Source organism: Sphingomonas sp. (genome assembly GCF_036388215.1).
Classification (GTDB): domain Bacteria; phylum Pseudomonadota; class Alphaproteobacteria; order Sphingomonadales; family Sphingomonadaceae; genus Sphingomonas.
Window position 1 is genome coordinate 166,348 of the sequence record NZ_DASVSH010000030.1, and the last position, 108,203, is coordinate 274,550.

Consider the following 108,203-nt stretch of genomic DNA (forward strand, 5'->3'; position numbering starts at 1 on the left):
CATCCTGGCGGAGATCGAGACCGACAAGGCGACGATGGAATTCGAATCGATCGACGAAGGCACGATCACGTCTATCCTGGTCGCCGAGGGCACCGATAACGTGAAGGTCGGCACTGTGATCGCGACGATCGCCGGGGAAGGGGAGGACGCGTCCGCCGCGCCGCCTCCCGCACCCGCCGACCAGAAGTTCGAGCCGACCCCGGACAGCAGTCCGCAGGAAACCGGCACGACGCAGCTTACGGCCGCCGTCGAAAAGACCGTGGTCGCGGCCGATCCCGCGATCCCAGTGGGCACCGAGATGGTCAAGACCACCGTCCGCGAGGCTCTTCGCGATGCGATGGCCGAGGAAATGCGCGCCGATCCCCGCGTGTTCGTCATGGGCGAGGAAGTCGCCGAATATCAGGGCGCCTACAAGGTGACCCAGGGCCTGCTCGATGAGTTCGGCCCCAGGCGCGTGATCGATACGCCGATCACCGAATATGGCTTTGCCGGCATCGGCACCGGCGCGGCGATGGGCGGCCTGCGCCCCATCGTCGAGTTCATGACGTTCAATTTCGCGATGCAGGCGATCGACCACATCATCAATTCGGCCGCCAAGACCAATTACATGTCCGGCGGGCAGATGCGCTGCCCGATCGTGTTCCGCGGTCCGAACGGTGCGGCGTCGCGCGTTGGCGCGCAGCATTCGCAGAATTACGGTCCCTGGTATGCCAGCGTCCCCGGCCTGATCGTGATCGCGCCCTATGACGCGGCGGACGCCAAGGGGCTGCTCAAAGCGGCGATCCGCAGCCAGGATCCGGTGGTCTTCCTGGAAAACGAATTGCTCTACGGCCGCAGCTTCGATGTGCCCAAGCTCGACGATCACGTCCTGCCGATCGGCAAGGCGCGGATCGTGCGGGGTGGCAAGGATGTGACGATCGTCACCTATTCGATCGGCGTCGGCGTTTCGCTCGAAGCGGCCGAGGCGCTAGCGGCCGAGGGCGTGGATTGCGAGATCATAGACCTGCGCACGCTGCGCCCGCTCGATACCGCGACGGTGCTCGAAAGCCTCAGCAAGACCAATCGCATGGTCGTGGTCGAGGAAGGCTGGCCGACCTGCTCGATCGCCAGCGAGATCGTCGCCGTGGCGATGGAACACGGCTTCGACGATCTCGATGCCCCCGTGCTGCGCGTCACCAACGAGGATGTGCCGCTGCCTTATGCCGCCAATCTCGAAAAACTTGCTCTGGTGAGCGCCGCCAAGGTGGTCGAAGCCGTCAAAAAGGTCACCTATCGCTGAATCCGGAACCTCTCGTGGCGGTCGCTGGTTTCGCATCAGCAACAAGATGGGAGTGAACGGCATGGCTGACGAAAAGGTGACGGTGGTAGACGCGACCGGTGATCGCGGCGGCGGCTCGGCAGTGGCGATGATCGTCGGGATCGTCGCGATCCTGGCGATCCTCTATGTGCTGTTCGGCACCAACCTGCTGAGCGGCGAGACGAAGAAGATCGATGCCGACGTCAAGATCGAGACGCCCAGCAAGTAATCCTCTCCGGCGGCGTCAGCAGGTGGAGGCGGTGACCCCGGTCACCGGATAGACGCCGTTGCTGCCGCCGGTCAGGTCCCTCCGGTCGCGCACCATCATCGATGCGATCTCGTTGATCTCTGTGGTGGGCGAAAGCGAGCTCTTCACCAGCGGAATATATTGATAGCGGACCTCGACGAACATCGTCGCGCCGTTGTCGGGGGCAACCGCCTGCCTGCCGGCCGGTCCCATGCCGGCGATATTGCTCGAATTGGCGACGGTTCCCCAGCTAGAGGTCCAGCTGGTCTTGTCGCCCTTGCAGCGCTGCCAGCGGATTTTGTAGCGCGCTGTCGTGTTTGGATTCGCGACGGGCTCCAGGCTCGTGATAATCACGCGCCCGTTGGTTAGCAGCGCAAGCTCGCCCGATTGCAGGTTCGCACCGGTCAGCAGATCGTTGATGTCAGCCTCGCTGATGGTCTTGGCCTGAAGCTGGGTGCCGCTGCCGATGCGCGCGGCATTGTCCGCCAGATGCAGCGCGATCTGGCTGATCCGCGTCTTGGTGATGATGAAATTGGTCAGCTCCGCCCCCGTCAGGCTCATCGCCAGCAGGATCGGCAGCCCGAATGCGAATTCGAGCAGCGCCAGTCCGCTGGTGTCGCGGCCCAGGCGACGCCCGGTGTTGCACAGGGAGGCGAGCACGCGCCTCATGTGCAGTTCCGCACGGTCGGCACCGCCTGATCGCCATAAGGCTGGTTGCGCAGCACCGTCGAGGCAGTCACTGTAGTGGTGTTGGATCCCCCCACGAAGCGATCGAGCGGGAAGAAGCGCGGATAGCTGACTGCGACTGTGTAGACCACCGCGTCCTTCGCCCCGCCCTGGCCGCTATTTGCGCCAGAGGCGTTCCACACCCCATTGTTGTTGGTGTCCTCATAGGGCTCGCCGCCATTGCACGTGCCGTTGGCATTGGTGTCGGTATACGGCTCGAAGCGCGCCGCCGATGCATTGGCGAACGTGCGGTAATATGCCCGGCTGATGTTCACGGTCGAATTGTTGGCCAGCGCACGGATCTGGCTGCGCACGCGATTGTCCAGCGTGGTTTGCTGGTTGGTATCGAGTCCGGTCTCCAGCGATGCGTCGCGCGCCACTTTCTGGACGATGCCTTGCAGCGTGCTGCGCAGGTACAGCGTGTGCGAAATATCGAATGCGCCCACCAGCATCATGCAAAGCACCGGCGCCACGATCGCGAATTCGATGATCGTCGCGCCCCGCTTGTCGCCGGCGAGCCCGCGCGCCAATGCGCCGCGCCAGCGCCTGGTCCAGAGCGTCGGTTGCCTCACCGCGTGAGCCTGAGCTGCGATATCTGATCCGCGATCGACTTGAACGTCGCCTGCAGCGTGGCCGCATTGGTCGCGTTGAAATAGCGGCCCGTCGTGGCGCACGCCGTCATCCGGGTGTTGGTCGTCGAAGACAGGCTTCCGAAGGTGATGACCCAGAGCGTGATGTTCTTGTTCTTGATCGCGGTGCACAGCGCCTCGGTGCGCGCGTTCACCTGCTGGGTGAGCGTTCCCGTATCGGTGCAGCCCTCGGTCGGCACGACCGAGGAGTCGGTCTGGCGCCGATCGAACCAGGCCACGCCATAGGCCTGGTAATTGCCGTCGTTGGTGCAGGTGTCACCGTCGGTCATGAAGATGATGTGGCGCTCGATCTCGCCGCCCTGGGGGGTATAGTCGTTCTCGGATGCGAATATCCCTGTGGGCGAGGCGAAGCGCGCGCCCCACAGCAATCCGATGTCGTGATAGGTGTTGCCGCCCGGCGAGAGGCTGTCGACATAATCGTCGAAAACCGAGGCCGTGGGCCAGGATTGCAGCTTCTTCGCCTGCTCCGGACAATCGTAGGAAGACTGGTTCCCATAATCCAGGGTCGTCAGTGAAGTCGCCAGATTCCATCCCGTGGCGCCATTGCGAGTGTAGATCAGGTCTGGGAGCACCGGTCCCCACTGCGTTGTCGCATCGCCGGTGCTCGGAACCAGATCGATATTGAGATCCTTGGCGCCTGATGGGATCGGGCTATACGTGGCCTGCTTGACCGTGGCGCGCTCTTCGATGCATCCATCCCAGGTGATCGTCTTGTTCGTGCCCCCTGCGGCGATCGGCCAGACAAAGCTGTTATTCCAGCTAGTGCCGTTCTTGAGCAAACCCACATTCACCGGGAGGCGCGCATAGCGCCATCCGCTGAATGTCTGCGTCGAGGTCGTCTGGTATGTGTAGTAGCGCCGAGTTCTGGTTTGCGTACCGTAGCAGGTGCCGCCGCTCCAACTCTGGGCGTCGTAGGTATAGAAATCCTGCCGACGGGTGGTTCCGCCAGCGATCGTAACCGGCGCATCGCTGTAGTTGAACGATGCGACAAAGGCGTCGTTACAGTTGCTCTGCGGGAGGACGGCGGATGCCGGCGTAGTGCCGAGAGTCTGAGAACTGGTCTCGACCCACGTGTTGCTGCTGCTGGTCGAGTAGGTCGCTTCGCGCGTCTGATATTGCCAGGTGCTGGCGAACCAGTCCGTCGGCAGCAGCTTTCCGACATTCACGTTCGTCGCATAGGGCATGAAGCCGAAGCGGATCTGCACCTGGTTGCCGGTCCCGCCGCTGGGAGTGCCCGTGGTGCAGGTGGCGTCGGTATCAAGTCGAGCCACGATTTCGTAGAAGCATTTCACCGCGACCTTGAGCGCCGCCATCTTCGTCTGCGTATCGCCAAGCGGGATGTCATTCATCGAGCCCGTGGTGTCGAGCACGAACATGACGTCCGTATTTGGAAGGCGCATTTCGGCGTCGCAGTTTACGGTCAGCGTCTCGGTCGTGCGGCCGAAGATGCGCATCAGCGTCATCGGCAGTGTCGCGGAGGCGGTTCCCGTCACTTTCCCCGCATTCTCGGTATAGGTCCGCGTAACGTTGGTCGCGCCATAGGCCTCGCTATTATAGTTCGCGTCGAAAAAATCCTCGGCAGAGGTGCGCGGATAATAATTGCTGTAGCTCCAGGTGCCGCCGCCCATCGCCTTGCGGCCCGCGAGAGCACCGGCGTCGCACGCATGTTGCAGCCGCGTCTTGACGATGTACATGCGGCTGATGTCCACGCCGCCGCCGACCATTCCCGCCAGCGGGATCAGCGACATCGCCATCAGCGCCAGCGTGTTGGCGCGCGCATCACGGATCAGCGCGCTCAGGAACGAGCGCCCGTTCTTCCGGCTGCGATGCTCTTCTGCGCCCATGGCTGTGGCCCCGATACCCGATCAACGCGGCATCATGCCCGCCGCACTGCTAATGCCCTCTAAAGGCCCATGGTTAAGGCTTGGCTTATGCCGGAGCTGAGGCGGATGGCGTCATGACGTCGGAAAATCCCGAACGGGCCCTGGCGCTCAGCTATGCGGGGGAGGGGCGCGGCGCGCTGGCGGCGCTGCTGGCATTGGACGACGCGCTGTCGCTCTTGCTCCGAACGACAAGCGAGCCGGCCCTGGGCCAGATGCGCCTCGCCTGGTGGCGTGAGGCGCTGGAACGTCTGGATCACGCGTCCCCGCCGGCCGAGCCCGTGCTGCGCGCGATTGCGGCGGAACTGCTGCCGCGCGGGGTTTCAGGACTATCGCTGGTGCCGATCGTCCATGGCTGGGAAGTGCTGATCGAGGAGGAGCGGCTGGACGCGGATGCGCTGCGCCGGTTTGGCGAAGGGCGGGGAAGCCTGTTCGTCGCGGCGGGCGTCGCGTTGGGCGCGGCCCCCGCCGACCCGGTGGCGCAGGCCGGGCAGGGCTGGGCGCTCGCCGACCTCGCGCGCAATCTGGGCGCACCGGCAGAGGCGGGGCTCGCCAGGAAGCAGGCCGAACCGCTTCTGGCGCTTGCTGGGGGTGGCCGCTGGAGCCCGCGTGGGCGCGCGCTGGGAGCATTGGCGCATCTCGCCCGGATGGACCTCGCGCTGCCAAACGATGTTTCACCCCCAATCGGTTCGCCCAGGCGCGTTGGCCGCCTGCTCTGGCATCGATTAACTGGACGATAGCCGCGCTGCTGGTCTAGCCTGACGTCAAGACAGCGGGGGACGTGCCATGTGGCGGTATTTCGTGGGTGCAGGGGCGGCTTTACTGCTCGCCGTGGCGGGGATGTTCCTGTTTCGGGGAACGGCGGCCTCGCGAGCCGAGCTTCCGGCCGCGCCGGCCGCTGTCGCTGAAGCGGCTGAGGAGGAAGCGCTTCCCGATGAAGCACCCAAGGCCTCCGCTAAGACCCGGGAGCAGAAGCGTTTCGATCGCTATGACAAGGATCGCAACGACGCGATCACGCGCGAGGAATATCTGCTCTCGCGCCGCAAGGCTTTCGCCAAGCTCGACGCCAATGGCGACGGTAAATTGGCCTTCGAGGAATGGGCGATCAAGACGACGGACAAGTTCGGCGGCGCGGACAAGGATAAATCGGGCGCGCTGACCCGCGCCGAATTCCTCGCCACGGCGCCCAAACCGCGCAAGGCGGCGCCCAAATGCGCCTGTCCCAAGCCCGCCGCCAAAGCGGAGCAAGCCGACGAGCAAGAGTAGCTTGCAATGTAGGATTTCGCCTGCTTGGCTGAGCCGGTCGGCATTGCCGCCCGCTCTTTGAAATCGTCGGTCCGAAAACCTCATGGCCAGTGCGAACATTGGGAACATTCGCGGTGCGCACACCGCGCGTTGGCCTAAACTTTGCCTAAACTTTCGCGGGTCTCACGCAGCCATCCAGTCGGCGAATGCCTCTCTCGCCCGCGCCGTGTACATCAGCTTCCGGTCCGCCTTCTTGCTCTTGCCGGGGATTGGAGGGAACAGCCCGAAATTGACGTTCATCGGCTGATAGGTCTCGACCTCCGCCTCGCCGGTGATGTGCGCGAGCAGCGCCCCCAGCGCCGTGGCGCGCGGGGGCGGGGCGAGGGCAGCGCCGCCAAGTTCGGCCGCCGCGAAACGCCCTGCGAGCAGTCCGATCGCGGAGCTTTCGACATAGCCCTCGCAGCCCGTGATCTGCCCGGCGAAGCGGATATTAGGCAGCGACTTCAGCCGCAGCGTGGAATCCAGGAGTTCGGGTGATTTGATGAAGGTGTTGCGATGCAGCCCGCCCAGCCGCGCGAACTCGGCTTTCTCCAGTCCGGGAATGGTCCTGAAAAGAGAGACTTGGTCCGCATATTTGAGCTTCGTCTGGAAGCCCACCATGTTCCATAGCGTGCCCGATGCATTGTCCTGGCGGAGCTGGACGCAGGCATAGGGCCAGCGACCGTCGCGTGGATCGTCCAGCCCCACGCCCTTCATCGGCCCGAAGCGCGGCGTATCGATTCCGCGCTCCGCCATCACTTCGATCGGCATGCAGCCTTCGAAATAGGGAACGTTCTCCCACTCGCGGAACTCGGTCTTCTCGCCGTCAAGCAGCCCCTGGATGAAGGCAAGATACTGCTCCTTGTTGAGCGGGCAATTGATGTAATCCTTGCCCGTCCCGCCGGGCCCCACCTTGTTCCAGCGAGACTGATACCAGGCGACATCGAGGTCGATGCTCTCGAAATGCACGATCGGGGCGATTGCATCGAAGAATGCGAGCTGATCCTTGCCCGTAGCAGCGCCGATGCTGTCGGCCAGGCCTGGCGCGGTGAGCGGGCCGGTGGCGACGATAGCCAGCCCCGCATCGGGCAGTGTATCCACTCGCTCGCGGACGATTTCGATATTGGGGTGCGCCATGAGCTCGGCCGTGACGCCATCGGCGAAACCGTCGCGGTCGACGGCTAGCGCAGACCCCGCGGGCACCTGATGCTTGTCGCCCTGGGCTAGGATCAGCGATCCCAGCGCGCGCATTTCGGCATGGAGCAGCCCCACCGCATTTCGCTCGGCATCGTCCGAACGGAAGCTGTTCGAGCAGACCAGTTCGGCCAGCCGGTCGCTCTGGTGCGCGGGCGTCATCGTGCCGCTGCCCCGCATTTCGGAGAGGCGGACCTTGAAGCCCGCATGGGCGAGCTGCCAGGCGGCTTCCGATCCGGCGAGGCCACCGCCGATGATGTGAACGTCGTGTGTCATCGCAGAGCCGATAGCCGTGCGGGGCCGGGATGACAAAGGGTGCGAGGACGTTAAGGTCGGGCATGCCGTTTCGCCCGATCGACATGCTCCTGTTCCTCGCGCTGGTCGCGGGTTCGAGCTATTACGCCGACCATTGGCTCAATCTCCACGGGACCATCGCTACGGCGTGGAAGGGCCTGGGCGTCGGCCTGCTGGCGCTCTGGGCCTTTGCGCGCGGGCGGCCCTGGATCGGGCTTGTCCTCGCATTCGGGGCGTTCGGGGACGTGCTGCTCGACGCGGTGAGCCTCACCGTTGGCGCGATTGCCTTCCTTGCGGGCCATATTCTCGCGGTGGGTTTCTACTGGCGCCATCGCCGAAGTCCGGCCCTTCCTGTATTCCCGGTTACATTGGTGATCGGATCGGTCGCCGGGATGCTGACCGCTTCCGGCAACTGGGTCGGTGTCGCGATTTATTCGCTAGGGCTCGGGTTGATGTTCGAGACAGCGTGGACGAGCCGTTTTTCCCGCACGACCGTAGGGCTGGGGGCGGCTCTGTTCGTCATATCGGATCTACTGATCTTCGCCCGGCTCGGCCCGCTGGCCGCGTCGCCCTTGCCCGGCCTGCTGATCTGGCCAACCTATTTCGCCGGTCAGGCGTTGATTGCCTGGGGCGTGGTATCGGAGTTGGCGCGTGAAGATCTACACGATCGGATATGAGGCCACGACGATGGCCGAGTTCATCGCGGCGCTGAAGGGCGCAGGGGTGGAGCGGTTGATCGACGTGCGTGCGCTGCCCCTCTCACGCCGGCCGGGCTTCTCGAAGAACATCCTCGCGGCCAGCATTGGCGAAGCGGGGATCGAATATGTCCACCTCAAGAACCTGGGCACGCCTAAGCCAGGGCGCGACGCCGCCAAGAAGGGCGATGTCGCCACGCTGGAAGCAGTGTACGAAACCCAGCTCGGCTTGCCCGAGGCTCAGGCCGAGGCGGCGCGGATGCGGGCGCTGGCGGCGGAGAAGCCCAGCGCGTTGCTATGCTACGAACGCAATCCCGAGCATTGCCACCGCACCTTGCTGCTCGAGGCGGAGGGCGAGGGCATGGAAGTGGTGGACCTCTACCCCTGAGCCTCGCGCCATTCGCCGGGCTGAATGCCCTCTACGGCCCAATCGCCGATGCTCCATCGGACCAGCCGCAATGTCGGGTGACCGATCGCGGCAGTCATACGGCGAACCTGGCGATTGCGGCCTTCGCGGATCGTGAGCTTAATCCAGCAATCGGGAATGTTCTTGCGGACGCGGATCGGCGGATCGCGGGACCATAAGGCAGGATCGTCGATGCGTTCAGCCTCGGCGGGGAGCGTCGCGCCGTCCTTCAATCGGACGCCGCGCCGCAACTGACCGAGCGCCGCTTCCTCCGGCTCGCCTTCGATCTGGACAAGATAGGCCTTTGGCATCTTGAACCTTGGATCGGCGATCCGGGCCTGGAGGCGGCCGTCGTCAGTGAGGAGGAGCAGGCCTTCGCTGTCGCGGTCCAGGCGGCCGGCGGGGTAGACGCCGGGGACCTGGACAAAATGCGAGAGGTTGGGGCGGTTAAGCTCGTCGGTGAACTGGCAGAGCACGTCAAAGGGCTTGTTGAACAGGATCAGCATGTCGCGGCCAGCGCCTCCGCCACCTTGATCCCATCGACTGCGGCGGAGAGGATGCCGCCGGCATATCCGGCGCCTTCGCCGGCGGGGAACAGGCCCTTTACCGTGAGGCTCTGAAAGTCCCCGCCGCGAGTGAAGCGGACGGGGGAGGACGTGCGGGTCTCGACGCCGGTCATGACCACTTCGGGATGGTCGTAGCCGGGGATTTGCTTGCCGAAGACGGGGATCGCCTCTCGCATTGCTTCCACCGCATAGTCCGGCAGGCAGGCCGCGAGGTCGGTGGGCGTTACGCCAGGGCGGTATGACGGCACCACCGAACCCAAGCTCTCCGACGGTCTGCCCGCGAGAAAATCCCCCACCCTTTGGGCCGGGGCCCTGTAGTTCGAGCCCCCCGCGACATAGGCTAGCGATTCCCAGTGGCGCTGGAAGGCTAGGCCCGCCAGCGGATCGCCAGGGTAATCGCGCTCGGGATCGATCGCCACCACGAAGCCCGAATTGGCGTTGCGCTCGTTGCGCGAATATTGGCTCATGCCGTTGGTGGCGACGCGGCCTTCCTCAGATGTCGCCGCCACCACTGTGCCGCCGGGGCACATGCAGAAACTGTAAACAGTCCTCCCGTTCGAGCAGTGATGCGAGATGTGGTATTCCGCAGCACCCAGGATCGGATTGCCCGCATCGGCCCCGAACCTCGCCTTGTCGATCCAGCTCTGCGGATGCTCGATCCGCACGCCGATCGAAAAGGGCTTGGCCTCGACGAACACACCGGCCGCCTGAAGCATCGCGAAAGTGTCGCGGGCGCTGTGGCCGATCGCCAGGATCACGCGGTCGGCCTCTAGATACTCGCCATTGTGGATGTGCAGGCCGCGGACCTTGCCGCCCTCTATGTCCAGCCCCTCCACCCGGTGCTCGAAGCGGTATTCGCCGCCCAGGCCCTCGATCGACTCGCGGATGCTCTCGACCATCGTTACCAGGCGGAAGGTGCCGATATGCGGGTGGGCCTCGGTCAGGATTTCGGGCGGGGCGCCGGCCTTGACGAACTCCATCAGCACCTTGCGGTCGAGATGGCGGGGGTCCTTGATCCGGCTGTAGAGCTTGCCGTCCGAAAAGGTGCCCGCACCGCCCTCGCCGAACTGGACGTTGCTCTCGGGGTTGAGCACGCTCCTGCGCCACAGGCCCCAAGTATCCTTCGTCCGCTCACGCACAACCTTGCCGCGATCGAGGATGATCGGCCGCAGCCCCATTTGCGCTAGGATCAGCGCCGCCATCAGCCCGCACGGCCCCGCGCCGATCACCACCGGGCGCAGCGCACCGGCGGGCAGGGTGCGCGGCACGATCCGGTAATGCGTGTTCGGCGTGCGCTGGACGTTGCGGTCCTTGGCGAAGCGGGCGAGCACCGCCTCCTCGTTCTTCACATTGACGTCGATCGAATAGACCAGCCGGATATTGGCCTTGTCGCGGGCATCGTGGGCGCGGCGGGCGACGACGTGCTTGATCAGATCGCGCGGAGTGATCCGCAGCCGCTTGCACAAAGCGGCGGGGATCGCCTCGCCAGGGTGGTGGAGCGGCAGGGACAGTTCGGTGACGCGGAGCATCGGCGCGCTTTAGCGGGGCAGGGGCCGCCCGCCAACCTGGGCACCGGAGCCAGGCAGCGCGCGAAAGGTTAGTAAAGGTTAGGCCAAGACGGGGGTTGCGCCTCCCTTGCCGGGCGCCGGCGCGCGCCGCGAATGTTCCCAATGTTCGCACTGGCCATGGGGGGTCAATCGACAAAGGCCGGGCGGCGGCGAAGCTGTAGGCATAGCCGAGCCCGAGCTTCGCGGCATGCTCCGGCGTCATCGGGCTATCCGTCCAATTGGAATAGCGACGCCGCACCGTGGCGCGCAGCGAATAAGCCGAGCGCGGCGATGAAGGCGATCTGGCGGTCTGGCGTCCAGCCGCCGGCGCAGGCGCGGCGGGGGATGTGGGGGGTGAAGCGGAGGAGGAGGTGTGTGGCCATGTTCGCGCGGTTCCGGGTTGTGAATGGATGGGGAACATGCCATGGTTTGGGGTGTGTAGGACAGTCGATATTAGACGGTCAGAACGTAAAGCCAGATAGCAATTGGACAAGTTGCGATTGTCTTGAAACTCCGGTTTTCATGAACACGCCGCGAAGCTGCACTCTGGCCGTACCCTCCGTGACCTTCAGGCGCGCGGCTGCCTCTGCGAGCGAAAAACCGGTACCTAATGCGCGCGCCAAGCGGGCTTCAGCAGGGGTGAGATCGAACAACGTCCGAAGGAGGTCTGCATCTGGCACGCTGCTATTGTTGCCGTCTGCAACCACGAGCAGGAGGCCATCCGCCTCGAACAGATCACGGCTCGCGCCCGGCAGAGGAAGCAAGTGAAGGACGAATGCCTTGCCGTCGTCATCGGAAGGAACCGCCAGGGAACGCGAGGCCGCTCCGGCATCGATCCGCCGTTCTAATGCCTCGCTGAACGCGGCATCAAGCCTGGGATTCAAAAATCGGACCCTGCCCAGTGGATCAATCATTAAGTTGCCAAGCCGTTTGGCAAAACAATCGTTCATCGAACGCAGTCGGCCATCCCCGCGGATGACTGCGGCAGCCACATTGATGGCCGAAAGCCCCTCGACGACCGCACTGGTGCGCAAGGTTCGGATTTTGGCAGAGAGAGATAGCGCGCGGCCGAGATGCGGCCTGAGGCGGTCAAGATAGGGCACTGCCTCCGCGGCTTGCCGGTGGCAACCGAAACTCTCGACAGCGATCAGCAGGGCGTCATGCTCGACGCCCTGCATAACAGTCCCGACGCCCCCAACATATCCGTGCGATGACAGGCAATCGCGATATGCAGGCAGGGCCTCGATCTCCTCGATGCTGCGGTAATCAATTTCAGCGCGAAAGCCGGGATGCATCTCGGCTACAAGCGGCGCAGTTCGCGACGGATCATCAAGCAGACCCAGTTCAGCATATTCAGCGACAACGCCGGTGATTCGTGGAGATGCCGTCCAAGTGATGCCGCTTGGCGATAGTATGATAAACAGGCTGCCCATCGCATCTACGTGATCCGCCATCGCATCCAATGTGTCCGGCCACCGGTCCGGATACGCCGCTGCTTCGTAAATATCGGATATAAGTTGCTCCGACGAGCGTCTTGGCATCGGCTCATTCCCCCCCAACAGAATAAGGATTGAGAAGCTGGGCAAGTCAATGATTTCCGATGTTATCCCATTTGGGAGTTGTGCCTTTCCATAGGTGCCCGGACACTTAGCCACGAATTGGAGTAGTGGCATGAGACCTGTCCCGCGCGCCTCGACCTTGTCCCGATTGGTCCTTGCTCTGACGGCTATGGGCACGGCGGTGGATGCGGCATGCGCGCAGACGTCTGCGGAAGATGCCCAACTCAATGCCGCCTTGCGCCAATTCGACCAGACCTACCAGCAAGCCTGCGTCGATCAGCGCCAAAACGAAGACTATATGGTGAAGTTGTGCGAGGAGATGCGGCAAACCAGGGCATCGATGAGCGCGGAAGCTCCCGCGAGGCGGGTCCAGACAGCGCCTAGACCTGCGCCTATGCCGATGCCGCCATCCTCGCCATTCGGGCCACTTCCCGCTGGCGTTGGAAACCAGGCCCAGCGGGATTTCTGGGCATCGCGGTGCCAATATTTGCCGGACGATGGCTCTGCAGCGTCATTGGGCTGCCGGCAGACTTATCAGATGCTGACGAACGCTCCACGGGCGCCGGTTCCGTATCCGCAACCCGGCACGGCGCGAACGCAAGGCATGCCGGAGCCGAGCTATAGGGGCGCCAACGCTATTCACATTCCTACGCCCCCATTGCGGCCAACCGCCACAACGTCTGGATCGCGGCCCAGCGGGTCTACCAGGACACCAAATTCGACTGGCTCAGGCCCCAATCGCTCGATCCCGACAACTGGCCAGCCGGTGACGCTCTACAACTGCATCTCGGATAGGGTTGAGCGGAGAGGGACCCAAAATCCGGTGATCGTTCTGACCAATCGCTGCAATGCCCAGGTGTATTGGAGCCTTTGCGTGATCAAGACCGGGGAGTTTGGCCCGAGCCGTTATCCCGGGACGACGGCTGCCGGCAGCTCGTCCAGATACGAACTTTGGCTGCCGAAATCGGAGGGCTACAGCTACCGCTATAATTGGAGCGCGAACGATCCGGCTCCTGCGGCGTCCTGCAGCCTCTGATTGGTCGGAGGCGAGCGTGTAATATAACCACGGTCTATCAGCTCGGCCGCAAAGGCTAGACCGTGGGGAGAACAGCGCTGGTTGGGAGGCTGCGGTGTCGCAAACTGGAAAATATACGATCAGCTGTCAAGCTGCCTAGCGCGTGAAAACACTAATCGAAGCGGAGATAAAAAATGAAAAAAGTGGTCCTATATGCCGCAGCAATTCTGACAACCTACCCGGTTGTTGCTCACGCGGATACAGCTTGCTGGGCCATCGGCTATCGAACAGATGAAAGTGTAGGGAACGGGAATTATCCGAAATATGTATATTATTCATCGACCTTCGCCGACACCTCCCGGAGTTCTGCTGAGGCCAAATTCACAGAGTATGTCAGAACCCGCTATGGCCGTACTTACCAGGGGGTTCCGGTTCTAAATATTTATAAATCTCGGTGCACGAGCAATGACCCCGAGAATATTGCTGAGGACGGCGAACGATCTGCTCGCGGTGATGGCGGAACACTTTCCGTGCGAGTGATCAATACTGGATGGCGCCCTTAGTGCCATGCCATACATATCATTTAGCGAGTACGGGATCGCATTGCGAGTGCTCGCCATCAGAGGGAAAATATGGCCGCTGGACCTGTATATCTTACGTTTCTTGAAATAAGCTTGACCGAATCTCCTGCTTTCTATCAATTTATTTCCAATGTATTGATAGGTGATCTATGAAATACACAGGGCGATGGCACCGAATTTGTTCGGTAACATTTGTATTGCTGACAATTTTTGCACATCCTGCTTACAGCCAGACCTCGCAAGGAAGCCAGAATGTGCTAGGATTCGTGTTGGGCACAGACAGAGTCGTCCTTGAAAGATCTTGGGCACTTGAGCCTCTCACGACGTCGCAATTTAGAAATGCCTTCAAGGTGCGTTCTAATGCGTTCTCTGACGAAAATGATCCTCTCAATCTGGCGCTCCCAAACTTTGTAAGGGAGCAAAGCGTCCAACAAATGACGCTATATTTCGACGATAACGGAAAACTATACAGAGTTTTGGCCGAGATAGGTAATCGCCAGGGGAGCATCTTTGATGGCGCTGACGGATTTGCCGCATATTTCGCTGCGATAAATTCGGCAAAAACGCGTTATGTGCAGGGAGCAACCACAACATTGCAAAGCCCAATCACGCTGGAGAACTTTTCTTATCGATGCAGCAAGCTGAAGGATTGGTCGGGATATTATGATGCTAGGCGCACGATCAGAGCAGAATCATCAAATATCATGGTGGCCAGGGCAGTGACTGAATACTGCGATCCTCAGAGCCCCGAGGCTCACTTCTCCCGCGGTGCGTACGAACTCCTGATTCTCCTCGAAGTCCAAGGATGGCTTGGTATTCCACGTGGTTCTGCGACGCTAAAGATCATCGGCTGCCTACCGACCGGCGGATACAACACCTGCGAATCTCAGCGTAACGCTTTTAAAAAACAGGATAACTTCTAGCAGATTTGAAGTTTTCTGAGGGTGCCAAGCGGTGAGCGGCTCACACCGCCTCCGGCCGCCTCGCCTTCATTTCATCATTCAACATCTCCGCCAGCAGGAACGCCAGCTCCAGGCTCTGCCCCGCGTTCAGCCGCGGGTCGCAATGGGTGTGGTAGCGGTCGGCCAGGTCGAGTTCGGAGATGTCGATCGCGCCGCCGGTGCACTCGGTGACGTTCTGGCCGGTCATTTCGGCGTGGATGCCGCCGGCATAGGTGCCCTCGGCGCGGTGGACGGCGAAGAAGCCGCGGACTTCGGCGAGGATGCGATCGAAGGGGCGGGTCTTGTAGCCGTTGGCGGCCTTGACGACGTTGCCGTGCATCGGATCGCAGCTCCAGACCACCGGGTGGCCCTCACGCTTGACGGCGCGGACGAGGGGCGGGAGGCCCTTTTCGATCTTGTCATGCCCATAGCGGGTGATGAGCGTGATGCGGCCGGCGGTGCGCGCGGGGTTCAGCGTGTCGAGCAGGCGGAGGAGTTCGTCGGGCTCGAGGGTGGGGCCGCATTTGAGGCCGATCGGATTGCCGATGCCGCGCAGGAACTCGACATGCGCCGAACCCTCGAAGCGGGTGCGGTCGCCGATCCAGAGCATATGGGCGCTGGTGTCGTACCAGTCGCCCGTGAGGCTGTCCTGGCGCGTCATCGCCTGCTCATAGGGGAGCAATAGCGCTTCGTGGCTGGTGAAGAACTGCGTGCCCTTGAGCTGGGGGACGCTGTCGGCGTTGATGCCGCACGCCTCCATGAAATCGAGCGCTTCGCCGATGCGGTCCGCGACGTCGGCGAACTTGGCGGCCCAGGGGCTGCGGCCCATGAAATCATGGGTCCATTTGTGGACCTGATGGAGATTGGCATAGCCGCCGGTGGCGAAGGCGCGCAGCAGGTTCAGCGTGGCGGCGGACTGGCTGTAGCCCTGGAGCATGCGGGCGGGATCGGGGACGCGCGCCTCGGCGGTGAAGTCCATGCCGTTGACATTGTCGCCGCGGTAGCTGGGGAGCTCGACGCCATCGATGGTCTCGGTATCGGCGCTGCGGGGCTTGGCGAACTGGCCGGCCATGCGGCCGACCTTCACCGTAGGCAGCTTCGAGGCGAAAGTGAGGACCACCGCCATCTGGAGCAGCACGCGGAAGGTGTCGCGGATGTTGTTGGGGTGGAATTCGGCGAAGCTCTCGGCGCAATCCCCGCCCTGGAGGAGGAAGGCTTCGCCGCGGGAGACGCGGGCGAGTTCGGCAGTGAGATCGCGGGCTTCGCCGGCGAAGACTAGCGGCGGGTAGGAGGTGAGGGTGGTCGTCGCGGCGTCGAGGGCCGCGGCATCGGGGTAATTGGGGAGCTGGCGGACTTCGAACTCGGGGTTGGTCCAGCTGGAGGGCGACCATTGGGTGCCGCCGGGCGCGGGGGCGCGGGCGGCGACGTACCAGTCGGCATGATGGGCGATGCCGTTGGCGGCGATCTGGTTGACCACCTGCGCGTTGGCGCGCTTGCCGTCCTCCTCCCAGCCCTGAACGGTGGAGCCGGGGGAGTCGTACCACGCGCCGAACGCTGCTCGGGAAAGGGAGCGTTCCTCGCGGAAACGACGAATCTTGGTGCCTGCCAGGGTGGTCATGAGGCGCGCTTACCTTGATTGGGTAAGTTTGCGCAACAACATTCTGGTCTTTGTCCCGAATTGGGTGAAGCTCAGTCGTCGCCAGGAGCGCAGGTCCAGCCGATGATGGCGGGATATTCGGCCACGTCTTGCAAGTCGCCGATCCAGAACTCGTAGCTGGCGAGCCGCTGGCCCCTGGGGCCGAGCAGGCGGACGCTGAGGATATCGGTGTAGCGCATCGCCCGAGCCAGCGCGACGCCGTCGCCGGGGATGAGGGTCCAGCGGTCCGAGCGGGGGCGGCGCTTGAGGGCGAAGGGGACGGGGCTGGGACTGGCGTCGATGAAGACCTGAGCGGAGGCGGCTCGCGCGATTGCTTTGGTCAGCGGCACCTCGATCATCTGGATACTGCCCTCGCGCTCCTGGCGGGAGAAGCGCGCGTGGAGCCAGGCATTGCCGTCCCGAGCCTTGTGCGCCCATTCGGCAAAGGCGTCTCGGGCGCCGCGGCGCGCCTCGGTCATGTGCAAGTCGCGCACGGCGTTGAACGTGCAGCGCTGGCGGCCGTCGGCCATCTGGCGAGTGTCGATGACGCGGGTATCGACGCGCTGCGCGACGGCCGGGGCGGCGAGCAGGCAAAGTCCGGCAATGGCGGTGAGGCGCATCGGTTCTCCTTCAATAGCCCGCGGCGAGATCGACTTCGTTCTTGAGCGGCCGCCCTTCGACAAAGGCGTGGAGGTTCTCCACGAAGAGCGCGGCGGCGCGCACGAACATTCTGGTCTGGCTGCGGCCCGACAAATGCATCGACAGGATGATGTTTGGCGCGGTCCACAGCGGATGTTCGGGCGGGAGCGGCTCGGGCGTGACAGTATCGAGGAAGGCGCCGGCGATGCGGCGCTTGGCGCATGCCTCGATCAGCGCATCCTGGTCGATCAGCTCGCCGCGGCCCACGTTGATGATCCAGGCGGAGGGCTTCATCGCCCGCAACTCCGCCTCCCCGATCATCGCGGCGCTCTGCGGGGTGGCGGGCGCGGCGAGGAATATCCAGTCATAATCGCCGAGCCTGTCTCGCCACTGATCGGGGCCGATCGTGCCCGGTGCGCCCGAACGGGTGACGCCGGTGACCGTCACGCCGAACGCCGCAAGCCGCTCACCGATCAGCCTGCCGATCGTGCCGTATCCGATGACGAGCGCATTGGTTTCGAACAATTCGAGCTTGCCGGGCGCGTCAAAGGGCCATTGGCGCGTGCCGGCGATGCGCACGACCTGGTCGAAGCGCTTGGCGGCGACCAGCGCTCCCATCACGGCATATTCGGCCACGGTGTGGGCATTGACGCCGCTGCCATTGGTGACGCGCGTGCCGCGTGCCTTCAGCGCCCGGGTGTCGAGGCGATCCAGCCCGGCATAAATGGTGGACAGCCATTTGAGCTTGCCCGCCGCCGCCACGATCCGCGCCCATTCGCCGGGCTGATTGTTGTCGAGCCAGCCGATATCGGCATCAGCCACCATGGCGATCGCTTCATCGGGGCTGGCGAACCAGTGCACGTCCAGGCCGGGGGGAAGCCGGGGCTCGACGAGGGGGCGGGCGAGGGCTGGGAGAACGGCTTTCATGGGTGTAGCTTAGCTGATCCTCCCCGGCACGGGGAGGGGGACCAGCGAAGCTGGTGGAGGGGCCGTGCCGCGAGCGCGTCGCCGGTGGAGAGCCCCCTCCGTCAGCGCGTTGCGCTGCCACCTCCCCGTGGCGGGAGGATCAGAGCGCCGGCTTCCAGTCCCAGCCGAGCGGATCGCCGTCCATCACTTCGACGCCGGCGGCAGCGAGCTCGTCGCGGATCGCGTCCGAGCGGGCGAAGTCCTTGCCGGCGCGGGCTTCCTTGCGTTCAACTAGGCGGGCTTCGATGTCCTCGGCGCAAACCGTGGCGCTTGCCGGGCGGATGCGGAGGTCCGAGCGCCTAGTCGATAGGAGGTTTAATCCGAGAACCTCATCGATTGTGGCAATGAGATGCCAGCGCTTTGTATTGTCGATGGTCGGATCAACCAGCACTTCTTCTAGAAGCGGGAGGCACCGTGGCGTGTTCAGGTCCTGTGAGATCGCGGCCTCAAAATCCGTAAGAACCCCAGCCACGTCAGCCTCGGCCCATTTTTCACGCGGAATGGGCAGGTAGCGCGAAGGGTGATTTACGGCGTCTCCGGTGGCTTCGTATTCCCGCCAAAGCTGGACATCGACGACCTTGATCATCCGCTTAAGTCGCACGAGCGCTGCCGCCAAGTTCTCAGTACTGAACTCAAGCTCAGACCGGTAATGCGCCTGGAGACACAGCAGCCGATAAGCGAGGGGATGCACGCCGGCGTCGATCAGCGACTGGAGCGTCGTGAAGCCCCCTTTTGACTTCGACATCTTGCCGCTGCGATCGACCAGGAAATTGTTGTGCATCCAGAAATGCGCACCACTGTCGCTACAGCCGCAGAATGCCTGGTTCTGCGCGATTTCGTTGGGGTGATGGATTTCGCGGTGATCGATGCCGCCGGTGTGGATATCGAACGGGGCGCCGAGATATTTCAGGCTCATCACCGAGCATTCGAGATGCCAGCCGGGCGCACCCATGCCCCAGGGGGAATCCCATTCCATCTGGCGTTGCTCGCCCGGCGGCGATTTGCGCCATATCGCAAAATCCTGCGGATGGCGCTTGCCCGCTACAGGATCGATCCGCCCCTCCGCGGCATCGTCCTGCGCACCGGCCAGCCGACCGTAATCGGCGACCGTCGAAGTGTCGAAATAAAGGCCGGTATCGAGCTCGTAGCAGTGATCGATCGCGATCTGCTTCGCGAAATCGATCATCTCGGCGATGTGATCGGTCGCCACCGACCAGCGCGAGGGCTCGCGGATGTTGAGGTCGCGGATATTGGCCTTGAACGCATCGGTATAATGCGCGGCGATCTCCCAGATGCTCCTGGCCTGCGCGCGCGCCGCGGCTTCCATCTTGTCGTCGCCCGCATCGGCGTCAGATGTAAGGTGGCCGACATCGGTGATATTGATGATGTGAGTGAGCGGATAGCCTTTCCACGTCAGCGTCCGGCTCAGCGTGTCGGTAAAGACATATGCGCGCAGGTTACCCAGGTGCGCGTAATTATAGACAGTCGGCCCGCACGAATAGACACGCACGCCCCTGGCCTGGTCGAGCGGCTCGAAAGCCTCAAGGCTGCGGGTGAGGGAATTATATAGGGTAAGGCCAGGCATGGCGGCGCAATAGCCGCTGGGGCCAGCGCTGCAAACTCCCTCTAATCTTCGAGCGCGGCGGCGACCATCGCGCTCCAGATCTCGGCTGGGCTGCTGCCCGCGCCTTGACCGGCCTGAACCATTTCGGGCGTGGGCTCGCGCAACGTCTTCAGCACGGCGCGAGCGCGATCGATTTCCTCACGCCACACCGCATCGACCATTCCCGATGCGCTCGCATCTTCGCCTTGCGCGTTTACGCTCAGCGCCTCCGCGGCGATCACGCGTGCAATGCGCTCGACAGGCGAAGTAACGGAAAGGTCGGTCATGCTGCGAGCGGCACTGCGTAAGGCGGCCGGCGGAGCGCGCTGATTCCGGTGCTGGCGCCTGCCACGAGCGGAAGCGCCGTCGCGCAAAAGGCACACTCGGCAGTCATCCGGCCGATCATCCATTGGGATTTGCCGCAGCCCGGGCAGTGATTCGTCTCATGCGGACGGTATGCAACGCGATAGCCGGTATGAGCCTGGCGGATGCCGAAATCGTACATTCGTCGTCTCCCTGTCGATCGCTGGTTAAACGAGCGCGAATCGCGCTTTGTTCCGCGCGCGGCTCGAAACGCCGCCGACGAACTGTGTTCTGCTGTCGATGAGTGGCAGATGAGCAACAGCATGGATCAGTTGCGATGTCACCCTGAACCGCAATAACAGGGCTGTTCAGCATCGTTCCAGTCGCGTAACTATAGTAAGGGCCCACGGGCCAGCGAATCCTCGCCACTTCCCGGGGGAGACAGACAATGAAAGCTCTTTTTGCAGCCGCGCTCACAGCCGCTGTAGTCCTGGGCGGCGTCGCAGCGGCGCCCGCCTCGGCGCAGGACTATGGCTATGCCGCAGGTGGATACTATCCGGGCAGTGGATATCGCAGCGACGATTTCCGCGGCGCCGAGTTTCGGGCCGATTACGGAAATCGCTACACTGAGGGATATCGCAGCAACGGCATGCGCTATCGTCGCAACCAGCGCTGCAGCAATTCGACCGGCATGATCGTAGGCGGCGTGCTTGGCGCATTGCTTGGCGGGGAGATCGGGCGCGGCGACGGCTACCGTGCCAGCCGGACCGGTACGATCCTGGGCGCGGGCGCAGGCGCGCTCATCGGCAGCGAAATCGACAGCGGCGGTTGTGGCAAGCGCCGTCGCGGCAACCACCGATAAATCCGCATCGGATTAAAGAAAAGGCGCTCGCGATCGTCTCGCGGGCGCCTTTTCATGTCTGCCGAAATGGAGGCCCGAGTGGGATTCGAACCCACGGTTGTAGGGATTTGCAGTCCCTTGCGATTGACCACTCCGCCATCGAGCCATCCGGGCAGGCGGCGGGGAATGCGCAGGGCGCTTGCCGCCTGTCAACATTGCGCTGCAAAAATCGCGCTTACTTCGCTTGGCGAGGGGGTTCGGAAGCGATACAAGCGCCGGAACCAACAAGTGTATTGCATGGCTAATACGGCTGTGCGAGAGAAGCGGAGCAATGATGACCCTGCCGGTCGACCCCGCGCCCGTCGAAGCAGACCGCTTCGAGGCGATGCGCCATGCGATGGTGGCGAGTCAGCTGCGGACCAACGCCGTCAGCGACGCGCGCGTCGTCGAGGCGATGGCCCGGGTTCCCCGCCAAGCCTTTCTGCCGCCCGAGCATCAGGCGATCGCCTATCGCGACACGCTGCTGCCGCTGGGCAATGGGCGCGATCATAATTCGCCGCTGGCGACCGGGCGACTGCTGACCGAGGCGGCGGTGCGTCCGGGCGAACATGTGTTGCTGGTCGGCGCGGCGGGCGGATATGCCGCGGCATTGCTCGCCCGGCTCGCCGGATCGGTGGTCGCGCTCGAAGAGGACCCAGCACTGGTGGCGCTTGCGCGTGGCGCATTGGCCGGGACTGCCAATGTGGAACTGGTCGAGGGGCCGCTGAACGCCGGCTGGGCCCAAGGCGCGCCCTATGACCTGCTGGTGATCGATGGCGCAGTGGAACAGGTTCCCGAAGCGGTGGTTGGGCAGCTCAAGCCCGGTGGCCGCCTGGTCTCGGGCGTGGCAGACCGGGGAATCACCCGGCTTGCCGCCGGGCGGCGCACGCAGGGTGGCTTCGGCATGATGGACTTTACCGACTTGGAATGCGCTGTGCTTCCCGGATTCGCTCGCCTACGTACCTTCCAATTCTGACGTAAGAAGACAAAGAAGATGCGATTTTCCTTTCTGCTCCTGGGCGTGAGCCTCACCGCGATTGCCGCCCCGGCGGCTGCGCAGACCACGACTACGCCCCAGGGCACCGCGCGGACGGTCACCGTGACCACGGCCACGCCCGACGCGCCGCCCCAGGCCCAGCCGACCACCACGCTGCGCGATGCGCTGGTGGCGACCTATAACACCAATCCGGATTTGCAGGGCGAGCGCGCCAACCAGCGCGCCAATGACGAGAATGTCCCGATCGCCCGCTCGCAGGGGCTGCCGGGCGTCAATTCGAGCAGCTCGTTCAGCAACAGCCTGTACGACAGCGACGCTTCTCCGCTCAGTCCCTCGCGCCGCGGCTCGGTGGGGCTCGACCTATCGGTGCCGGTGTATAGCGGCGGATCAGTGCGCAATTCGGTACGTGCGGCGGAAACGCGCGTGGAGGCCGGCCGCGCCAATCTGCGCGGGGCCGAGGCGGATATCTTCACACAGGCGGTGACGGCTTATGTCGATGTGCTGCGCGACGAATCGATCGTGCGGCTGAACCAGCAGAATGCCCGCGTGCTGGGCGTCAACCTCCAGGCGACGCGCGACCGATTCGAAGTGGGCGACCTGACCCGCACGGACGTGGCGCAATCCGAAGCGCGGCTGGCGCTGGCGCAGAGCCAGTTGCGCAGCGCGGAGGCACGGCTGATCGGCAGCCGCGAGAATTACATTCGCGTGGTGGGCGCGCCTCCCGGCGTGCTCGCGCAGCCGCCGGCATTGCCGAACCTGCCCGATGATGTGGTCGTGGCTGAAGATACGGCGCTGGCCAACAATCCGAACCTAGAGGCCGCGCAGAAGGTGCGCGATGCGACGCGATTCGACATCGACGTGGCCAAGGCCAGCCGGCTGCCGCAGATCAGCGTTGGCGTGGGCGGGGATTATTACAATTATCTCGGCTCGGTGAGCAGCCAGGCGCGGGCCCAGGGCCTGGGCAGCGACGGCCTGTCGACCACCCTTGGCGCGCAGCTTTCCCTGCCTCTGTTCCAGGGCGGCCGTCCCGCGGCTCTGGTGCGCCAGGCACAGGCGCGCCGCGCGGCAGCGCTGGAGGGCGTGACCTTTGCCGAGCGCGGCGTGATCGCTCAGGCACGTTCGGCCTTCGCGACCTATCAATCGTCGCTGCGGGTGATCGAATCGTCGCGGATCGCAGTGGAGGCCAACCGGCTGAGCCTGGAGGGCGTCCGCGCGGAGAACAGCGTCGGCACGCGCACGATCCTGGATATCCTTAATGCCGAGCAGGAATTGCTTAACAGCCAGGTGCAATATGTGACGGCCGAGCGCGACGCCTATGTCGCGGGCTTTACGCTGCTTGCGGTGATGGGCCGCGCCGAGGCGGAGGATCTGGGGCTGGAGGGCGGACCGCTCTACGACCCGCTGGCCAATTATAACCGCGTGCGCGGCAAGATCTGGGACTGGGATGACGACAAGGACCCCGAAGCGCTGGGCACCAGGACGCGCGGAACGCCGGCGCAGACCCCCAATGTGACTGCGCCGCTCACCCCGCTTCTGCAGCGTCCGGTTGACAGCACAGGCACAAATCAATGATGGAACGCTCCGGCGCTTTTAGGGAGTAGGCGACGGATGGGGGACATCAGCAGCGAGCCATCGATGGAGGAGATCCTCTCGTCGATAAAGCGCATCATCGCCGAAGAGGGCGATGCGGCTGTGGCGACGCGTACCCGCCGGGGCAGCCGCACGGGTGCGGCGCCTTCGCCGCGCGCGGACGTTGATGAAGTGCTTGAACTCAGCGAGCTTGTGCCTGACGAGCCGATCGCCCAAGAAGCACCTGAAATCAAACAGGAAACTCCGATGCCCATGGGCGCGCCGACTCCCTCCGAACCTGCCCGGGCGATCGAGCCGATCCTGTCGGAACGCGCGGCGGAGGCCACCCGTGGGCCGCTGGAGGCCCTGTCCCGAATGGTGGTGAAGCCCGACGTGGCGGGATCGGACACGCTCGAGGGACTGGTCCGCGAGCTGCTCAAGCCCATGCTGCGCGAATGGCTCGACGCCAATCTTCCGCAAGTGGTCGAATCGATGGTGGCGAAGGAAATCTCGCGGATTACCGGGCGGGATTGATTTCGGCCTTATCTGTTCCCCTGCGAAAGCAGGGGTCCAGAGCCAAGCAGCGTTTCGTTTGTAACCCTGGGCTCCTGCTTTCGCAGGAGAACTGCCTGCGGTGACGGCATTTTGGCAACCGTTGCGATTGTAACCGCTGCAACCATCTGCTCTACCTTCTCCCCATGAAGCATATCTTCCTGGCGGGCGTCGCGCTCGCTTTCGCCGCCGTTCCCGCCACGGCCCGTGACCTCACGATCGCAGACGTGGCCCAGCTTTCGCGCGTTGGTGCGCCCGCCGCCTCGCCCGATGGCAAGTGGCTGGTCTGGCAGCAGCGCGAGACCGATCTGGCGGCCAATCGCGGGCGCTACGATCTGTGGCGACTCGATCTGAGCAGTAAAGGCGCGGCGCCCGAAAAGCTGGTCGCCGAAGGCGATGTCAACGAGACCGGCCCGCAATTCGGGCCCGATGGCCGGGTCTATTTCCAATCGGACAAGGGCGGCGCTGACAGCGTGCGCTCGATCGCGGCAACCGGAGGCGAACAGGCCGAAGTCGCAACGCCCGCCGGAGGCTTCAGCGGGTTCAAGCTCTCTCCCGATGGTGGCAAGCTGCTGGTCTGGGCGGATCGCAAGCCCGGCGCGCCGACGATCGAGCCCGCGATGATCAAGAAGGACCCCAATGCGGGCTCCGGCCGCGTGTTCGACAAGATGTTCGTTCGCCACTGGGACAGCTGGGCCAATGGGGATCGCTCGCAGCTGTTCGTGATCCCGATCGGTCAGTCCAACGCCGTAGCGGTGCCGATCGCGCCGCAACTCGATGGCGATACGCCCTCCAAGCCCTTTGGCGGGGGCGAGGAGCTGAACTGGTCGGCGGACGGCAAGACGATCTATTTCGCGCTGCGCGAGGCGGGACGGACCGAGCCCAACTCGACCAATCTCGACATATTCGCAGCACCCGCGGACGGCTCATCCGCGCCGGTGAACCTGACCGCCGACAATGACGGGATGGACAACCTCCCGACGGCCTCGCCCGACGGCAAATGGCTTGCCTATTTCGCGATGGCCCGGCCGACTTATGAGGCCGACCGGCAGGTGCTGATGCTGCGCGACTTGTCCAACGGCACGACGCGGGCGCTCACTCAGGGCTGGGACCGCTCGGTCGCCTCGATCGCCTGGGCGCCGGATGGAAAGACGATCTACGTCACCGCGCAGGATACGCAGGAAGAGCCGATCTTCTCAGTCGATCCGAAAAGCGGGAAAGTCACACGGCTCACCCAGGAAGGGGTCGTCTCGGCCGTGGTGCCGACGAAGGCGGGCGTAGTGTTCGCGATGAACTCGCTGCTGGGGCCAGACGATTTCTATCGCCTTTCGGGCAAGAAGCAGGAGCGGCTGACACAGGTAAACGCCGAGAAATTCGCAGGAATCAGCCTGCCCAAAATCGAGCGCTTCAGCTTCACCGGCGCCAACAATGACAAGGTTTGGGGCTATGTCGCGAGACCGGCGAATCTGAAGGAAGGCGAGAAGGCGCCGGTTGCGTTCATCGTACATGGCGGGCCGCAGGGTTCGAGCAACAATAGCTGGTCGTATCGCTGGAATCCCGCCGTGTTCGCCGGCGCCGGCTATGCGGTGGTCTCGGTCGATTTCCACGGATCGACCGGCTATGGCCAGGCCTTCACTGACTCAATCCAGAACAATTGGGGCGGATGGCCGCTCGAGGACCTGCAAAAGGGGCTGAAAGCCGCTACCGAGAAATTCACTTACCTCGACGGTGACAATGCCTGCGCGCTTGGCGCTTCCTATGGCGGCTACATGATGAACTGGATCGCGGGGCAATGGCCCGACCGGTTCAAATGCCTGGTCCAGCATGACGGCGTCTTCGATGCGCGCGCGATGGCTTACGAGACCGAGGAATTGTGGTTCGACGAATGGGAGCATGGCGGCAAGACCTATTATCAGGACCCCGCCGCTTATGAGAAATGGAACCCGGTCCACCACGTGACCAAGTGGAAGAGCCCGATGCTGGTGATCACCAGCGAGAAGGACTTCCGCATTCCCTATACCCAAGGCCTCGCCAGCTTCACCGCGCTCCAGCGGCAGGGGATCGATTCGCGGCTGCTCGTCTTCCCCGATGAGAACCATTGGGTGCTCAAGCCCAAGAACTCGATGCAATGGTATGGTGAAGTGCTGGGGTGGCTGGGGAAATATACGAAATAGCGGGCTCGCCACATCCACGGGCAGGCGGGGGTTTGGTTTCGGCAAGGTTCGCGCTAAGCGCCGCTCCATATGTCCGAACTTCCCAAAACCTTTGATCCCGCCGAAATCGAATCCCGCTGGTATGCGCATTGGGAGGCCAACGGCCTGTTCGCGCCCGAGCGGCCCGGGGCGGAGCCCTGGACGCTGGTCAATCCGCCGCCCAATGTGACCGGCAGCCTGCATATCGGCCATGCGCTGGATAACACGCTGCAGGACATCCTGGTCCGCCACGCGCGGCTGAAGGGCAAGGATGCGCGCTGGGTGGTCGGCACCGACCATGCCGGCATCGCCACGCAGATGGTGGTCGAGCGCCAGCTCGGCGAGAAGCAGCAGAAGCGCACCGATTTCAGCCGCGAGGAATTCATCGCCAAGGTCTGGGAGTGGAAGGAAGAGAGCGGGGGCGAAATCACCCAGCAGCTCCGCCGGCTCGGCTGCTCGATGGACTGGGCGAACGAGCGCTTCACGATGGACGAGGGCTTTTCGAAGGCCGTGCTCAAGGTATTCGTCGAGCTGTATCGGCAAGGCCTGCTGTATCGTGACAAGCGGTTGGTGAACTGGGATCCGGGCCTTGGCACCGCGATCAGCGACCTCGAAGTCGAAACAACGGATACCAAGGGGAGCTTCTGGCGGCTGCGCTATCCGCTTGCCGATGGGTCGGGGTTCATCGAAGTCGCGACCACGCGTCCCGAGACGATGCTGGCGGACATGGCCGTGGCGGTACATCCGACTGACGAGCGCTATGCGGCTTTGGTCGGCAAGCAGGTGCGGCTGCCGATCACCGGCCGGCTGATCCCGATCATCACCGACGAGCATGCCGATCCCGAGCTGGGCTCGGGTGCCGTGAAGATCACGCCGGGGCATGACTTCAACGATTTCGAAGTGGGCAAGCGCGCAGGCTTCAAGGCCGGCGCGATGCTCAACATGCTCGATGCCAAGGCGAATATCGCGCAGACCAGTGATGGCCTGATCCCGGACGAGCTGATCGGGATGGAGCGCTTCGCGGCGCGCAAGGCTGTGGTCGAACGGCTCAAGGCCGAAGGCTTCCTGATCCCGCATATCGACGAGGAAGGTGTGGAGCACGACGCCGAGCCGCGCACCATCGCGACGCCCTATGGCGACCGCTCGGGCGTGGTGATCGAGCCGTGGCTGACCGACCAATGGTATGTCGACGCCGCGACGCTGGCCAAGCCGGCGATCGAGGCGGTCCGCTCGGGGGCGACGCGGATCGTGCCGAGGAGCTGGGAGAAAACCTACTTTAACTGGATGGAGAACATCCAGCCGTGGTGCGTTTCGCGGCAGCTTTGGTGGGGGCATCGGATTCCGGCTTGGTTCGCTGAGGATGGCAGCATTTTTGTCGCGGAGAGCGAGGCTGAAGCGCAAGCCGAGGCGGGGGAGGGTGTAACGCTCACCCAGGACAGCGACGTCCTCGACACCTGGTTCTCCTCCGCGCTCTGGCCCTTCGCGACGATGGGCTGGCCGGACTCTTCTCCCTCTCTCCGCTTGCGGGGAGAGGGCCGGGGAGAGGGGCCTGTCGATAGTGCGCCGCACTTGCCCCTCTCCCCGACCAGTTCCGGGTCAACATCGCCCCGCGATGTTGAGGTTGTGCCGGGGGCACAACCGACCCGGAACTCCCCTGAAGGGGAGAGGGAGACTTTAGGCGGACGCTATCCCAACGACATCCTCATCTCGGGCTTCGACATCCTGTTCTTCTGGGATGCCCGCATGATGATGCAGGGTTTGCACTTCCTCAAGGAAGTGCCGTTCAAGACCTTGTATCTCCACGGTTTGGTGCGCGCGGCGGATGGGCAGAAGATGTCCAAGTCCAAGGGCAATGTCGTCAATCCGCTGGGGCTGATCGACCAATATGGCGCCGACGCGCTGCGCTTCTTCATGGCGGCGATGGAAAGCCAGGGCCGCGACATCAAGATGGATGAGCGGCGGATCGAGGGATACCGCAACTTCGCGACCAAGCTGTGGAACGCGGCGCGCTTTTGCCAGTCGAACGGGATCGGCGCGAGCGCGACGCTGGAGCCGCCCGCGGCGAGCCTGGCGGTCAATCGCTGGATCATCGCCGAAACGGTGGCGACCGTGCAGGCGCTCGACCTGGCGCTGGCCGACGTGCGCTTCGACGAGGCGGCGAATACGATCTACCAGTTCACCTGGAGCCGCTTCTGCGACTGGTATCTCGAACTGATCAAGCCGGTGCTGCAGCCCCAGGCCCCCGCTCAGCCTGAGCCTGTCGACGGCCAGGCACCCCCGGCCCTTCGACAAGCTCAGGGTGAGCGGGTTGGGAGCGAGGGGGCTGACGAAACCCGCGCCGTCGCGGGCTGGGTGCTCGACCAGATACTGGTGATGCTCCACCCGTTCATGCCCTTCATCACCGAAGAGCTCTGGTCGAAGATGGGGGAGCGCGAGCACGAGCTGATCGTCGCGCACTGGCCGATGGCGGATGCCCGAGCGCTCGATCCCGAAGCGGCGCGGGAGGTCGACTGGCTCATCAGGCTGATCTCGGAAATCAGAAGCGCGCGGACCGAGTTGAACGTTCCACCGGGCGCGCAGGTTCGGCTGCTGCACAAGGATGCGGGGCAGGAGACCCAAAACCGGATCAATCGGCAATATCAGTCGCTCACGCGTCTGGCGCGGCTCTCGCAAGTCGAGTTCGCGATGGGCTGGCAAGGGACGGCCGCCCAGATCGTTGTCGATGAGGCGACCTACATGATCCCGCTCGAGGGGTTGATCGACGTGGATGCCGAGCGTGTGCGGCTTGCCAAGGCGGTTTCTGCGGCCGAAAAGGAACGCGACGGTCTCGCCGGCCGGCTCAGCAATCCCAGCTTCGTGGAGCGCGCCAAGCCCGAGGCGGTGGAGAAGGCGCTAGCCGACCACGCCGAGAAGGCCGCCGAGGCCGAGCGGCTCGGCGCGGCGCTGGCGCGGCTGGGGTGAGCTTCCCCTCCCTGCAAGGGAGGGGATCGAGGGGTGGGTGGCGTGCTCGTGATACGGCGACCGCGGGCTTGGTTCATCCGTGGCTCCCAGACACGACCCACCCCCAGCCCCACCCATGCAGGGAGGGGAGCAGAAGCCCTAAAGCCCTGCCATGTCGCACTATCCCGCCCTCCGACTCCGCCGCACCCGGGCCTCCTCGTGGAGCCGGCGGATGCATGCCGAGACCGTGCTGACGCCGGCGGACCTGATCTGGCCCCTGTTCGTGACCGATGGAAACCGGGAGGAGCCGATCGGCTCGCTGCCCGGGGTGTCGCGCTGGTCGGTGGCCGATGTGGCGAAGCGTGCGAAGGAAGCAGCAGGGCTGGGCATCCCCTGCGTCGCGCTGTTTCCCAACACTCCCGCCCAGCTGCGCACCGATGACGGGCGCGAGGCGCTCAACCCCGACAATCTGATGTGCCGCGCAATCCGCGCGATCAAGGATGCCGCGCCCGGGATCGGCGTGCTGACGGATGTCGCGCTCGATCCGTACACCGCGCATGGGCATGACGGACTGGTGGACGCAGGCGGCTATGTGCTCAACGATACGACCGCCGCAATCCTGGCCCAGCAGGCGCTGGTGCAGGCCGAGGCGGGGGCGGACATCGTCGCGCCGAGCGACATGATGGATGGGCGAGTGGGCATGATCCGCCAGGCGCTGGAGGGTGCGGGGCATTTCAACGTCCAGATCATGACCTATGCCGCCAAATATGCGAGCGCGTTCTACGGCCCGTTCCGCGACGCGGTCGGCTCGCGCGGGCTGCTGAAGGGCGACAAGAAGACGTATCAGATGGACCCGGCCAATGCCGAGGAGGCGATGCGTGAAGTGGCGCTGGACCTGGCCGAGGGGGCGGACAGCGTGATGGTGAAGCCTGGGCTGCCTTATCTCGACATCATCTCGCGCGTGAAGCGCGAGTTCGAGGTGCCGGTCTTCGCCTATCAGGTGAGCGGCGAATATGCGATGATCGAGGCCGCGGCGGCTGCGGGCGCGGGGGAGCGTGACGCGCTGGTGATGGAGACGCTGATGGCGTTCAAGCGCGCCGGCTGCACGGGCGTGCTGACCTACCACGCGCCGCTCGCGGCCAAGCTGCTGCGCGCATGATCGAGACTGGACGGCTGATCCTCCGGCCGTGGCGCGAGGATGACAAGCCGGTGTTTCATGCGCTAGCCAACACGCCCGCGATGATGGAGCATTTCGGTGGTTCGGTGAGCCAAGCGAAGCATGACGCGATCATCGACAGGCAGATCCAGCAGCAGGCGCGCTTCGGCCATTGCATGTGGGCGGTAGAAATGCGGGATAGCGGCGAGCTTGCCGGCGTGTGCGGCGCGCGCATCGGCGGGCATCCCGGAACCCCGGTTCCCGAAGAGCTCGAGATCGGCTGGCGGATCGGCGAGAAATTCTGGGGGCAGGGGATTGCGCGCGAAGCCGCGGAGGCAAGCCTGGCCTGGGGCTGGACGAATACCGATCGTCCGCGCATCTCGGCCTGGACGGTGATCGGCAACACGCGCAGCTGGGGCCTGATGGAGCGACTGGGAATGCGACGGCGCGCCGATCTCGATTTCCACCATCCGGAATATGCGCCCGAAGACCCGGTGGGCGCGATGATCGTCTATGCGGCGGAGCGCCCCGAGTGATCGAGACGGAGCGACTGATCCTACGCCGCTGGGAAGAGCGCGACCGCGCGACATTCCACGCGCATTGCAGCGATCCCGTTGTGATGGAAAATCTGGGACCGTTGCAAAGCCGCGAGGAGACCGACGCGCTCCTCGATCGGCAGAACGGATATTACGATAGTCATGGCTATTGCTTCTGGGCGCTCGAGAGGAAGGCCGACGGCGTCTTGCTCGGCTTTTGCGGGCTCAAGCCCGGCGCGGAGGGCACGCCGATCGAAGGCGAAGTGGAGATCGGCTGGCGGCTGGGCGCGGAGCATTGGGGCAGGGGCTATGCGCGTGAATCGGCGCGGGCGAGCCTCGACTGGGCATGGAACAATGGCATCCAATCGGTCGCCGCGATCACCACCCCGGGCAATGTGCGGAGCTGGGGATTGATGGAGCGGCTGGGCATGATCCGTGCGCGCGAGGATGATTTCGACCATCCCCACGCGATCGAGCAGCTGCGCGCGCATGTTACCTATCGCATAGCGCGGCCAGGGCGTTAATCACCAGGCAAGCGAGAGCCGCTACGCCGGCATTCGGGGGAGAGTTTGCGAATGACCGACGAAGCCGAGGGCCGGATCCAGCCCCCAAGCCACCTTCCCTGGCTCTTCGTCGCGGCGATCCTCACCGGATCCTTCCTGCTTTTCCTCGTCCAGCCGATGCTCGCCCGGATGGCGCTGCCGAAATTGGGCGGCGCACCGGCGGTGTGGAACTCCGCGATGCTCGTCTATCAGGCGCTGCTGCTCGGCGGCTATGCCTATGCGCATTGGCTGGGGCGCGTGCCGCCGCGAATGCAGGCGACGATCCACCTTTGCGTACTGGCGGTCGCCGCATTTTGGCTGCCGATCGGGCTGATGCAGATGGAGCTGCCCGCCGACGCCGAGCCCGCGATCTGGGTGCCCTGGCTGTTCGGTGCGTCGATAGGGCCCTTGTTCTTCGCGATCTCGGCCCAGGCGCCCTTGCTCCAGCGCTGGTATAGCGTCGCTAGCGGCGGGCGCGATCCCTATGCGCTCTATGCCGCTTCCAATATCGGCAGTTTCGGCGGGCTGATCGCTTATCCGCTGCTGGTCGAGCCCGGTCTGGCGCTGCAGGGCCAAAGCTGGCTGTGGTCCGCTGGCTATGTCGTCGTGATGCTGCTGATCGCGGGATGCGCGACGATGCTGCCGCGCAAGACGGCGGGGACCCCGCATGTGGCGCACGTCAGCGAAGCGCCAGCGCGGCGGCGGGTGCTTCACTGGGTCGTGCTTGCCTTTGTGCCCTCGGGGCTGATGCTGGCGACCACCACCTTCCTCACCACCGATATCGTCGCTGTACCGATGCTTTGGGTGCTGCCCCTGGGGCTCTATCTGCTCAGCTTCTCGGTCGCCTTTTCGGATAGCCCCCAGATACCGGCCCTACTGGCCAAATTCGTGCCGGTCACGATCCTGCTGTTCGGCGCCACGATGATCGCGGGGCACCAGAAGCTGGCCTATATGAACGCCCTGATCGGCCTGTTGCTGCTCTTCCTGGTGTCGGTCTCCTGTCACGCGCGCATGTATCAATTGCGGCCTGCGCCCGATCGACTCACCGGCTTCTACCTGGCGATGTCGGTCGGCGGCGTGCTCGGCGGCGTCTTTTCGGGGCTGCTCGCGCCGATCCTCTTCGATTGGACCTATGAATATCCGCTGCTGATCCTGGCGGCGGGGGCGCTGGTGCCTCAGGTTTTCCTGTTGCCCGCGATCGGCCGGCTGTGGGCAGGGGATGCGCAGTTGCAGCGGATCAAGTTCCTTGCGGCCTGCCTGCTCATCGTGCTGATCGTGTGGATCGGAATCGCCAATCCTGGCGGTCTCCTGGGCGAAATGCACGAGCAGATCGCATTCCTGATGGTCGCCGCGATAGGCCTGTTCGCAGTGGGGAAGCGCGCGCCCTATCTGGCGGCGCTCGCCGGCGCGCTGTTCCTGTTCGGCGGGTATCGCTCGATCGACCTGTCCCTCGCCGATGCGCGCACGCGCAGTTATTTCGGCGTCTATACCGTCACCGATTACCCCGACGAGCGCACGCTGGCGCACGGCACGACGCTCCACGGCATCCAGCTTAAGGGCGGCAAATCGCGCCAGCCGACCACTTATTATGTCGCGGGCTCCGGCGTAGGCCAGGCGATGCTGGCATTGCCCGAGCTCTATGGCCCCGCCGCACGCGTCGGCGTGGTCGGGCTGGGGACGGGGACTCTCGCTTGCTACGCCCGGACCGGCCAGCAATGGCATTTCTACGAGATCGACCCGGCCGTGGTCTCGATCGCGCGCGATTCCGGCCGCTTCACCTTCGTGCCGCAATGCCTGCCCCGGGCGCCGATCGTCATCGGCGATGCGCGGCTGCGGCTGGCCGAGGCGCAGCCCGGCGGGATGGACCTGCTGGCGCTCGATGCCTTCTCATCCGATGCGGTGCCCATGCATCTGCTGACGCGCGAGGCGTTCGCCACTTATGCCCATGCGCTCGCCCCAAAAGGATTGTTGCTCGTCCATATCTCGAACCGTTTCATGGCGCTGGCCCCGATCGTCTCGGCCGCCGCGCGCGACGGAGGCTGGCAGGCGGCGCGGCTGTCCTATGAGCCCGATCTGGAATTCGTCGCCGAGCCCACCAGGGACGGCAAGACCGCGGTCAAGCAACAGGAAAGCACCGATCTGGGGAGCGCATCCGAATGGATCGCGCTGACTCGCGACCGCGCCACTCTGGCCAGGTTGGTGGCGCGCGGCGGCGGCTGGCGGGGCTTGAAAATCTATCCCGGTTTCACGCCGTGGACCGATGATTACGGTTCGGTGCTGCCCGTCATGCGCGCACTCCACCCGTCGCTGCAGGACGATTAGCCTCCGGCGAGCGCCGCTTCGAGTGAACGGGAGCGCCCCTCCTGCTGGCGAGACAGCGCGCCCGCACGCTCCACCGCGGCGTCAAGCGCGGGGTAGGGCGGCAGCCCGGCGGCTCCCCGCTCGATCGCCAGTGTCTCCAGGTCGGATAGCAGCGTCAGTAGCGGCGCGCGAAGCGTATCGAGCTCCGCAAGCGAAGTCTGTGCGTCAAGCCACGGCCCCGAGCCCTCGGGCAAGCCGCGCGCCACTGCGATCCGCGCCTCGGCGTCCTGCGCACCCTTGTTGAACGCGGCGGAGATGGCATCGAGCTGGGCCGTGAGGCCGCTCACTTGCTTGTCGAGCGCCGCATCCGGCGTCGCCACCGGCACGGGCCGCACCGGCTCTTCCAGGCTTTGCGCTTCAGCAGGGCGCGGCAGCAGCGACGGATAGCGGCTGGCGCTTTCGACGCAGCCGGCGAGGGCGATTATGGGGATCAGGACAAGGCTACGCATGGCGCCCGTCTATGCCCATGCAAAAGGTGGCGCAACGGGCTTGCGCTTCCTGGCGGGCGCTTCTAAGGACGCCTCTCCCGCGCGCCCGTAGCTCAGCTGGATAGAGCATCAGACTACGAATCTGAGGGTCGGACGTTCGAATCGTTCCGGGCGCGCCAGAGTTTCTAAGGGCTTAGCGGCTACCCTGCCGCTGAGCCCTTTTCTCTAGGTAGCACATAGATAGCGCGCGGGGCAGGCTGGCGAAGGGTAACACCCTTTCTACGCTCCAATCAGCAGTCATTTTGTAGTTATGGCCCTGTCGGTTCCGAAATATTTTTCGAAGCGTGGCTAGGTGTCATCTGGTTCGAATAATGCGTATCGCACTTCCGGTATCGGATCGCCCGGCGCTTTCTCTACCCAACTTTTGAGCGCAGCCGCCTGTCTGCCCGCGTTCGCAAGGGCGTCTGCGAGTCGAACGCATTCCTTCCGCACAAGGGTCAGGGACATCGCATTGAAGTCGCCTTCGTCTTGGGTCGCATAGTCGGTTTCGACCGCTAAAAGTTCTAATGCCTCGACCAACCTGTCTTGGTCCTCTTCTGTCGCGAGACCAGCGATAACGAGCTTTCGCGCCATTTGTAGCGCGGGAAATAGCGCCGGTTCTCGTCGCATACCACATAACGAAGCAACCTCCCGCGCGAGTACGGGTGGGAAGGCCACGCCGTCCCGCTCCGCTAGCTGTATCCACCGGGCGACAGCGCTCATTGCTGGAAATACGATTTCTGGCGCACGAGACGCCAAGGCGCGCCGAATGTGCTCAAGTGCTCTCCCCTCGATTGCAGGCAGCATGGTAACCAATCTCGGAAGCGCTTCCAGCGGTCCCGTAATACCGCTCTCTTCCACCAAAGCGAACAGACGATCCGCCCGTTTCTTCAAATCTGATGCGTTGAGCACTGGCAACACAGCGTCTGCCAATACTCTGCCGATCGCATCGCCGCGGTCGAAAGCCTCAGCCCGAGCTTCACCTGCCTTAGGAGGTTTCCACGCGAGCAACGTGTCGGCAATCTTAAGTGCATCGACGCGGGCGAGCGACATACGCCACCCGTCCGAAGTCTTGCATGCGTAGGCGAGACTCTGCAAATCGCCGTCAGAAGCAGATCCGTTTTTAGCCTCCTCAATTACCCCGTAGCGGAAAGCGGCTGTAGCTTTCCCCAGTTCAGGTTCTGGCAATTCTAAAAAGACGTGCGGAAGTAACTGAGTACCCCCCGGCAGCTGGTTCGCCTCGTCAATTTGGGACCAGACCGCCGCAGCAAGCGCCTGCTTCTCACTCCCAGACAAGATTCCTTTCCGTGAAAGGGTCAGGGCAGCCAGTATTGCCCGGGTACGACTGTACGGATTCCGGACCTGTTCGATTATCGCCGCTATCCGCGCCTCCCATACAATTCCCGAACGCGTTAAAACGATCCGGCTATCGTCAAGCTCTTGCGACAGCTCAGGCCAATAGCGCTCCATTGATTTGGGCCCCCGGAACTCACCCGGGAGTGGAAGATTAATTATATCGAATGCTAACTCGGCCCGCTGCTCTGGCGGAATTGTATCCAAAGTTCGTTTCAACAAATTGGACAGTGGTTCAAACAGCCACCAATGTGACCAGTTCGGATCGTGAGCAAGCGACGTGCCCCAACGGAAAATCTCGATGGCGTTATCCGGTGAAACGCGAACGACCAGACGAGAAAGCAATTCTGTGAATATGCGAACGCGCTCTACCCAATCACTAGACCGAAGTTCGCCGTCATCATCGCGCTTATTTGAAAGTAATCTAGCCCTTCCGTAATCAACGGCAGAGCGCAGCCGAGAGATAACATCTTCTACTATCTCTTGATCCAGAAGGGCAACGGCAACTCGGTTGAAACCCCGATTTATTAGGCCCTTTTCCGAATCATGAAGCGAGCGAATTGATCCCCACACCGAAGATGTACCTGGAGACATTAGCTCTATAGCGCGCCCTAATCGACTTTCCACTAGGTCGGAATGAGGCATGCGGGCGATGCCCACGAGATCGATTAAACGGCTCAACTCTAGAAATGGCTCGGTAATAGCGCTGCTTGTCCAACCTTCGCGTGGAGTTTTGTATCTGCGGCGAAATCCTGGATTGTAACCGGGGTCATCCTCTTGCGCACGCTTGCTCACTCGGTCGCGTGCCGATTCGTAGTCGTGATCCCAATGGCGCAACTCATCCCAAGGGTCACAATGCGCTTCGGCATAGCGCTGCGGCCAATCATCGTCGGTAAGCCTGTCTTCCTTCGGGAGCTCGAAGAAATTGATGTGGTGTAACATGTGCGCCCACGCTTCGCGGGACAGCAGCCAAAGCGATTTTCTATCTCGTGCTTTAATGGTGCGAATATCGAGGAGCGCCTCTCGCATCAAGATAGCGGCTTCTTTCGGCTCACGGAGTTCGGCCAACATGGATGCGCGTCGAAGCTTCCACGTGGGATCGGAACCGACCAACAAAGGGATCGATTTGGCTAGCTCAAGATAGTCCAAGCTGTCGCGGGCCCACAGGCACCTTTCATAAGCGACGGCGGCAATTTCGTCTGCCGATACAGCTTCCTTCGTCGCGCTCTCCAAGTGAGCTTCCAACATATGGCTATCACGCAACTCCCGCGCGTGCGTCGCTAGGGCGAGCCAAAGGAATATCCTCTCCTCTCGACTGAACGCACTAGCATGGTCGTCCAGAAGATCGGGCAGTTTCAGCGCAAGCCAATCCGGCAGGCCCCATAATGCTACGTTACACCGCCATACGATCTCCATCGAGATGCGGCTGCGAAGGTTAGCTTCCTCCTGCTCGAATGAATTCGCCAGAAAATGCAAATATCGCTCCGTTGCGAAGCGCACGCGATAACGTTCAACCGAGGGGGCCAGAAGCCAACCGGGATAACTGATCCTCTCGCCAGACCAAATATCAAGGAGTTCCGTTAGTGGCAGATCCTCGTGGAGCGAGTCCGAAGGACGGGACCACTTATGCGCTGGGGCGGGTTTCGCGTCCTTAAGGGCGCATAAAAATACCTCTGTTGCCACACGGTGGCGGTCAGCTGGATCAAGGTGTTCGACGAGAGGCCCAAGATCGATCGGAGTGACGTTCTGCCCCTCAAGCAGCCTCCGCCGGGATGTCGAGAGATTAAGAACTCCGACAAGGCGAATGCGCCGCGCGCTGGCGCCTAGTTGGTCTCGAACCCATCCGGCCCATTGAAGGAAATTTGGATCGTCGCCGGAGAATCCAAGCAGGCAAAGGTCATTTTCGAGCAACACCTGCTGCGCAAGATTCACGAAGGGTGCAAACCGCTGTGGATAGGTGCGGAAGTCTTCTTCAGTAAAAATAAACGGAGCGTGCGACGGCAAGCTCCCATGCAGCTTAACAATTCTGGGTGGCCGCGTGCGCGCAATCGAATTGACGGTTTCCACCAACTCATATGTGCGTTCGTGATCAGCGGCAGCGGCTCTTTCCAGCAAGGTATCCCAATTTACCGTCAGCACGTCAGCCCAAGGCAGTGAGAGGAGGTCTCGGTGTAATGGACCAGGTAGCCACTGTGCGTCCGGGACTAGTTCTCGAATTAACGCCTCAAGCGCTGGCTGCCCGAGAGCCGAGCGATATTCCTCAGCCAACCTCAGGGGATCGGTTGGAGCAGACGTGGGAGCGGAGGGATAAAGATCAGCGGCCATTCTGGCTGCAAAGTTGCTCCACAGCGGGGGTATTGGAGCCGTTGCTGTGGCGCGTTGCGCGTTTCTGCTAAAGCCCGCGCCGACCATCACTGCCGCGCCGCGCACTTCACCGGCACCCCAGAGTGCTCGCTGAATATCTCGTATCGCCGGATAGTCCGGTAGTTCGCTAAGTCGGGCCTGCATTTCGATGTCGGGCATTTGCCAGTAGTCGCATACGATACTGCGGTTTGCCAATGCGACTACGAAATGCGCATAGCTTCAACGGTCAAAGCGGGCGGTAGACATGGTTGAGCAAATGACGGAAGCAGAGCTGCTCGAACGGCTCGGGCCGGTATTTTCGCCGTATGGCGCTCGGAAGATATACGAAGCTCGGGATAATGGGCAGCGCTTCGTTCACTACACGAGCTGTGAAGCGGCTCTCTCGATCATAGAGAACAATTCTATTTGGCTGCGCAACGCCACCCTGATGAACGACTTTTCGGAGATTCAGCATGGATTGGAGTGCCTTCGTGCGTATTGGGGGCACGAACGGGGCGATAAGTTGAGAGCGGCGATAAGCGAGATAAATCCCGAAGGGGTGGACGCGCTGGTCAAGGCGTTCGATTCTAACGTCTTTAGCCTCCTCAACGACACCTACATTATCTCGCTATCCGAACACGATCCTTCCGAGGACCAGTTCGGTCGACTGTCCATGTGGCGTGCGTATGGGCGGCAGACTGGCGCTGCGCTGGTATTAAACAACGGACCGATTTTATCTCCGACCAATGCCATCTCGGCAGTCACAATCCCGGTTATGTACGCGGATCATTTTGTGTTCGCGGAACACATGGACGAGATTGCCGATAAACTAGTGGAGGAGGTTGATTTGCTCCGCGAGCTTGAGGCGGCGCACCAGCAGCAGACAGGTAGCAGCCTTATCAGTGCCAACATGGAGCAGGTGTTCAGGTGGGCTTGTGTCTCTACCAAGCATCTTGGCTTTCGTGAGGAACGCGAATGGCGCGTCGTTTATCAGCCTCATGTCGATGCCACGCTGCCAGATCGTATCATGCCCGCAACCTGCTCCTTGAACGACGTTCCCCAGAACATCTATAAGCTTATTTTTCAAAACTACCCCGATGAAGGGTTTGTCGGGGCGACCATCCCCGAGATATTAAACCGATTGATTATCGGGCCAACCGCGCATCCCTACGTGGTATTCGCGCGCATGTTCGACGCTCTACAATCCAAGGGCGTCAACACCGAAAATCTGCTGATTAACTCCCACATTCCCCTCAGGCAGTAAGGTCAACCTGCCGTAATGTGGCTGAAGCATCGTGACCATCTAGAGGCTGCGCCATCGCCTAGAGATGGGGCCAACCTAGCGGGCCATCGGCCTGCACACGGCCTATTCATTTCCATTCGCCGGCCCAGAGGTCAGCGAGTGGGACCGAATCTGTGTAACGGCCACCTGCTCCATTCCCCTTCAGCAATTCGCCATCTAACCCAACATATCGCTCCGCAACCAAGCGGCCCTGAGCATCAAGGAGGGTATGCCAAAAGCCTGACTCATGACTTTCTTTGAAGTTCGAACTGAGCCGAGCCGCAATTTGCCACGCCTTTTTTCGGTCCTTATCGGTAGGCTCTGATTTCAGCAGAAGGCGTGTTCCCGTGGGCATAATGAGCCAGTCGGAAAGGGGGCCTCGTTGCGCCTTCTCAATACGCTGAATGACGACCCCGGCGCCGTCGATTTTCAACCGATAGAATTTCCCGTCAGCTTGGTATTTTGCTGTTCGCCGCTTTAACCGTTGAAAGGCGGCTTCTTGCTCCTCACCGGGCAAAGGCTCGACGTAGTACTCTTTGCCAACAGGCAGATCAAAAATATTGGATAATTTATCGCTGCGCATAGCTCGTCTCAATCGCGTCTATAGATTTCCCTTTTCCTCATTTTACACCCTTTATATACAGGGATGAAGGTAATTTTATATATATCTATAGCCAGATGAATGATAATAATAAATAAGTATGCTAAAGAATTACTTGTAAGGGGTGAAAAATGAGGAAAACGCGATTTCTATAGAATCGATTTAGACGGCTTCGGGAGCGGCTGCTTCGCGCGATGCCCACAGCGAACTATCATCTTTCTGACTTGCAGAAAATTGCAAGCCGCGAGTTCGAAGGTACTTGGTACGCGACAGAGCCGCTCGCACCTCCGCTTGCGAAGGCTGAGGATGGAGCATCATTTGTTCACCCGGGAGCAAATCATACCAGTCTGAAAGTTTGTGAACCGGGGCCTGCCGCAGACGCCGGACCCGCACGTACGCACCAACGACAGTTGTGTGAAACTCCGAATTCGGATCGGCCATCCAGCAAGCATCTTCATACCGACCGGCAAGGCGATGCCGAAGCTCGTCGTCGGGAAACGGGCCAAACCACAGTGTCACCCGATCCGGCAGGGCGTAGAAGTCCGCAGGGCCAATGGAACGGTCACTAGGGAAGAACGGCTGACCTGCCGGAACGAAGGCGTTGCCGTCCGAACGCACTAGAATGTCGCTGTCCACCGCATCGAAGAAACCACTCAAGCCGACACCTTTCCGTGTGCGATGAAGGCATCCAAATCGCTTTCCGCGTAACGCACCGCACTACCAAGCTTGATGTGCGCGGGGCCAATGCCTTGCCAACGCCATCGAGCCAGCGTCGCCTTTGCGAGCGATAGTTTCGCGGCGGCCTGAGCCTCGGTGAGCAAGTGAGAACTAAGCATTTCGTCGATCTCCATATGTCGTGAACATAGGATAGCTATGAGTCTCAAGGCTCAGCCATACTAGGGCGTCGGCGGCCTGGTTGCCCGCGGTGATCCAGAAGCTCCGCCCCCTCGGTGATTGCGCCTTCAACCGCGATCTGCAACATCGGCTCCGCATTCGGTCTGTCCCGAATGTGAGGCGTCGTAACCTCAAAGCTCTCGGCCGGTCGCTTTTGCGGCCGGGTGGCATGCGCGCATGTCCAGCCGGCTTGCCGGTAAAGGCGCATGCGCCTTTGCGAGAGCTTAGGTTACGAACGCCCGGCTCAGACCGGGACGCCTCCAAATGAAGGAGGCGGCAATGAGACCCAGACTTGCAACGATTCTTGGACTGTCTCTGGCAGCGTGCGGCACCAACGAACAGCCACCGCGCGGTGCTAGTTTGAAATGGATCGCCAGCCCCGAAGGCAGTATGACCCAACGTGTCGGTTCCAGTATCGAACGTTGCTGGCGCAGCCCAAATGGCTTCGATTGCTTAAGGGTCGTCGAGCTTGAGACAGGGGGCCGGGGACTCCTTTACCACGCCGTCCGCTACTCTGCGCGGCAGTTAGCTCGCGACGAGTGGGAGTATTCCGACCAGCGCCCGGCAACGGGCTATGTGTGCCAGATTTCCTCCGAGCTTGGTTTGGCTACGGAAGCGTTTTCTCCCGGTCGAGTTGGGGAGAACGAGAACAACGTTAGCTTGCGAGGGCAAGAGCCGATTGGCCGCCCGCTCACTCCTGAGACGGTCAACGCCACCTTGAGGACGACCACCGGTCCTAGCACCCAGCATTTCGATTGCGTGGAGCTCGGTGGGATATTGTTGGGGAAGGGCTTGGGCGCGGTCGCAACGTCCGAAATCTCCCGCGCCCAGCTTATGCAATGACCTCTACGCTGCGGGTCGTGTCCTAGTTTGCATTTCGGAACGGCCTTACTATCTCGGTTTAGCGTGGAAGGAGGACGCTCACTATGGGTCGCCTGATATCGACGCCGGAAACACCCGCGACGGCGGGATAACCACAGCTTCCCGGCTTGTCCAAGGTGGATGGGCAGAAGCGCAAAATGATGTGGGACAAGTCTTTAGTAAATTGGTCCAGCGGTAACGTGCCGTCCAGCCAGAGTAAGCATCGTCGGGCAGCGGAAACACCCCTTGGTGGTGCCACCTAGCCTTGAGGGAACACCCCGGCTACCTAGACGAAAAGAGCCCCGGCATTGCCGGGGCTCTTGCTTTCAGGCTGCCCGCTTCCTGTACGGGCCACAGCGCATTGAAACTAGGACACTTCCACGCGGGGCTGCTCCCCCTGACGCGTCATTCGCATCATCTCGGCGTTGATGGCATCCGCTGCTGCTTGCACCGGCGACTGCGCTAAATGTGCGTAGCGGCTCGTGGTAGCTGCTTGACTATGCCCCAATAGTCGCCCCAGCATATGCAGGCTCATGCCAAGGCCAGCCCCTACGGAAGCAAAGGTATGGCGCAGATCGTGAATACGAACGTCGGCGATGCCCGCCCGTTCTCGGATGCGACGCCAAGGCTTCTGGAGGTTTACAAGCCGCCCAGAGGCACCGTGACCGCCAATGACGAAGCGAGGCTCTTTCCAAGCCTTACCGGCCTCTAGCGTGCGTTTACGGGCCAAATTGACGCTATCGCGCAACTCCGAGAGGACCGACAGAGCACTCTCACCCAGCGCGACGACCAGCGCTCCCGATTTGGTGTCCGGCAATTTGAGCGCCTTGTTGCTCCAATCAATGAACGACCACTCCAGCGTAAGAACCTCACTCAGCCGTCGCCCCGTCAAAATGAGAAGCTTCAAGGCAGCGAGGGCCGAGGGGGACGCCATGGTGTTGGCGTCGGGCGCGTGCAGAGTGACCCAGAGGCGTTCAATTTCTTGCTCAGAAAGATAGCGCTCTCGCTTTGCCTCGCGGTAGCGCACGATATTTCCTGCGGGATTTGAACCATCAGATCGAAGGCCCCAACGCTCTGCGAGCTTGAACATTGTTGACGCAAGAGCGACGGTTCGGTTGGCTTCGTAAGGCGTCCGTTTCATGGAATTGTGAAGGGAAACGATGTCGGCCCGGGTTATGGACGCCACCTTCTTGGCTCCAAGCGCTGGCAAAATGTGCAGGTCAATTAAGCGCCGGTCGCCCTTCGCAGAACTGGCCTTCTTTCGCGTGTCAGCATGGTCGCTCATATATCGTTCGCAGAAGTCCCGCATCGTAGGGGCGGATCGCGCGTCGGACCGGCTTAGAGAGGGGTCTTGCCCTTTTGCCACTTCGGCGAGCCAAGCTCGCGCTATCTCCCGCGCCGCCTCTGGCTTAACTGCTCCGTGCCGTCCGATCGTTGGGCGGCGCTGCTGGCCTTCGCGCGTCCGATAATACAGGAAAAAACTGCGTCGCCCCTTGGGCGTTACCTTGCACCCAAATCCTGGAATGTCCGTGTCCCAAACAATCGTATCGTGCGCGCTCGGCTGCATCCATCCGGCGACTGTGGTCCACGGCGGCAACATGGCCTGCTATGAGCCTGTGGCGGATATCGTCCGCATGGTGCCTTTCTCCCAGTTTGCGAAGCCCGTCGGCTACTATGCCGTGCTCGCCCATGAACTGACACACTGGAGCGGAGCAAAGGCGCGGCTCGACCGTGACCTGTCTGGGCGGTTTGGGTCCGAAGCCTATGCGATGGAAGAGCTGGTGGCGGAGTTGGGAGCGGCCTTTGTCGCGGGGCAACTCGGCCTCCCGAGCGACCCGCGAACCGACCACGCGCCCTACATCGCCACCTGGCTGAAAAGTCTTGAAGAACGACAGCCGGGCCATCTTTGCAGCCGCCAGCAACGCGCAGGCGGCGGCTGACTATCTGGGCTCCTTTGCGGCTTAAGCGCCGTTTCCGTGCACCGCTCCTTCGGAGCGGTGCATCATAATGCTCACATATACGTATTTGGAAGCGGGTTATTTGACCACAAATATAAGAGCAATTCTAATTGTAATGCTCACATATATGTGTTATAACCAACGCCAACAGGACACATATATATGAACACGAAACAGCAAATCCTTGCCAGAAAGCACTTAGAGAAGCGCCTCGTAGGTGTGCGCAAACTGGAGCTGGCCGTGCCTCCGCGCGGCTGGATGCGAGCCATCCGCGAGGCGCTGGGAATGAGCACCCGCCAACTGGCCGAGCGTATGGGGGTTTCGCCATCGCGCGTGCCGACAATCGAAAAGGCGGAAGTCACCGGCGGCACCACCATCAAGACGCTCCGCGAGGCCGCCGAAGCCATGAACTGCACCTTTGTTTATACCTTCGTGCCGGTGAAGCCGCTCGACGAAATTCTGGAGGACCGTGCCAAGGAGAAGGCGCGCAAGGATATAGCGCGCCTCGACCATACGATGAAGCTGGAGAACCAGGCGCTTCGTCGCACCGACCTTCAGGACGAGCAGCAGCGGCTCATCAACGGGTATCTGGCCGGCTCGCCGCGTCAGCTGTGGGATAACTAGGCGCGAGATGTCGGACCCGCTTTTCGATGATGACGACGAGGCAAACACACCGCTCACCGAAGAGGAGCGGGAACAACTCATACCGTCCTACATCACGCTGCGCAGCGAGCTGAACGAAGCAGAGCAGGTGAATATCGGCGACGCGCTGAGCTGGGCATCAGCGCGTCGCCGCGACGTTCTCGACCAGAATCTCCTGAGCGAACTTCATCGCCGAATGTTCGGCGAGGTATGGCGCTGGGCTGGTCAGTACCGGAAGTCGCCACGCAACATCGGCATTGATGCTTATCTCATTCCGACCGAGGTTCGGCTGGCAGTCGATAACGCGCGATACTGGGTGGAGAACGGCACTTATCCGCCCGATGAGATTGCCGTGCGCTTCAGCCACCGCATCGTTGCCATTCACCCGTTCCCGAACGGCAATGGGCGTTTCTCGCGCCTTATCGCAGACCTTCTCGTCGAGCAGCTGGGCAGGACGGCGTTCACTTGGGGGAGCGCGAGTCTTGTCGATGCAGGAGCAACCCGCGCCCACTATATAGAGGCGCTCCGCGCAGCGGACGGGCACGATTTCGCGGCCCTAATCTCCTTCGCTCGGTCGTAACTGGACGGGAGAGAATATGTCGGGCCGAAAACAACATTTCATCCCGCAGAGCTTGCTGCGCGGTTTTGGCCGGCCCGGAAAGGGCGACAAAATTCAGGTGGTCGTCTACACCTACGAGCGTGGGATCTTCACGGCTGCCACAGACGGCATCGGCGCTGAACGAAATTTCTATTCAGAATTGAGCGTGGCCGGCGGCGACGAAACGCTTGACGACAAAATCACCAACTACGAGTCGCCCATGAGCGAGGTGATTGCTTCCCTCCGGCAGATGCTGAGCGGCGAAGCGGTAGAGAGCCTGGCGGCCGCAGAACTCGTCACGCATCTCATCATTCGCAACGACCACTTCCGCAAGTCGATGTCGAGCGCAGGAAGCGCGCTGTTCGGCACGCTAGTCGGGACGCTAACCGAGGAGGATCAGGCGCGGGCGATGCTGGGCGTTACGGGGGACAAGCCCTCGGCCATGTTCAATGATGTGCTGCAAGAGGAACTCGCGAAGGTCGGACCCCTACTCGAATTGATGGGCATGAGCCGAGAGGCATTTGGCGAACTGGCATACGCCCATGTTCAAGCAAACTTTGGTGCCTTCCACTCGGAAATCAAAGGGCCGCTGATGGAGGCGTTTACCGGCAAAGAGGAGCAACTCGCGGAGGTCGCCGCGAGCGCTCAGCGAAAAAACTTGGAGAAAGCAGGGATGTCACCGCTGCTCCGGGTGGAGCAGCTAAGTGCGTTCCGGTGGCGCGTAGCTGAATCGAATATGACCCTCGTGCTGCCAGACTGCGTAGCTGTGGCACGAGATGGGAATGAGGCCATGCTGCCTCTGATGCTGGCTGATGCAGGCGAGGCATCGGCGGTATTCATGCCCGTTTCCGCCAATCGTGTCCTGGTAGGCTCTCGCGAAGATGAGCAACCGCTCCCCGATGATTTGAACGAGGCATTCGCCTCATGCTCCTGGGATTTCTTCGTGGCCCCAGAGCGTACGCCAGAGCTTGAGGCGCTCCGCGCAAAGCTGCGCAGCGCGTCCGCTCAGTTCGTCGATGAGACAGTGTCCGGTGCCATGTCCGAGGTGCTGGCGAAGAATGCCGGCGACGAGCATCAAGGCTGAGGCTCCGTCGCTCGCCGTGCCTGCTCGCAGCGGATGAGGGCCAGCAAGCGGCTAGCTTGTCTGCCGTCTTTGGATTGCTGAGAGCTTTGAAAGGTCGCGAGCTGGAACAGAGCGGGGAGTTGATTGGACGATTTCCTTTGCAGGTCCGATTTCGTGATGTTGAACATGGAAGCTTCCTTCGCTTTCAGGCTCGCCACCATTGGCAAGCGTTGAAGCGGAAGGGCTCGTCGGAGCTACGTGCACCGCCTTGCGGCCGTAACGCAGAATAGGAGGCTCCAAGCCTTGCACGCGAAGGATCGCGACGAGCTATGTTGCTCAACCCGATTGCTGAAGTGGGGTGCCAGCCGAAGGAAGCATGTTGATTGCGTCAGAAGATAACCGTTATCGGCCCATATCTCGCGACCGCTCTTGGCGGCTCGCAGCTCGCGCGCTGGGTCGTCCGGTCTCCCGCACTTCCCGGAACCGCGCCGCGTCCCGGTAGAGCGCGAGCAGCCGCTCGGCTTAAAGGGCTCGCGTCAGCACAATCTCCGATTGCAACTGTCGCCGTTCTTTCAGCTGGGCTTGGACGAGCGAATGACGCTGATTGCGGTCGCGCTGGAGCGCGAAAAACGCCTCGACTTCATTCTGCTTTCGCACCCTGAAATAGCGCCCGGTGATGATGTCCCACGCGCCCTTCACACCATGCCGAATGCGAGCCGAGCGCTCCCGCTGTTCGCGGTCGGCGCGCTGCTTCAGGCCCGCATCGAGCTTCTCGCGTTCCGCAATATGCGCCGACTTCATCGCATTGCGCCGTTCGAGGAGCGGCCGGATCGCCGCCGATGCTACCTGCTTTGCCTCAGCTATATGAGACTTCAGCCGCTTGCTCATCTCCCCAGCGAGGCGGCGCGCTACATCCTCAACCGTATCCAGCTTGCTGGGATCCCCAAGGCGCGCGGCTACGTCCTTCGCCTTCAATTCGACCGCGCGCGGTATTGAGAACACCTCGCCTTCAATGGTGACGGCGACATGCGCGCGGCGCTCTCCGCGGGCGAGGAACAGCCCGCGCTCTTCCAGCGATTGCTTGAAGGAAGCTCCATTGTCTGAGGCAGCCCAGCACTCGCGGATGACGCCTTTCAGTTGGCGCGGGTCGATGCCCTCGCGCTTTGCCTGTTGCCACTCATCAAGCGCAAAATTCCGGGGATCGCGGAGCCGGGAGTCGATGAACCCCTCCGGCATCTTCCAGCCGTTTTCGAGATAAAGTTGCTTAGCGATGTCGCGCAGCTTGGTTTTGAAGAAGGGCAGGGGCTTGGCCGTCATCGTGTCCGCATCAATGCGCGACCACACAGCATGACAGTGGCGGCGACCTTCCTTCTCGTGGAACACGACGATACGCGGCTGGCCACGGAGCCCGTTTCGTTCCTCAATCATGCGCAGCGCGGTTTCGAACACCTCGACTCGCACGCTCTCATCAGCAGGCGGATTGAGCGACACTGAGAACAGGTACTGCTTGCACTGCGTACCCTTCGCCGCCGCATAGGCTTCCGTCATCGCGCCCATAACGCTGTCCGACACGAAGCCGCTGACTTCGTGTACCTCGACATGCTCGTTTTCATCTGCCCTCAGAAGGTGAGCGCCAAGCTGCTTTGCGCCCGCGCGCTGTGAGGCCTTGAGGATCATGTGACCTCCAGGTTCAGCGCCTCCAGCAGAAGCCTGCGCATTTCAGCGATGTGTTCGGATGCCTTTACGAGTTCGGCCTCTACCTCAGGCGTCACAGGCAAGCTGCCAATGTTAGCGGAGCGTGCGAGCTGATTGAGGTTTGCTGACAGCCTCGACTGCCCCAGCAGCGCCAGGAGTTTCGCTAGCGCCTGATGGTCCTTGACCGGATGTTTGCCGCGCAGCCTGGGTGGAGGGTTGTCCGGGTCAAAGAGCCGCCACCGGATATAGGCGGCGACGGACATGCCGGCGGCCGCGCGCTCAAGCCGCGCCTTTTCCTCGAATGACATGCGCAAGGAAACAGGCGCGGTATAGGATTTGGCGGAGCTGACCTTCGTATCGCCCGCCGCTCTCCGCAGTGCCTCACTAAGATTTGGCGGAGAAGTTTTGCGGACCATTCATCCCTCCTTGCCCGCAAATTTTCGCCGGGCTCGCAGGGACTGCTTTTTCTTACGCGTCTCTCTAGGGTGGGGGCTTAGTATCTCATCATTCGCTACCCTCTTCGGCGGAGCTCCGCCGATGGACGTATCAATCAGGATGTTGGACCAATCTTTGAATGTCTGTATCAGCTCCCAGGCGTTCGACTCAGCTTCCGCTGGGCGCGCCAATTCTTCCAGGACATCGCGTTTCAAAGCTTTCGCAGCCACATGTTGCGGAAGCGCACCTCGTGGCCGTGATCCTGGAGCAACAAGGGCGCCTCGCCATGCGGGGGGCCATAGGATGGCGGGCCGCGGAACACGGTTGGGCCTTTCAGCTCGACATGGTTCTGGATCAGCACGCCATTGTGGAAAACCGTCATCCGCGCGGGCGACTTGAGCTTGCCGTCTGCGCCGAAGCGCGGAGCAGTGAAGACGATATCGTAGCTCTGCCACTCCGCCGCGGGGCGGGAGGCATTCACCAACGGGATGAACTGCTTGTAGATCGCGCCGGCCTGGCCGTTCGAATAGGTCACGTTGGTAAAGCTATCTAGGACCTGCACTTCATAGCGTTCCTGCAGGTAAATTCCGCTATTGCCGCGGTTCTGCCCGGTCTTGTCGACAGATTCCTCGGGCGTCATCCATTCGACATGCAACTGCGCGTCGCCGAACGTAGCCCTGGTGCGGATATCACCGGTGCGGGGCGCGACGGTCAGTTCGCCGTTCTCCAGACGCCAGCGTGCCGCTCCCGGTGTCTTGACGCTTTCCCAATTGTCGAGACCGGCCAGCAAGTCGATCGCGTCGCTCGGGCGATCGGCGTCGCGCTTTCCCGGTATTACCTTGACGGGAACGGGACTCCAGACCTCGGTCAGCGGTGCGATATCGGGCGTGACCTGGGCCATGGCTGTCCAGGGCGTGGCCAACGCCGCCATCGCGAGCAACAGCCTCATTTCATTTCTTCCGGGGTGAGCGGGCGGAGGCGGATGTTGCGATAATAGATTTCCGCGAATTCGGCCTGGAGCGCGATCTTGCCATGATCGAGCCTGACCCATGTCGAGCTCGCCGCGTCCCAGCGCTTGAAGCCGGTCGCGCGCATATTGACGAAGCCGTTGACGATGTAAGTCGCGGTGTCGCCGCGCACCACGATCTCCAGCGTGTTCCATTCGGGAAGCTCGTTGAGCGCCCCATGCCGGATCCGCTGGAAGCTTCCATAGGTGCCGACGGTCACCGGGACCCCACCCTCGGCCGGTGTCGCATAGCGCTGGGTGAGGGGGAGGATCGTGCTGCTCGCGCGGCTTGAAATGGCCCAGAGGTCGCCGGTGTCGCCCTCCTGGATCTGCGCCTCCACGCCATAGGGCCAATTGAGGATGCTGTGATCGTAAGCGTGGAAGATCACGCCGGCGTCTCTGACCAGGTCCATGCGCGGCGGGAATTTCTTGGTTCCCCATTTATATTCGAGGCTGAGCCGGTAATCTCGGTAATCGCCATTGGTGAGAATATAGGCCTGTTGCTGCTTGGTGCCCGCTTCGCGATCGGCATAAGCGCGGATCGTGCCGTTCTCGACCGTGAAGATGCTCGACGCGGGGCGATCATCGACCGGCGGCTTGGCCCAGGCGCTCGTCCAGCCCTCGAAATCCTTGCCGTTAAACAGCGGAGTCCAGTCGGACGCCTCGGAGCTTTGCGCCGCGGCGGGCGTCGCAATGCAGAGCATCGCCGCCAAGAGACCTGGTCTCATCATCTACCTCTCCCCGAGTTTATTCCGGCGAGTGTATGCTCTTTGCGAGCGCTCCTCAAGCCAGGTGCCAATTTGCACGACGACTGATCAATATATGAGATTACACCTGGAAATACTGTGGGAGAAACCAGACCGGGCGAAGGGCGTTGCGGTGCTGAGGCATAGGGGAGCGTTGCATGGCAAGGATCGGCACTGCGGGTTGGACGATTCCACGCGCGGAGGCGGAGCGCATGGCTGGGGAGGGCTCGCATCTTCAGCGCTACGCGGCCTGCTTCGACATCGCCGAGATCAATTCGAGCTTTCACCGTCCGCATCGCCCCGCGACTTATGCGCGCTGGGCCGAGGCTGTACCTGAGCATTTCAGCTTTGCGGTGAAGCTTCCCAAGACGATCAGCCACAAACAGCGGCTGGTGGATTCGGAAGAATTGCTGGCGGCATTCGCGGCGGAGATCGCCGGGCTGGGCAGCAAGCGAGGGCCGTTGCTGGTGCAATTACCGCCCAGCTTTGCATTTCCGGGGGAAGTCGCGGAGCGGTTTTTCGATGCGGTAGACGCGGTCATCGGCGGCCAGATCGTGATCGAGCCGCGGCATGCGAGCTGGTTCGAACCCGAAGTAGGTGCGATGCTGGCGGAGCGCCGCATCGCGCGAGTGGCCGCCGATCCGGCGGTGCCCGATGGCGCGGCGCAGCCGGGCGGCTGGCTCGGGCTGGCCTATTTCCGGCTGCATGGCTCGCCGCGAACCTATTGGTCGTCCTATTCGGCCAAGCATATCGCCGCGCACGCCACTGCGCTCGCCGCCTATGACGAAAGCTGGACGATCTACGACAACACCGCCTCCGGCGCGGCGTTGTCCAATGCGCTCGACCTGCGCGACCGGATCTAGCGGCCCAGCGCTGCGATCAGGACCTTCATGTTCTCGATATAGGTGCCGGTGGATATGCCGATCACCGGCTTTTCGGCATTGTGCGGCGAAGTGTCGGTCGCGTCGCCTACCAGCGTTTGCCCGAAATCGCCGGGCGCGGGGGTGGGCGATCCGTCGCCGGCATAGGGATTGCTCGTCGCGCGCAGCTCGGTCGGCCACCAGCCCTGCGCATTGAGCGACTTGATCAGCGCATCAGGTCCGCGCTTGCCGCCGGCGGTGTTGAGGTCGGAGGTCTCGACTTCGTCGAGCAACCAGTAGCGGGGCAGGGGCTTGGCCACTCCCGGGCGCAGCGGCGAGTCCTTGGCGATCTCTGCCGGATTGGAAGCCCTGAGCGTTTCATATTCCTTGCGCAGCGCCGGCACGTTGATCGCGCGGAACGAGCTGTAATGCGTAATCGTGCGATCGGGATTGTAATCGGCATAATATTCGCCGTTCACGATATTAGAGCCGCGGCGGTGGATGTAGAGCGGTTTGTTGGTGCCGATCTCGATGAAGGTGGGATAGGCGCGGCCGTTCTTCACCTTGTCATCGGGCAGCTTGACGCTTTCGAGCCAGTCGAGCGCTTCCGGGATTCGCGCAAGGAACTTGGTCTCGCCGGTCAGCCGATAAAAGCTCATCAGCTGGCGGACATTGGCCGCCGTGGTGTGCGTCGTCAGGGCGGTCGGCTCGTAAGTGCGCGCGCCGATCGGCTTGAGGTCCAGGCTGTGCTGGAGGCCCCAACCGGGCTGGGGCTGGCCATGCTGCGTCACCAGATAGACGTTCATCGCGCGCGTGATAGCATCCATCACTTTCACGTCGCCGCCCAGCACCTGATAGCACATGATCAGGAAGCGGATATTCTCGCCCGCGACATCGTCGTTGAAGGTGATGAAGCCGGTGTAATCGGGCTTGCCGTGATGGCTGAAATCAGGCTTGAGCGGGTAGCGCTGGGGCCAGCCGCCGATCGGATATTGGCTCTCCAGCACGAAACCGAGCGCTTTCTTCAGCGCCGGCAGATATTTGGGATCGTGTTTCTCGACATACAGGCGGAGCAGGAATTGCATCGATTCCGAGGTGCCGGCATCGTCGAACGTGGCGTTGCCCCAATAATGCTGGAATTCCTCGAGCCGCCAGGCATTCTTGCCGATCGTGTCGTACCAGCGCCGGATCGAGGGCTCGCCGCCGAAATCGCCGAAATAATGCCAGCCGCCGCTCTCATGCTGGATCGCGATCAGCGCTGCCGCCGCCTTTTCGGCTGCTTCATAATAATAAGGGTCGTTCGTGGCGTGATAGGCGTCGAGGAACAGATGGCCCATCGTCGCGGTCCCCGGAGGTTGGACCCAGATCATCGAGGGGAAAGCCTCCATCTCGCCCCAGCGCCGCGACATGTCGGGCAAATAGGACCAGACATAGCCGCCATTGGTGGCGACCTTCTCGACCATGAACCGCGTCGCACGCTTCATCGTGTCTTCGATGCGCTTTTCGTTTTGCGCCCTGGCGGGAAGGGCGACGAACGCCAGCGCAAGCATGATCCAGCGCAATGTATTCAATACGGTGGACCGCATCCTCGCCTCTCCTAGACTCTTCGTTGCACCCGCTTAGCGCAGCCGCGCTGACACCGGTAGCACGAATTACGCGGTAGGCGGGTTCGCGGGCAGCACCACCGTGACACGCAAGCCGCCAATCGGCGAGCGGCTCGCTTCGATGCGCCCATGGTGCGCCTCCACGATAGCGCGCGCGGTGGCGAGGCCCAGTCCCGATGCCGCCGCCGAATCCTCGGGGCGATCCGAACTGCGATAGAAAGGCTCGAACAGCCGCTGGGCGAGCATGATGTCGACGCCGGGGGCGCTGTCGTCGATGATCAGACGCCAGGCATCGCGCGAGCTTTCCAGGCCGAGCACGATTCGCCCGTTCCCCGGCGTATAGCGTAGCGAATTGTCGATCAGCGCGCCGAACAATTGCTCGATCCGGGCGCCGTCCCACTTAACCAGGATAGTGTATTCCGGGAGCGTGCTCGTCTCCAGCCGTACATTCTGCGTCTGGGCGCGCTTCTTGTGAGTCCAGATCGCATTGTGGATCAAGGCGCGCGGATCGACTTGCTCGAAGGTGACGGGCAAGCGACCCAGATCGGCGAGCGCGATGGCGCTCAGATCCTCGGCCATGTGGATCAAGCGGTGCGTGTCTTCCTCGATCCCCGCCAGCAGTTCGGGCGGGATCGGCGGCTCGACCTGGCAAAGCGCAATGAAATGCTCGCCCATATTCTCGGTCGGGCGCTTGAGCTCGCCGGAGATGGACACCAGCCACGTGCGGCGCGCCGTCTCCAGCCGGCTGAACTGGCTGGCGATGCGATGCAGGTTGCGCATCGTCGCCACGGTCTCAGGCGGGCCCTCTTCGTCGAAATCGATCTCGTGATCCCCGTGCACGACCTGGCGGCTCATCCGGTAAAGCTCGAGCTGCGGCCGGGTCCAGCGCCGTGCGAAGATATAGGCGGCGATCAGCAAAGCAGTGAACAGCGCGAGCACGATCACGCCGATCCCGATATATTGGGTGGCGAGATAGCGCCGGTCGGCATCGGTGAACTCCGCCCGCTTTACCAACCGGGCAATCGCGACGGTGCGGCCATCGACCTGCACGGGGCGCTCGACGATCGCCGCTCCTCCCGGACCCGCAATCAGATTGCCCTGTGGCGTGACCAGCGAGACGCGCCCGCCGAGCCGGCTGGGGTCAAGCTCGCGCACTATCTGATCGAGCGGACGGCCCGCGCGCGCCGCCTGGCTCGCGGCGAGCGCAAAACCTTCAAGCCGGTCGCGATCACGCGCTTCCACCTGAAACGCGCTGGTCTGGTGCAGGAACAGCACCAGTGCCCCGCCCGGCACTACGGAGACGAGCAGCGCCTGCGCGGCGAGCGTCGTGAAAATTCCCGGAAACAGGCGCAATTTCAAACTCCCCCGCCCGCTGTGCGGACCCGAACCCGGGTAGCGCCCCCCGTGGCGCCGCACAATCGCGCATCAATCCAGAACATCGAACGAGTCCAAAATCTTGGCGCCCGCCATGAACACCGCGATCGGGCAGAGCGCGAAGAACACCCAGCCCATCGCGCCGGGATAGAGCTTCATGTAGTGCACCCCGCGCTCGGCCGCCCCGGTCGCCAGGCCATAGATGATCAGGTACGCCTCGAACTTGGTCTTGATCGTGAAAAGGCGGCTGATGCGAGCGAACATGCCTTGTGTTAAGCAAGCGCCGGGCCAATCCCGGAAACGCGCGATTCCGAGTTAAGCGACTTGGTTACCTGTCAATTAATTCGACGATTTCCAGGGCTTCGAGCAGCGCGCGGCGCGCTTCTTCGACGGTCCTGATCAGCGCGGGATCGCCCAGCTCGTCCTGCGCGATTTGCTCGGGCCAATGCCGGGCGATGATCGCCGCGATGCGATCCAGCTTTGCCGCATCGACCAGGAAGCGCGGGTCGATCGTCGCGGGATCGGCGACCACGCGCAACCGCAAGCAGGCCGGCCCGCCGCCATTGGCCATCGACTGGCGGACGTCCACCACTTCGAGCCGGCGGATCGGGCCATTGCCGGCGATATGCGCCTCAAGCCAGTTCCACACGTTCGGCATGGCGCGAGCCTCGACGGGAACGATCAGCGCCATTTCGCCCGAAGGCAGCGTGGCGAGTTGCGCATTGAACAGATAGGAGCGGATCGCATCTTCGAGGCCGATCTGGCTTGCCGGGACCTCGACGATTTCGACTTGGGGCAGCGCGGCGCGGAGATCGGTGTAGAACCGGTCCTTGTCCGCAAATGCCTGTTCGTGCGCGAACAGCACGCGGCCGTTGGCGACCGCCACCACATCGTTGTGGAAAGCTCCCGCCGCGATCGACTCCTCCGATTGGCGCACGAACAGCGCCTGTTGCACGCCATGGCTGCGAGCGATCGCTTCGCTGGCCTCGCGGTGCTGGCGGGCGGGGAAGGGGCTGCCGGCATCGCCATAGACGAATATCTCGACGCCCGGTGCATCGTGGGCAGGCGCGAGCCGCATGTGGTTGGCCGCGCCCTCGTCACCGAAAGGGGCTGGGACCGGGCCGTGCACTGCGAAGGCGGGGTGGGCGAAGGCAAGCCGAAGCTGCGCCAGCGTCTCGGGCCATTCGTGGCTGCGATGCGGCATCGTCACCAGATTGGCCACCGTGAGGTGGCAGCGGCGGTCCAAGGTGTCGGGCGCGGGGGAGACCGTCGCGGCATTGGCCGCCCACATCGGCGATGCGGAAAGGGCCTGCGCCTTCAGAAGCGGAGAGGCAGCGGAATAGTCGGTCGCCAGGCCTGCTAGCCACCTCTGATCGGGCCGGGCATGCGGCAGCAGGATGCCCTGGGCCAATCCTAGCGCGATATTGCCGCGCATCTTGGCCACCCCCTCCAGAGCGGCGGTCCGCGGACGCGCTACCAAGCCCCGGTTCTTGGTCGCCGCCAGATTGCCGTGGCTAAGCCCGGCATAATTGTGACTTGGGCCGATAATGCCGTCGAAGTTGATTTCGGTTTGCATGGCTTCGCTTGAAAATGGGGATGCCGCTGGCTAGCTGAAAGCCGACGCCACGTCCTCCCCCCAATCGCCGGGTGCCCAGTCCGGGCAGCCTAGCCCTTTCGAAGGCGGATATGAGTACACACCCCGGGATGGCCTGGATTATGTTGTTCGTCGCCGGCCTGCTGGAAATCGTCTGGGCTTATTTCATGAAGCAGTCGCATGGCTTCACGAAGCTCTGGCCGACGGTGGCGACCTTCGTGGCGATGTTCGCGAGCTTCGGCCTGCTATCCATCTCGATGAAGACGCTGCCTTTGGGCACCGCCTATATGATCTGGACGGGCATCGGCGCTGTCGGCGCGTTTGCGGTCGGGGTGCTCGTGCTGGGCGAGGGAGCGGGGACGCTCCGCATGCTGGCGGCGGTGATGATCATCGGAGGACTGGCGCTGATGAAGGCCGCGACGCCCTAGAGGCGAGGTACGTGGAGCAGCGAATCGCCGCTCTTCACGCCGAGAATCCTGGCGCAATCCGGATCGAGCGCGACCCCTCCATCCACGGCGGCAACCCGCCCATAGGCCGCCCGGAAATCCGGCAACCGCCCGGCTGACGCCAGCACCGGCTCACCACGTGGCTCGATCGCAACTACCGGAGATTCGACCGAATCCCGGATCGCCTTCACATTGTCGGTACGCGCTGTCATCGTCGGGCCGCCGTCGAAGATGTCGATGTAGTTCTCGAACGCGAAGCCCTCATTCTCCAGCATCCGCATCGCCGCTCGGCCCGAGGGGTGGGGGAGGCCGATCACGGCGCGGGCGCTCTCCGTGAGCATCGCGGTGTAGATCGGATGCTTGGGCATCATGTCGGCGATGAACTGAGTGCCGTGCACCGCATTGAAGCTGTCCGCCTGCTGGAAGCTCATGCCGAAGAAACGGCCCGCGACGCCGTCCCAGAAGGGAGACCCGCCGGCCTCGTCGATGATCCCGCGCAGCTCGGCCAGCACCCGGTTGGCGAAGCGCGCACGGTGGCGCTTGATGAAGAGATAGCGGCTGCGCGCGAGCAGCATTCCCAGTCCGCCCGCGCGTTCGCCCGGATGAAGGAAAAGCCCGCCAACCTCGGAACAGCCGACCAGATCGTTGGTGAGGTTGAGCAGTTCGGACTGGAAGGTGCGGTCGAGCTCGCGGCTGTGCTTCGAATCGATTCCGATCCTGTAGCTGTAAAAGGGCCATTTCTGGCCGACCGCGGTGAAGATCTGGCAGGTTCCACGCACTTCGCCGGTCGCACTATTCTCCAGCACAAGCAAAAATAGCTCGTCGGCCAGGGTATTCTCGTCGCGCTCGAAGGCGGCGTGGCTGCGCGCCAGCTTGGCGCGGAGCACGCCCTTTTCGGGCTGGAGGTTGGTGAAGCCGCCCCCCGTGAGCTTGGCCATTTCGTACAGCGCCTGGAGATCGCCGTCGCGCGCGGCGCGAATCACGAAGCTCATGCAAGGGCTCCCTGGGCGAGGCGCAGGATGGTGACTGCGGAGAGCGCGGCGCGCTCGGGCAGGCTTTCGGGGATCAGGAATTCCTCCATGCTGTGGATCAGCCCCCCGCGAACGCCCATCGTGTCGACGACGGGCACGCCGCATGCGGCGATGTTGTTGCCGTCACAGACGCCGCCGGTGGCTTTCCACGAAACTGGGATGCCGAGATCGGCGCCGGCCTGCTTGACCAGGCCGAACAGCTTTTCGGCGCCGGGATCGAGCGGCTTTGGCGGGCGATTGAAACTGCCATGGACTTCCACGCGCACATCGTGGCTAGCGCTTACTTCGGCGGCTGCGGCGTCGAGCGCAGCCTGCGCCCGCGCAATTGCATCCTTGTCGCGGGGGCGGAAATTGACGCGCAGCACGGCGAGATCGGGGACGACATTGTTCAGCCCGCCGCCGTCGATCCGCGCGGGATTGACCGCCAGCATCGGCTCGCGCGCCGCCGCCAGCCGCAATGCCAGATCGGCCGCGGCGACCAGTGCGTTGCGCCCGTCCTCGGGATTGCGCCCGGCATGGGCGGATTTGCCCCGCACAATCAGCGAGAAATTTCCGGTGCCGCCGCGCGCGCCCGCCAGCGTGCCGTCGGGCAGGGCCGGCTCATAGGTTAGCGCCGCCAGCTTGCCCTGCGCCGCGCCCGCGATCAGCGCGGTTGACGACAGTGAGCCGGTTTCCTCGTCCGAATTTATCAGCACCTCATAGCCGAACTGGTCCGCGACGGGACTGACCTCGACCGCCTCCAGCGCCGCGAGCATCAGCGCGAGGCCGCCCTTCATGTCCGCCGCGCCTGGCCCATTCAGGTGCCCGCCTTCGAGCCAACGCGCGGTCTGGAAGGGGTGGTCGGCGCCGAACACGGTGTCCATGTGCCCGGTGAGCAATATCTGCACGGGGGCGTCGGGGCGCACCACGAGGTGCAGGTGACGGCCATGCTCGATCGTCTGCACGAGGCCGTCCGCGGAGACAGTCTCGACCGGATCGGGCTCCAGTAAAGCCAGGCGCCCCGGCAGCACCGAAAAGGCGTTGGCCAGCAGATCGGCCATCGTCGCCAGGCCCGCAAGGTTGCGCGTGCCGCTGTTCACTGCGGCCCAGGCCTCGGTCCGCGCGAGCATCGGCGACGCGGAAGCATGCGCCACGGCGGCACGCTCGATTGCAGAAAGCATATTCATTCGCGCGGAGTAGCGCGGAAATCAGGGCGTTCCCACCCCCGCGCCGTTACGCGGGCTATAGCCGTTCAGAAATCCAGAACGAGCGCGGCGCGGCTTATGGTGTCGGTGGACTTGCGGCGTGCGGGCGGCATGCTTTCATATTGCAGCGTGTAGCTTACCTGCGCCGATAGCGGACCGATCAACCGCGCGAGCAGCGCCGATTTGCTCGACACCGTCGAGTTCGCGTCCTGCAAATATGCCGACGCGTTCTGGCGTACGCTGATGCCGCGCGAAAGCTTCCAGTCGAAATCCAGGCTACCGCGCGCCGCCATGTTGCTCTCGCTCGCGTCGGTGATCAGGTGGGTAGTGCGAAAGGCCGGCCCTAGCTCCAGATCGAGCTTCATGCCGGGGCGCTTGATCGCGCTGTATCCAGCCCCCGTCGAAAGCGACAGGCGATCCGTGAACCCGGAGAAACGATCGCTCTCATATTGCGCCGCCCCGTAGAGATAGGCGCGCTCGCCGATCTTCCAATTGGGCTCGTATGCGGCCAGGTAACGCTCCCGCGTGACGCGCCCCAGGCTCTCCTGATAATCCGCCTGGACGCGCAATTTCTGCCGCCATTCCAGTCCCTCGCGCTTCAACTCGATCTGGGCGTTCAACCCGACATTCTCGGTATTGCCCGAAGTCATATAGCCGCCCAGCTCGGCGCGCGCCTTTATTAGGTCGAAGAAATCCGCCTCGCGCAGCTTGCGCTGGGCGGTCTCGCGGCGCTGCTTGTTCCACTTGGAGGCGATGCGCGTGACCAGCTCGCCGCTCTCCGGCGCGGCGGCCTTGGCATATTTCACGATCACCGCGACATCGCCCTCGCTGCCCGCATCCATTGCCGCATCCAGCATCGCCTTGATCGGCGGAGGGATGGTATCCGGGTCCTCGGTATTTGCGAGAAGCAAGGGCAAAGCGAGGAGGAGTAAGCGCATATGCCCCCCATTAATCTGATAAATGGGGCGCGAAAAGAGCTTTTCAGGCGAGATGCTCGGCGAAGATGCTCAGCAACTGCTTGTAGAGATCGCGTTTGAACGGGACGATCAGCTCGGGAAGGTCCTCCGACGCGGCCCAGCGCCACGCGCGGAATTCCGGCTCGGCCGTCTGGATATTCACGTCGCCGTCCGTCCCCAGGAAGCGGAACAGGAACCAGCGCTGCCGTTGGCCGCGCCATTTGCCGTTCCAAACCTTGGCAACGAGATCGTCCGGCAGGTCGTAGAAGAGTTCGTCCGGGGCGGAGGCCACCAATTCGACCAGTTCGCGCTTCACGCCGGTCTCTTCCCAAAGCTCCCGATAGGCGGCCGCAAGCGAATCCTCGCCCGGATTGATCCCGCCCTGCGGCATCTGCCACGCCTCCAGCACCGAATCGAGCCGCTGGCCGACGAACACCTGGCCATCCGCGTTGATCAGCATGACGCCCGCGCAGGGGCGATAGGGCAGGGAGGATGGGTCGGTCATATTCTTCTCGCTCCCCTCCCTGGAAGGGAGGGGCTGGGGGGTGGGTTGGGTCCGGGCGATACGGATAGCCTGGTCTTGGCATCGCCCTAACGCGAACACTCGACCCACCCCCTAACCCCTCCCTTCCAGGGAGGGGAATAGCCTTCCTCAAAGCAAGCGTTGCAACAGGCCAGCATTTTTCTACCTTGGGCTTGGCGCGTGTGGGGCGTAGAGCGGTGTCAACGATATAGAACCGCAGGAACATCCGGCCATGGCTACCGCCGCCCATCAGCTGACGCCCGAAGAAGCGTCGGCCAATCCTCTGTCCGAGGCAGTCGTCGTCCGCTTCGCGGGGGATTCAGGCGACGGCATGCAGCTTACCGGCGGCCAGTTCACGCTCTCCACCGCCCTGGCCGGTAACGATCTGGCGACCTTCCCCGATTTCCCCGCCGAGATCCGCGCGCCGCAGGGCACGCTGTTCGGCGTATCCGCCTTCCAGATCAATTTCGGCTCGACTTCGATCGAGACCGCGGGGGACCAGCCCGACGTGCTCGTCGCGATGAACCCCGCGGCGCTCAAGACCAATGTCGATGCGCTGAAGCCCGGCGGGCTGATCATCGCCGATCAGGGCGAATTTGGGCAGCGCAACCTCGACAAGGCCAAATACACGAGTAACCCGCTGGAGGATGATAGCCTGGGCAAATGGCAATTGCTCAAGCTCGATATCTCCGCGCTGACCGTCGAGGCGGTGAAACCCTTCGGTCTGGGCAACAAGGAAGCGCTGCGCTGCAAGAACATGTGGACGCTGGGGCTGGCGCTCTGGATGTTCGATCGTGACCGCGCGCCGCTGATCGACTGGCTCAAGACCAAATTCGCCAAGAAGCCCGAACTTGCCGAAGCCAATATCGCCGCGCTCAATGCCGGCCATGCCTATGGCGAAACCGCCGAGCTGGGCGCGATGGGCATATCGCAGCGCAATGTCTCCGCCGCGCCGGCCGAGCCGGGGCTGTATCGCACCGTGACCGGCGCGGATTCGATCTCGCTGGGGCTGGTGGCGGGTGCGCAGCTCGCCGGGCTGCCGATGTTCTTCGGCGGCTATCCGATCACTCCGGCCTCCGCCATTCTCCACGCGCTTTCGCGCTACAAGGAATATGGCGTCACCACCTTCCAGGCCGAGGACGAGATCGCCGCGATCGCCTCCGCGCTCGGCGCGGCCTATGCCGGATCGCTGGGCGTCACTTCGTCCTCCGGGCCCGGCATCGCGCTCAAGGGCGAAGCGATGGGTCTGGCGATCATGACCGAATTGCCGCTCGTCATCATCAATTCGCAACGCGGCGGGCCTTCGACCGGGCTTCCCACGAAGACCGAGCAATCCGATCTTTATCAGGCGGTCTACGGCCGCAATGGCGATGCGCCGATGCCGGTACTAGCGACCCGCTCGGCCGCCGATTGCTTCGATGTCGCAATCGAAGCGGTGCGCATCGCGACGCAATATATGACCCCGGTGATGATCCTGACCGACGGCTATATCGCCAACGCGGCGGAGCCCTGGAAGGTGCCCGACATGAGCACCTACAAGCCATTCCCGGTGACGCATCACACCGAGCGGCCGGCCGAGGGCGAGAAATTCCTGCCCTATGCCCGCAACGAGAAATTGAAGCGGCCGTGGGTGAAGCCCGGCACGCCGGGGCTGCTTCACCGTATCGGCGGGATCGAGAAGGCGGTCGATACCGGCAATCTCGATTATTCGCCGCGCAACCACCAGGCGATGACCGATATCCGCCGCGACAAGGTGCTGGGGATCGACATTCCCGACCAGGAAGTGGAAGTGGGACAGGCGGGCGGCAAGCTGGTCGTCGTCGGCTGGGGATCGACCTATGGCCCGATCACCACCGCCGTGCGCCGCGCGCGCGCCAAGGGCGTGGACGTCAGTCACATCCACATCCGGCACATCTGGCCGCTGCCGAAGAATCTGGGCGATTTGCTGAGAAGTTACGAGCACATCCTAGTGCCGGAAATGAACACCGGCCAGTTGAAAACCTTGCTGCGCGACCAATATCTCCTCAACGCGGTCCCTCTGAACAAGGTATCGGGCCAGCCCTTTACGATTGCGGAAATCGAAGCCGCGATCGGGCGGCATCTTGGCAGAGACCGGGCGGAAGAACTCGGCCCCGACAACACCCAGCTTCCGAGCACCGAAGCTGTAAACCCCTGATTGCGAGACCCGCCATGGTGAAATACGTCTACAAAGAGAAAAGCTTGGCGGTAGATTACCAGGCGGCGGCGAACGAGCAGGTTAGCGTCGAAGACGCTACCGCGATGGCGCTCATTGATATTGCGAGCGCTTTGAAAAGCTTAGCGGGCTCCGGTAATTCGATTCGGATGGAATTTGAAGAAGTGTCTGCGTCACTTAATTCTATTCGGCAGTCGGTGGGCTGAGCGAGAGGCTTTGAAATGAACGAACTAACCACCATCAAGCCCAGCACCCCCAAGGACTGGGAAACCGACCAGGAAGTCCGCTGGTGTCCCGGCTGCGGGGACTATGCGATCCTTAAGGCCGTGCAGCGGACAATGCCCGAGATCGGCGGGACGCCCGAGAACACGGTGTTCGTCAGCGGGATCGGCTGCTCGTCGCGCTTTCCCTATTACATGGAAACCTATGGCTTCCACACGATCCACGGCCGCGCGCCGGCGGTGGCGACCGGAGTCAAGCTCGCCAATCCCGAGCTCGACGTGTGGATCATCACCGGCGATGGCGACGGGCTGTCGATCGGCGGCAACCATACGATGCACCTGCTGCGGAGGAACCTGAACTGTCAGGTGCTGCTGTTCAACAACGAGATTTACGGGCTGACGAAGGGCCAATATTCGCCGACCAGTCGCGAGGGCACCCGCAGCCCTTCCACGCCGTTCGGATCGGTGGATCACCCCGCCAAGCCGTGCGCCTTCGCGCTGGGGTCGGGGGGGCGGTTCATTGCGCGCGGGATCGACGTGCACAAGAATTTGCCCGGCGTATTGAAGGCCGCGCACGCGCATCAGGGCACGGCATTCGTGGAGATCTTCCAGAACTGCATCGTCTATAATGACGAGGTGTTCGAGCCCTTCACCGCCAAGCCGAATGCGCAGGCCAACCAGATGTGGGTCACGCATGGCGAGCCCCTGGTTTTCGCCGGCGGCACCAGAGGGCTAGCGCTCGATACGGACACGCTGACGCTGAAGGTGATCGACGTGGTGGATGGCGACACTTCGGGCGTGCTGGTCCACAACCAGACCAACCGGGCAATCGCGCATATGCTGGTGGAAATGCCCTTCGGCCCGTTCCCAATGGCATTGGGCGTGATTTATGACGACCCCGCGCCGACCTTCGAAAGCGCGATCACCGCGCAGAACAAGGCTGCGGCGGAGGGCAAGGTTCCCGATCTGCAGAAGCTGGTCGCCAAGGGCCAGACCTGGATGGTGGACAAGCAGCCGCACGCGATTTGAGTCTGAATCACGCAAAGCCGGCGGCCACCAGGCCTTCTTTGCGGCTTTGCGTGAGCCGGAATCGCTTGCCCGCGCCCCGGCAGCGTGCATGTAAGACCGCATGAACGCGCCGTTTCCGGGGGACAGACGAGCGACGGGGCGGGGATCGATCCTCGCGCCGGTGATGCTGCGCATGATTGATCGCATCGATACCGGGATCGACAAGGGCAGCATCCATTTGACGCTTCCGGATCGCACCCAGCGGCTGATCGGCAGTCGCGGCGACGGGCCCAACGCTATCGTCGATCTCCGCAGCTGGCGCGCGCTGGTGCGGCTGGCGCTCAGCGGCTCGGGCGGCTGGTATGAGGCTTGGGAAAAGGGCGAATGGGCCAGCCCCGATCCCGTGCAGATCTTCGCCGTGTTTAGCCTGAACCGCGCCTCGCTGGCGCGGCCGGCGCGGGCCACCGGGCCGTGGAAGCAGGTCCGCCGCCTTGCCCATTGGCTCCATCGCAACAGCCGCCGCGGCTCCCGCCGCAACATCCATTTCCATTACGATCTGGGCAACGATTTCTACGCGCAGTGGCTGGATGCGGGCATGACCTATTCCAGCGCGATGTTCACGGCCCCCGGCCAGTCGCTCCAAGACGCGCAGGCCGCCAAGCTTGGGGCAATCCTCGATCGGACAGCCACCAGGCCTGGCGACACGATCCTGGAGATCGGCTGCGGATGGGGCTCGTTCGCCGAGGCGGCGCTCGACGCCGGGCGCGAAGTCCACGGGATAACGCTCTCAAGCGAACAACTCACTTATGCCGCGGCACGCAATCCCAAGGGCGAATTCAGCCTGGTGGATTATCGCGACGTGACGGGAACGTACGATGCGGTCGTCAGCATCGAAATGGCGGAGGCGGTGGGCCGGGAATTCTGGCCTCACTATCTTTCCGCGATCGCGCGCGCGCTCAAGCCGGGCGGCCGCGCCGCGCTCCAGATCATCATATTCGACGATGCGCTGTTCGCGGACTATGCCGCGAACGTCGATTTCATCCAGACCTATATCTTCCCCGGCGGCTTGCTCATCTCCGAAGGCGCGTTCCGCGCGCTGGCCGCGCAGAACGGGCTGGAATGGCGGGATCAAGTCAATTTCGGCGCCAGCTATGCCGAGACATGCCGGCAGTGGCGCGAGAATTTCGACGCGGCGGCGGCCGCGGGCAGGCTGCCGAAACAATTCGACGCGCATTTCATCGCATTGTGGCGCTATTACCTGATGTATTGCGAAGGCGGATTCAGAGGCGGCGGTATCGACGTCGCCCAGGTCACGCTGCTGAAGGAGGGATGATGTTCAAGGCCTGGATGCTGCCGCTGGCGTTGTTGTCGAGCGGGACCGCGATTGCTCAAACCGCCGCCAATGCGCCGGTCGTCTCGCCGGACGTCAAGCCGAACGCCCAGGACAATGCGGGTTTACGCAAGGTCGGCGCCGAGGTGCTGTTCTGGAGCCAGGCCCAGCGCGACGCCAATTTCCCGCACATGGAGAAGATCTTCCCCGGCCATATCGCCAAGGCGGGGAAGAAGGTCCGCCGGCTTCCCCAAGGCAAGCAGCTCGCCATTCCGGAGAGCGAGATCGAGAGCTTTCTCGATGCCCAGAATGTGGGCGGCCTGATCGTGCTCAAGAATGGCAGGATCGTACTGGAGCGCTATGCGCGCGGCTATGGCGCGCAAGGGCGCTGGACGAGCTTCTCGGTCGCCAAGTCGTTCACTTCAACCCTCGTCGGCGCGGCGATCAGGGACGGCTTTATCAAGTCGGTCGATGAACCGGTGACCAAGTATATCCCCGAGCTGGTCGGCAGCGGTTATGACGGGGTGAGCATCGCCCAGCTTCTTACGATGACCTCGGGCGTGAAGTGGAACGAGGATTATACTTCGCCCACATCCGACGTGGCGCGCATGTTCATCGAGCCGGTGCCCGCCGGCGTGGACCCCACCGTTCACTATATGAAAAAGCTCCCGCGCGAGTTCGCACCCGGCAGCAAGTGGGTCTACAAGACCGGCGAGACCAACCTAATCGGCGTGCTCGTCATGCGCGCCACGAAGCGCCCGCTGGCGACCTATCTCAGCCAGAAGATCTGGTCCAAGGGGATGGAGCAGGATGCCTTCTGGATGACCGACCCAAGCGGGAACGAAGTCAGCGGCTGCTGCCTGTCGGTCTCGCTGCGCGATTATGCCCGCCTGGGACAGTTCGCGTTGGAAGGCGGCAAGGGCGTCGTGCCCGCGCACTGGTTCGCCGAGGCGACTCGCAGCCACGCCGATGTCGGTCCGCCCGGATCTGGCTATGGCTATGGCTATCAATGGTGGACCTATCCCAACGGCCGCATCGGCGCGCAGGGCATTTTCGGCCAGACCATCCGCATCGATCCGAAAGCGAAAGTGGTGATCGTAATCTCCGCCGCCGCGCCCAAGGCGACCGACCAGGCCTATGGCAAGGCGCGGACGGCGTTTCTGGAGAAGCTGTTCGCGGCTGCTGCAAACTGAAAGCCGTCATTGTCAGTGGCGAGGGTTTACTCCACCCGCTCGAAATGCCCGGTCTCGAAGCCTGCGGTCATCAGCGCCGCGATGCGCTCCGCCACCACCTGCGGAGCCTTCACGCTCTCCGGATTTTCACCCGGAAATGCCCGTGCGCGCATCTTGGTGCGCGTCGCGCCGGGATCGACCACGGCGGTGCGTATGCCCGAGATGTGGCGGACCTCCTCGCCATAGCTGAGCAGCAGATTCTCGAACGCCGCTTTCGAAGCGCCATAGCTGCTCCAATAGGCCCGCGGAATTCGCCCGACGCTGGAGGTCAGCCCGATCACCTTCGCCCCCGAAGCCTTGCGCAGCATCGGGTCGAACGCGGCCAACATGGCCGCCTGGGCGGTGACGTTGAGTGTCAGGACCTTGGCGAATTCCTTGAAGTCGATGGCGCCGACGGTACTGAGCGAGCCCAGGGTGGCGGCGTTGAGCACCAGCATGTCGAGCGCATCCCAGCGCTCGCCAATCGCCGCGGCCAGCCGCGCGATGCTCTCATTCTCGGTGAGGTCCATCGGGGCGATCGTCGCGCTGCCGCCGGCCGCGTCGATCGCTTCTTCGACTTCCTCCAGCCCGCCCGCCGTCCGCGCGGTAAGGATCACGTGCGCGCCGGCCCGGCCCAGGGCGATGGCCGTCGCCGCGCCGATGCCCCGGCTTGCCCCGGTTACTAGTGCGAGCTTGTTGGCAAGGGGCTTGTCGGTCACGCTATTCTCCGCGGGGATACAGGTCAGCCGACCCGTTCCTCCAGAAGCGCGAATTGGTCAACCGGGGCAAGCTCGTCCTGGTCGGTCAGTGTGGTCGGATAGTCGCCGGTGAAGCACGCATCGCAATAATGCGGATGGATGTCCGCGCGGCGCGCTTCGCCCAGCGCCTTGTACAGCCCGTCGATCGTGACGAAAGCCAGGCTGTCGGCATGGATGAAGTCGGTCATGCCGGCCACGTCATGCTTGGCCGCGAGCAGCTTCGCGCGTTCGGGCGTATCCACGCCGTAGAAGCAGCTATGCCGTGTGGGCGGACTGGCGATGCGCATATGCACCTCCGCCGCCCCGGCTTCGCGCATCATCTGCACGATCTTGAGGCTGGTCGTGCCCCGCACGATCGAATCATCGACCAGCACGACTCGCTTGCCCTTGATCAGCTCGCGATTGGCATTGTGCTTGAGCTTGACGCCAAGGTGCCGGACCTTGTCGCCCGGCTGGATGAACGTGCGTCCGACATAATGCGAGCGGATGATGCCAAGCTCGAACGGGATGCCGCTCTGCTGGGCATAGCCGATTGCGGCCGGGACGCCCGAATCGGGGACGGGTACGATCAGGTCGGCATCGATCGGCGCTTCGATCGCAAGCTGGGCGCCGATCGCCTTGCGCACCGAATAGACCGAGCGATCCTCGCTCATCGAATCAGGGCGCGAGAAATAGACATATTCGAAGATGCACGGCCGCGGCGACTGCGGCGCGAAAGGCTTGTGCGACGAGATTTCGCCATTCTGCACGATCACGAGTTCGCCCGGCTCGACATCGCGCACATATTCGGCCCCGACCACGTCGAGCGCCACGGTCTCGGACGCGAAGATCACCGCATCGTCGAGCTTGCCCATGACAAGCGGCCGGATGCCCAGCGGATCGCGGCAGGCGATCATGCCCTCCGGAGTCATCACCACCAGCGAATAGGCGCCCTCGACGCGCTTCAACGCATCGATGAAGCGGTCCATCAGCGTGCGATATTGCGAAGTCGCCACGAGGTGGATGATCACTTCGGTATCACTGGTAGATTGGAAGATCGCGCCGCGGCGGACGAGATCGCGCCGCAGCCGCGCGGCATTCGAGATATTGCCGTTATGCGCTACCGCGAAGCCGCCCGAGGCAAGCTCCGCATAAAGCGGCTGGACGTTGCGAATCGCGGTTTCGCCCGTGGTCGAATAGCGGACGTGCCCGCAAGCGGTGCTGCCGTGGAGCGCGCGAATGACTTCGTCGCGGTCGAAATTGCCCGCGACATGCCCCATCGCCCGGTGCGTGTGAAACTGGTGGCCGTCCCAACTGGTGATGCCCGCAGCCTCCTGGCCACGGTGCTGGAGCGCATGTAGCCCCAGCGCGACGAGCGCCGCCGCGCCCTCCATGCCGGATACGCCAAACACGCCGCACTCTTCGCGCAGCTTGTCGTCTTCAAATGGATGTGTGGTCAGCATCGTCCCTCAAAGGGTTCGGTGTCGTCGCTGGCCCTATAGGCGGTCCGCCGTGCTTTGTCGCCCGTTCGTCATAAAGAAATGAACCGCGCCGCTTTCCGCTGGTTTTTCAGCGGATAAGGAGACGAGTGATGGCCAAGGACCATGGACCCCAGATCAAGAACGACAAGCTCTATGAGGAGCTCCGCAAGGATGGCGCCTCCAAGGAGAAGGCCGCGAGAATCGCCAATGCGAAGGAAGCGGGCACACTCGATCACAAGGGCACGCGGCTGGACGATCGCAGCAAGTCCGAGCTTGAAGGCGAAGCCCGGGAGATCGGCATCGAGGGGCGCTCGACAATGGACAAGGACGAGCTGGTCGAGGCGATTCGCGAGCATTGAGGCCGCGGCCCGCTCGCACTAAAGCAGGGGCGTGACCGATAATCGCGACACGAGCCTGACGCTCGACCCCAGATACGATGCCGCCGGGCTGATCACGGCGGTCGCCACCGACATATCGGGAGCGTTGCTCATGGTCGCGCACATGAATGCTGAAGCCTTGGCCGAGACCCTGGAGTCGGGCGATGCCACCTTCTGGTCGCGCAGCCGCAATCGCCTGTGGAAAAAGGGCGAGACATCGGGGCACGTGCTCAAAGTCCGCGAAGTCCGCATCGATTGCGACCAGGACGCGATCTGGCTCAAATGCGAGCCGCTCGGCCCCGCCTGTCACACGGGCGAGGCAAGTTGCTTCTATCGCTTGGTCGAGGGTAATCGGCTGGTCCGCGACGCATGAGGGCGCTCGCGCTGCTCCTGGTGCTTGAGGCCTGCTCCGGCCAACAAGCGGCAAAGGACCAGGCTCCACAGGATCTGGAGAAAGCCGCAATCGAGCGCGGCCTGGTCCGCAATCCCCAGGATAGCGACATCGCCGGACTCTATTCGCGCGACACCGATCGCATCTGCATCGTCCCCAGCACCATCGGCTACAGGATCGGTGCATTCGTCGATTATGGCGACGGGATCACCTGCAGCGGCACGGGCACCGCGAGCAGGGCGGGGGAGACGCTTCGTATCGAGCTGGGCGCCGACAAGGCGTGCGGGTTCGACGCCAAGTTCGATGGCGAGAAGATCACCTTGCCCGGCGCCCTGCCCGAGGGCTGCACCAAGCTGTGCAATCGCCGCGCCTCATATGCGGGACTCGAAGTCTCTCGCTTGAGCGAATCCGTGGCCGAAGCCGCCGCGATGCGGGATACAAGCGGCAAGCGTCTGTGCGCAGATTAATTCCCCTCCCTGCAAGGGAGGGGCTAGGGGTGGGTGGACTGCTCGCGATACGGCTCGGCCAGTTGCCGCCTAGCCGTATTTCCTGGACGCGACCCACCCCCCGCCCCTCCCTTTCAGGGAGGGGAGTCCTTACTTGACGTTCACGTAAAGGTAAGGTAGGCGATGCGCTATGCTCGATGCAGCCTTTCTCCAGGCCCTTGCGCCGATCGAACCACGATCGGACCGCGACTCCTTTTCGATTTCCGATCTCTGCGCGGAGTTCGGCGTCACGCCGCGCGCGCTGCGCTTTTACGAGGACGAGGGTCTGATCGGCCCCGAGCGCCGCGGCACCCAACGCATCTATTCGCATCGCGACCGCGCCCGGCTTGCCTGGATTCTCCGCGGCAAGCGCGTCGGCTTCAGCCTGGGCGAGATCAAGGAGATGATCGATCTCTACGATGTCGGAGATGGCCGCAGCACCCAGAAGCAAGTCACGCTCGAGCGCTGCGAAGATCGCATCCGCCTGCTCGAAGAGCAGAAGCACGATATCGACGCGCACATCGCCGAGCTCCAGCAATTCGTCGGACTGCTAAAAAGCAGCCATAGTCTTTGAGGATCTGAAATGCCGCAATACACACCGCCCGTGCGCGATACGCGCTTCATCCTCGATTCGGTGATCGGGCTCGATCGCTATGCCAGCCTGCCCGGTTTCCAGAATGCGACGCCGGACATGGTGGATGCCGTGCTGGAACAAGGCGGCAAGTTCGTCGCGGAAGTGTTGTTCCCGATCAACCATTCGGGTGACCAGCAGGGCTGCACCCGCCATGACGATGGCAGCGTGACCACGCCGGACGGCTATAAGGAGGCGTACAACCAGTTCGTCGAAAGCGGCTGGGGCACGCTGAGCGCGCCCGAGCAGTTCGGCGGGCAGGGGATGCCCCACGTCATCTCCACGGCATTCCAGGAATATATGATCTCCGCGAATATGGCCTTCGCCATGTATCCGGGCCTCACCCACGGCGCGATCGCGTCGTTGCTGGTCAAGGGCACGCCCGAGCAGCAGGAGAAATACGTCCCCAAGATGGTCTCCGGCGAGTGGGGTGGCACGATGAACCTGACCGAGCCGCAATGCGGAACCGACCTCGGCCTGATCCGCACGCGCGCGGAGCCCAATGCGGACGGGTCCTATTCGATCACCGGCACCAAGATCTTCATCTCGTCGGGCGAGCACGACCTGACCAGCAACATCATCCATCTGGTGCTGGCCAAGACTCCCGGCGCGCCGGAGAGCAGCAAGGGCATATCGCTGTTCGTCGTGCCCAAGTTCCTGGTCAATGACGATGGATCGCTGGGCGAGCGCAATCCGGTCACTTGCGGCTCGATCGAGCACAAGATGGGCATCCATTCGAACTCGACCTGCGTGATGAATTACGATGGCGCTAAGGGCTGGCTGGTCGGGGAGGAGATGAAGGGCCTCGCCGCGATGTTCATCATGATGAATGCCGCTCGCCTCGGTGTCGGCCTCCAGGGTCTCGGCATCGGCGAAGTCGCGTTGCAGAACGCCGTCCAATATGCCGAGGATCGCCGCCAGGGGCGCGCGCTCACGGGGCCCCAGGAACCCGGGGAAAAGGCCGACACGTTGTTCGTGCACCCCGACGTCCGCCGCATGCTGATGGAGGGCAAGGCGCTGACCGAGGGGCTGCGGGCGCTTTGCCTGTGGGCCGCGCTCCAGGTCGATCTTGAGCATGCCGCCGTCACCGAGGAGGAGCGCCAGCTCGCCGCCGATCTGGTCGGGCTGCTTACTCCGGTCATCAAGGGTGTCGGCACCGATATCGGCTACCGCGTCGCGACCGACAGCCAGCAGGTCTATGGCGGCCACGGCTACATTGCCGAATGGGGCATGGAGCAATATGTCCGCGATGCGCGCATCGCGATGATCTACGAAGGCACCAATGGCGTGCAGGCCATGGACCTGGTCGGCCGCAAGCTCGCTTCGAATGGCGGCCGCGCGGTACAGGCGCTGTTCCGCGTGGTGACCGAGGAACTGACGACCGCGAAAGGCGACGAGAAGCTGAAGGACTTCGCGGCGGGTCTGGAAAAGGCGCTGGGTCATCTCCAGGGCGCGACGATGTGGCTTGCGACCAACGGCTTCAAGAACCCCAATCATGTCGGCGCGGGGGCATATCCCTATATGCAGCTCACCGGCACCGTCGCGCTCGGCCTGATGTGGCTGCGCATGGCCACGGCTGCCGCGGCCAAGCTGACCGAGGGCGCGGAGAATGCGAAGTTCTACGAAGCCAAGCTGATCACCGCGCGCTTCTACGCGGAACGCTTCTTCCCCGAAGCCGGCGGGCTCCGCCGCAAGATCGAAGCCGGGAGCGATACGGTGATGGCGCTGGATCCGGAGATGTTCCGGGCGGCTTGAGACGCGTCAGCCGGAGAGCCGGGCCAGCGAGAGGTCCAATTCTATCTTCAACCCGCTTGGCGCCCAGTGCATCTCCACCTTGCCGGCAAACTGCGCGGCGACAGTGCGCTTGATGAGCGTAGTGCCGAAGCCGCCAGTTTCGGGCTCGGCGAGAATTGCGGGGCCGCCACTTTCTTCCCAGGTCAGGATCACGCGGCCCCCCTCGCGGCGCCAGCCGATCGCGATGCGACCGGCAGGAGTCCCCAGCGCGCCATATTTGATGGCGTTGGTCGCCAGCTCGAGGATCAGCAGCGCGATGCCGTTGATCGCGTGATCACCGCAGGAAATCTCCGGCCCGTCGAGCACGAAGCGATGCTCGCCAAGCTCGGTAACGTCATGCGCCCTCACCACAGCCAAGATCAGGTCGGCCAGTGCGAGTGGAGGCCCCACGCCGATGTCGGAAGCCTTGCGGCGGACCAGCGCATGCGCTTCGGCGAGCGCGTGGATTCGGCCCGAAAGCGCCTCCGCCGTCGCCGCGGGCGATTCTGCGGTCCGGGCCGTGACGCGGATCATGCCCTCGGTCATCGCGAAGATATTCTTGAGCCGGTGACTCATTTCTCTAGCCAGCGTCTCCTGCTCGTCGAGAGCGAGGCGCAGACGCAGCTCCTTGGCCTGGGCCCGCATCGCCAGGCCGACAAAGTCCGCCAGCTGCCGGGTGACGCGCGAATGTTCAGTAGTGAATTGCCCGTTATATTCTCCGACTACCCACAGGGTGCCAGCCGGTTCGTCGGGCTCAATGTAGAGGGGCACGAGAAGGACCTCGGGGATGACCAAATTCTCGGCCGCGATCCATTCATAGAACCGCTCGGGATTTTTGGAAAGCACAGTGCCGCAGCGATCGAGCGTCACGCCGCACGGGCTATGGTTGCGCGGCGTCGTCGCGTCCTCGAAGGGCGCGAGCATGCCGGTAAGGTGCCGCCAGCGGAACACGCCCGGCGCCGGCTGCGACTCGTATAAGCTCAGCCCCGCCGACGTTGCGCCGGTAAGAGTCATCGCCAGTTCAACGAATTTAGGCAGCACTTCCTCGGGCGCGGCGGCCATGCGGCTCGCCAATTCCTGGAGCGCCGCGGCTTCGCGCTGATAGTCCACTGGCCGGTCCAGTCGCACGCTAAGTTCTTCGGTGATGTAGAGATCATCCGGAGGCGATACACGCATAGCGAGATCTGGCTGGGTGCTCACGTAACGAAGCTATCAGTAAACTACTGGCCAAGCGAATCGTTACGCGTGCGGCCAACTCTCACTTCTTGGTGGGCACAGCCGCCGGAGTCGCCTTGGCAACCGGCAGCGTCAGCGTAGTCTGCGACTTGCCGGGAGCAGGGCCCGGCTCCTTGCGCCTCACGCCCGCAAGCGGTGCCGGCAGCTTCCCGTCCCCTGCACTAGCGGGCGCAGCCCCCGACGGCGGCGTAACTGGCGGCTGCGCCCGCATGCATTGCACCGGGCTGGGCCGTTTGAATTGCTGGCAGTTCCACAGCGCCTTGGCGAAGCCCTGGCTCTGATCGCGCAGATAGCTGAATGACATCGCCGATACCTGGGTGCTGCTAAGCGGCAGCTTGGCCGGCGTCAGGCGCGGATCGGCCCAGGCCATGAACTTGCAATAGGGCCGCTCGCCGCAGGTGCGGATCGCGAGCGCCGCGAAGGCGTCGGCGGTCATGCCTTTGGGCAGAGTGAGCATGAAATTGCTCGATTCGCCAACGCCGTCGGCCGCGGCCATCGGAGCGGGCATGGCGCTAGCGGGGATCGTCGCGGGATCCACGATCACGCCGCTTGAGGTATCGTCCGCTTCGGGCAGAGGGGCCGACGGGTCGCCGTAATGGGCTGAGGAGAGCCGCGACATCTTGGGCACGTTCGGCTCGGTGCCAGCATAGCCGCGGCCAAAGGCGGGCGGCGTCCCCCACCAGCCGGCCCAGCGGAAGAAAAGGTGCGTGTGCACTTCGGTGATCTTCTCCAGGCTCGCGCTCCAATAGGGCACGACCCAATCGGTATGGTAATGCGTGGCGTGGCCCACCGGGGCGTAAACCGACCCGCTGAGCGCGAGCCGGGCGACGTAGCGCGCGCGCTCCCATGCCGCCGCTCGCGGTATCCAACGCACCATCGCGCCGTCGCAAGTGAAGCTGAACTGGCAGCCGGTGGAGCGCTCCTGTCCCTGGAAAATGACGCCGCAGATCGATTTGGGAAAGGCGGGATGCCGCATCCGATTGATGATCACCTGCGCGACCGCGCGTTGCCCCACCGCATCGTCGCCCGCTTCGTAAAATACTGCCGCCGCGAGGCAATCCACGGCGCGCGCCTGCGTTTCCGGCGAGCCCGAAATCCGGAACGCCCGCGCTGCCGGATTGGGAAGGTTCGAAAAGGGTATGGTGGCGTTGATCGATCGGGCGTCCTCCGGGGCGACTTGCTGGATCAGCACCGGCTCGACCGCTGGTAGCTCGGTCTTCGGCACCACGCGCTTGGAGATCACCACGTGCGGACGCTTGTGCTGCGGAACGCGCGGCGTGGTGATCACGAGCGCTACGGGCACGGCGATCGCGACGAGCGCGATGAGTGCAAGAATGATCTGTAGCGGGAAAGGGACGCGCCAATGGGATTCGAGGGCTGGCAAAAATGGCTCCATGCGCGGGGGTGGCCGCCCTTAACGCAGAACCGGCGTACATGGAACCGTGACGGCGGCGGAACGCATTGCATGCACGCCCGCTGGAGCGTTGCGATGTAGCATTTCAGATGTTGGCTGGCGCGGTCGGCAGCGCCCGTCCGCTCTATGACAAGCTTAATCATGAAAGGGGTGCCCGCCCAACGTCGCTGCCTTTCCGCAGGATCGGCGCTCGTTCCTGGCCTGACTTTTACTAACCTTTCGCGCGATCCGGCTCAGCTCGGCCAGAACCCCGTTGCTTCGCACATGTCCCAATGATCCGCCGCGCCGAGCTTGCAGGCAGCGCTTGTCGCGCCAGCGGCGCACAGCTTCACTTCGCGCTGGAAACGCTTGTAGCAGCTTTCGGGGCGAGCCGGAGGTGCGGGGGAAGGGGCCGCGACGGCTTCAGGAATCACATGGACCTCGGGCACGGCCGCGACCGCGGCTTTCACCGCGTCCCGCGCCTCCGCGGCGCTGGGCATGTTCTTGCCGTTCTCGCCAAAGGCGAGCGGCCACGCCAAAAAGATCGCCAGCATGACGCTGACGCAGATCATTGCGTTACGCACGTGAGTGTTCCCCCCGGAATCCCGCGTTTATCCCCGACTCGCAAACACTAACGTGAATCAAGAATGAATGTCGAGTCGGTTAACTCTCCGGAAGGAAGTCCGGAACGCTCAAATAGCGCTCACCTGTATCATAATTGAACCCCAGCACCCGCGAGCCCGCCGGAAGCTCGGCCAGCTTTTGCTGAATCGCAGCCAGAGTCGCCCCCGAAGAGATGCCGACGAGCATACCTTCCTCGCGCGCTGCGCGGCGGGCCATCTCCTTGGCCGCGCCGGCATCGACCTTGATCACGCCATCGATCGCATCGGTGTGGAGGTTACGCGGGACGAAGCCCGCACCGATGCCCTGGATGGGGTGCGGGCCGGGCTGTCCGCCCGAAATGACCGGCGAAAGCTCCGGCTCGACGGCATAGACCTTCAGGCCGGGCCAGCTCTTCTTGAGGGTTTCGGCCACGCCGGTGATATGGCCGCCGGTGCCCACGCCGGTGATGATCGCGTCGGGCGGGCCATCGGCGAAGTCTTTCAATATCTCCTGCGCGGTGGTGCGAGTGTGAACTTCGATATTCGCCGGGTTCTCGAATTGCTGGGGCATCCAGGCGCCCGGAGTGGATGCGACGATCTCCATCGCCCGCTCGATCGCGCCCTTCATGCCCTTTTCCCTCGGCGTCAGGTCGAAGGTCGCGCCATAGGCCAGCATCAGCCGGCGGCGCTCGATCGACATGCTTTCGGGCATGACGAGCACGAGCTTGTGACCCTTCACCGCGGCGACCATCGCCAGCCCTACGCCCGTGTTGCCGCTGGTCGGCTCGACGATCGTGCCGCCGGGCTGAAGGCTGCCGTCAGCCTCCGCCGCTTCGACCATGGCAAGAGCGATGCGGTCCTTGATCGAGCCGCCGGGGTTCGAGCGCTCGGACTTGATCCACACCTCGGCATCGGGGAACAGCTTGCTCACCCGGATGTGCGGAGTGTTGCCGATCGTATCGAGGATCGTATTGGCCTTCATGTCGTCATCTCCCTGGGAGGAATTTCTAGATTGGCCGGAGGTTCGAAGGTACGCGCTCGCCTCAGCTCCGGAAATAGCTTGGCCCATAGTATCGTGACAAGGATCGCGCCGATCCCGCCACCCACTACTGCGGCGACCGGCCCGATCGCTGCGGCAAGGAACCCGGACTCGGCCTCGCCCAATTCGTTTGAGCCCGAGATAAACAGAGTGGAGACCGCGCCGACGCGCCCCCGCATCTCGTCAGGCGTGTAGAGCTGGATCAGCGACTGGCGGACATATACCGAGACCATGTCCGCCGCGCCGAGCACGAACAAGGCCAGGAGCGCGAGCAAGACGGCAGGGGCCAGGTCATGTCCGATCGCGGAGGGCCCCAGGATGGGCAACAGCAACGGCGCGCTCAGCCCGAAGACCGCAGTGGCCAGTCCGAACACAACGACCGCTGCGAGCATCTTGACCCCGACATTCGTCTTGAGCGGCCGCCAGGCGAAAAAGGCCGCAATCGTCACTGCCCCGATTGCGGGCGCCGCGCGCAGATGCCCCAACCCCTCCGACCCCACCTGGAGAATGTCGCGGGCGTAGACCGGCAGCATCGCGGTGGCCCCGCCAAGCAGCACCGCGAACAGGTCCAGCGAAATCGCGCCTAGCACCAGCCGGTTGCGGCGGACATAATGCAGCCCGTCGATCATTTGAGCCCAGGGGCTGCCGCTCGCGTTCCGGGCGGGAGGGGGAACCGGGCCGATCAGGAACAGCATCAACAGCGCGAACAGGAACAAGCCGCCAGAGACGGCATAAGGCAGCCAGTCCATCGCGGCATAAAGATAGCCGCCCAAGGCGGGACCGATAACGCTGCCGGTCTGCCAGGAAAGCGCGCTGAGCGCGATCGCGGTGGGCAGGACGGCCTTGGGCACCAGATTGGGGGCGAGCGCCCCCAGCGCCGGGCTGGCGAACGCCCGCGCCACGCCGAGCAATGCCGCGATGCCGAAGAGGGCGGGCAGGGTGACGGCATCGGTATAGGTCAGCCAGAACAGGCTGAGTGCGCAAAATGCCTCCAGCGCCACCGCGCCCCGCGCGATCCAGCGCCGATCGATGCGATCGGCGATCCACCCGGCATATAGCGACAATATGAGCAGGGGCAGGAACTGGGCGACGCCGATCAGGCCGAGCTGGAATGCCGCTTCCCGCACGCTCATCGTCTCGCGCGCGATATCGTATACCTGCCAGCCGATGACGATCACCATCGCCATCTGCCCGAGCGTGGTGGAAAGCCGGGCTAGCCAATAGAAGCGGAAGTTCGGAATAGTGAACGGGTGGGGGGCCATGCGGCCTATTGGCGCTTCCGCCACCGCATCGCAACGAGGATTGGCGACGGGCGAGGCCAAACATGGCTTTATGAGCAGCTTTGAAACAGGGCGGCTCGAAAAGCTTGCACGCCCCCTTGCTGCATCGCAGCATAATCTCCATAACATGGAGTATGAGTTCAGATAGCGCTACGGCAATCGACGGCCCAAGCGGGCCTACGGCGACGATCCTCGAGGCGATCGTGCGGATGCGGTGCGTCTCCGCCACCTACAACCGCAAGCGCATGATCCTGGCGCCGCACATCCTCTATTTTCGGGGCGGAGGGCTTTATACCGATGCGCTGGTGGTCTCGCGCGAGAACATGCTGCCGCGCGAGGCCAAGATCGGCACATTCAAGCTGGATGGCCTGAGCGAGCTGGCGATCACCCAGCGAAGCTTCGGGCCCAGCGACCTGTTCGATCCCGAACTGGATAAATATGCCGGCGCGGTGATGGCGATCGACCCGTCGCACGAGGCCGTCGCGGCCTGACAAGCGAAGGGCGCCGCCGCGCGAAGCGGCGACGCCCCCCCTCATCATCCTTAGCGGCAGCGCACTTCCTGGTTGCGTTCAACCGAAGTGCCCAGCGCACCGCCGGCAACCGCGCCCAGCAATGTGCCAAGCGTGCGCGAACGCCCGCTCGTGACGACGTTGCCGAACAAGCCGCCGGCAGCCGCACCGACGATGAGACCCGTCGTGCCGTCGTTGCGCTTGCAATAATAGCGGCCGTCATTGCCGCGATAGACGCGGTCGTCCTGAGTCAGGACGCGCTCGCGATAGTTCGGGCCGGTACGGTAATCGCGCGCGGGATCGTAGAATTCGTCGTCGCGCGGATCGTTGTAAGCCGAGCCGCCCGGGCCACCTGGACGCCCATCGCGCCAATCGCCGCCGCCACGCGAACGCGACTGGCGATACCGCTCCACCGCGGCTTGATAGGCCTGATATTCGCTGTCGAACCGGCGCTGGGCCGCATCGAAGCGCGACTCCTCGTCCTGCCCCTGAGCATAGCGGGCGCCGCCCGATTGCGCCGCAGCGGGCGCGGCGACGGTGAGCGTGGCCGCGGCGATCGCGGCTAGGCATGTAAAGGTCTTCATTGGTCTCTCCTCTGATCCTGCCCGTGGATACGAGCGGGGACCCGGAAACGTTCCAGCAATGCGCGTGAAGCGGACGTGAACGTGGCGAGCGTGCTAAGGGCGTGCGCTATTCACCCGAGGAGCAAGTTCATCAAACACCAGCGTATCGTCATCATCGGGGCAGGGCATGTCGGAGCCAGCGCGGCCTATGCGCTGATGCTCCGCGCGCTTTTCCGCGAAATCGTGCTGATCGACAGCGACCCGGCGCTGGCTCAGGCTGAGGCCGCCGACCTGCAAGACGCCAATGCGCTGGCCCGTCCCGCGAGGATCTGGGCGGGCGAGTATGCCGACGCTGCGGGGGCTGGCATCGCCGTCATCACTGCGGGGGCGGCCACGCATGGGGACGAATCCCGGCTTTCAGTGGCGGGGCGCAGCGCCAAGATCGTGGAGACATGCGTCGATGCGCTGATGGCGGCGGGCTTTGACGGCATCCTGCTGGTGGCCTCAAACCCGGTGGATTTGATGGCGCAGGTCGCGATGCGGCGCTCGGGGTTGGACGCGGCCCGCGTGATCGGCACGGGGACGCTGCTCGACAGCAACCGGCTGCGCCAGGCGCTCGCGGCAAGGCTCGATGTCGCACCGGGGGCGATCCATGCGCAGGTGCTGGGTGAGCATGGCGACAGCGAAGTCGCGGCCTTTTCGGGCGTGCGCGTGGGTGGGATGCCGCTGGAGGCGTTCGCGCCGGGAGGGGTGGACCGCGACGAGGTGGCGAAGGAAGTGCGCACGGCGGCCTATGCGATCGTCGGGGGCAAGGGATATACGAGCTGGGGCGTGGCGACGGCCGTCGTGCGGATCTGCGAGGCGCTGGTGCGCGGCGAGCATGCCGTGCTGCCGGTATCGACGCTGCTGACCGGGGAGTTCGGGATCGAGGGCGTGTATCTGAGCCTGCCGTGCGTGCTGGGCGCGAGCGGAGTGGAGCGCGTGTTGACCCCCGAGCTGGATGCGGACGAAATGACGGCGCTCAGGGCTTCGGCGGAGGTGCTGAGAGCGGCGGGTGAGGGGCTTGAGGGGGCGGAAGTTTAGGCGAAGTTTAGGCCAATGCGCGGTTTCGGCGGTGGCCCGCGCGGAGCGCGATTCCGCTGAAGGTCACGCAAAGGTTACGCCAATGGCGCGTTTTGCGGTGTGGCTGGTGGCTGCGACGGTTCAAAGAGCGGTCCGGAGACCGGATCAGCCAAGCCGAGGAAATCCTACATTGCAAGGGGTTTGAGCTTCAGATGGGCTCGACGGGGATACCGAGGTGGAGCGCCGCATTTGCCATGGTCGCGTCGAGAGTTACCAGCGTCAGACCAGCGCTTTCGGCTATCGCGATGTGCAGCGCGTCGCCCGCGCGGAGCCCGAGGTCGGGACGGTCGCACATGCGGGCTGCCGTTTCGAAATGTTCGGGATTGACCGCGATGTCGGCGAGGCTGGCATCACGGAATTTGCGCCAGCTGTTCCAAGTAGAGAGGCGGTCTTCCATGCTGAACGCGCCGGTGCGGACCTTGATCGAAAGCGCGCTCGACACTTCCGTCGTGGTCCAGCCGCTGCACAGGATCGGTTCGTCGGAATGGTCATCCAGCCAGCGCCAGAGGCGCTCGCTATGCTCCTCCCGCGTGATGGCAGCGACCGCCGCCGAAGCATCGAGATAATATATCAATAGCCGCTGTCACGCATCTTGCGAATCAGATCGCCGGCGCTTTCGTGCTGATAGGGCGTCTTATTGGCGGCAAGGCGAAGCGCCGCGACATCGACGGGCCTCTTCTGAGGGTTTGCAGGCGTAAGCCGCGCGACAGGCCTTCCGCGGCGGACGATCTCTATGCTCTCGCCAGCCTCGACTCGATCGACGATCTCGCTGAGGCGCGCCTTGGCGTCGGCTAGATTGATGCGTTCCATGGCGGGGCGGGCTCCTGACTAGTTTGGTGACTATATCAGGTGTGCAGCGCGTGAGGAAGACCGGAGCATTGTTGATCGCTCCTCATGTTCGAACTACCTCCAAGACATGGCGCACCTTATTTTAGCTGCAAGCTTGGCGTTCAATCTCGTTTGCACGGGCGTTCGCACAGAGACTCACGACGATGGAAGGCAAGAGAAATTGCCTTACACGCATGTCTATCGCGTCGATCCTTCCAGGATGCTCTATTGTCTTGATCGATGCACTGAGATCCATCGGATCGAATACATCAACGAGGGACGCTATCAGTTTCAGCTTCTCGTCAAAAAAGCGGACGGGCGCACATTCAGTATGACCGACGCGTATATCGCGGCCACCGGACAACACGAAGGCTCGCGGCGCGTCTATAAGGGACCGTCACTCGGATCGTCCTACAGCAATACATTCACCTACGAGGGGCAGTGTGAAAAAAGAAGCGCCACAGCGATACCGCCGTTGCGTCCTGCGGAGCGATCCGAAATCGACGAGTAGTGAGCCGACGTACTGGTTGCAATCTTCCCTCTCTCCGCTTGCGGGGAGAGGGTGGCTGAGTGTTAGCGAGGCCGGGAGAGGGGGCTGTTCGAGACGGCGCGGTTGAAGCTGTATGCCCCTCTCCCTTCCGCCGACTTTGTCGGCTCCCTCCCTCTCCCCGCAAGCGGAGAGAGGGAAATTGCCTTGCTAATGTCATGTAGCACGCCGTCTAAGTTGCTCATTACGTCGCTGTTGGTGAAGCGGAGGACGCGGAAGCCTTCGTTTTCCAGGAAAGCGGTACGGCGGGCGTCGTACTCTTCCTGGGTGGCGTGGGTGTCGCCGTCTACTTCGATCGCCAGCATTGCGGTGCGGCTGGTGAAGTCGATAATGTAGTGGCCGAGGACGGTCTGGAAGCGGAACTTGGTGGCTTCGAAGCGCTTGGCGCGGAGATGGTACCAGAGGCGGGCTTCGGGCGGGGTGGGATTGGCGCGCATTTCTCGGGCGCGGCGGAGGAGTTCTGGGTCACGCATTCGGTGTGTCCTCCCTTGTTCCTGCCCCCTCTCCCGACCTCGCTTCGCTCGGCCACCCTCTCCCCGTAAGCGGAGAGAGGGGAAGGGCTATTCTCCAACACTCACGAACGAATCCATAACCCGCTTTCGCCCGGCGCTTTCGAAATCGATCTCCAGCTTATTCCCCTCGATCTCGGCGATTTCGCCATATCCAAACTTCTGGTGGAACACGCGTAGCCCGACCGACAGGTCCGCGCGCGGCTTGGCGCCGACGCTGATCGCGCTGGCCTTGCCTTCAAGGACGCGGGGGGCTTCGCGGGTGAAGGTTCGAGTGGTGAAGCTGCCGCCCGGGTTCTTGGGATCGAAGCCAGCCGCGCGCTGCCAGCCGGGGCCTCGGCCGGTGCCGCGTCCGACATCTGCGAAGGGGTCGGCGCGGTCGCTCCAGTTTGCCTGCCACAGGCTCGCCCCGCCGCTCATCGTGCTTTCCTCGGCGATGTGCTCCCTGGGGAGTTCGGCGATGAAACGGGAGGGCAGGCTGCTGGTCCATTGGCCGTAGATGCGGCGGTTGGCGGCGTGGAGGATCGTCGCAGCTCTGCGCGCGCGAGTGATCGCGACATAGGCCAGGCGGCGTTCCTCCTCGAGGCTGGCGAGGCCGCCTTCGTCGAGCGCGCGCTGCGAGGGGAAGATGCCTTCCTCCCAGCCGGCGAGGAATACGGTGTCGAACTCCAGGCCCTTGGCTGCGTGGATGGTCATGATGGTGACCTTGGCCTCATCGGCGTTGCTCTCATTGTCCATGACGAGGCTGACATGCTCGAGGAACGCAGTGAGGCTTTCATATTCCTCCATCGCGCGCACGAGTTCGTTGAGGTTTTCGAGGCGGCCTGCGGCCTCCGCGGTGCGGTCGGCTTGCCACATCGCGGTGTAGCCGCTCTCGTCGAGGATGATGCGGGCGAGCTCTGGGTGGGGGAGGGTGTCGCCCATGGCGCGCCAGCGGGCGATATCGCCCACCAGGTTGCCGAGGGAGCGGCGGGCCTGGGGAGTCAGCTCGTCGGTGTCGAGAATGCGGGCGGAGGCGGTGGTCAGGGGGATGCCCTCCGCGCGGGCATATTGGTGGACTTTTGCGAGGGCCTTGTCGCCCAGGCCGCGTTTGGGGGTGTTGACGATGCGCTCGAAGGCAAGGTCGTCCGAGGGCTGCGCGACGACACGGAGATAGGCGAGCGCGTCGCGGATTTCGGCGCGCTCATAGAAGCGGAAGCCGCCGATGATGCGATAGGGCAGGCCGATCGAAATGAAGCGCTCTTCGAACTCGCGGGTCTGGTGCTGGGCGCGGACGAGGATCGCGGTGTCGTCGAGACTGAGGCCGCCGCGCTGCGCGCCTTCGATCTCTTCGCCTACTCTGCGCGCCTCTTCGGGGCCGTCCCAGATGCCGAGCACCTTGACCTTTTCGCCCTCGGGCTTGTCCGTCCACAGCGTCTTGCCGAGGCGGCCGCCATTGTTGGCGATCACGCCCGATGCGGCGGCGAGGATGTGGGGCGTGGAGCGGTAATTCTGTTCGAGCTTGATGACCTTGGCGCCGGGGAAATCCTTGTCGAATTTGAGGATGTTTTCGACCAAGGCGCCGCGCCACGAATAGATCGACTGATCGTCGTCGCCGACGCAGCAGAGGTTGCGGCGCTCCTGCGCGAGGAGGCGCAGCCAGAGATACTGGACGGCGTTGGTATCCTGATATTCATCGACCAATATGTAGCGGAAGCGCTGCTGGTAGAGCTCGAGCACGTCGCGGTGGGTCTTGAGGATGACGAGCATGTGGAGGAGGAGGTCGCCGAAATCGCAGGCGTTGAGCGTGCGCAGGCGGTCCTGATACTGCTGGTAGAGCGACTGGCCCTTGCCGTTGGCATATTGCTCGGACTCGCCCGCGCCGATCTCCGCGGGAGTCAGGCCCTTGTTCTTCCACTGATCGATCAGGCCGGCGAGCGCCCTGGCGGGCCAGCGCTTCTCGTCCAAATCGTTGGCGGTGATGAGCTGCTTGAGGAGCCGCAGCTGATCGTCGGTGTCGAGGATGGTGAAGTTCGCTTGCAGCCCGACCAGCTCGGCATGGCGGCGCAGCATCTTCGCGCCGATCGCGTGGAAGGTGCCGAGCCAAGGCATGCCCTCCACCGCCTGGCCGACATGGCGGCCGACGCGATCCTTCATCTCGCGCGCGGCCTTGTTGGTGAAGGTGACGGCGAGCAGCTCGGACGGGTATGCCTTGCGGGTCCAGAGCAGGTGCGCGAGGCGCGCGGTGAGCGCGGCGGTCTTGCCGGTGCCGGCCCCCGCCAGGACGAGCACGGGGCCCTCGGTGGTGAGCACGGCTTCGCGCTGGGGCGGATTGAGGCCCTGGATATAGGGCGGATCGTCTGGCGTGGGCGCGGGGAGACTCATTGTGAACAGTTAGGGAACGGGGGGCTGCGGAGCAAGTTGCGCGTGACGCTTTGCTCGCGCTAGGAGGGCGCATGAACTGGCGCAACCGGAAGACGAGGATCGCAATCGTGCTGGCGTTCGCAGTACTGGCGGCATTCGTCGCGTGGCGGACGAGCACGCCAGTGGAAGCGGGGAACTGCCAGGCGGGGCGCGAGGAAGTAAAGGACGCCAGCGGCAAGGTGGTGGAGATCAGGCGGCACGAATGCGGCTGATTTCCCGGTCGCGACGCCATTGGCGCTTCATTCGTCTCCGCGGGCTGGTTAGCGTTGACGTTAAAGGGAGCAGATCATGCAATTGAGCAGGCGCGGGATTCTTGGCGGCGGGCTGGTGCTGGCGGCGGGCGCGCCGCTGCGGGCGCTGGGGGCCGAGGACAAGGTGTTCGTCAACCGCTTCGCGGTCGAGGACGGCCGCGTGTGGATGGCGGCGAAGATCGGCGGCAAGGGCCCTTTCTTCTTCGTCGTGGATACCGGCGGATACATGTCGATGATCGAAGACAGCTTCGCAAAATCGATGAACCTCCAGAAGATGCAGGGACGGCAAAGCATCGGGATCGGCGGGGTGAGCGACTATAGCTGGTACAATGCCGGCACGGTCACGCTGGCGAGCGGGATACGCTTTCCCGACATGCTGTTTGCCGGGATGCGCGAGAGGCCATCAAAGGATGCGGTGGGCACGTTCGGCGCCGGGTTGTTCACCAGCTATGACAGCGACCTGGACTTCACCAAAAGGGAGTGGCGCGCTTATCCCGGCGGGCGGCCCAATTTCGACGGGATGGAGCGGCTGAAGTCGCGGTTCACCGATCCGCGCGGCGGCGAGCGGATCATCGCGGATGCGACAGTGGACGGATATACCGGCGACTTCCTGCTCGACACCGGGGCTCCGGGAGAGTTGCTGCTTTTCGGACGGGCGACGTCCAAATCCGGGCTGTGGGACGCCAACCGGCCCTATGCGCCGCAATATGGCTCGGGGATCGGCAGGAACCGCGTGCCGGGGCGACTGGTTCGCGCCAAGCAGCTCAAGATCGGATCGTTCGTGTTCGAAAATCCGCTGGTGCGGCTGAGCGAGCCGGGCACGCCGAGCGGGCGCATGGACGGGATTATCGGCCTGAAAACGCTGGAACGGCTCAACCTTTCGACCCAGGCTTCGCGGAAAGTCGTGTGGGCGGCACGCAGCAATGCGCCGGTGCCGCGGGGTGGCTATCCGCTATCGGGGCTGTGGCTGGACGATGATGGCGGCCGCGTGACGATCGCCGATGTCGGCACCGGGAGCCCAGCCGCGGCGGCGGGGCTGAAGAAGGGCGATGTCGCGGTCGGCGCGCTCGGCCCGCTGATCGCGGCGACCAATGGGCCTCCCGGCAAGCAAGTGAAGCTGACGATCGAGCGCGGCGGCGTGCGGCAGGACGTGGGCTATACGCTGGCGCCCTGGTTTTAGGTCGAGCGAAGTAAGGTAATCCGCGCCTTGCCATGGACGCGACTGGCGTCCGCGGTGAAGCCGGCGACTTCGGGAATTTCATCCTTGGCGGTTTCGATGCTCACCCAGGTGGCCGGGCCGGTCCATCCCAGGCGGGCGAGCTTGTCGAGCGCCACGCTGCCGGCGCCGGTGCCGTAAGGCGGGTCCATCAGGATCAGATCGAGCGGCTTGGGCGCGTGGCCGAGCGTCATCACGGAGGCCGCGCGGACATCGGCGCCTTTGGCTCCGAGTTTGGCGATATTGCCCTTGAGCGCGTCCACCGCGGCCTTGTCATGCTCGACGAACAGGCATGAGGCCGCGCCGCGCGACAGCGCCTCCAGTCCGAGCGCTCCGGAGCCGGCGAACAGGTCTGCGACCGCGAGTTCCTCGAAGCTGCCGATGCGGCTGGCAAGCATCGAGAACAATGCCTCGCGGGTGCGATCGGCGGTCGGGCGGGTGACTTCGCCCTTGGGCGCGAGCAGCGGACGGCCGCGCCACTGGCCGGCGATGACCCTCATTTGCGCGTGCGCGGCGACCGCGCGGGCTTGCCGGGCTTGCCGGGGCGCGAAGGCTTGCCGCGCCCGCCCGAGGGCCCCTTGGTCGGGCGATCGACAATTGCGCCGGCGCGCGGCTCCAGCGTGTCGCGATGCGCGCGGGCGCGGGCCGCGCGGGCGGGCTTGGCGATCGCCTCGTCACGGGCGGGGCGCTCGCGGAGCTGCCGCTCAGGGGCGCGAGCTGGAGTGATGCGCGGCGTGAATCGGGCCTCCTTGCGATCGGCGCGGGCGGCGTCGCCCAGCGCCGGCGCGGCGCGGGCCGCACCGCGGCGGTGGCCGAAATCCTCGCGCACCGGTCGCTCCGGACGCGGAGGGATCTGGGCGGCAGCTCGCTGGGGAGCCTCGCGGACCGGCCGCACGGCATGGGCGGCGGCGGTGCGCGCGGCCGAGCGCTCGGGCTCACGACGCTGGACGCCGGGCCGGACGGGCTCCGGCTTGGGCACGGGCCGCGCCGCCGGAACGCGGGCGCGAACGGCGAACTGCAAGTTGGACGCCGCCTTGCCACCGCCGGGCTTGGAGAGGACAGTGCGGAAGGTGTTGAGGTCGCTCGCGCGGATCTCGTCGACATCGCCGGGGGGCAGATCGCCCAGCCAGAACGGGCCATAGCGCGTGCGGATCAGGCGGCTGACCTGGAGGCCGAGATGCTCGAGCACGCGGCGGACCTCGCGGTTCTTGCCCTCGGTCAGGGTCATCTCGATCCACATATTGGTGCCGGTGCGGCGCTCGATATTGGCGTTGATCGATCCGTAGCGCACGCCCTCGATCTCGACACCGAGCATAAGGTCTTCAAGTTGGGACTGGGCGACCTGGCCATATGCCCTGGCGCGATAGCTGCGCTCGACTCCGCTGGCGGGCAATTCGAGCTCGCGCTTGAGCTCGCCGTCGGTGGTGAGGAGCAACAGCCCCTCGGTGTTCAAATCGAGGCGCCCGACCGGCATGACGCGGGGGAGGCCGCTGGGCAGGCGATCGTAAATCGTCGGGCGGCCGGTAAAGTCGCGCTCCGCGGTGAGGAGCCCGGCGGGCTTGTGGTAGCGGAAAAGGCGCGCGGCCTCGGGCGCTTCGACGGGATTGCCATCCACGGTGACGCCCTCGAGCGACATGAGGACAGTGGCGGGAGTATCGAGGGCCTTGCCGTGCAGCGCCACGCGGCCGTCGGCGATCATGCGCTCGATTTCCCGGCGTGACGCGATTCCGGCGCGGGCCAGCAGCTTGGCGATTCGCTGGCCTTCGCGGCCGGGCTCATTGGGTTTGGATGGGGGCACGGCGGCGATATAGCGATTGTGCGCACGCCTGCAAAAATTATTGCGCCGGGATAACGTTTTGCGCGTTAAGGCCACGGCAAGGCCCAGTGGGTGAGAGCGTAACGAATGTTATTCGGTGGAAAGAAAAAGCGGCTGATCGAGCGGCTCCTCATTGTCGAGGACGAGCCGCTGGTGGCGTTCGACAACGAACATTTCCTGAGCACCGAGGGATTTGAAATCGTCGGCACAGTGGATTCGGTGGCCGGTGCGCTGCGCGTGCTGGACGAAGGCGAGGAAATCGACCTGCTGCTCGCCGACGTGAACCTGGCCGATGGCAGCGGCATCGAGGTGGCACAGCGCGCATATGAGCGCGGTATCCCGGTGTTGTTCGTAACGGGCAATTGTCCGAGCGAGGCCATGGCGCTGGCCGCGGGATGCCTGTCAAAACCCTATCCCCAACGCAACCTGCTGGCGGCGATCACCGCGATCGAAGCGGTGATCGAGGGCAAGAAGCCGAAGAAGCTGCCGGGCGGGTTCCGCCTGTTTTCGCAGGCGGCGTAACGAGTCCTATCCCGCAGCCTATCCCTCTGGCCTTCGCCGGATTTTGCGCTAGTTTCCGCAAAGGTCGAGGGGGCAATCGGAATGGCAAGCGGTACGATTCTGGGGGAGGGCACGCGGGGCGGCTTCGTCGCGACCATGGCTCCCTATTTCCGGGCGCGGCCGATCGCTGCATTGCTGCTAGGAATTTCAAGCGGATTCCCGCTCGCCTTGCTGCTTGGCACGATGACCTTCTGGCTCGCCAAGGTCGGCATCGAGAAGAAGACGATCGGTTTCGCCATCGGACTCACCACGCCCTATGCGCTCAAATTCCTGTGGGCGCCGTTTGTCGATCGGATCAAATTGCCCGTGCTGACCGGAATGTTCGGCCAGCGGCGCGCGTGGCTGTTTACGATCCAGGCGCTCTTGTTCGTGTCGGTCTGGATGCTGGGTGCCAGCCAGCCCGAATTACATCTCGGCGTATTCGCCTTTTGGGCGATCGCCACAGCGTTCTTGGGGGCGACGCAGGACATCGTCATCGATGCGTACCGGATCGAAATCCTTCCGGAAGACGAACTGGCACACGGCACTGCCAACAATCAGTTCGGCTACCGTCTAGGCGCGTTTATTGCGGGCGTCGGAACAATCGCGATCGCCTCGCCCGAGGGGTTCGATATGGGCTGGGCGATGGCATATGGCCTAACCGGCTTTTGCATCCTGCCAGGACTGCTCGCGGCGCTCTGGACGGGGCCGGGGCTGCACGACAAGGTATTGAGTTCCGCGCCGGCGCAAAAAGCTGGCGCGTGGCTGGAATCGACGCTGATCGGGCCGTTCCGCGAATTCCTCGTCCGCCGCGGTGCGGTCCTCATTCTGCTGTTCGTCGTCATCTACAAGCTTGGCGATGCGATGGGTCAGGCGATGCTAAACCCGATGATCGTCGAACTTGGATTCAGCGACACCGAATTCATCGCGATCAATAAGGTGATCGGCTTTTGGGGCCTGATCGTCGGCACCGCGCTCTCCGCTCCGCTGATGGCGTGGCTGGGCATGGGGCGGGCGTTGTTCGTTTCCGGCGCGCTGATGATGGTGAGCAATCTGACCTTCGCGATCCTCGCGACGCAGGGTCATTCGAACCTCTGGCTCACCATCGCGGTGGCGACCGAGCAGGTGACCAGCGGCATGGGGCTCACGGTTTTCGTGACCTATCTATCGGGGCTTTCGAGCCTGGCTTACACTGCGACGCAGTTCGCCTTGCTTTCGTCGCTGGCGGGCGTCGGGCGGACCTGGCTTGCGGCGCCTGCGGGCTATTTCGCGGAAGAACTGGGCTGGGCTGGTTTCTGGCTGATGACCACCGTGGTGGCCCTTCCGGGAATGATCCTGTTGTGGATTCTGTGGCAAAAGGGTTTCGTGGTCGAAAGCGTACGTAAGGCGCGCGCTGGAGCCGAAACCGAAGGCGCAGCGAAACCGATCTGATGCCCTATGTCGCAGTCATCGGCCTGCAGGTGCTGTGCATCGTCCACCTGATGCGGAACGGGCGCAATCCTATCTGGCTGTCGGCGCTGATCTTCCTGCCCGTGGTGAGCGCGCTTGCCTATTTCTTCGTCGAGATATTGCCTGGGCTGGGAAGCAATCGCCACGTGCGGACCGCGCGCAACAATGTCGTGGCGCTGATCGATCCAGAGCGCGAATTGCGCGCCGCGAAGGATAGCCTCGACCTTGCGGACACCGCTGCCAACCGGCTGCGCGCGGCGGATGCGCTGGCGGCGCTCGGGCGGCATGAGGAGGCAGTGCCGCTGTACCGGGAGAGCATCCGGATGACCGTGGGCGAGCCCGATCTGCGCACCCAGGGCAAGCTGGCCACATCGCTTTATGAGACCGGGCAGGGCGCCGAGACGCTCGCGCTGCTCGATGTGATCCCAGAGCCGATGGGGCAGAGCGAAAAGGACCGCCAGGCGCTGTTGCGCGCAAAGACGCTGGAGCATCTGGGGCGCAATGCCGAGGCGCTGGCGCTGTATGAGGACGTTGTGACGCGGATCCCCGGCGAGGAGGCGCGCTGCCGTTATGCGGCGCTGCTGCTCGCCGAGGGCTGGGAGCGCCGGGCAGTCAAGGTGCTGGAGGAAGTGGAGAGCCGGATGAAGCGGCTCGATCGCCAGCAGCGCGCCGCCGATGCCGACATGTATCGCTGGGCGACCGACACACTGGCTCGCCTGCGGGCGTCGGCATGAAGCGTGTCCTGGTCGCCCTGCTGCTGATCGCCGCGGTGGCGGCGGGCGGCTGGTATTGGGCCTCGCCCTGGTGGGCGCTGCAATCGATGAAGGATGCCGCCGAGGCGCGCGACGTGACGGCACTTTCGCGGCATGTCGATTATCCCGCGGTGCGCGCCAGCCTCAAGCGGCAGCTGCGTGCTCGGATGGAAAGCGGAGAGCGCGATGACGGCGTGCTCGGAGCGCTCGTAGCCGGCGGGATCGCCGAGCGGTTGGTGGATATCGCCGTGACGCCCGAGGGCATGCGCGTGATCTTTGCCGCGGCGCCGCTGGCGGGGGAACCGGAGCCCGGCCGGGTAGGGCTCAAGGCGAGCGACATGCTTGTGCGCCGCGACAGTATCGACCGCTTCAGCATGATCCGCCGTGACGGCAAGCCGGGCACGCTGGTCTTCCGCCTGCGCGGGGCGAGGTGGATGCTGACCGAGATCGAACTGCCGCCGCAGGGATTGCAATAGGCGCGTGCGTTTCGGACTCAGTCCGGGAGCTCGCCATTCGCCTCAAGCACCGTTCCCGCGAGATAGAGAGAGCCGAGGATCAGTACGACGGGAGCCTCTCCGCTCCGCGCGATATCGCTGAGCGCGGACGACACATCGGCGGCGGGCGCGGCACGAGGGATGCCGAGTTCGCGGGCTATTTGAGCGAGGATAGCGGGCGCGTGATGCTCGTGGCCGGGGACTGGGACGGCCCGGAGGCTTCGCGCGAGGGGGGCAAAGGGAGCGAGGAGGCCATGTGCGTCCTTGTTGGCCAGCATGCCCAGGACTAGGTGCACGGGCCGGGCCTCGGCCACTTCAGCCAGCGTGGCGCTGACGGCTTCGGCGGCGGCGGGATTATGTCCGCCATCGAGCCATAGGGTGCTCCCTGGCGGCAGGAGATCGAGTAGCGGGCCAGGCGAGAGGGGCTGCATCCGCGCGGGCCAGCGGGCGCTGGTCGCCGCGGCCTTGAGAGCAGCGAGGGGGACGTGGATCGCTTGTTGGTGCCGAAGCATCGCGATGGCGAGCGCGAGGTTCTGGAGCTGGTGCGGCCCGGCAAGCGCGGGCAGCGATGTCATCAGCGCGCCCTTCTCGTCGCGATACTGAAGCCGTCCGTGCGCTTCTCCCCAAAACCAGCGGCGGAATGCCGGGTAGATCGGCGCGCCTGCCGTTTCGGCCTTGTCGGCGATCAGTTGGGCGATCCCGTCAGGATAATCGGAGGTGATCAAGGGCGCGCCGGGCTTGGCGATGCCGGCCTTTTCGGCGGCGATCGCCTCGGCAGTGTCGCCGAGAAAGCTCTGATGATCGATCCCGAGCTGGGCGATGCCGGTGACGGCGGGGCGGGGGATCACGTTGGTGGCGTCGAGCCGCCCGCCCAGGCCGACCTCCACGATGCAAGCATCGGCGGGGGTGCGGGCGAAGGCGAGGAAGGCGGCGGCCGTGGTGACTTCGAAGAAACTCGCTCCGATATCGCCCCCCGCATCCAGCACTTCCTCCAGCAAAGGCGCCAGTTCGGCATCCTCGATCAGCTTGCCGGCAAGGCGGATGCGCTCGTTGAAGCGAACGAGATGGGGACTCGTGTAGACGTGCGCGGTGAGGCCCGCCGCTTCGATCGCGGCGCGCAGGAAGGCGCAGGTGGAGCCTTTCCCGTTGGTGCCGGCTACATGGAAGACCGGGGGCAGGCGGAGATGTGGATCCCCGACGCGAGCCAGCAGCGCGGTGATGCGTCCGAGGCCGAGGATGTCGGCGCCGGGGGAGAGGAGGGTCAGGCGGTCTAGCTGGTGCTGGACTGCGGGATCGGTGGAGGTGGCGTGGTCCACTTACTCCCTCTCCCCATCAGGGGAGAGGGCTGGGGAGAGGGGCAGTCGAAGAGCGTGCCGTTCAGGCCCCTCTCCCCGACCCTCTCCCCACAAGCGGGGAGAGGGAGAGCAAATCACGCCGCCGCCTTTTCCTCGCACAACAGCCCGATCAGCTTGCCCAGCGTCTCGCGCAGATCCTTGCGGTGAGTGACCATGTCGATCAGGCCGTGTTGGAGATAATATTCCGAAGTCTGGAAATCGTCGGGCAGCTTTTCGCGGATCGTGTTCTCGATCACGCGGCGGCCGGTGAAGGCGAGGGTGGCGCGGGGCTCGGCGATCTGAACGTCGCCGAGCATGGCATAGGCGGCCATGACGCCGCCCGAAGTCGGATCGGTCAGCACGACGATATAGGGCAGGCCGGCATCGTGGAGCATTTCGATCGCCACGGTGGTGCGCGGCATCTGCATCAGCGACAATATGCCCTCCTGCATGCGCGCGCCGCCGCTGGCGGTGAACACTATATAGGGCGCCCGCGCTGCGATCGCGGCCTCCACGCCGTGGATGAACGCCTCGCCCACCGCCTGGCCCATCGATCCGCCCATGAAGGCGAAATCCTGGACGCCGATCACGGCCTTGCGACCGAGGATCCTGCCGCTCGCGTTTATGAAGGCATCTGGCTCGCCAGTGGCGATGCGGGCGGCCTTGATGCGGGCGGCATAGGGCTTGGTGTCGCGGAACTTGAGCGGGTCTTCGGTGACCCTGGGACTGGTCAGGACGGTATGGCTGGCTTCATCGAACAAATATTTGAAGCGGAGCGTCGGCCCGATGCGATCGTGGTGATCGCATTGCGTGCAGACATGCTGGTTCTCCTCCAGTTCCTTTAGGAATACCATCGTCCCGCAGCCCTTGCACTTATGCCAGAGATTGTCGGGCGTATCCTTCTTCGGCGCGAAGGACAGGACGTTTCGGACGCGGCTGATCCAGCTCATTGCTCTTCCTTGCGTGCGGCGTGAATCGCCGTCGAGAGGGATCGGATATAGGCGCGGACGTGCTCGGGCGCATCAGCGCCGTGCTGCCCGACCAGTTCGACGATCGCGGAGCCGACGACGACGCCATCCGCGACACGGGCGATGGCGGCAGCCTGTTCGGGCGTGCGGACGCCGAAACCGACCGCGACCGGGAGCGTGGTGGAAGCCTTGAGGCGCTTTACCGCTTCGGCGATGGATGACTGAGCGGCCTGTTGTAGCCCGGTGATGCCGGCGACCGAGACATAATAGAGGAAACCGCTGGCGCCGTGGAGGACCGCGGGGAGGCGGGCGGCATCGGTGGTTGGGGTGGCGAGGCGGATCACGTCGATGCCGTTCTCGGTGAACTCGGCGAGCGTATCAGCTTCCTCGGCGGGGACATCGACGCAGATCATGCCGTCCACGCCCGCCGCTGCCGCCTTCGCGGCGAAGCCGGGGCAGGTCATGGTGTTGGCATAGCCCATCAGCACCAGCGGCGTATCGGCATGGCGCTCGCGGAAAGCGGCGGCGATGGCGAGCACATCGGCGGTGCGGGTGCCCTTGGCGAGGCTGCGCAGGTTTGCGGCCTGGATCGCGGGGCCGTCGGCCATCGGATCGGTGAACGGCATGCCGAGCTCGACCACATCCGCGCCGCCCGCGACGAGCGCGTCGAGGATCGCCGCGGTGTCGCCGTCACCGGCGGTCACGAAGGTGACGAGTGCGGCGCGGTTGGCGGGGAATGCGGAGGCGAGGCGGGTCAAAATGCCCTCTCCCCTTCAGGGGAGAGGGTTGGGAGAGGGGGAGTGCGGATAGTGTGCTCCAACTCCATCAGCACTCCATCGAAATTCGTCATCACCTCGCTGTTTGTGAAGCGAATTACCCGATACCCTTGATTTTCCAGGTAGCGTGTACGCCTGTGGTCATATTCCCCCCGGTCTGCGTGGGTGTCTCCGTCCACCTCGACAACCAGCATCGGCGACCGTGCGGCGAAGTCGACAATATAAGGACCGACGACCTTCTGCCGCCGAAACTTCACGTCCGCAAATCGCCTAGCCTTGAGCGCGAGCCATATTCGGACCTCTGCGTCTGTGGCCTCTTTCCGCATCGCTTTTGCGCGACCGATGAGCAACTGGTCACGCATGCCCCTCTCCCAACCCTCTCCCCTGAAGGGGAGAGGGCTTTTAGATTTCGTTCTCACAGCTCGAACCCCAAAGCCTCGGCGACCGTGAAGATGTCCTTGTCGCCGCGCCCCGAGACATTGACGACGATCAATCGATCCTGATTCATTTCCCGTGCTTTGGTTTCCAATGCTGCCAGCGCGTGTGAAGATTCGAGCGCCGGGATGATTCCCTCTAGCGAACAGCAGAGCTGGAATGCTTCCAGCGCCTGCGCATCAGTGACCGGCTCGTAGGCGACGCGGCCGCTTTCGTGCAGCCAGCTATGCTCGGGGCCGATGCCCGGATAGTCCAAGCCTGCCGAGATCGAATGCGCCTCGGTGATCTGGCCGTCTTCGTCCTGGAGCAGATAGGTGCGGTTGCCGTGGAGTATGCCGGGCTTGCCGCCGTTGAGGCTCGCGGCGTGCTTGTCGGTGTCCACGCCGTGGCCCGCGGCCTCGATGCCGAGCATCGCGACGTCGGGATCGTCCAGGAACGGATGGAACATGCCGATCGCATTCGATCCCCCGCCCACCGCGGCGATGAGCAGATCGGGGAGGCGGCCTTCGCGTTCCAGGATCTGAGCGCGCGTCTCGGTGCCGATCACGCTCTGGAAATCGCGCACGAGCTCGGGATAGGGGTGTGGGCCTGCCGCGGTGCCGATGATGTAGAAGGTGTCGTGGACGTTGGCGACCCAATCGCGCAGCGCTTCGTTCATCGCGTCCTTGAGCGTCTGTGCGCCGCTGGTGACAGGCGTCACTTCCGCGCCGAGCAGCTTCATGCGGAAGACGTTGGGCTTCTGCCGCTCGACATCCTTGGCGCCCATGAAGATCATGCAGGGCAGGCCGAATCTTGCGGCAACCGTGGCGGTGGCGACGCCGTGTTGGCCCGCGCCGGTCTCGGCGATGATCCGCGTCTTGCCCATCCGCCTGGCGAGCAGGATCTGGCCGATGCAATTGTTGATCTTGTGCGCGCCGGTGTGGTTCAGCTCTTCGCGCTTGAAATAGATTTTTGCGCCTTTGCCCGGAGAAGCGCTCGCACGGTAATGCTCGGTCAGCCGCTCGGCATAATAAAGCGGGCTGGGGCGGCCGACATAATGCTGCATCAGGTCGTCGAACTCCGCCTGGAAGGCGGGATCGGCCCGGGCGGCGCGATATTCGCGCTCGAGATCGAGAACCAGCGGCATCAGCGTCTCGGCGACGAAACGCCCGCCGAACTGGCCGAAATGCCCCCGCTCGTCAGGCTGGGCGCGATAGGAATTGGGTGCGTTCATAAGGAGCGGACCGCCTTAAGGAAGCTGGCGATCTTGTCCACATCCTTGACGCCGGGCGCGGTTTCGACGCCGGAGGAGACATCGACCAGGCTGGCCCCAGTGATGCGCGCGGCATCGGCGATGCTTGCGGAGTCCAGGCCGCCTGAGAGCGCCCAGGGGAGCGGGTGGCGGAATCCCTGGAGCAGCTTCCAGTCGAAACGCATGCCCATGCCGCCGGGCAGGGCGCCGCGTGGGGTCTTCGCGTCATAGAGGATGCGGTCGGCGGCACCGATATGGTTGGCATAAGCGAGGTCGGCGCCTTGCTTGATCGGAATCACGGCCCAGATTTCGCGGCCCGTGCGCGCGGCGATATCCGCGCGGCGCTGTGCGCTGGTCTCATGAAGCTGCAGCGCGTCGATTCCGGCGGAAATCGCGGCATCGACCAGAGCGTCGTCGGGATCGACAAACACGCCTACTTTGCGAACATGCCCCGGCGCGCGGGCGGCCAGCGCCCGCGCCTGGTCGGCACTCAAATTGCGCGGGGAGGGCGGGAAGAACACGAACCCGACATGGCTGGCCCCGCCGGCGACGGCGGCGTCGAGCGTCTCGGGCGTCGAAAGGCCGCAGATCTTGGCGGTGACGGGCAATGTCTGACTTTCTCCCCTCCCTGCAAGGGAGGCCGGGGGTGGGTTGCGAGCATAGCGAGCGCTCCAACGGCCCGCCACATTCGAAAGGTCGAGGCATCGAGCCTCGCCTTCCGAACCCCACCCCTAACCCCTCCCTTGCAGGGAGGGGAAGGCGGAAAGGTTAGAGCAGCGGCTTGACCAGCACCGCCATGAACAAAGGCGGATCGAGCGGGATCGGGAAATCGCGGCTCTCACCCGAGGGCAGATAGCCGCGGCGGCGATACCAGGCGATCAACTCCTCGCGCCTGTCGATGACGGTCATCTCCATGCGTTTCGCCTCGAATACCTCGCGCGCCAGCCGCTCGGCGGCGTCGAGGAGCCGCCTGCCGATGCCGCCGGCCTGGAGCGCGGGATCGACCGAGAGCAGGCCCAGATACGCCGTGCCCTTGCCCTTGTCGCTGAGCTGGACGCAGCCGATCACGGCACCGTCGCGCTCGGCAACGAGCAGGCGCTGGCTCGGGTCCTCGACGATGGCGGTCAGCGCGGGGAGATCGGTGCGCGCGCCCTCGCTGATCAAATCCGCTTCATGCGTCCACCCGGCCCGCGCCGATTCGCCGCGATACGCCCGCTCGATCAGCCGGTGCAGGCGCGGCAAATCGTCCAGGGCGGCAACGCGGATTTGGGGCATCGGGCTACAGCGTCGCCTCGATCTCGCGCGCGGCCATGTCCGGGTCGCTCGCCTGAGTGATCGGGCGACCGACCACCAGGATCGATGCGCCGGCATCCAGCGCGGCGCGCGGGGTTACGACGCGCTTCTGATCGCCGGCCTCTCCGTTGGCGGGGCGGACGCCGGGAACGACGAAGAAGCCGTGCGGCCAGATGCGTTTTGCCGCGGCGACTTCGCTGCCCGAGCAGACGATGCCATCGACGCCCGCGGACTTGGCGAGTTCGGTCAGGCGCATCACCTGATCGTGGGGATCGGCGGCCAGGCCGATGGAGGTCAGATCGTCCGAATCCAGGCTCGTCAGCATCGTGACCGCCACAATCCTGGTGCCGGTGGGCGCGGCGGCCTTGGCGTCTTCGAGCATCGCGCGGCCGCCGGCGGCGTGGACGGTGATGATCGCCGGCTCCAGCGGCCGCAGGGCCTGCACCGCCTTGCCGACAGTGTTGGGGATGTCGTGGAATTTCAGGTCGAGGAAGATCGGTAGGCCGATTTCGGCCATTTCGTGGACGCCCGCGCGCCCGTTCGCCATGAAGAACTCCAGGCCCAGCTTGATGCCCCCGACATGATGGTGGACCTTGCGGGCAATGGTCTTGGCGCGATCGAGATCGGGGGTGTCGATCGCGACATAGATCGGAGAACTCACGGCTGGGGCTCGGCGATCAGCGGCGGGGCGGGGCTGGCCTCGACGATCGCGACGGGTTCTACCGGAGACGCGCTGACGGTGCGCATGTCGGCCAGCGCGCGCTCCAGCCCTTCGAGCCGCTGGCGCATCCGCCAGCGCAGGGCGTGATAGGCGAGCAAGGCGGGGACAAGGCCGGCGAGGAAGGTAAGGATCAACAGCAGCGGCAGGCTGAAATCGGCGATCAGGCCGCTCCAGAGCTGGATGCTGACCCGTACATCGCCATTATAGATCACGAACCCCGCGATGAGCCCGCCCAGCAGCAACCAGAACAGCACCTTCAGAAACCGCATTCGCCCTCACCTCCGGAGCGAGTCTAGGGCGAAGCAGAAGGCTTGCCAATGCTCCCTGTCCCGACGGGAGGGGGACGATCAGCCGATCTCGGCGCGCAGCTCATCGAACAGGCGAGGGATCGCCTTCAGCCGGGGCTGTTCCTCGTCCAGGATGGCATGGAACGCAGCGCGCTTGATCTCGGCGATCCGCTCGGCCGTGGGGCGCGATTCCTCCAGCAGCGTCGAGACGACGATATCGATCAGGCGGTCGGCGCCGTGGAGGCGGCCCCAGAGATAATCATTCTCTCGGTAGGCGCGGCTGAAAAAGGCGCCAAAGGCATTGAACTGGATGCCTTTGAGCGTGGCCGCGGCGCCTCCGCCGCGGATCGAGCAGGCATCGTCGGGCGCAATGCGATCGACGCGGATGGGATCGAACTCGTCCACGCCCTCGCCCTGGAGCAGCGGCACCGTGGCGACATCGAAAAAGGGGAACCCCAGATGCGCGAGAAGCATCGGGCGGCGCAGATCCCTCGACAAGGCGGAGAATCCGGCCGAAAGGCGCGCGTCGGTCTCGGCATCGAGCGCCTTCAATTTCATGCGCTTGCCAATCAGCTCGAGGATCGGCCCCGCATCGCCCGTCACTTCGCGCGACAATTCGCGCAGATCCGAAAAGGTATCGGCGCGCTTCAGCTCGAGATACGCGGCGAGCGAATCGTAGATCGCCTCTCGCATCGGCTGGAGCTCCGCGTGGTTGCTTGGCCAGTCGATGTCGGTGAGCCGGCGCGCCAGGAGACGGAGGCGGCGGATGCGGAAACCGAGATCATGGGTGCGCAGGAATTCGAGCGCCTGGGGGCTGGCTCCACTGGACTGGGTGGCGCCGAAGCGATCCGCACCCTGCGCCCGGACCGCATGCGCCACCGCCACGCGGAGCTGGCGCAGGCGGTCGGGCTCGTGGCGATCGCCGATCGCGTAAATCAGCCGCGAAAGGCGATCGATCGCGCCATCGACCTTGAGCAGGCCATAAGCCGTGTGGCTATAGCCCGCCTTCGCCGCCGCGGCGACCTGGGCGCGCCGGCGCCATGCGGCGAGGCGCTTGGGCGTCGGGTAATCGAGCCAAAGCGTGTAGCCGAACAGCGCCTCGACTTCGGTTTCCACTTCGGCGCGGATCGCGGCGACGATCGCCAGCATCCGCTCGATCTTGTCTGAACGCTGGGCAATGGCTTCCAGATTGTCGCGGATCGGCTGCTCGCGCGGCAATTCCGAAAGCGCGCCGATGATTGTCTGGAAGAAGCCGGGCTTGTCGCTTTGCGCGCCGTAAAACTCGAAGCGCGCGTTTGGAAAGGGATCAATGAAGACGAAGCGGCGATCCACCTGGCGGCGCGCGGGCCGCTCACGCAATGCTTCCATCGCGGGGCGGAACGGCGCGTTGGCGAGCACCGAACCATCGATCAGCACGGCTTTCTCAGCCCGGTTGGCGGCCCATTGCTGGGGCAGGACGCATTCGAGAAACGTGTCTCGGCCCGCCCATTCGAGGCCGCGTTCGGCGAGCAGCTCGTCCATTTCGGCAACCGTGAAGGGCGGGAACGCACCGGGGAAGCTGGATGTGGCGCGCGCGGCGAAGGCGAGGCCGATCTTGTCCGCGAATTCCTCGGCCCGATTGCCGTGATCGGTGAAGGGCACGACAAGGCGATGCTCGGTCTCCATCACTTCGGGCGGGGAATTGAGGCGCAGGGCCTCTGGGTGGCCACGAAAATCGGTGACGGTAACGAACAGGTCCAGCGGCTGCCCGGGGGGCAGGAGCCGCTTGTCGTGCGGGCCGCTGGCCATCGCATCGAGCGCGTCGATCAGCGTGCCGAGCAGCCGCTTGCCGCCGAAGGGAGGCTCGAACCAGCGCGAGCTTACGAACTTTTCTAGCTTGAGCCGAACCTCGTCGCGAGCGGGCGCCTCCACCGTCTCGTCGATGGTTTTGCTGCGATTGGCGAAGAACCAGGCAATGGGAGTGGCCCAGACCTTGGCGAAGCGGTGCAACGGGCCTCGGCGCGGCTCCAGCAAAGCCTCGACGTCGGCATGCTCCATCCACAGATCGGTTAGCGGATCGAGCGACTGGCCGGTGGCGATCGCCTGGGCCAGGAACACCGCGTTGATTCCCCCAGCGCTGGCGCCAGAAAGGACATCGACGATCACCAGCAGGTTGATCCCCGCGGTTTCCTTTATCTCCGCCAGAAGCTCGCGGTAGATGCTCGGCGGCCCTTCGCCGTCGCGCTCGGCGGCGCTGGCGCGGGCCAAGCGCCAGATTTCCTTGGTTATGCCGTGCATGTAGACCGCGAGGCTGATGCCCCCGTAGCAGACGAGAGCGAGGCGGAGTTCCTTGTCGCGGACCTCCGACATCAAGCGGGCCGTACCGTAGCCCAGACCGGCAAATGATCCGAAGCGGTGCGCGAGGCAGGGCTGTCGTGCACTCCGGCCTCGGTGAACTCCAGGTCGCGCGAGGCCATGATGCGATCGAGCCGGGCGATCGGCTTGCGCGCATGAAAGCTCTTGCCCGTCTCCGCGAACTCAAAATGCGCAGCGAAATCGCGCAGGCACCCGCCACTGGCGCTCCACTCGTTGAGGTCGCCCATCAGCACCGTAGGATATTGCCTCGTGCTCGCGGCCAGATGCGCGATGATCGCATGCGCCTGGCGCCGCCGCCAAAGCCCCGACAGGTCCAAATGCATGCCGACCACGCGGATCACCTGGCCGCGCACCCGCACATCCGCCACCACCGCGCCGCGCGGCTCCAGCGTAGGCAGATGGATGGCTTCGCAATCAAGCACTTGCGCGTCGGCGCGGATCAGCAGGGCATTGCCGTGCCACCCCATCGAGCGCTGGCGAATGCCCAGCGGGATCGCCTTCCATGCGCCGTGATGGCCGAGAAGATGGTCGCTGAGCACGGCGGTGCGTTCACCGAAGCGGCGGTCCGCTTCCTGCAGGGCGATCACATCGGCGTCGATCTCGCCCAGCACGGCGAGTGTCCGCTCGGGGCGGCGGCGCCGATCGGTGCCGATCGACTTGCGCATGTTGTAGCTGGCGACCTTGATCATCGCGGCCCCTTATCGGGGGGCGAACCCGCTGCGGGCAAGGGGTTTAGCCGGCCGTCGAGCCTGCAAGCTGTGCGGATGCCTCTTCGGCGGCGGAGATAAGTGCCCTCCCCGTGGCATCGGCCGCCTCCGCTGTCATCGTGACGGCCACGCCATCCGGGCCATCCAGCATCACGATGCCTACCTCGGCAGTGGCGATCCCACTTTTGTCCTCGGGTTCGTTCTGCGGGGATTCCTGCATGTCCATGTCCTGTTGCTCGCCGCGACCCACGCCTTTCCACATTGAAAGCGCTACGCAACGTGGAATCCAAACAAAGCAGCGCTGCAAAATATCCGGGAAAAACGCAGGATTCGAGCTGGTGGGTCAGCGTCCGCCGGCTTCGAGCAGGCGGCGCGGGGCCGCGAGTTCCCAGCTGCGCGCCATGCGATCACCGACATGGTCCCAGTCGGTTTCATCCGCCAAGGCGAGCCCAACCCATTCGGCGCGGAAATAGGCGACGCGCGAGTAATCGTCCGGCGCGGCCTCGATCAGCATGCGCGCTTCTTCCGCATCCGCCGTCTTGACCGCGACGATTGTGCGGCCGTCGCCGTGATGATCGTGGCGGAACTGCGCGAACATCTTGCCCGCGACGAAGAAGGTGGCCTGGCCGTGGCTCACGCGCTCTTCGGTTTCGGGAAGCGCGAGGGCGATTTCGCGGACGCACTCTAACGGGGAAGTTGCTTCAGCCATTCGCTTATTACCCTGGGATAGAGGCGATGTTCCTCCGTGAGCACGCGCGCGGCCAGCGTCTCGGCGGTGTCGCGCGCTTCGATCCCGACCCGGGCCTGGCCCAGTGTCTCGCCGCCATCGAGTTCCTCGGTGACGATATGGACCGTGCACCCCGCTTCCATGTCCCCCATCGCGAGCGCGCGGGCGTGGGTGTCGAGGCCCTTATATTTCGGAAGGAGGGACGGGTGGATATTGACGATCCGCCCGCGCCAGCGCGCGACGAAATCGTCCGAGAGGAGACGCATGTAACCCGCGAGCGCGATGGCTTCGACGCCGGTTGCGCGCAGGGCGGAGTCGATCGCTGCTTCGTATTGGGGCTTGGGGATGCCCTTTGGCGAACGCGCGAAGGTCTTGACGTCTTGCGCTCGGGCCCATTCGAGGCCGGGGGCCTCGGGCTTGTCGCTGGCGACCAAGGCTATTTCATACGGGCAGTCGGAGGCTCGCGATGCTTCCACCAGAGCCGCCATGTTCGAGCCGCGGCCCGATATCAGAATGCCGAGCTTGCGCTTAGCCATTATGCGTAGCGGACCAGCGCCGGCGGGCGCTCCAGATCTCAACCGCACCGGACACGGTACAGCCGCGCTCTCCCCGTTCGACGGTGCCAATCGCGAACACCGTCTCGCCGGCTGCTTCCAGCTCCGTCGTGATCGCTTCGGCCTCATCGGGCGAAACCGCCGCGACCATCCCGATCCCGCAATTGAAGGTCCGCGCCATCTCCTCGGGCTCGATATTACCCTGCGCCTGGAGGAAAGCCATCAGGCGCGGCAATTCCCAGGCGTGGGCATGGATGCGGGCATGGCACCCTTTGGGCAGCACGCGCGGCACATTTTCGAGCAGCCCGCCGCCGGTGATGTGCGCGAGGCCGTGAATTGCGGATTTGCGGAGCAGCGGGAGCAGGCTCTTCACATAGATGCGAGTGGGCGCCATCAGCGCATCGATCAGGATGCGTTCCTGATCGAACACCGCCGGGCGGTCCATCTTCCAGCCCTTGTCCGCGGCAAGCCGGCGGACGAGCGAGAAGCCGTTGGAATGGATTCCGGTCGAGGCGAGGCCGAGCAGCACGTCGCCGGGACGGATCGCGCTGCCGTCGAGCAGTTGCGAGCGCTCGACAGCGCCGACGCAGAAGCCGGCGAGATCGTAATCGCCCGCGGCATACATTCCCGGCATCTCGGCGGTCTCGCCGCCGATCAGCGCGCAGCCGGCCTGGCGGCACCCCTCCGCGATGCTGGCGATCACGCGCTCGGCCACCGCGGGGTCCAGCTTTCCGCTGGCATAATAATCGAGGAAGAAGAGCGGTTCGGCGCCCTGGACGATCAGATCGTTGACGCACATCGCGACCAGATCCACGCCGACTCCGTCATGCGCGTCATGGTCGATGGCAAGCTTGAGCTTGGTGCCGACACCGTCATTGGCGGCGACGAGCAGCGGATCCGCGAAGCCCGCGGCCTTCAGGTCGAAAAGCCCGCCGAACCCGCCCAGATCGGCATCCGCACCGGGGCGGCGCGTGGATTTCGCCAAGGGTCCGATGGCGCGCACCAAGGCATTGCCCGCCGCGATGGAGACGCCTGCCTGGGCGTAGGTATAGCCTTCGGGTTCGCTCATACGCGGAGCGCTTAGCGCCGAATCCACAAGCCGTCATCCAGCGAAAGCCGGGATCTCAGGCCGCATTCGAATTTCCCCGCACGAGACCTCCGGCTTTCGCCGGGGCGACGAAAGGCTTGGATTTCCACGCCCGCTTCGCCAAAAGGGCCGCGACCATGGCGCTTTCCCGTATTTCCCTGAACATCGGCATAGCCTCCGCACTTGCATTGGCAGGTGTTGGCGGGGTGCTGGCCCAGGGAAAAAGCGGCGGCAGCGCGGTGCCAATCGATCCCTCCGGCAGCTTCGAGATATCGGGCGTGGCGGTGGACGTGCGCGGCAAGGACGCGAATTCGGCGCGCATGGGCGGCTGGCGATTGGCGCAGCGCAAGGGCTGGGAGATGCTGGCCCAGCGGCTGACCGGGAAGAGCTCCAGCCTTTCGGATTCGGCGCTGGATTCGCTCGTCACGGCAGTGGTCGTCGAGCGCGAACAGATCGGACCCACCCGCTATATCGCGCGGCTCGGCGTGCTATTCGATCGGCAGAAGGCGGGCGCCGTCCTGGGCGTGTCGACCGCGCTGAGCCGATCCGCGCCGATGTTGCTGGTGCCGCTCGAATTCTCCGGCGGGGCAGGGATCGTCTTCGAGCGAGAGACGGCCTGGGCGCGGGCATGGACGCGGTTCCGCAGCGGCGGCAGCACGATCGACTATGTCCGCGTGCGGGGCACCGGACCCGATTCGCTCCTCATCAACGCGGGACAGACGCTGCGGCGCGGGCGCAATTGGTGGCGCAGCGTGCTGGATCAATATGGGGCAGCGGACGTGCTGGTCGCCGAAGTGCAACTGCGCCGCGAATATCCCGGCGGGCCGATCGTGGGCGTGTTCGCCGCCAATCACGGGCCGGACCGCCGGCCGATCGCCGCCTTCGCGCTGCGCGTGGACAATGGCGATTCGCTCGATGCGCTGCTCGACGCGGGCATCTTGCGGATCGACAAGGCGTTCCAGGCCGCGCTTTCCACCGGCGAGCTGGCGACCGACCGCATGCTGGCGACACGCCCGCCCGTGCCGAAGGTCGAGGAAGAAGAGCCGGCCGACGAAGAGACACCCACGGCGACCCCGACAGCGACTGTAGAGACCGGCACCAGCTTCACCGTCCAAGTGGAAACGCCGAACGTGAACGCGCTCAACGCATCCGAATCGGCGGTGCGCGGAGTCCCCGGAGTGCGCGGGGCGACGACCACCAGCCTGGCGCTGGGCGGCATTTCGGTGATGCGGGTGACCTATGACGGCCCGATCGGGAGTCTCCGCGCCGCGCTGGAGGCACGCGGCTGGCAAGTGCAGGAAGGCGGCGGCGTGCTGCGCATTCGCCGGCCCCAAGGGAGCCAAGCGCCCGCGCCGGGGCCGCAACCCTCGCCTTCGCCGGCAGCGCCGACGGACTAAGGGTCTGTACTCACTACCGGCAACGGCCGTGACGGAGCGCATTTTGGCGCTGGGCAAGAAATGAGGAGGGAGTGATGTGGTGCCATCGGGACCGACGAATGACGCCGCCCAGCGCCAAAAATGGGCAGGTGAAACTGCCCCCGGCAGTTTCAGCCATGTCCGGGGGACGTGGCGACCTGCCCATCCCGCCGCTTCGCGGTCGCCTTGTGAAGCCCGCTGGACTGTGTTGGATCGCTTGCGCGTAGCGCCGCTACGCGACTGCGCGACCCGCCTTGCCAGCAGGCTTCACAAGGCAATCACGGGCGCTGCCGGTAGTGAGTACAGACCCTCATGAGCCAGCTACGCCTGCCGCTCGGCATGCCAGAGGCGCGCGAGACGGAATTCCTGGTGGGCGGATCGAACGTTCGCGCGGTCCAGCAGCTCGAACGCTGGGCCACCTGGCCGGTGATGGCGGCGCTGCTCACGGGCCCGCGCAAATCAGGCCGCAGCCTGCTGGCGCGGATATTCGCGGCGAAGAGCGGCGGCACGATCCTCGACGACGCGGACAGGGCGAAGGAGGCCGATGTCTTCCATGCCTGGAACCGGGCACAGGCCGATCGGCGGCCGCTGCTGATCGTCGCCGAAGCGGCGCCCCCGGAATGGGCGGTCAAGCTGCCCGACCTTCGCTCACGCCTGGCCGCTTCGCCGCTTCTACAGATAGGCCCGCCTGACGATGCGCTGATGCCGCAATTGCTGGAGCGGGCATTCGAGCGGCACTTGCTGCACGCCAAGCCCGAGGTGATCGCGTGGATCGCAACGCGGATCGAGCGCAGCCACATTGCGATCCTGCGTGTTGCGGATGCGCTGGAGAGCGCCGGCGTCCAGCGCTTGTCTATACCCACGGCGCGCGCAACACTGGCCGACGCTTGTCTCTTAACTGTAACGGACGACATCTAGGCCCATGGCGAGAACAGCGAGAAAGCGCGCCGTGGAACAGGCCACCAGTCCGCCGATCGCGGGCGACCGGTATTTCAATCGCGAGATGAGCTGGCTGGCGTTCAATCGCCGCGTGATGGAGGAAGCGTGCAACCCCGCGCATCCCTTGCTCGAACGGCTGCGCTTCCTCTCGATCTCGGGCTCCAACTTCGACGAATTCTTCATGGTCCGCGTGGCCGGGCTGATGGGGCAGCAGGTCCAGAAGGTGGAAGTGCGCTCGTCCGATGGGCTGACTCCTGGCCAGCAGCTTGAAGCGATCGTCGAAGAAGCGGGCGACCTGGCGGACAGCCAGCAGCTGGTGTGGAACGACATCCGGGCCGACCTGGCGGAGACGGGGATCACCGTGCTCGAACCCAACGAGATCGGGGCGGATACCGAGGAATGGCTCCAGCAGCACTTCGGCGAGCAGATATTTCCGATCCTGACGCCCCAGGCGCTGGACCCGGCGCATCCCTTCCCGTTCATTCCCAACCAGGGATCGAGCGTGATCTTCGACCTGGTCCGGAAATCCGATCGCGAACCGATCCGCGAACTCGTGTTGCTGCCCACCACCATGCCACGCTTCGTGCGGCTGCCGGGGCAGCCGGCGCGCTATGTGGCGGTGGAGACCGTGCTCAAGCGCTTCTCGCACTTGCTGTTCCCCGGATATGAAGTGCTGCGATCGGCGACGTTCCGCGTGCTGCGCGACAGCGACCTGGAAATCGAGGAAGAGGCGGAGGATCTGGTGCTCACCTTCCGCACCGCGATCAAGCGGCGACGGCGCGGGCGGGTGATCCGGCTGGAGATGGAAGAATCGATCGATCCGGCGCTGGAGGCCGTGCTGCTCGAGGAACTGGGAGGCAGCGAGGCGCTGCTGACGGAGACCGGGGGCTTCCTGGGCGTCGGCGACCTGGCGATGCTGGTCGAGGAAGACCGGCCCGACCTGAAATTCTCGCCTTTCACGCCGCGCTTTCCCGAGCGCATCCGCGAATATGGCGGCGATTGCTTCGCCGCGATCCGCGCGAAGGACATCGTCGTCCACCACCCGTACGAATCGTTCGACGTGGTGATCGCCTATCTCAACCAGGCGGCGGCAGACCCGGATGTGGTGGCGATCAAGCAGACGCTGTATCGCGCAGGCAAGCAATCGGCGGTGATCACCGCGCTGATCGCCGCGGCGGAGGCGGGCAAATCGGTGACCGCCGTGGTGGAGCTGAAGGCCCGCTTCGACGAAGAGCAGAACCTCTATTGGGCGACGGCGCTGGAGCGCGCAGGCGTGCAGGTGGTGTATGGGTTCATTGAAATGAAGACCCACGCCAAGGTCTCGATGGTGGTGCGCCGCGAGGGCGGGCAGTTTCGCACCTACTGCCATTTCGGCACGGGCAATTATCACCCAGTCACCGCGCGGATTTATACCGATCTGAGCTTCTTTACCGCCGATCCGCGGCTGGGGCGCGACGCGGCCAAGATATTCAATTACGTCACCGGCTATGTCGAACCGGAGGGGCTTGAGCTGGTAACCATCAGCCCGCGCGACCTGCGCAAGGAAATGGTCTCGCTGATCGAAAGCGAGATCGAGCATGTGCGCAAGGGGCGGCCGGGCGCTGTCTGGGCCAAGATGAACGCGCTTGTGGATCCGGCGGTGATCGAAAAGCTGTATGAGGCGAGCGATGCGGGGGTGGAGATCGACCTGATCATCCGAGGCGTCTGTTGCCTGCGGCCCGGAGTGCCGGGGCTTTCGGAAAATATCCGCGTCAAATCGATCGTCGGGCGCTTCCTGGAGCACAGCCGGATCTGGGCTTTCGGCGCGGGCAAGGGGCTGCCGGGGGCGGATGCGCGGGTGTTCGTATCGTCGGCGGACTGGATGCCGCGCAATTTCGACCGCCGGGTGGAGTTCATGCTGCCGATCCTCAACCGCACAGTCCACGATCAGGTGATGGATCAGGTGATGATGGCCAACCTGCTGGACACCGAGCAGAGTTGGATGCTGCGAAGCGACGGCAGCTACGCGCGGGCGGATGCCGGCGAGGAGCCCTTCAATCTGCATCGCTATTTCATGACGAACCCTTCGCTTTCGGGGCGGGGCGCGGCGCTTGAGAGCCGCAAGCCGGTGCCCAAGCTCTCGCTCAAGCGGCGCAAGAAGAAATCGGGTTGAGCACGCCCGCTTCCCCCCGCGTCGCGATCATCGATATCGGCTCAAACTCGGTCCGCCTGGTGGTCTATCAGGGCCCGGCGCGGCTGCCGGCGATCCTGTTCAACGAGAAGGTGATGGCCGGGCTCGGCAAGGGACTGGCCGATACCGGCGCGATCGACTCGGGAAGCCTGGCCATGGCGCGCGGGGCGCTGGCGCGTTTCGCGCGGCTGGCCCGTGAGATGAAGGTGGATGAACTGCGCACGGTGGCGACGGCGGCGGTGCGCGACGCTTCCAATGGGGGTGAGCTGGTCAAGGCCGCCGAAAAGCTGGGGCTCAAGGTCGAAGTGCTTTCGGGCGAGGAAGAGGCGACCGCATCGGGCATGGGCGTTCTCTCGGGCATTCCCGATGCCGATGGTATCGTCGGCGATCTCGGCGGGGGTTCGCTCGAACTGGTCCGCGTGGTCGCGGGCACGGTGACCGACCGCATTTCCTTTCCCCTCGGCGTGCTGCGCCTGAGCGCGATCCGGGAAGGGGGGGAGGGCGCGCTGGACCGCAAGGTCGCCAAGCTGATGCGCGAAGCCGGCTGGAACGGGCGGGGCAAGGGAATGCCTTTTTACCTGGTGGGCGGATCGTGGCGCTCGCTGGCGCGGCTGGACATGCACCTGAGCCAGTTTCCGCTTCCGATCGCGCACCAATATCGGATCGAGCTGGATCGCATCACCGCGCTGCGCGAGATGCTGCGCGATATCTCGAAGGGCGAGCTGAAGCTGATCCCGAACCTTTCCAGCGCGCGGCTGCCGACGCTGGAGAATGCGACCGCCCTGCTGATCGCTGTGACCGCGCATCTGGGCAGCAGCGAGACGATCGCGTCGGCTTATGGCCTGCGCGAGGGCCTTTTATATGCGCGCCTCACGCCCGAGCAGCGCCGTGAGGATCCACTGATCGCGGCAGTGCGCGACGAGGGCCGGCGGATGGGGCGCTTCGCTGAGCATGGCGACGTGCTCGATGCATGGATCGCGCCGCTGTTCGAGCGGGATCCGCCTGAAATGGCGCGGTTGCGCCGCGCGGCGTGCCTCCTCGCCGATGTCGGCTGGCACGCCAATCCGGAATTCCGCGCCGAACGCGGCATGGAAGTGGGCCTGCACGGCAGCTGGGTCGGGATCGACGCGGCAGGCCGCGCGCTTCTCGCGCAGGCGCTCCACACCGCGCTGGGTGGCGAGCTGGGCACGCCCGAGCCGCTGGGGCGGCTGGCGGGCCCCGATGCGCTGCACAATGCGCGGTTATGGGGGCTGGCCATCCGGCTGGGCCAGAGGTTCAGCGGAGGCGTCGCCGGGCCGCTCAAGCGATCCACCCTGGCGCTCGATGACGAAAGGCTGACATTGAAGCTTAAAAAGGCCGACGCCGCGCTTTATGGCGAGACTGCGGAGAAGCGGCACAAGGCGCTGGCTTCGGCCCTTGGCGTCAAGGCGTCGCTGGAAGCGTGATCCATTCCCCTCCCTTCCAGGGCGGGGCTAGGGGGGGGTGGTGTGCTCGCGATATGGCGCCGCTTGCTAAACCCTCACCGTATCTCCAGGACGTGGGGGGG

Annotated in this window: 108 protein-coding genes and 2 tRNA genes (1 of these 110 running past the window's edge); 48 read left to right on the plus strand and 62 right to left on the minus strand. The window is 64.0% G+C overall.

Annotated elements, in window-relative coordinates:
- Both VF617_RS11865 and VF617_RS11870 read left to right on the plus strand, forming a co-directional pair.
- Nucleotides 1-1,279 carry the 3' portion of a pyruvate dehydrogenase complex E1 component subunit beta gene (locus VF617_RS11865; RefSeq protein WP_331015094.1) on the plus strand. Its footprint begins 101 nt before the window's first position, so the window shows 1,279 of its 1,380 coding nt (coding positions 102-1,380); its start codon lies off the left edge, out of view; the stop codon is at nucleotides 1,277-1,279.
- Nucleotides 1,280-1,340: 61 nt separating this feature from the next.
- Nucleotides 1,341-1,526 (plus strand): hypothetical protein, encoded by a 186-nt coding sequence (locus tag VF617_RS11870; RefSeq protein ID WP_331015095.1) that lies wholly within the window; start codon nucleotides 1,341-1,343, stop codon nucleotides 1,524-1,526.
- Nucleotides 1,527-1,541: 15 nt separating this feature from the next.
- Here VF617_RS11870 and VF617_RS11875 read toward each other — a convergent pair whose 3' ends face one another.
- The 3 genes from VF617_RS11875 to VF617_RS11885 are packed head-to-tail and all read right to left on the minus strand — an operon-like array spanning nucleotide 1,542 to nucleotide 4,764.
- Nucleotides 1,542-2,213 carry a pilus assembly protein gene (locus tag VF617_RS11875; protein ID WP_331015096.1) on the minus strand — a complete coding sequence of 224 codons (672 nt, stop codon included), beginning with the start codon at nucleotides 2,211-2,213 and terminating at the stop codon, nucleotides 1,542-1,544.
- Entirely contained in the window at nucleotides 2,210-2,842 is a 633-nt protein-coding gene (locus VF617_RS11880; RefSeq protein WP_331015097.1) for a TadE/TadG family type IV pilus assembly protein, read from the minus strand. Before VF617_RS11880 ends, VF617_RS11875 begins: the two co-directional genes overlap by 4 nt.
- Nucleotides 2,839-4,764, minus strand: coding sequence for a pilus assembly protein TadG-related protein (locus tag VF617_RS11885; RefSeq protein ID WP_331015098.1), 1,926 nt, complete (start codon nucleotides 4,762-4,764; stop codon nucleotides 2,839-2,841). The genes VF617_RS11880 and VF617_RS11885 overlap by 4 nt, the downstream gene beginning before the upstream one ends.
- 113 nt (nucleotides 4,765-4,877) lie before the next feature.
- Here VF617_RS11885 and VF617_RS11890 point away from each other — a divergent pair, with 113 nt between their 5' ends.
- Together VF617_RS11890 and VF617_RS11895 are read left to right on the plus strand one after the other, a co-directional pair.
- A complete protein-coding gene (locus VF617_RS11890) occupies nucleotides 4,878-5,540 on the plus strand; it encodes a hypothetical protein (protein WP_331015099.1) in 663 nt (220 codons plus the stop codon).
- A 46-nt stretch (nucleotides 5,541-5,586) separates the two neighbouring features.
- The gene (locus VF617_RS11895) at nucleotides 5,587-6,066 is read left to right on the plus strand and encodes an EF-hand domain-containing protein (protein WP_331015100.1); all 480 of its coding nucleotides are present in this window, start codon (nucleotides 5,587-5,589) and stop codon (nucleotides 6,064-6,066) included.
- 162 nt (nucleotides 6,067-6,228) lie between these two features.
- On the opposite strand, the gene trmFO is transcribed toward VF617_RS11895, so the two are convergent.
- The gene (trmFO, locus tag VF617_RS11900) at nucleotides 6,229-7,554 is read right to left on the minus strand and encodes a methylenetetrahydrofolate--tRNA-(uracil(54)-C(5))-methyltransferase (FADH(2)-oxidizing) TrmFO (RefSeq protein ID WP_331015101.1); all 1,326 of its coding nucleotides are present in this window, start codon (nucleotides 7,552-7,554) and stop codon (nucleotides 6,229-6,231) included.
- A 62-nt stretch (nucleotides 7,555-7,616) separates the two neighbouring features.
- On the opposite strand from trmFO, the gene VF617_RS11905 reads away from it, so the two are divergent.
- Together VF617_RS11905 and VF617_RS11910 are read left to right on the plus strand one after the other, a co-directional pair.
- Nucleotides 7,617-8,249 (plus strand): lysoplasmalogenase, encoded by a 633-nt coding sequence (locus tag VF617_RS11905; RefSeq protein WP_331015102.1) that lies wholly within the window; start codon nucleotides 7,617-7,619, stop codon nucleotides 8,247-8,249.
- Nucleotides 8,224-8,655 carry a DUF488 domain-containing protein gene (locus VF617_RS11910; protein ID WP_331015103.1) on the plus strand — a complete coding sequence of 144 codons (432 nt, stop codon included), beginning with the start codon at nucleotides 8,224-8,226 and terminating at the stop codon, nucleotides 8,653-8,655. The genes VF617_RS11905 and VF617_RS11910 overlap by 26 nt, the downstream gene beginning before the upstream one ends.
- Here the strand turns inward: VF617_RS11910 and VF617_RS11915 are convergent.
- The 4 genes from VF617_RS11915 to VF617_RS11930 all read right to left on the minus strand — a co-directional run bounded on the left by VF617_RS11915 (nucleotide 8,646) and on the right by VF617_RS11930 (nucleotide 12,327).
- Nucleotides 8,646-9,179, minus strand: a complete 534-nt coding sequence (locus VF617_RS11915) for a pseudouridine synthase (protein WP_331015104.1) — start codon at nucleotides 9,177-9,179, stop codon at nucleotides 8,646-8,648. The two genes, VF617_RS11910 and VF617_RS11915, sit on opposite strands and share 10 nt — an antisense overlap.
- The gene (locus VF617_RS11920; protein ID WP_331015105.1) at nucleotides 9,173-10,768 is read right to left on the minus strand and encodes an NAD(P)/FAD-dependent oxidoreductase; all 1,596 of its coding nucleotides are present in this window, start codon (nucleotides 10,766-10,768) and stop codon (nucleotides 9,173-9,175) included. Before VF617_RS11920 ends, VF617_RS11915 begins: the two co-directional genes overlap by 7 nt.
- A 245-nt stretch (nucleotides 10,769-11,013) precedes the next feature.
- A complete protein-coding gene (locus VF617_RS11925) occupies nucleotides 11,014-11,169 on the minus strand; it encodes a hypothetical protein (RefSeq protein WP_331015106.1) in 156 nt (51 codons plus the stop codon).
- A 78-nt stretch (nucleotides 11,170-11,247) separates the two neighbouring features.
- Complete coding sequence (locus VF617_RS11930) at nucleotides 11,248-12,327, minus strand: hypothetical protein (protein ID WP_331015107.1); 1,080 nt, start codon at nucleotides 12,325-12,327, stop codon at nucleotides 11,248-11,250.
- A 1,811-nt stretch (nucleotides 12,328-14,138) separates the two neighbouring features.
- Here VF617_RS11930 and VF617_RS11935 point away from each other — a divergent pair.
- The gene (locus VF617_RS11935) at nucleotides 14,139-14,864 is read left to right on the plus strand and encodes a hypothetical protein (protein ID WP_331015108.1); all 726 of its coding nucleotides are present in this window, start codon (nucleotides 14,139-14,141) and stop codon (nucleotides 14,862-14,864) included.
- 40 nt (nucleotides 14,865-14,904) lie between these two features.
- Here the strand turns inward: VF617_RS11935 and VF617_RS11940 are convergent, their stop codons facing one another.
- From VF617_RS11940 to VF617_RS11965, 6 genes are all read right to left on the minus strand, one after another.
- Complete coding sequence (locus tag VF617_RS11940) at nucleotides 14,905-16,500, minus strand: class II 3-deoxy-7-phosphoheptulonate synthase (RefSeq protein ID WP_331015109.1); 1,596 nt, start codon at nucleotides 16,498-16,500, stop codon at nucleotides 14,905-14,907.
- A gap of 71 nt (nucleotides 16,501-16,571) precedes the next feature.
- Entirely contained in the window at nucleotides 16,572-17,138 is a 567-nt protein-coding gene (locus tag VF617_RS11945) for a hypothetical protein (protein ID WP_331015110.1), read from the minus strand.
- Between the two features lie 10 nt (nucleotides 17,139-17,148).
- Nucleotides 17,149-18,084, minus strand: a complete 936-nt coding sequence (locus VF617_RS11950) for an NAD(P)-dependent oxidoreductase (RefSeq protein WP_331015111.1) — start codon at nucleotides 18,082-18,084, stop codon at nucleotides 17,149-17,151.
- A 139-nt stretch (nucleotides 18,085-18,223) separates the two neighbouring features.
- Nucleotides 18,224-19,708, minus strand: coding sequence for a cysteine--tRNA ligase (gene cysS / locus VF617_RS11955; RefSeq protein ID WP_331015112.1), 1,485 nt, complete (start codon nucleotides 19,706-19,708; stop codon nucleotides 18,224-18,226).
- 41 nt (nucleotides 19,709-19,749) lie between these two features.
- Nucleotides 19,750-20,013, minus strand: coding sequence for a hypothetical protein (locus tag VF617_RS11960; protein WP_331015113.1), 264 nt, complete (start codon nucleotides 20,011-20,013; stop codon nucleotides 19,750-19,752).
- Complete coding sequence (locus VF617_RS11965) at nucleotides 20,010-20,231, minus strand: hypothetical protein (protein ID WP_331015114.1); 222 nt, start codon at nucleotides 20,229-20,231, stop codon at nucleotides 20,010-20,012. Before VF617_RS11965 ends, VF617_RS11960 begins: the two co-directional genes overlap by 4 nt.
- A gap of 246 nt (nucleotides 20,232-20,477) precedes the next feature.
- Here VF617_RS11965 and VF617_RS11970 point away from each other — a divergent pair, with 246 nt between their 5' ends.
- Nucleotides 20,478-20,891 carry a glycine zipper 2TM domain-containing protein gene (locus VF617_RS11970; protein ID WP_331015115.1) on the plus strand — a complete coding sequence of 138 codons (414 nt, stop codon included), beginning with the start codon at nucleotides 20,478-20,480 and terminating at the stop codon, nucleotides 20,889-20,891.
- A gap of 67 nt (nucleotides 20,892-20,958) precedes the next feature.
- Here VF617_RS11970 and VF617_RS11975 read toward each other — a convergent pair.
- Nucleotides 20,959-21,036: transfer RNA gene (locus VF617_RS11975), tRNA-Cys, on the minus strand.
- A gap of 165 nt (nucleotides 21,037-21,201) precedes the next feature.
- Between VF617_RS11975 and VF617_RS11980 the strand changes: the two genes are divergently transcribed.
- The 9 genes from VF617_RS11980 (at nucleotide 21,202) to VF617_RS12020 (ending at nucleotide 33,715) form a co-directional block, all read left to right on the plus strand.
- On the plus strand, nucleotides 21,202-21,885 hold the full coding sequence (locus VF617_RS11980) for a protein-L-isoaspartate O-methyltransferase (protein WP_331015116.1): 684 nt from the start codon (nucleotides 21,202-21,204) through the stop codon (nucleotides 21,883-21,885).
- An 18-nt stretch (nucleotides 21,886-21,903) separates the two neighbouring features.
- Nucleotides 21,904-23,478, plus strand: a complete 1,575-nt coding sequence (locus VF617_RS11985) for a TolC family outer membrane protein (protein WP_331015117.1) — start codon at nucleotides 21,904-21,906, stop codon at nucleotides 23,476-23,478.
- 36 nt (nucleotides 23,479-23,514) lie between these two features.
- Nucleotides 23,515-24,009 carry a DUF2497 domain-containing protein gene (locus tag VF617_RS11990; RefSeq protein ID WP_331015118.1) on the plus strand — a complete coding sequence of 165 codons (495 nt, stop codon included), beginning with the start codon at nucleotides 23,515-23,517 and terminating at the stop codon, nucleotides 24,007-24,009.
- Nucleotides 24,010-24,173: 164 nt separating this feature from the next.
- Nucleotides 24,174-26,201 (plus strand): S9 family peptidase, encoded by a 2,028-nt coding sequence (locus VF617_RS11995; RefSeq protein WP_331015119.1) that lies wholly within the window; start codon nucleotides 24,174-24,176, stop codon nucleotides 26,199-26,201.
- 69 nt (nucleotides 26,202-26,270) lie between these two features.
- Nucleotides 26,271-29,180, plus strand: coding sequence for a valine--tRNA ligase (locus tag VF617_RS12000; RefSeq protein ID WP_331015120.1), 2,910 nt, complete (start codon nucleotides 26,271-26,273; stop codon nucleotides 29,178-29,180).
- A gap of 151 nt (nucleotides 29,181-29,331) precedes the next feature.
- Nucleotides 29,332-30,318: a porphobilinogen synthase gene (hemB, locus tag VF617_RS12005; RefSeq protein ID WP_331015121.1), complete on the plus strand. Its 987-nt coding sequence runs from the start codon at nucleotides 29,332-29,334 to the stop codon at nucleotides 30,316-30,318.
- Entirely contained in the window at nucleotides 30,315-30,851 is a 537-nt protein-coding gene (locus VF617_RS12010) for a GNAT family N-acetyltransferase (RefSeq protein ID WP_331015122.1), read from the plus strand. The genes hemB and VF617_RS12010 overlap by 4 nt, the downstream gene beginning before the upstream one ends.
- Nucleotides 30,848-31,375 (plus strand): GNAT family N-acetyltransferase, encoded by a 528-nt coding sequence (locus tag VF617_RS12015; RefSeq protein WP_331015123.1) that lies wholly within the window; start codon nucleotides 30,848-30,850, stop codon nucleotides 31,373-31,375. The genes VF617_RS12010 and VF617_RS12015 overlap by 4 nt, the downstream gene beginning before the upstream one ends.
- 51 nt (nucleotides 31,376-31,426) lie before the next feature.
- Nucleotides 31,427-33,715, plus strand: a complete 2,289-nt coding sequence (locus VF617_RS12020) for a fused MFS/spermidine synthase (protein ID WP_331015124.1) — start codon at nucleotides 31,427-31,429, stop codon at nucleotides 33,713-33,715.
- Here VF617_RS12020 and VF617_RS12025 read toward each other — a convergent pair.
- Complete coding sequence (locus VF617_RS12025) at nucleotides 33,712-34,203, minus strand: hypothetical protein (RefSeq protein ID WP_331015125.1); 492 nt, start codon at nucleotides 34,201-34,203, stop codon at nucleotides 33,712-33,714. The two genes, VF617_RS12020 and VF617_RS12025, sit on opposite strands and share 4 nt — an antisense overlap.
- 81 nt (nucleotides 34,204-34,284) lie before the next feature.
- Here VF617_RS12025 and VF617_RS12030 point away from each other — a divergent pair.
- Nucleotides 34,285-34,361: transfer RNA gene (locus tag VF617_RS12030), tRNA-Arg, on the plus strand.
- Nucleotides 34,362-34,530: 169 nt separating this feature from the next.
- On the opposite strand, the gene VF617_RS12035 is transcribed toward VF617_RS12030, so the two are convergent.
- Entirely contained in the window at nucleotides 34,531-38,097 is a 3,567-nt protein-coding gene (locus tag VF617_RS12035) for an SIR2 family protein (protein WP_331015126.1), read from the minus strand.
- Nucleotides 38,098-38,182: 85 nt separating this feature from the next.
- On the opposite strand from VF617_RS12035, the gene VF617_RS12040 reads away from it, so the two are divergent.
- Nucleotides 38,183-39,181, plus strand: a complete 999-nt coding sequence (locus VF617_RS12040; RefSeq protein WP_331015127.1) for a DUF2971 domain-containing protein — start codon at nucleotides 38,183-38,185, stop codon at nucleotides 39,179-39,181.
- A 106-nt stretch (nucleotides 39,182-39,287) separates the two neighbouring features.
- On the opposite strand, the gene VF617_RS12045 is transcribed toward VF617_RS12040, so the two are convergent.
- The 4 genes from VF617_RS12045 to VF617_RS12060 all read right to left on the minus strand — a co-directional run bounded on the left by VF617_RS12045 (nucleotide 39,288) and on the right by VF617_RS12060 (nucleotide 43,155).
- Nucleotides 39,288-39,782 (minus strand): hypothetical protein, encoded by a 495-nt coding sequence (locus tag VF617_RS12045; protein WP_331015128.1) that lies wholly within the window; start codon nucleotides 39,780-39,782, stop codon nucleotides 39,288-39,290.
- Between the two features lie 180 nt (nucleotides 39,783-39,962).
- Entirely contained in the window at nucleotides 39,963-40,457 is a 495-nt protein-coding gene (locus VF617_RS12050; protein ID WP_331015129.1) for a hypothetical protein, read from the minus strand.
- Nucleotides 40,454-40,651: a helix-turn-helix transcriptional regulator gene (locus VF617_RS12055; protein ID WP_331015130.1), complete on the minus strand. Its 198-nt coding sequence runs from the start codon at nucleotides 40,649-40,651 to the stop codon at nucleotides 40,454-40,456. Before VF617_RS12055 ends, VF617_RS12050 begins: the two co-directional genes overlap by 4 nt.
- A gap of 1,271 nt (nucleotides 40,652-41,922) precedes the next feature.
- A complete protein-coding gene (locus VF617_RS12060; protein WP_331015131.1) occupies nucleotides 41,923-43,155 on the minus strand; it encodes a site-specific integrase in 1,233 nt (410 codons plus the stop codon).
- Between VF617_RS12060 and VF617_RS12065 the strand changes: the two genes are divergently transcribed.
- From VF617_RS12065 to VF617_RS12080, 4 genes are all read left to right on the plus strand, one after another.
- On the plus strand, nucleotides 43,085-43,495 hold the full coding sequence (locus VF617_RS12065) for a zincin-like metallopeptidase domain-containing protein (protein WP_331015132.1): 411 nt from the start codon (nucleotides 43,085-43,087) through the stop codon (nucleotides 43,493-43,495). The genes VF617_RS12060 and VF617_RS12065 overlap by 71 nt on opposite strands.
- 180 nt (nucleotides 43,496-43,675) lie before the next feature.
- Nucleotides 43,676-44,137 carry a mobile mystery protein A gene (locus VF617_RS12070; RefSeq protein ID WP_331015133.1) on the plus strand — a complete coding sequence of 154 codons (462 nt, stop codon included), beginning with the start codon at nucleotides 43,676-43,678 and terminating at the stop codon, nucleotides 44,135-44,137.
- A 7-nt stretch (nucleotides 44,138-44,144) separates the two neighbouring features.
- Nucleotides 44,145-44,735 carry a mobile mystery protein B gene (locus VF617_RS12075; protein ID WP_331015134.1) on the plus strand — a complete coding sequence of 197 codons (591 nt, stop codon included), beginning with the start codon at nucleotides 44,145-44,147 and terminating at the stop codon, nucleotides 44,733-44,735.
- A 16-nt stretch (nucleotides 44,736-44,751) separates the two neighbouring features.
- Nucleotides 44,752-45,837, plus strand: coding sequence for a DUF4238 domain-containing protein (locus VF617_RS12080; RefSeq protein ID WP_331015135.1), 1,086 nt, complete (start codon nucleotides 44,752-44,754; stop codon nucleotides 45,835-45,837).
- A gap of 501 nt (nucleotides 45,838-46,338) precedes the next feature.
- Here VF617_RS12080 and VF617_RS12085 read toward each other — a convergent pair.
- The 4 genes from VF617_RS12085 to VF617_RS12100 form a co-directional block, all read right to left on the minus strand.
- The gene (locus tag VF617_RS12085) at nucleotides 46,339-47,493 is read right to left on the minus strand and encodes a relaxase/mobilization nuclease domain-containing protein (RefSeq protein ID WP_331015136.1); all 1,155 of its coding nucleotides are present in this window, start codon (nucleotides 47,491-47,493) and stop codon (nucleotides 46,339-46,341) included.
- On the minus strand, nucleotides 47,490-47,927 hold the full coding sequence (locus VF617_RS12090) for a hypothetical protein (RefSeq protein WP_331015137.1): 438 nt from the start codon (nucleotides 47,925-47,927) through the stop codon (nucleotides 47,490-47,492). Before VF617_RS12090 ends, VF617_RS12085 begins: the two co-directional genes overlap by 4 nt.
- A 230-nt stretch (nucleotides 47,928-48,157) precedes the next feature.
- A complete protein-coding gene (locus VF617_RS12095) occupies nucleotides 48,158-48,895 on the minus strand; it encodes a DUF1080 domain-containing protein (RefSeq protein ID WP_331015138.1) in 738 nt (245 codons plus the stop codon).
- Nucleotides 48,892-49,683, minus strand: coding sequence for a DUF1080 domain-containing protein (locus VF617_RS12100; RefSeq protein ID WP_331015139.1), 792 nt, complete (start codon nucleotides 49,681-49,683; stop codon nucleotides 48,892-48,894). The genes VF617_RS12095 and VF617_RS12100 overlap by 4 nt, the downstream gene beginning before the upstream one ends.
- Before the next feature lie 173 nt (nucleotides 49,684-49,856).
- Here VF617_RS12100 and VF617_RS12105 point away from each other — a divergent pair, with 173 nt between their 5' ends.
- A complete protein-coding gene (locus VF617_RS12105; protein ID WP_331015140.1) occupies nucleotides 49,857-50,561 on the plus strand; it encodes a DUF72 domain-containing protein in 705 nt (234 codons plus the stop codon).
- Here the strand turns inward: VF617_RS12105 and VF617_RS12110 are convergent.
- The 4 genes from VF617_RS12110 to VF617_RS12125 all read right to left on the minus strand — a co-directional run bounded on the left by VF617_RS12110 (nucleotide 50,558) and on the right by VF617_RS12125 (nucleotide 55,112).
- Nucleotides 50,558-52,144 carry a pectate lyase gene (locus VF617_RS12110; RefSeq protein WP_331015141.1) on the minus strand — a complete coding sequence of 529 codons (1,587 nt, stop codon included), beginning with the start codon at nucleotides 52,142-52,144 and terminating at the stop codon, nucleotides 50,558-50,560. The genes VF617_RS12105 and VF617_RS12110 overlap by 4 nt on opposite strands.
- A 66-nt stretch (nucleotides 52,145-52,210) precedes the next feature.
- Nucleotides 52,211-53,515, minus strand: a complete 1,305-nt coding sequence (locus tag VF617_RS12115; protein ID WP_331015142.1) for an ATP-binding protein — start codon at nucleotides 53,513-53,515, stop codon at nucleotides 52,211-52,213.
- Nucleotides 53,516-53,587: 72 nt separating this feature from the next.
- Nucleotides 53,588-53,800, minus strand: coding sequence for a hypothetical protein (locus VF617_RS12120; protein WP_331015143.1), 213 nt, complete (start codon nucleotides 53,798-53,800; stop codon nucleotides 53,588-53,590).
- 64 nt (nucleotides 53,801-53,864) lie between these two features.
- Entirely contained in the window at nucleotides 53,865-55,112 is a 1,248-nt protein-coding gene (locus VF617_RS12125) for an N-succinylarginine dihydrolase (protein WP_331015144.1), read from the minus strand.
- A gap of 128 nt (nucleotides 55,113-55,240) precedes the next feature.
- Here VF617_RS12125 and VF617_RS12130 point away from each other — a divergent pair, with 128 nt between their 5' ends.
- On the plus strand, nucleotides 55,241-55,558 hold the full coding sequence (locus tag VF617_RS12130; protein WP_331015145.1) for a multidrug efflux SMR transporter: 318 nt from the start codon (nucleotides 55,241-55,243) through the stop codon (nucleotides 55,556-55,558).
- Here VF617_RS12130 and VF617_RS12135 read toward each other — a convergent pair.
- The 4 genes from VF617_RS12135 to VF617_RS12150 all read right to left on the minus strand — a co-directional run bounded on the left by VF617_RS12135 (nucleotide 55,555) and on the right by VF617_RS12150 (nucleotide 59,252).
- Nucleotides 55,555-56,568, minus strand: a complete 1,014-nt coding sequence (locus VF617_RS12135) for an arginine N-succinyltransferase (RefSeq protein WP_331015146.1) — start codon at nucleotides 56,566-56,568, stop codon at nucleotides 55,555-55,557. The genes VF617_RS12130 and VF617_RS12135 overlap by 4 nt on opposite strands.
- On the minus strand, nucleotides 56,565-57,773 hold the full coding sequence (locus tag VF617_RS12140) for a hydrolase (RefSeq protein WP_331015147.1): 1,209 nt from the start codon (nucleotides 57,771-57,773) through the stop codon (nucleotides 56,565-56,567). Before VF617_RS12140 ends, VF617_RS12135 begins: the two co-directional genes overlap by 4 nt.
- 65 nt (nucleotides 57,774-57,838) lie before the next feature.
- Nucleotides 57,839-58,729, minus strand: a complete 891-nt coding sequence (locus VF617_RS12145; protein ID WP_331015148.1) for a DUF481 domain-containing protein — start codon at nucleotides 58,727-58,729, stop codon at nucleotides 57,839-57,841.
- Between the two features lie 43 nt (nucleotides 58,730-58,772).
- The gene (locus VF617_RS12150; RefSeq protein ID WP_331015149.1) at nucleotides 58,773-59,252 is read right to left on the minus strand and encodes an RNA pyrophosphohydrolase; all 480 of its coding nucleotides are present in this window, start codon (nucleotides 59,250-59,252) and stop codon (nucleotides 58,773-58,775) included.
- 250 nt (nucleotides 59,253-59,502) lie between these two features.
- On the opposite strand from VF617_RS12150, the gene VF617_RS12155 reads away from it, so the two are divergent.
- The 5 genes from VF617_RS12155 (at nucleotide 59,503) to VF617_RS12175 (ending at nucleotide 65,216) form a co-directional block, all read left to right on the plus strand.
- Nucleotides 59,503-61,446, plus strand: a complete 1,944-nt coding sequence (locus tag VF617_RS12155; protein ID WP_331015150.1) for a 2-oxoacid:acceptor oxidoreductase subunit alpha — start codon at nucleotides 59,503-59,505, stop codon at nucleotides 61,444-61,446.
- Nucleotides 61,447-61,460: 14 nt separating this feature from the next.
- Nucleotides 61,461-61,670 carry a hypothetical protein gene (locus VF617_RS12160; RefSeq protein ID WP_331015151.1) on the plus strand — a complete coding sequence of 70 codons (210 nt, stop codon included), beginning with the start codon at nucleotides 61,461-61,463 and terminating at the stop codon, nucleotides 61,668-61,670.
- 15 nt (nucleotides 61,671-61,685) lie between these two features.
- Nucleotides 61,686-62,714 (plus strand): 2-oxoacid:ferredoxin oxidoreductase subunit beta, encoded by a 1,029-nt coding sequence (locus VF617_RS12165; RefSeq protein ID WP_331015152.1) that lies wholly within the window; start codon nucleotides 61,686-61,688, stop codon nucleotides 62,712-62,714.
- A 100-nt stretch (nucleotides 62,715-62,814) separates the two neighbouring features.
- Nucleotides 62,815-64,026: a cyclopropane-fatty-acyl-phospholipid synthase family protein gene (locus VF617_RS12170; RefSeq protein ID WP_331015153.1), complete on the plus strand. Its 1,212-nt coding sequence runs from the start codon at nucleotides 62,815-62,817 to the stop codon at nucleotides 64,024-64,026.
- Entirely contained in the window at nucleotides 64,026-65,216 is a 1,191-nt protein-coding gene (locus VF617_RS12175) for a serine hydrolase domain-containing protein (RefSeq protein ID WP_331015154.1), read from the plus strand. Before VF617_RS12170 ends, VF617_RS12175 begins: the two co-directional genes overlap by 1 nt.
- Nucleotides 65,217-65,242: 26 nt before the next feature.
- Here VF617_RS12175 and VF617_RS12180 read toward each other — a convergent pair whose 3' ends face one another.
- Together VF617_RS12180 and purF are read right to left on the minus strand one after the other, a co-directional pair.
- A complete protein-coding gene (locus tag VF617_RS12180; RefSeq protein WP_331015155.1) occupies nucleotides 65,243-65,953 on the minus strand; it encodes an SDR family NAD(P)-dependent oxidoreductase in 711 nt (236 codons plus the stop codon).
- A gap of 23 nt (nucleotides 65,954-65,976) precedes the next feature.
- On the minus strand, nucleotides 65,977-67,434 hold the full coding sequence (purF, locus tag VF617_RS12185) for an amidophosphoribosyltransferase (RefSeq protein ID WP_331015156.1): 1,458 nt from the start codon (nucleotides 67,432-67,434) through the stop codon (nucleotides 65,977-65,979).
- A gap of 128 nt (nucleotides 67,435-67,562) precedes the next feature.
- Between purF and VF617_RS12190 the strand changes: the two genes are divergently transcribed.
- From VF617_RS12190 to VF617_RS12210, 5 genes are all read left to right on the plus strand, one after another.
- Nucleotides 67,563-67,811 (plus strand): DUF7218 family protein, encoded by a 249-nt coding sequence (locus VF617_RS12190; protein WP_331015157.1) that lies wholly within the window; start codon nucleotides 67,563-67,565, stop codon nucleotides 67,809-67,811.
- A gap of 31 nt (nucleotides 67,812-67,842) precedes the next feature.
- Entirely contained in the window at nucleotides 67,843-68,202 is a 360-nt protein-coding gene (hisI, locus tag VF617_RS12195) for a phosphoribosyl-AMP cyclohydrolase (protein WP_331015158.1), read from the plus strand.
- On the plus strand, nucleotides 68,199-68,687 hold the full coding sequence (locus VF617_RS12200; RefSeq protein ID WP_331015159.1) for a hypothetical protein: 489 nt from the start codon (nucleotides 68,199-68,201) through the stop codon (nucleotides 68,685-68,687). The genes hisI and VF617_RS12200 overlap by 4 nt, the downstream gene beginning before the upstream one ends.
- Nucleotides 68,688-68,856: 169 nt before the next feature.
- Entirely contained in the window at nucleotides 68,857-69,279 is a 423-nt protein-coding gene (locus VF617_RS12205; protein WP_331015160.1) for a MerR family DNA-binding transcriptional regulator, read from the plus strand.
- Nucleotides 69,280-69,288: 9 nt separating this feature from the next.
- Nucleotides 69,289-71,091, plus strand: coding sequence for an acyl-CoA dehydrogenase C-terminal domain-containing protein (locus VF617_RS12210; RefSeq protein ID WP_331015161.1), 1,803 nt, complete (start codon nucleotides 69,289-69,291; stop codon nucleotides 71,089-71,091).
- 6 nt (nucleotides 71,092-71,097) lie between these two features.
- Here VF617_RS12210 and VF617_RS12215 read toward each other — a convergent pair whose 3' ends face one another.
- The 5 genes from VF617_RS12215 to VF617_RS12235 form a co-directional block, all read right to left on the minus strand.
- Nucleotides 71,098-72,285 carry a sensor histidine kinase gene (locus VF617_RS12215; protein WP_331015162.1) on the minus strand — a complete coding sequence of 396 codons (1,188 nt, stop codon included), beginning with the start codon at nucleotides 72,283-72,285 and terminating at the stop codon, nucleotides 71,098-71,100.
- Between the two features lie 82 nt (nucleotides 72,286-72,367).
- Entirely contained in the window at nucleotides 72,368-73,729 is a 1,362-nt protein-coding gene (locus tag VF617_RS12220) for a cell wall hydrolase (protein WP_331015163.1), read from the minus strand.
- A 263-nt stretch (nucleotides 73,730-73,992) separates the two neighbouring features.
- Nucleotides 73,993-74,322 (minus strand): hypothetical protein, encoded by a 330-nt coding sequence (locus VF617_RS12225; protein ID WP_331015164.1) that lies wholly within the window; start codon nucleotides 74,320-74,322, stop codon nucleotides 73,993-73,995.
- Nucleotides 74,323-74,401: 79 nt separating this feature from the next.
- Nucleotides 74,402-75,322, minus strand: a complete 921-nt coding sequence (gene cysK, locus VF617_RS12230; protein ID WP_331015165.1) for a cysteine synthase A — start codon at nucleotides 75,320-75,322, stop codon at nucleotides 74,402-74,404.
- On the minus strand, nucleotides 75,319-76,641 hold the full coding sequence (locus tag VF617_RS12235; RefSeq protein ID WP_331015166.1) for an MFS transporter: 1,323 nt from the start codon (nucleotides 76,639-76,641) through the stop codon (nucleotides 75,319-75,321). The genes cysK and VF617_RS12235 overlap by 4 nt, the downstream gene beginning before the upstream one ends.
- Nucleotides 76,642-76,793: 152 nt before the next feature.
- Between VF617_RS12235 and VF617_RS12240 the strand changes: the two genes are divergently transcribed.
- Nucleotides 76,794-77,150, plus strand: a complete 357-nt coding sequence (locus tag VF617_RS12240; RefSeq protein WP_331015167.1) for a WYL domain-containing protein — start codon at nucleotides 76,794-76,796, stop codon at nucleotides 77,148-77,150.
- 50 nt (nucleotides 77,151-77,200) lie between these two features.
- Here VF617_RS12240 and VF617_RS12245 read toward each other — a convergent pair whose 3' ends face one another.
- A complete protein-coding gene (locus VF617_RS12245) occupies nucleotides 77,201-77,752 on the minus strand; it encodes a glycine zipper 2TM domain-containing protein (RefSeq protein WP_331015168.1) in 552 nt (183 codons plus the stop codon).
- A gap of 75 nt (nucleotides 77,753-77,827) precedes the next feature.
- On the opposite strand from VF617_RS12245, the gene VF617_RS12250 reads away from it, so the two are divergent.
- On the plus strand, nucleotides 77,828-78,814 hold the full coding sequence (locus tag VF617_RS12250) for an L-lactate dehydrogenase (RefSeq protein ID WP_331015169.1): 987 nt from the start codon (nucleotides 77,828-77,830) through the stop codon (nucleotides 78,812-78,814).
- Between the two features lie 187 nt (nucleotides 78,815-79,001).
- Here VF617_RS12250 and VF617_RS12255 read toward each other — a convergent pair whose 3' ends face one another.
- Nucleotides 79,002-79,427, minus strand: a complete 426-nt coding sequence (locus VF617_RS12255) for a type II toxin-antitoxin system VapC family toxin (protein WP_331015170.1) — start codon at nucleotides 79,425-79,427, stop codon at nucleotides 79,002-79,004.
- Entirely contained in the window at nucleotides 79,424-79,663 is a 240-nt protein-coding gene (locus VF617_RS12260) for a type II toxin-antitoxin system prevent-host-death family antitoxin (RefSeq protein WP_331015171.1), read from the minus strand. The genes VF617_RS12255 and VF617_RS12260 overlap by 4 nt, the downstream gene beginning before the upstream one ends.
- A gap of 133 nt (nucleotides 79,664-79,796) precedes the next feature.
- On the opposite strand from VF617_RS12260, the gene VF617_RS12265 reads away from it, so the two are divergent.
- Nucleotides 79,797-80,192, plus strand: a complete 396-nt coding sequence (locus VF617_RS12265; RefSeq protein ID WP_331015172.1) for a hypothetical protein — start codon at nucleotides 79,797-79,799, stop codon at nucleotides 80,190-80,192.
- Nucleotides 80,193-80,254: 62 nt separating this feature from the next.
- Here VF617_RS12265 and VF617_RS12270 read toward each other — a convergent pair whose 3' ends face one another.
- Together VF617_RS12270 and VF617_RS12275 are read right to left on the minus strand one after the other, a co-directional pair.
- Complete coding sequence (locus VF617_RS12270) at nucleotides 80,255-80,701, minus strand: endonuclease domain-containing protein (protein ID WP_331015173.1); 447 nt, start codon at nucleotides 80,699-80,701, stop codon at nucleotides 80,255-80,257.
- Nucleotides 80,702-80,788: 87 nt separating this feature from the next.
- The gene (locus VF617_RS12275; protein ID WP_331015174.1) at nucleotides 80,789-83,101 is read right to left on the minus strand and encodes an ATP-dependent helicase; all 2,313 of its coding nucleotides are present in this window, start codon (nucleotides 83,099-83,101) and stop codon (nucleotides 80,789-80,791) included.
- A gap of 71 nt (nucleotides 83,102-83,172) precedes the next feature.
- On the opposite strand from VF617_RS12275, the gene VF617_RS12280 reads away from it, so the two are divergent.
- A complete protein-coding gene (locus VF617_RS12280; protein WP_331015175.1) occupies nucleotides 83,173-83,352 on the plus strand; it encodes a hypothetical protein in 180 nt (59 codons plus the stop codon).
- Nucleotides 83,353-83,428: 76 nt separating this feature from the next.
- The gene (locus tag VF617_RS12285) at nucleotides 83,429-84,571 is read left to right on the plus strand and encodes an aspartyl protease family protein (RefSeq protein ID WP_331015176.1); all 1,143 of its coding nucleotides are present in this window, start codon (nucleotides 83,429-83,431) and stop codon (nucleotides 84,569-84,571) included.
- Here the strand turns inward: VF617_RS12285 and rsmD are convergent.
- Both rsmD and VF617_RS12295 read right to left on the minus strand, forming a co-directional pair.
- Nucleotides 84,568-85,107 carry a 16S rRNA (guanine(966)-N(2))-methyltransferase RsmD gene (rsmD, locus tag VF617_RS12290; protein ID WP_331015177.1) on the minus strand — a complete coding sequence of 180 codons (540 nt, stop codon included), beginning with the start codon at nucleotides 85,105-85,107 and terminating at the stop codon, nucleotides 84,568-84,570. The genes VF617_RS12285 and rsmD overlap by 4 nt on opposite strands.
- Nucleotides 85,104-86,405, minus strand: coding sequence for a pseudouridine synthase (locus tag VF617_RS12295; protein ID WP_331015178.1), 1,302 nt, complete (start codon nucleotides 86,403-86,405; stop codon nucleotides 85,104-85,106). Before VF617_RS12295 ends, rsmD begins: the two co-directional genes overlap by 4 nt.
- 105 nt (nucleotides 86,406-86,510) lie before the next feature.
- On the opposite strand from VF617_RS12295, the gene VF617_RS12300 reads away from it, so the two are divergent.
- From VF617_RS12300 to VF617_RS12315, 4 genes are all read left to right on the plus strand, one after another.
- Nucleotides 86,511-86,945 (plus strand): response regulator, encoded by a 435-nt coding sequence (locus VF617_RS12300; RefSeq protein ID WP_331015179.1) that lies wholly within the window; start codon nucleotides 86,511-86,513, stop codon nucleotides 86,943-86,945.
- Between the two features lie 81 nt (nucleotides 86,946-87,026).
- The gene (locus tag VF617_RS12305; RefSeq protein WP_331015180.1) at nucleotides 87,027-88,394 is read left to right on the plus strand and encodes an AmpG family muropeptide MFS transporter; all 1,368 of its coding nucleotides are present in this window, start codon (nucleotides 87,027-87,029) and stop codon (nucleotides 88,392-88,394) included.
- Nucleotides 88,394-89,146, plus strand: coding sequence for a tetratricopeptide repeat protein (locus tag VF617_RS12310; RefSeq protein WP_331015181.1), 753 nt, complete (start codon nucleotides 88,394-88,396; stop codon nucleotides 89,144-89,146). Before VF617_RS12305 ends, VF617_RS12310 begins: the two co-directional genes overlap by 1 nt.
- Nucleotides 89,143-89,640, plus strand: a complete 498-nt coding sequence (locus VF617_RS12315; protein ID WP_331015182.1) for a DUF2939 domain-containing protein — start codon at nucleotides 89,143-89,145, stop codon at nucleotides 89,638-89,640. Before VF617_RS12310 ends, VF617_RS12315 begins: the two co-directional genes overlap by 4 nt.
- A 17-nt stretch (nucleotides 89,641-89,657) precedes the next feature.
- On the opposite strand, the gene VF617_RS12320 is transcribed toward VF617_RS12315, so the two are convergent.
- The 15 genes from VF617_RS12320 to purM all read right to left on the minus strand — a co-directional run bounded on the left by VF617_RS12320 (nucleotide 89,658) and on the right by purM (nucleotide 102,115).
- Nucleotides 89,658-90,974, minus strand: coding sequence for a folylpolyglutamate synthase/dihydrofolate synthase family protein (locus tag VF617_RS12320; protein WP_331015183.1), 1,317 nt, complete (start codon nucleotides 90,972-90,974; stop codon nucleotides 89,658-89,660).
- Between the two features lie 113 nt (nucleotides 90,975-91,087).
- A complete protein-coding gene (gene accD, locus VF617_RS12325; protein WP_331015184.1) occupies nucleotides 91,088-91,942 on the minus strand; it encodes an acetyl-CoA carboxylase, carboxyltransferase subunit beta in 855 nt (284 codons plus the stop codon).
- Complete coding sequence (gene trpA / locus VF617_RS12330; protein ID WP_331015185.1) at nucleotides 91,939-92,718, minus strand: tryptophan synthase subunit alpha; 780 nt, start codon at nucleotides 92,716-92,718, stop codon at nucleotides 91,939-91,941. The genes accD and trpA overlap by 4 nt, the downstream gene beginning before the upstream one ends.
- Nucleotides 92,715-93,098, minus strand: a complete 384-nt coding sequence (locus VF617_RS12335) for an endonuclease domain-containing protein (RefSeq protein ID WP_331015186.1) — start codon at nucleotides 93,096-93,098, stop codon at nucleotides 92,715-92,717. The genes trpA and VF617_RS12335 overlap by 4 nt, the downstream gene beginning before the upstream one ends.
- 53 nt (nucleotides 93,099-93,151) lie before the next feature.
- Nucleotides 93,152-94,384: a tryptophan synthase subunit beta gene (gene trpB / locus VF617_RS12340; protein WP_331015187.1), complete on the minus strand. Its 1,233-nt coding sequence runs from the start codon at nucleotides 94,382-94,384 to the stop codon at nucleotides 93,152-93,154.
- Entirely contained in the window at nucleotides 94,381-95,010 is a 630-nt protein-coding gene (locus VF617_RS12345) for a phosphoribosylanthranilate isomerase (RefSeq protein ID WP_331015188.1), read from the minus strand. The genes trpB and VF617_RS12345 overlap by 4 nt, the downstream gene beginning before the upstream one ends.
- A 160-nt stretch (nucleotides 95,011-95,170) precedes the next feature.
- Nucleotides 95,171-95,677 carry a GNAT family N-acetyltransferase gene (locus VF617_RS12350; RefSeq protein WP_331015189.1) on the minus strand — a complete coding sequence of 169 codons (507 nt, stop codon included), beginning with the start codon at nucleotides 95,675-95,677 and terminating at the stop codon, nucleotides 95,171-95,173.
- Nucleotides 95,678-95,681: 4 nt separating this feature from the next.
- Complete coding sequence (pyrF, locus tag VF617_RS12355) at nucleotides 95,682-96,356, minus strand: orotidine-5'-phosphate decarboxylase (protein WP_331015190.1); 675 nt, start codon at nucleotides 96,354-96,356, stop codon at nucleotides 95,682-95,684.
- Complete coding sequence (locus tag VF617_RS12360; protein ID WP_331015191.1) at nucleotides 96,353-96,685, minus strand: LapA family protein; 333 nt, start codon at nucleotides 96,683-96,685, stop codon at nucleotides 96,353-96,355. The genes pyrF and VF617_RS12360 overlap by 4 nt, the downstream gene beginning before the upstream one ends.
- Nucleotides 96,686-96,763: 78 nt before the next feature.
- The gene (locus VF617_RS12365; RefSeq protein ID WP_331015192.1) at nucleotides 96,764-99,052 is read right to left on the minus strand and encodes a patatin-like protein; all 2,289 of its coding nucleotides are present in this window, start codon (nucleotides 99,050-99,052) and stop codon (nucleotides 96,764-96,766) included.
- Nucleotides 99,052-99,747, minus strand: a complete 696-nt coding sequence (locus tag VF617_RS12370) for an endonuclease/exonuclease/phosphatase family protein (protein WP_331015193.1) — start codon at nucleotides 99,745-99,747, stop codon at nucleotides 99,052-99,054. Before VF617_RS12370 ends, VF617_RS12365 begins: the two co-directional genes overlap by 1 nt.
- A gap of 43 nt (nucleotides 99,748-99,790) precedes the next feature.
- Complete coding sequence (locus tag VF617_RS12375) at nucleotides 99,791-100,027, minus strand: hypothetical protein (RefSeq protein ID WP_331015194.1); 237 nt, start codon at nucleotides 100,025-100,027, stop codon at nucleotides 99,791-99,793.
- A gap of 81 nt (nucleotides 100,028-100,108) precedes the next feature.
- Nucleotides 100,109-100,474 (minus strand): MmcQ/YjbR family DNA-binding protein, encoded by a 366-nt coding sequence (locus tag VF617_RS12380; protein ID WP_331015195.1) that lies wholly within the window; start codon nucleotides 100,472-100,474, stop codon nucleotides 100,109-100,111.
- Entirely contained in the window at nucleotides 100,450-101,028 is a 579-nt protein-coding gene (gene purN / locus VF617_RS12385; RefSeq protein WP_331015196.1) for a phosphoribosylglycinamide formyltransferase, read from the minus strand. Before purN ends, VF617_RS12380 begins: the two co-directional genes overlap by 25 nt.
- Nucleotides 101,021-102,115, minus strand: a complete 1,095-nt coding sequence (gene purM, locus VF617_RS12390) for a phosphoribosylformylglycinamidine cyclo-ligase (protein WP_331015197.1) — start codon at nucleotides 102,113-102,115, stop codon at nucleotides 101,021-101,023. The genes purN and purM overlap by 8 nt, the downstream gene beginning before the upstream one ends.
- Before the next feature lie 155 nt (nucleotides 102,116-102,270).
- On the opposite strand from purM, the gene VF617_RS12395 reads away from it, so the two are divergent.
- The 4 genes from VF617_RS12395 to VF617_RS12410 all read left to right on the plus strand — a co-directional run bounded on the left by VF617_RS12395 (nucleotide 102,271) and on the right by VF617_RS12410 (nucleotide 108,102).
- Entirely contained in the window at nucleotides 102,271-103,530 is a 1,260-nt protein-coding gene (locus tag VF617_RS12395; RefSeq protein WP_331015198.1) for a heavy-metal-associated domain-containing protein, read from the plus strand.
- Nucleotides 103,531-103,860: 330 nt separating this feature from the next.
- Entirely contained in the window at nucleotides 103,861-104,466 is a 606-nt protein-coding gene (locus tag VF617_RS12400; RefSeq protein ID WP_331015199.1) for a chromosomal replication initiator DnaA, read from the plus strand.
- 4 nt (nucleotides 104,467-104,470) lie between these two features.
- Nucleotides 104,471-106,639 carry an RNA degradosome polyphosphate kinase gene (locus VF617_RS12405; RefSeq protein WP_414714039.1) on the plus strand — a complete coding sequence of 723 codons (2,169 nt, stop codon included), beginning with the start codon at nucleotides 104,471-104,473 and terminating at the stop codon, nucleotides 106,637-106,639.
- Nucleotides 106,636-108,102, plus strand: coding sequence for a Ppx/GppA family phosphatase (locus tag VF617_RS12410; protein WP_331015201.1), 1,467 nt, complete (start codon nucleotides 106,636-106,638; stop codon nucleotides 108,100-108,102). The genes VF617_RS12405 and VF617_RS12410 overlap by 4 nt, the downstream gene beginning before the upstream one ends.
- The last annotated feature ends 101 nt before the right edge of the window (nucleotides 108,103-108,203 follow it).

Bases quoted from the DNA above. Each gene is read 5' to 3' on its own strand.
- VF617_RS11870 (WP_331015095.1), top strand. From the start codon at position 1,341: ATGGCTGACGAAAAGGTGACGGTGGTAGACGCGACCGGTGATCGCGGC.
- VF617_RS11875 (WP_331015096.1), bottom strand. From the start codon at position 2,213: ATGAGGCGCGTGCTCGCCTCCCTGTGCAACACCGGGCGTCGCCTGGGC.
- VF617_RS11885 (WP_331015098.1), bottom strand. From the start codon at position 4,764: ATGGGCGCAGAAGAGCATCGCAGCCGGAAGAACGGGCGCTCGTTCCTG.
- VF617_RS11890 (WP_331015099.1), top strand. From the start codon at position 4,878: ATGACGTCGGAAAATCCCGAACGGGCCCTGGCGCTCAGCTATGCGGGG.
- VF617_RS11895 (WP_331015100.1), top strand. From the start codon at position 5,587: ATGTGGCGGTATTTCGTGGGTGCAGGGGCGGCTTTACTGCTCGCCGTG.
- trmFO (WP_331015101.1), bottom strand. From the start codon at position 7,554: ATGACACACGACGTTCACATCATCGGCGGTGGCCTCGCCGGATCGGAA.
- VF617_RS11905 (WP_331015102.1), top strand. From the start codon at position 7,617: ATGCCGTTTCGCCCGATCGACATGCTCCTGTTCCTCGCGCTGGTCGCG.
- VF617_RS11915 (WP_331015104.1), bottom strand. From the start codon at position 9,179: ATGCTGATCCTGTTCAACAAGCCCTTTGACGTGCTCTGCCAGTTCACC.
- VF617_RS11920 (WP_331015105.1), bottom strand. From the start codon at position 10,768: ATGCTCCGCGTCACCGAACTGTCCCTGCCGCTCCACCACCCTGGCGAG.
- VF617_RS11925 (WP_331015106.1), bottom strand. From the start codon at position 11,169: ATGGCCACACACCTCCTCCTCCGCTTCACCCCCCACATCCCCCGCCGC.
- VF617_RS11930 (WP_331015107.1), bottom strand. From the start codon at position 12,327: ATGCCAAGACGCTCGTCGGAGCAACTTATATCCGATATTTACGAAGCA.
- VF617_RS11940 (WP_331015109.1), bottom strand. From the start codon at position 16,500: ATGACCACCCTGGCAGGCACCAAGATTCGTCGTTTCCGCGAGGAACGC.
- VF617_RS11945 (WP_331015110.1), bottom strand. From the start codon at position 17,138: ATGCGCCTCACCGCCATTGCCGGACTTTGCCTGCTCGCCGCCCCGGCC.
- VF617_RS11950 (WP_331015111.1), bottom strand. From the start codon at position 18,084: ATGAAAGCCGTTCTCCCAGCCCTCGCCCGCCCCCTCGTCGAGCCCCGG.
- cysS (WP_331015112.1), bottom strand. From the start codon at position 19,708: ATGCCTGGCCTTACCCTATATAATTCCCTCACCCGCAGCCTTGAGGCT.
- VF617_RS11960 (WP_331015113.1), bottom strand. From the start codon at position 20,013: ATGACCGACCTTTCCGTTACTTCGCCTGTCGAGCGCATTGCACGCGTG.
- VF617_RS11965 (WP_331015114.1), bottom strand. From the start codon at position 20,231: ATGTACGATTTCGGCATCCGCCAGGCTCATACCGGCTATCGCGTTGCA.
- VF617_RS11970 (WP_331015115.1), top strand. From the start codon at position 20,478: ATGAAAGCTCTTTTTGCAGCCGCGCTCACAGCCGCTGTAGTCCTGGGC.
- VF617_RS11980 (WP_331015116.1), top strand. From the start codon at position 21,202: ATGATGACCCTGCCGGTCGACCCCGCGCCCGTCGAAGCAGACCGCTTC.
- VF617_RS11985 (WP_331015117.1), top strand. From the start codon at position 21,904: ATGCGATTTTCCTTTCTGCTCCTGGGCGTGAGCCTCACCGCGATTGCC.
- VF617_RS11990 (WP_331015118.1), top strand. From the start codon at position 23,515: ATGGGGGACATCAGCAGCGAGCCATCGATGGAGGAGATCCTCTCGTCG.
- VF617_RS11995 (WP_331015119.1), top strand. From the start codon at position 24,174: ATGAAGCATATCTTCCTGGCGGGCGTCGCGCTCGCTTTCGCCGCCGTT.
- VF617_RS12000 (WP_331015120.1), top strand. From the start codon at position 26,271: ATGTCCGAACTTCCCAAAACCTTTGATCCCGCCGAAATCGAATCCCGC.
- hemB (WP_331015121.1), top strand. From the start codon at position 29,332: ATGTCGCACTATCCCGCCCTCCGACTCCGCCGCACCCGGGCCTCCTCG.
- VF617_RS12010 (WP_331015122.1), top strand. From the start codon at position 30,315: ATGATCGAGACTGGACGGCTGATCCTCCGGCCGTGGCGCGAGGATGAC.
- VF617_RS12020 (WP_331015124.1), top strand. From the start codon at position 31,427: ATGACCGACGAAGCCGAGGGCCGGATCCAGCCCCCAAGCCACCTTCCC.
- VF617_RS12025 (WP_331015125.1), bottom strand. From the start codon at position 34,203: ATGCGTAGCCTTGTCCTGATCCCCATAATCGCCCTCGCCGGCTGCGTC.
- VF617_RS12035 (WP_331015126.1), bottom strand. From the start codon at position 38,097: ATGCCCGACATCGAAATGCAGGCCCGACTTAGCGAACTACCGGACTAT.
- VF617_RS12040 (WP_331015127.1), top strand. From the start codon at position 38,183: ATGGTTGAGCAAATGACGGAAGCAGAGCTGCTCGAACGGCTCGGGCCG.
- VF617_RS12045 (WP_331015128.1), bottom strand. From the start codon at position 39,782: ATGCGCAGCGATAAATTATCCAATATTTTTGATCTGCCTGTTGGCAAA.
- VF617_RS12055 (WP_331015130.1), bottom strand. From the start codon at position 40,651: ATGGAGATCGACGAAATGCTTAGTTCTCACTTGCTCACCGAGGCTCAG.
- VF617_RS12060 (WP_331015131.1), bottom strand. From the start codon at position 43,155: ATGTTGCCGCCGTGGACCACAGTCGCCGGATGGATGCAGCCGAGCGCG.
- VF617_RS12070 (WP_331015133.1), top strand. From the start codon at position 43,676: ATGAACACGAAACAGCAAATCCTTGCCAGAAAGCACTTAGAGAAGCGC.
- VF617_RS12075 (WP_331015134.1), top strand. From the start codon at position 44,145: ATGTCGGACCCGCTTTTCGATGATGACGACGAGGCAAACACACCGCTC.
- VF617_RS12080 (WP_331015135.1), top strand. From the start codon at position 44,752: ATGTCGGGCCGAAAACAACATTTCATCCCGCAGAGCTTGCTGCGCGGT.
- VF617_RS12085 (WP_331015136.1), bottom strand. From the start codon at position 47,493: ATGATCCTCAAGGCCTCACAGCGCGCGGGCGCAAAGCAGCTTGGCGCT.
- VF617_RS12090 (WP_331015137.1), bottom strand. From the start codon at position 47,927: ATGGTCCGCAAAACTTCTCCGCCAAATCTTAGTGAGGCACTGCGGAGA.
- VF617_RS12095 (WP_331015138.1), bottom strand. From the start codon at position 48,895: ATGAGGCTGTTGCTCGCGATGGCGGCGTTGGCCACGCCCTGGACAGCC.
- VF617_RS12100 (WP_331015139.1), bottom strand. From the start codon at position 49,683: ATGATGAGACCAGGTCTCTTGGCGGCGATGCTCTGCATTGCGACGCCC.
- VF617_RS12105 (WP_331015140.1), top strand. From the start codon at position 49,857: ATGGCAAGGATCGGCACTGCGGGTTGGACGATTCCACGCGCGGAGGCG.
- VF617_RS12110 (WP_331015141.1), bottom strand. From the start codon at position 52,144: ATGCGGTCCACCGTATTGAATACATTGCGCTGGATCATGCTTGCGCTG.
- VF617_RS12120 (WP_331015143.1), bottom strand. From the start codon at position 53,800: ATGTTCGCTCGCATCAGCCGCCTTTTCACGATCAAGACCAAGTTCGAG.
- VF617_RS12125 (WP_331015144.1), bottom strand. From the start codon at position 55,112: ATGCAAACCGAAATCAACTTCGACGGCATTATCGGCCCAAGTCACAAT.
- VF617_RS12130 (WP_331015145.1), top strand. From the start codon at position 55,241: ATGGCCTGGATTATGTTGTTCGTCGCCGGCCTGCTGGAAATCGTCTGG.
- VF617_RS12135 (WP_331015146.1), bottom strand. From the start codon at position 56,568: ATGAGCTTCGTGATTCGCGCCGCGCGCGACGGCGATCTCCAGGCGCTG.
- VF617_RS12140 (WP_331015147.1), bottom strand. From the start codon at position 57,773: ATGAATATGCTTTCTGCAATCGAGCGTGCCGCCGTGGCGCATGCTTCC.
- VF617_RS12145 (WP_331015148.1), bottom strand. From the start codon at position 58,729: ATGCGCTTACTCCTCCTCGCTTTGCCCTTGCTTCTCGCAAATACCGAG.
- VF617_RS12150 (WP_331015149.1), bottom strand. From the start codon at position 59,252: ATGACCGACCCATCCTCCCTGCCCTATCGCCCCTGCGCGGGCGTCATG.
- VF617_RS12155 (WP_331015150.1), top strand. From the start codon at position 59,503: ATGGCTACCGCCGCCCATCAGCTGACGCCCGAAGAAGCGTCGGCCAAT.
- VF617_RS12160 (WP_331015151.1), top strand. From the start codon at position 61,461: ATGGTGAAATACGTCTACAAAGAGAAAAGCTTGGCGGTAGATTACCAG.
- VF617_RS12165 (WP_331015152.1), top strand. From the start codon at position 61,686: ATGAACGAACTAACCACCATCAAGCCCAGCACCCCCAAGGACTGGGAA.
- VF617_RS12170 (WP_331015153.1), top strand. From the start codon at position 62,815: ATGAACGCGCCGTTTCCGGGGGACAGACGAGCGACGGGGCGGGGATCG.
- VF617_RS12175 (WP_331015154.1), top strand. From the start codon at position 64,026: ATGTTCAAGGCCTGGATGCTGCCGCTGGCGTTGTTGTCGAGCGGGACC.
- purF (WP_331015156.1), bottom strand. From the start codon at position 67,434: ATGCTGACCACACATCCATTTGAAGACGACAAGCTGCGCGAAGAGTGC.
- VF617_RS12190 (WP_331015157.1), top strand. From the start codon at position 67,563: ATGGCCAAGGACCATGGACCCCAGATCAAGAACGACAAGCTCTATGAG.
- VF617_RS12200 (WP_331015159.1), top strand. From the start codon at position 68,199: ATGAGGGCGCTCGCGCTGCTCCTGGTGCTTGAGGCCTGCTCCGGCCAA.
- VF617_RS12205 (WP_331015160.1), top strand. From the start codon at position 68,857: ATGCTCGATGCAGCCTTTCTCCAGGCCCTTGCGCCGATCGAACCACGA.
- VF617_RS12210 (WP_331015161.1), top strand. From the start codon at position 69,289: ATGCCGCAATACACACCGCCCGTGCGCGATACGCGCTTCATCCTCGAT.
- VF617_RS12215 (WP_331015162.1), bottom strand. From the start codon at position 72,285: ATGCGTGTATCGCCTCCGGATGATCTCTACATCACCGAAGAACTTAGC.
- cysK (WP_331015165.1), bottom strand. From the start codon at position 75,322: ATGAAGGCCAATACGATCCTCGATACGATCGGCAACACTCCGCACATC.
- VF617_RS12235 (WP_331015166.1), bottom strand. From the start codon at position 76,641: ATGGCCCCCCACCCGTTCACTATTCCGAACTTCCGCTTCTATTGGCTA.
- VF617_RS12240 (WP_331015167.1), top strand. From the start codon at position 76,794: ATGAGTTCAGATAGCGCTACGGCAATCGACGGCCCAAGCGGGCCTACG.
- VF617_RS12245 (WP_331015168.1), bottom strand. From the start codon at position 77,752: ATGAAGACCTTTACATGCCTAGCCGCGATCGCCGCGGCCACGCTCACC.
- VF617_RS12260 (WP_331015171.1), bottom strand. From the start codon at position 79,663: ATGGAACGCATCAATCTAGCCGACGCCAAGGCGCGCCTCAGCGAGATC.
- VF617_RS12270 (WP_331015173.1), bottom strand. From the start codon at position 80,701: ATGCGTGACCCAGAACTCCTCCGCCGCGCCCGAGAAATGCGCGCCAAT.
- VF617_RS12275 (WP_331015174.1), bottom strand. From the start codon at position 83,101: ATGAGTCTCCCCGCGCCCACGCCAGACGATCCGCCCTATATCCAGGGC.
- VF617_RS12280 (WP_331015175.1), top strand. From the start codon at position 83,173: ATGAACTGGCGCAACCGGAAGACGAGGATCGCAATCGTGCTGGCGTTC.
- VF617_RS12285 (WP_331015176.1), top strand. From the start codon at position 83,429: ATGCAATTGAGCAGGCGCGGGATTCTTGGCGGCGGGCTGGTGCTGGCG.
- rsmD (WP_331015177.1), bottom strand. From the start codon at position 85,107: ATGAGGGTCATCGCCGGCCAGTGGCGCGGCCGTCCGCTGCTCGCGCCC.
- VF617_RS12300 (WP_331015179.1), top strand. From the start codon at position 86,511: ATGTTATTCGGTGGAAAGAAAAAGCGGCTGATCGAGCGGCTCCTCATT.
- VF617_RS12305 (WP_331015180.1), top strand. From the start codon at position 87,027: ATGGCAAGCGGTACGATTCTGGGGGAGGGCACGCGGGGCGGCTTCGTC.
- VF617_RS12310 (WP_331015181.1), top strand. From the start codon at position 88,394: ATGCCCTATGTCGCAGTCATCGGCCTGCAGGTGCTGTGCATCGTCCAC.
- VF617_RS12315 (WP_331015182.1), top strand. From the start codon at position 89,143: ATGAAGCGTGTCCTGGTCGCCCTGCTGCTGATCGCCGCGGTGGCGGCG.
- accD (WP_331015184.1), bottom strand. From the start codon at position 91,942: ATGAGCTGGATCAGCCGCGTCCGAAACGTCCTGTCCTTCGCGCCGAAG.
- VF617_RS12335 (WP_331015186.1), bottom strand. From the start codon at position 93,098: ATGCGTGACCAGTTGCTCATCGGTCGCGCAAAAGCGATGCGGAAAGAG.
- trpB (WP_331015187.1), bottom strand. From the start codon at position 94,384: ATGAACGCACCCAATTCCTATCGCGCCCAGCCTGACGAGCGGGGGCAT.
- VF617_RS12350 (WP_331015189.1), bottom strand. From the start codon at position 95,677: ATGCCCCAAATCCGCGTTGCCGCCCTGGACGATTTGCCGCGCCTGCAC.
- VF617_RS12360 (WP_331015191.1), bottom strand. From the start codon at position 96,685: ATGCGGTTTCTGAAGGTGCTGTTCTGGTTGCTGCTGGGCGGGCTCATC.
- VF617_RS12365 (WP_331015192.1), bottom strand. From the start codon at position 99,052: ATGTCGGAGGTCCGCGACAAGGAACTCCGCCTCGCTCTCGTCTGCTAC.
- VF617_RS12370 (WP_331015193.1), bottom strand. From the start codon at position 99,747: ATGATCAAGGTCGCCAGCTACAACATGCGCAAGTCGATCGGCACCGAT.
- VF617_RS12375 (WP_331015194.1), bottom strand. From the start codon at position 100,027: ATGTGGAAAGGCGTGGGTCGCGGCGAGCAACAGGACATGGACATGCAG.
- VF617_RS12380 (WP_331015195.1), bottom strand. From the start codon at position 100,474: ATGGCTGAAGCAACTTCCCCGTTAGAGTGCGTCCGCGAAATCGCCCTC.
- purN (WP_331015196.1), bottom strand. From the start codon at position 101,028: ATGGCTAAGCGCAAGCTCGGCATTCTGATATCGGGCCGCGGCTCGAAC.
- purM (WP_331015197.1), bottom strand. From the start codon at position 102,115: ATGAGCGAACCCGAAGGCTATACCTACGCCCAGGCAGGCGTCTCCATC.
- VF617_RS12395 (WP_331015198.1), top strand. From the start codon at position 102,271: ATGGCGCTTTCCCGTATTTCCCTGAACATCGGCATAGCCTCCGCACTT.
- VF617_RS12400 (WP_331015199.1), top strand. From the start codon at position 103,861: ATGAGCCAGCTACGCCTGCCGCTCGGCATGCCAGAGGCGCGCGAGACG.
- VF617_RS12405 (WP_414714039.1), top strand. From the start codon at position 104,471: ATGGCGAGAACAGCGAGAAAGCGCGCCGTGGAACAGGCCACCAGTCCG.